The 115,343-nt window shown below is 47.5% G+C and carries 94 protein-coding genes and 3 pseudogenes (1 of these 97 running past the window's edge); 56 read left to right on the top strand and 41 right to left on the bottom strand.

The features are described from left to right. From Tanf_RS15825 to Tanf_RS09645, 3 genes are all read right to left on the bottom strand, one after another. Positions 1-98: winged helix-turn-helix transcriptional regulator (locus Tanf_RS15825; RefSeq protein WP_046825735.1), on the bottom strand; the 98-nt coding region annotated here is incomplete at its 3' end. Positions 99-134: 36 nt separating this feature from the next. Beyond that, a protein-coding gene (locus tag Tanf_RS14390; protein ID WP_369057636.1) for an IS1 family transposase occupies positions 135-817 on the bottom strand; the annotation gives its coding sequence in 2 pieces (ribosomal slippage) (positions 135-457 and positions 457-817; 684 coding nt in all). 27 nt (positions 818-844) lie between these two features. Continuing rightward, positions 845-2,236: a C10 family peptidase gene (locus Tanf_RS09645; RefSeq protein WP_080948612.1), complete on the bottom strand. Its 1,392-nt coding sequence runs from the start codon at positions 2,234-2,236 to the stop codon at positions 845-847. Between the two features lie 556 nt (positions 2,237-2,792). On the opposite strand from Tanf_RS09645, the gene Tanf_RS15130 reads away from it, so the two are divergent. From Tanf_RS15130 to Tanf_RS09655, 3 genes are all read left to right on the top strand, one after another. Continuing rightward, positions 2,793-2,954, top strand: a complete 162-nt coding sequence (locus tag Tanf_RS15130; protein ID WP_155642545.1) for a hypothetical protein — start codon at positions 2,793-2,795, stop codon at positions 2,952-2,954. 500 nt (positions 2,955-3,454) lie between these two features. After that, positions 3,455-4,105: an HAD family hydrolase gene (locus Tanf_RS09650; RefSeq protein WP_046825738.1), complete on the top strand. Its 651-nt coding sequence runs from the start codon at positions 3,455-3,457 to the stop codon at positions 4,103-4,105. Between the two features lie 84 nt (positions 4,106-4,189). Next, complete coding sequence (locus tag Tanf_RS09655) at positions 4,190-6,409, top strand: RelA/SpoT family protein (protein ID WP_014224828.1); 2,220 nt, start codon at positions 4,190-4,192, stop codon at positions 6,407-6,409. On the opposite strand, the gene Tanf_RS09660 is transcribed toward Tanf_RS09655, so the two are convergent. The 3 genes from Tanf_RS09660 to Tanf_RS09670 form a co-directional block, all read right to left on the bottom strand. Beyond that, positions 6,398-7,825, bottom strand: coding sequence for a CCA tRNA nucleotidyltransferase (locus tag Tanf_RS09660; RefSeq protein WP_014224827.1), 1,428 nt, complete (start codon positions 7,823-7,825; stop codon positions 6,398-6,400). The genes Tanf_RS09655 and Tanf_RS09660 overlap by 12 nt on opposite strands. A gap of 114 nt (positions 7,826-7,939) precedes the next feature. After that, complete coding sequence (locus Tanf_RS09665; RefSeq protein ID WP_046825739.1) at positions 7,940-8,413, bottom strand: free L-methionine (R)-S-oxide reductase MsrC; 474 nt, start codon at positions 8,411-8,413, stop codon at positions 7,940-7,942. A gap of 62 nt (positions 8,414-8,475) precedes the next feature. Then, positions 8,476-9,039, bottom strand: coding sequence for a methyltransferase domain-containing protein (locus tag Tanf_RS09670; protein ID WP_201774590.1), 564 nt, complete (start codon positions 9,037-9,039; stop codon positions 8,476-8,478). Positions 9,040-9,692: 653 nt separating this feature from the next. On the opposite strand from Tanf_RS09670, the gene Tanf_RS09675 reads away from it, so the two are divergent. The 16 genes and pseudogenes from Tanf_RS09675 to Tanf_RS09740 all read left to right on the top strand — a co-directional run bounded on the left by Tanf_RS09675 (position 9,693) and on the right by Tanf_RS09740 (position 26,376). Continuing rightward, complete coding sequence (locus Tanf_RS09675; RefSeq protein ID WP_041590733.1) at positions 9,693-10,769, top strand: radical SAM/SPASM domain-containing protein; 1,077 nt, start codon at positions 9,693-9,695, stop codon at positions 10,767-10,769. After that, positions 10,766-11,830 (top strand): Gfo/Idh/MocA family protein, encoded by a 1,065-nt coding sequence (locus Tanf_RS09680; RefSeq protein ID WP_041590732.1) that lies wholly within the window; start codon positions 10,766-10,768, stop codon positions 11,828-11,830. The genes Tanf_RS09675 and Tanf_RS09680 overlap by 4 nt, the downstream gene beginning before the upstream one ends. Positions 11,831-12,089: 259 nt before the next feature. Beyond that, positions 12,090-12,509, top strand: a complete 420-nt coding sequence (gene aroQ / locus Tanf_RS09685; RefSeq protein ID WP_014224820.1) for a type II 3-dehydroquinate dehydratase — start codon at positions 12,090-12,092, stop codon at positions 12,507-12,509. Next, the gene (gene pyk / locus Tanf_RS09690; RefSeq protein WP_046825740.1) at positions 12,506-13,951 is read left to right on the top strand and encodes a pyruvate kinase; all 1,446 of its coding nucleotides are present in this window, start codon (positions 12,506-12,508) and stop codon (positions 13,949-13,951) included. The genes aroQ and pyk overlap by 4 nt, the downstream gene beginning before the upstream one ends. Before the next feature lie 18 nt (positions 13,952-13,969). Next, positions 13,970-14,599, top strand: a complete 630-nt coding sequence (locus Tanf_RS09695; protein WP_014224818.1) for an O-methyltransferase — start codon at positions 13,970-13,972, stop codon at positions 14,597-14,599. 97 nt (positions 14,600-14,696) lie between these two features. Continuing rightward, positions 14,697-15,266: an RNA polymerase sigma-70 factor gene (locus Tanf_RS09700; RefSeq protein WP_014224817.1), complete on the top strand. Its 570-nt coding sequence runs from the start codon at positions 14,697-14,699 to the stop codon at positions 15,264-15,266. A gap of 82 nt (positions 15,267-15,348) precedes the next feature. Beyond that, entirely contained in the window at positions 15,349-16,359 is a 1,011-nt protein-coding gene (locus Tanf_RS09705) for a FecR family protein (protein ID WP_140230683.1), read from the top strand. Positions 16,360-16,704: 345 nt separating this feature from the next. Continuing rightward, positions 16,705-20,025, top strand: coding sequence for a TonB-dependent receptor (locus tag Tanf_RS09710; protein ID WP_236684428.1), 3,321 nt, complete (start codon positions 16,705-16,707; stop codon positions 20,023-20,025). Between the two features lie 12 nt (positions 20,026-20,037). Continuing rightward, entirely contained in the window at positions 20,038-21,579 is a 1,542-nt protein-coding gene (locus Tanf_RS09715) for a RagB/SusD family nutrient uptake outer membrane protein (RefSeq protein WP_046825741.1), read from the top strand. A 55-nt stretch (positions 21,580-21,634) separates the two neighbouring features. After that, positions 21,635-21,709, top strand: a pseudogene (locus Tanf_RS16170) (hypothetical protein); the annotation flags it as partial. A gap of 45 nt (positions 21,710-21,754) precedes the next feature. Then, the gene (locus tag Tanf_RS09720) at positions 21,755-22,549 is read left to right on the top strand and encodes an endonuclease/exonuclease/phosphatase family protein (protein WP_052449078.1); all 795 of its coding nucleotides are present in this window, start codon (positions 21,755-21,757) and stop codon (positions 22,547-22,549) included. Positions 22,550-22,766: 217 nt separating this feature from the next. Beyond that, positions 22,767-23,102: a 30S ribosome-binding factor RbfA gene (gene rbfA, locus Tanf_RS09725; RefSeq protein ID WP_046825742.1), complete on the top strand. Its 336-nt coding sequence runs from the start codon at positions 22,767-22,769 to the stop codon at positions 23,100-23,102. 7 nt (positions 23,103-23,109) lie between these two features. Continuing rightward, positions 23,110-24,327: pseudogene (locus Tanf_RS15605) on the top strand (FtsX-like permease family protein); the annotation flags it as partial. Between the two features lie 102 nt (positions 24,328-24,429). Further along, a pseudogene (locus Tanf_RS15610) lies at positions 24,430-25,188 on the top strand (metal ABC transporter solute-binding protein, Zn/Mn family); the annotation flags it as partial. A 15-nt stretch (positions 25,189-25,203) separates the two neighbouring features. Continuing rightward, entirely contained in the window at positions 25,204-25,959 is a 756-nt protein-coding gene (locus tag Tanf_RS09735; protein ID WP_046825743.1) for a metal ABC transporter ATP-binding protein, read from the top strand. 48 nt (positions 25,960-26,007) lie between these two features. Next, positions 26,008-26,376: a YccF domain-containing protein gene (locus Tanf_RS09740; RefSeq protein WP_014224809.1), complete on the top strand. Its 369-nt coding sequence runs from the start codon at positions 26,008-26,010 to the stop codon at positions 26,374-26,376. A gap of 7 nt (positions 26,377-26,383) precedes the next feature. Here Tanf_RS09740 and Tanf_RS09745 read toward each other — a convergent pair whose 3' ends face one another. From Tanf_RS09745 to ribD, 9 genes are all read right to left on the bottom strand, one after another. Continuing rightward, a complete protein-coding gene (locus Tanf_RS09745) occupies positions 26,384-27,067 on the bottom strand; it encodes a M15 family metallopeptidase (RefSeq protein ID WP_231964428.1) in 684 nt (227 codons plus the stop codon). Between the two features lie 15 nt (positions 27,068-27,082). After that, positions 27,083-27,910 carry a glutamate racemase gene (gene murI / locus Tanf_RS09750; protein WP_014224807.1) on the bottom strand — a complete coding sequence of 276 codons (828 nt, stop codon included), beginning with the start codon at positions 27,908-27,910 and terminating at the stop codon, positions 27,083-27,085. Between the two features lie 83 nt (positions 27,911-27,993). After that, positions 27,994-28,488, bottom strand: a complete 495-nt coding sequence (locus Tanf_RS09755; protein ID WP_014224806.1) for an OmpH/Skp family outer membrane protein — start codon at positions 28,486-28,488, stop codon at positions 27,994-27,996. 64 nt (positions 28,489-28,552) lie between these two features. Continuing rightward, positions 28,553-29,071 (bottom strand): OmpH/Skp family outer membrane protein, encoded by a 519-nt coding sequence (locus tag Tanf_RS09760; protein WP_046825745.1) that lies wholly within the window; start codon positions 29,069-29,071, stop codon positions 28,553-28,555. Between the two features lie 81 nt (positions 29,072-29,152). Then, on the bottom strand, positions 29,153-31,855 hold the full coding sequence (locus Tanf_RS09765) for a BamA/OMP85 family outer membrane protein (protein ID WP_014224804.1): 2,703 nt from the start codon (positions 31,853-31,855) through the stop codon (positions 29,153-29,155). A gap of 12 nt (positions 31,856-31,867) precedes the next feature. Beyond that, complete coding sequence (gene uppS, locus Tanf_RS09770) at positions 31,868-32,614, bottom strand: undecaprenyl pyrophosphate synthase (protein ID WP_046825746.1); 747 nt, start codon at positions 32,612-32,614, stop codon at positions 31,868-31,870. Between the two features lie 15 nt (positions 32,615-32,629). Continuing rightward, complete coding sequence (gene porG / locus Tanf_RS09775; RefSeq protein WP_014224802.1) at positions 32,630-33,349, bottom strand: type IX secretion system protein PorG; 720 nt, start codon at positions 33,347-33,349, stop codon at positions 32,630-32,632. A gap of 69 nt (positions 33,350-33,418) precedes the next feature. After that, positions 33,419-34,777, bottom strand: coding sequence for a DUF6242 domain-containing protein (locus Tanf_RS09780; protein WP_046472582.1), 1,359 nt, complete (start codon positions 34,775-34,777; stop codon positions 33,419-33,421). Between the two features lie 111 nt (positions 34,778-34,888). Next, positions 34,889-35,962, bottom strand: a complete 1,074-nt coding sequence (gene ribD / locus Tanf_RS09785; RefSeq protein ID WP_014224800.1) for a bifunctional diaminohydroxyphosphoribosylaminopyrimidine deaminase/5-amino-6-(5-phosphoribosylamino)uracil reductase RibD — start codon at positions 35,960-35,962, stop codon at positions 34,889-34,891. Positions 35,963-36,023: 61 nt separating this feature from the next. Here ribD and prmC point away from each other — a divergent pair, with 61 nt between their 5' ends. Genes prmC through Tanf_RS09800 form a run of 3 tightly spaced genes read left to right on the top strand, consistent with a single transcriptional unit; the run spans position 36,024 to position 38,048 of the window. Beyond that, the gene (gene prmC / locus Tanf_RS09790) at positions 36,024-36,878 is read left to right on the top strand and encodes a peptide chain release factor N(5)-glutamine methyltransferase (protein ID WP_041590729.1); all 855 of its coding nucleotides are present in this window, start codon (positions 36,024-36,026) and stop codon (positions 36,876-36,878) included. Further along, positions 36,863-37,378 (top strand): regulatory protein RecX, encoded by a 516-nt coding sequence (locus Tanf_RS09795; protein WP_014224798.1) that lies wholly within the window; start codon positions 36,863-36,865, stop codon positions 37,376-37,378. Before prmC ends, Tanf_RS09795 begins: the two co-directional genes overlap by 16 nt. Continuing rightward, the gene (locus tag Tanf_RS09800; RefSeq protein ID WP_046825747.1) at positions 37,359-38,048 is read left to right on the top strand and encodes a ComF family protein; all 690 of its coding nucleotides are present in this window, start codon (positions 37,359-37,361) and stop codon (positions 38,046-38,048) included. The genes Tanf_RS09795 and Tanf_RS09800 overlap by 20 nt, the downstream gene beginning before the upstream one ends. Before the next feature lie 89 nt (positions 38,049-38,137). Here Tanf_RS09800 and groL read toward each other — a convergent pair whose 3' ends face one another. Further along, a complete protein-coding gene (gene groL, locus Tanf_RS09805) occupies positions 38,138-39,772 on the bottom strand; it encodes a chaperonin GroEL (RefSeq protein ID WP_046825748.1) in 1,635 nt (544 codons plus the stop codon). A 48-nt stretch (positions 39,773-39,820) separates the two neighbouring features. After that, positions 39,821-40,090 carry a co-chaperone GroES gene (locus Tanf_RS09810; protein ID WP_014224795.1) on the bottom strand — a complete coding sequence of 90 codons (270 nt, stop codon included), beginning with the start codon at positions 40,088-40,090 and terminating at the stop codon, positions 39,821-39,823. A 319-nt stretch (positions 40,091-40,409) separates the two neighbouring features. Here Tanf_RS09810 and Tanf_RS09815 point away from each other — a divergent pair, with 319 nt between their 5' ends. The 7 genes from Tanf_RS09815 to Tanf_RS09845 all read left to right on the top strand — a co-directional run bounded on the left by Tanf_RS09815 (position 40,410) and on the right by Tanf_RS09845 (position 45,439). Continuing rightward, positions 40,410-41,474 (top strand): DUF2027 domain-containing protein, encoded by a 1,065-nt coding sequence (locus Tanf_RS09815; RefSeq protein WP_046825749.1) that lies wholly within the window; start codon positions 40,410-40,412, stop codon positions 41,472-41,474. A 4-nt stretch (positions 41,475-41,478) separates the two neighbouring features. After that, positions 41,479-41,952, top strand: a complete 474-nt coding sequence (locus Tanf_RS09820; protein WP_046825750.1) for a CYTH domain-containing protein — start codon at positions 41,479-41,481, stop codon at positions 41,950-41,952. A 611-nt stretch (positions 41,953-42,563) separates the two neighbouring features. Beyond that, a complete protein-coding gene (locus tag Tanf_RS15135; RefSeq protein ID WP_046825751.1) occupies positions 42,564-42,863 on the top strand; it encodes a hypothetical protein in 300 nt (99 codons plus the stop codon). 113 nt (positions 42,864-42,976) lie between these two features. After that, a complete protein-coding gene (gene efp / locus Tanf_RS09830) occupies positions 42,977-43,540 on the top strand; it encodes an elongation factor P (RefSeq protein WP_014224790.1) in 564 nt (187 codons plus the stop codon). A 44-nt stretch (positions 43,541-43,584) separates the two neighbouring features. After that, positions 43,585-44,292, top strand: coding sequence for a RadC family protein (radC, locus tag Tanf_RS09835; protein ID WP_046825752.1), 708 nt, complete (start codon positions 43,585-43,587; stop codon positions 44,290-44,292). 65 nt (positions 44,293-44,357) lie between these two features. After that, positions 44,358-44,675: a metal-sulfur cluster assembly factor gene (locus Tanf_RS09840; protein WP_014224788.1), complete on the top strand. Its 318-nt coding sequence runs from the start codon at positions 44,358-44,360 to the stop codon at positions 44,673-44,675. Between the two features lie 77 nt (positions 44,676-44,752). Then, the gene (locus Tanf_RS09845; protein ID WP_236684430.1) at positions 44,753-45,439 is read left to right on the top strand and encodes a UDP-2,3-diacylglucosamine diphosphatase; all 687 of its coding nucleotides are present in this window, start codon (positions 44,753-44,755) and stop codon (positions 45,437-45,439) included. 74 nt (positions 45,440-45,513) lie between these two features. On the opposite strand, the gene Tanf_RS09850 is transcribed toward Tanf_RS09845, so the two are convergent. The 10 genes from Tanf_RS09850 to ychF form a co-directional block, all read right to left on the bottom strand. Beyond that, positions 45,514-45,981 carry a hypothetical protein gene (locus Tanf_RS09850; RefSeq protein WP_046825754.1) on the bottom strand — a complete coding sequence of 156 codons (468 nt, stop codon included), beginning with the start codon at positions 45,979-45,981 and terminating at the stop codon, positions 45,514-45,516. Positions 45,982-45,983: 2 nt separating this feature from the next. Next, positions 45,984-48,188 carry a peptidase domain-containing ABC transporter gene (locus Tanf_RS09855; RefSeq protein ID WP_046825784.1) on the bottom strand — a complete coding sequence of 735 codons (2,205 nt, stop codon included), beginning with the start codon at positions 48,186-48,188 and terminating at the stop codon, positions 45,984-45,986. Positions 48,189-48,192: 4 nt separating this feature from the next. Then, positions 48,193-50,511: an outer membrane beta-barrel family protein gene (locus Tanf_RS09860; RefSeq protein WP_046825755.1), complete on the bottom strand. Its 2,319-nt coding sequence runs from the start codon at positions 50,509-50,511 to the stop codon at positions 48,193-48,195. A gap of 39 nt (positions 50,512-50,550) precedes the next feature. After that, on the bottom strand, positions 50,551-51,861 hold the full coding sequence (locus tag Tanf_RS09865) for a radical SAM/SPASM domain-containing protein (protein ID WP_046825756.1): 1,311 nt from the start codon (positions 51,859-51,861) through the stop codon (positions 50,551-50,553). A gap of 85 nt (positions 51,862-51,946) precedes the next feature. Beyond that, positions 51,947-52,093 carry a hypothetical protein gene (locus tag Tanf_RS15140; RefSeq protein WP_014224782.1) on the bottom strand — a complete coding sequence of 49 codons (147 nt, stop codon included), beginning with the start codon at positions 52,091-52,093 and terminating at the stop codon, positions 51,947-51,949. 745 nt (positions 52,094-52,838) lie between these two features. Continuing rightward, positions 52,839-53,636 carry a C1 family peptidase gene (locus Tanf_RS09870; protein ID WP_041591166.1) on the bottom strand — a complete coding sequence of 266 codons (798 nt, stop codon included), beginning with the start codon at positions 53,634-53,636 and terminating at the stop codon, positions 52,839-52,841. A 22-nt stretch (positions 53,637-53,658) separates the two neighbouring features. Further along, positions 53,659-53,961: a protease inhibitor I42 family protein gene (locus Tanf_RS09875; RefSeq protein WP_041590724.1), complete on the bottom strand. Its 303-nt coding sequence runs from the start codon at positions 53,959-53,961 to the stop codon at positions 53,659-53,661. A gap of 137 nt (positions 53,962-54,098) precedes the next feature. Continuing rightward, positions 54,099-55,709 carry a DUF6345 domain-containing protein gene (locus Tanf_RS09880; RefSeq protein WP_046825757.1) on the bottom strand — a complete coding sequence of 537 codons (1,611 nt, stop codon included), beginning with the start codon at positions 55,707-55,709 and terminating at the stop codon, positions 54,099-54,101. Positions 55,710-56,160: 451 nt separating this feature from the next. Then, positions 56,161-56,901 (bottom strand): helix-hairpin-helix domain-containing protein, encoded by a 741-nt coding sequence (locus tag Tanf_RS09890; RefSeq protein WP_014224774.1) that lies wholly within the window; start codon positions 56,899-56,901, stop codon positions 56,161-56,163. Between the two features lie 50 nt (positions 56,902-56,951). Then, complete coding sequence (gene ychF / locus Tanf_RS09895; RefSeq protein WP_046825758.1) at positions 56,952-58,055, bottom strand: redox-regulated ATPase YchF; 1,104 nt, start codon at positions 58,053-58,055, stop codon at positions 56,952-56,954. 323 nt (positions 58,056-58,378) lie between these two features. On the opposite strand from ychF, the gene Tanf_RS09900 reads away from it, so the two are divergent. The 10 genes from Tanf_RS09900 to Tanf_RS09950 all read left to right on the top strand — a co-directional run bounded on the left by Tanf_RS09900 (position 58,379) and on the right by Tanf_RS09950 (position 73,688). Next, positions 58,379-61,546, top strand: coding sequence for a SusC/RagA family TonB-linked outer membrane protein (locus tag Tanf_RS09900; RefSeq protein ID WP_046825759.1), 3,168 nt, complete (start codon positions 58,379-58,381; stop codon positions 61,544-61,546). Positions 61,547-61,570: 24 nt separating this feature from the next. Continuing rightward, positions 61,571-63,124 carry a SusD/RagB family nutrient-binding outer membrane lipoprotein gene (locus Tanf_RS09905; RefSeq protein WP_046825760.1) on the top strand — a complete coding sequence of 518 codons (1,554 nt, stop codon included), beginning with the start codon at positions 61,571-61,573 and terminating at the stop codon, positions 63,122-63,124. Between the two features lie 24 nt (positions 63,125-63,148). Beyond that, positions 63,149-63,838, top strand: coding sequence for a BT_2262 family domain-containing protein (locus Tanf_RS09910; protein WP_046825761.1), 690 nt, complete (start codon positions 63,149-63,151; stop codon positions 63,836-63,838). A 6-nt stretch (positions 63,839-63,844) separates the two neighbouring features. Further along, positions 63,845-64,537 carry a lipid-binding protein gene (locus Tanf_RS09915; RefSeq protein ID WP_046825762.1) on the top strand — a complete coding sequence of 231 codons (693 nt, stop codon included), beginning with the start codon at positions 63,845-63,847 and terminating at the stop codon, positions 64,535-64,537. Positions 64,538-65,056: 519 nt separating this feature from the next. Further along, complete coding sequence (locus Tanf_RS09925) at positions 65,057-68,245, top strand: SusC/RagA family TonB-linked outer membrane protein (protein ID WP_052449079.1); 3,189 nt, start codon at positions 65,057-65,059, stop codon at positions 68,243-68,245. 39 nt (positions 68,246-68,284) lie between these two features. Then, positions 68,285-69,811 (top strand): RagB/SusD family nutrient uptake outer membrane protein, encoded by a 1,527-nt coding sequence (locus Tanf_RS09930; RefSeq protein WP_041590723.1) that lies wholly within the window; start codon positions 68,285-68,287, stop codon positions 69,809-69,811. Between the two features lie 95 nt (positions 69,812-69,906). After that, positions 69,907-71,262 carry an endo-1,4-beta-xylanase gene (locus Tanf_RS09935; RefSeq protein ID WP_236684426.1) on the top strand — a complete coding sequence of 452 codons (1,356 nt, stop codon included), beginning with the start codon at positions 69,907-69,909 and terminating at the stop codon, positions 71,260-71,262. Next, complete coding sequence (locus Tanf_RS09940; protein WP_014224763.1) at positions 71,259-72,290, top strand: glycoside hydrolase family 20 protein; 1,032 nt, start codon at positions 71,259-71,261, stop codon at positions 72,288-72,290. Before Tanf_RS09935 ends, Tanf_RS09940 begins: the two co-directional genes overlap by 4 nt. Before the next feature lie 76 nt (positions 72,291-72,366). Then, complete coding sequence (locus Tanf_RS09945) at positions 72,367-72,747, top strand: GtrA family protein (RefSeq protein WP_014224762.1); 381 nt, start codon at positions 72,367-72,369, stop codon at positions 72,745-72,747. Continuing rightward, positions 72,744-73,688, top strand: a complete 945-nt coding sequence (locus Tanf_RS09950; RefSeq protein WP_046825763.1) for a glycosyltransferase family 2 protein — start codon at positions 72,744-72,746, stop codon at positions 73,686-73,688. Before Tanf_RS09945 ends, Tanf_RS09950 begins: the two co-directional genes overlap by 4 nt. On the opposite strand, the gene Tanf_RS09955 is transcribed toward Tanf_RS09950, so the two are convergent. Continuing rightward, a complete protein-coding gene (locus Tanf_RS09955; RefSeq protein ID WP_046825764.1) occupies positions 73,677-74,756 on the bottom strand; it encodes a FecR family protein in 1,080 nt (359 codons plus the stop codon). The genes Tanf_RS09950 and Tanf_RS09955 overlap by 12 nt on opposite strands. A gap of 13 nt (positions 74,757-74,769) precedes the next feature. After that, positions 74,770-75,366, bottom strand: a complete 597-nt coding sequence (locus Tanf_RS09960) for an RNA polymerase sigma-70 factor (RefSeq protein WP_014224759.1) — start codon at positions 75,364-75,366, stop codon at positions 74,770-74,772. Positions 75,367-75,632: 266 nt separating this feature from the next. Between Tanf_RS09960 and Tanf_RS09965 the strand changes: the two genes are divergently transcribed. Genes Tanf_RS09965 through Tanf_RS09980 form a run of 4 tightly spaced genes read left to right on the top strand, consistent with a single transcriptional unit; the run spans position 75,633 to position 83,217 of the window. Further along, a complete protein-coding gene (locus tag Tanf_RS09965) occupies positions 75,633-79,103 on the top strand; it encodes a TonB-dependent receptor (RefSeq protein ID WP_046825765.1) in 3,471 nt (1,156 codons plus the stop codon). A gap of 11 nt (positions 79,104-79,114) precedes the next feature. Next, positions 79,115-80,680 (top strand): RagB/SusD family nutrient uptake outer membrane protein, encoded by a 1,566-nt coding sequence (locus tag Tanf_RS09970; RefSeq protein WP_014224757.1) that lies wholly within the window; start codon positions 79,115-79,117, stop codon positions 80,678-80,680. 7 nt (positions 80,681-80,687) lie between these two features. After that, positions 80,688-82,088 carry a DUF4832 domain-containing protein gene (locus Tanf_RS09975; RefSeq protein WP_046825787.1) on the top strand — a complete coding sequence of 467 codons (1,401 nt, stop codon included), beginning with the start codon at positions 80,688-80,690 and terminating at the stop codon, positions 82,086-82,088. A gap of 1 nt (position 82,089) precedes the next feature. Next, on the top strand, positions 82,090-83,217 hold the full coding sequence (locus tag Tanf_RS09980; protein WP_046825766.1) for an acyltransferase family protein: 1,128 nt from the start codon (positions 82,090-82,092) through the stop codon (positions 83,215-83,217). Between the two features lie 45 nt (positions 83,218-83,262). Here Tanf_RS09980 and Tanf_RS09985 read toward each other — a convergent pair whose 3' ends face one another. Beyond that, positions 83,263-84,009: a precorrin-2 C(20)-methyltransferase gene (locus Tanf_RS09985; protein ID WP_052299247.1), complete on the bottom strand. Its 747-nt coding sequence runs from the start codon at positions 84,007-84,009 to the stop codon at positions 83,263-83,265. Positions 84,010-84,174: 165 nt separating this feature from the next. Here Tanf_RS09985 and Tanf_RS09990 point away from each other — a divergent pair, with 165 nt between their 5' ends. Beyond that, a complete protein-coding gene (locus Tanf_RS09990) occupies positions 84,175-85,713 on the top strand; it encodes a YifB family Mg chelatase-like AAA ATPase (protein ID WP_041591161.1) in 1,539 nt (512 codons plus the stop codon). Positions 85,714-85,766: 53 nt separating this feature from the next. Here the strand turns inward: Tanf_RS09990 and corA are convergent, their stop codons facing one another. Both corA and rsmA read right to left on the bottom strand, forming a co-directional pair. Further along, entirely contained in the window at positions 85,767-86,714 is a 948-nt protein-coding gene (gene corA, locus Tanf_RS09995) for a magnesium/cobalt transporter CorA (protein WP_014224751.1), read from the bottom strand. Between the two features lie 4 nt (positions 86,715-86,718). Next, positions 86,719-87,534, bottom strand: a complete 816-nt coding sequence (gene rsmA, locus Tanf_RS10000; protein WP_014224750.1) for a 16S rRNA (adenine(1518)-N(6)/adenine(1519)-N(6))-dimethyltransferase RsmA — start codon at positions 87,532-87,534, stop codon at positions 86,719-86,721. Positions 87,535-87,709: 175 nt separating this feature from the next. Here rsmA and Tanf_RS10005 point away from each other — a divergent pair, with 175 nt between their 5' ends. Next, a complete protein-coding gene (locus Tanf_RS10005; protein ID WP_014224749.1) occupies positions 87,710-88,729 on the top strand; it encodes a lysylphosphatidylglycerol synthase transmembrane domain-containing protein in 1,020 nt (339 codons plus the stop codon). A gap of 15 nt (positions 88,730-88,744) precedes the next feature. Here the strand turns inward: Tanf_RS10005 and xerD are convergent, their stop codons facing one another. The 9 genes from xerD to Tanf_RS10050 all read right to left on the bottom strand — a co-directional run bounded on the left by xerD (position 88,745) and on the right by Tanf_RS10050 (position 105,256). Beyond that, positions 88,745-89,650 carry a site-specific tyrosine recombinase XerD gene (gene xerD, locus Tanf_RS10010; RefSeq protein ID WP_014224748.1) on the bottom strand — a complete coding sequence of 302 codons (906 nt, stop codon included), beginning with the start codon at positions 89,648-89,650 and terminating at the stop codon, positions 88,745-88,747. A gap of 178 nt (positions 89,651-89,828) precedes the next feature. Then, positions 89,829-91,868, bottom strand: a complete 2,040-nt coding sequence (locus Tanf_RS10015) for an alpha-galactosidase (RefSeq protein WP_236684427.1) — start codon at positions 91,866-91,868, stop codon at positions 89,829-89,831. Between the two features lie 2 nt (positions 91,869-91,870). Then, entirely contained in the window at positions 91,871-93,130 is a 1,260-nt protein-coding gene (locus Tanf_RS10020) for a purple acid phosphatase family protein (RefSeq protein ID WP_046825767.1), read from the bottom strand. A gap of 71 nt (positions 93,131-93,201) precedes the next feature. After that, complete coding sequence (locus Tanf_RS10025; RefSeq protein ID WP_046825768.1) at positions 93,202-94,749, bottom strand: beta-helix domain-containing protein; 1,548 nt, start codon at positions 94,747-94,749, stop codon at positions 93,202-93,204. A 37-nt stretch (positions 94,750-94,786) separates the two neighbouring features. After that, positions 94,787-96,388 (bottom strand): beta-helix domain-containing protein, encoded by a 1,602-nt coding sequence (locus Tanf_RS10030; protein ID WP_074451746.1) that lies wholly within the window; start codon positions 96,386-96,388, stop codon positions 94,787-94,789. Positions 96,389-96,429: 41 nt separating this feature from the next. Continuing rightward, complete coding sequence (locus Tanf_RS10035; RefSeq protein WP_046825770.1) at positions 96,430-99,258, bottom strand: TonB-dependent receptor; 2,829 nt, start codon at positions 99,256-99,258, stop codon at positions 96,430-96,432. A gap of 225 nt (positions 99,259-99,483) precedes the next feature. Further along, the gene (locus tag Tanf_RS10040; protein ID WP_046825789.1) at positions 99,484-102,141 is read right to left on the bottom strand and encodes a glycoside hydrolase family 2; all 2,658 of its coding nucleotides are present in this window, start codon (positions 102,139-102,141) and stop codon (positions 99,484-99,486) included. A 248-nt stretch (positions 102,142-102,389) separates the two neighbouring features. Beyond that, complete coding sequence (mazG, locus tag Tanf_RS10045; protein WP_014224740.1) at positions 102,390-103,175, bottom strand: nucleoside triphosphate pyrophosphohydrolase; 786 nt, start codon at positions 103,173-103,175, stop codon at positions 102,390-102,392. A gap of 2 nt (positions 103,176-103,177) precedes the next feature. After that, a complete protein-coding gene (locus Tanf_RS10050) occupies positions 103,178-105,256 on the bottom strand; it encodes a protein-disulfide reductase DsbD family protein (protein WP_046825771.1) in 2,079 nt (692 codons plus the stop codon). Between the two features lie 265 nt (positions 105,257-105,521). Between Tanf_RS10050 and Tanf_RS10055 the strand changes: the two genes are divergently transcribed. The 11 genes from Tanf_RS10055 to miaA all read left to right on the top strand — a co-directional run. Beyond that, a complete protein-coding gene (locus tag Tanf_RS10055) occupies positions 105,522-106,493 on the top strand; it encodes a glucosaminidase domain-containing protein (RefSeq protein ID WP_014224736.1) in 972 nt (323 codons plus the stop codon). Positions 106,494-106,500: 7 nt separating this feature from the next. Further along, positions 106,501-107,238 (top strand): glycoside hydrolase family 73 protein, encoded by a 738-nt coding sequence (locus tag Tanf_RS16475; protein ID WP_080948615.1) that lies wholly within the window; start codon positions 106,501-106,503, stop codon positions 107,236-107,238. Then, on the top strand, positions 107,235-108,401 hold the full coding sequence (locus Tanf_RS10065) for an AIR synthase related protein (RefSeq protein ID WP_046825772.1): 1,167 nt from the start codon (positions 107,235-107,237) through the stop codon (positions 108,399-108,401). The genes Tanf_RS16475 and Tanf_RS10065 overlap by 4 nt, the downstream gene beginning before the upstream one ends. 54 nt (positions 108,402-108,455) lie before the next feature. After that, complete coding sequence (gene prfA / locus Tanf_RS10070; protein ID WP_014224733.1) at positions 108,456-109,568, top strand: peptide chain release factor 1; 1,113 nt, start codon at positions 108,456-108,458, stop codon at positions 109,566-109,568. Between the two features lie 56 nt (positions 109,569-109,624). After that, entirely contained in the window at positions 109,625-110,449 is an 825-nt protein-coding gene (gene pyrF / locus Tanf_RS10075; RefSeq protein ID WP_041590721.1) for an orotidine-5'-phosphate decarboxylase, read from the top strand. 57 nt (positions 110,450-110,506) lie between these two features. Further along, positions 110,507-111,295 (top strand): hypothetical protein, encoded by a 789-nt coding sequence (locus tag Tanf_RS10080; RefSeq protein ID WP_140230682.1) that lies wholly within the window; start codon positions 110,507-110,509, stop codon positions 111,293-111,295. Between the two features lie 173 nt (positions 111,296-111,468). Continuing rightward, positions 111,469-112,506, top strand: a complete 1,038-nt coding sequence (gene lpxD, locus Tanf_RS10085; RefSeq protein WP_046825774.1) for a UDP-3-O-(3-hydroxymyristoyl)glucosamine N-acyltransferase — start codon at positions 111,469-111,471, stop codon at positions 112,504-112,506. A 12-nt stretch (positions 112,507-112,518) separates the two neighbouring features. Beyond that, on the top strand, positions 112,519-113,904 hold the full coding sequence (locus Tanf_RS10090) for a bifunctional UDP-3-O-[3-hydroxymyristoyl] N-acetylglucosamine deacetylase/3-hydroxyacyl-ACP dehydratase (RefSeq protein ID WP_014224729.1): 1,386 nt from the start codon (positions 112,519-112,521) through the stop codon (positions 113,902-113,904). Between the two features lie 3 nt (positions 113,905-113,907). Further along, entirely contained in the window at positions 113,908-114,690 is a 783-nt protein-coding gene (gene lpxA / locus Tanf_RS10095; RefSeq protein WP_014224728.1) for an acyl-ACP--UDP-N-acetylglucosamine O-acyltransferase, read from the top strand. Between the two features lie 20 nt (positions 114,691-114,710). Then, positions 114,711-115,274 carry an IS1096 element passenger TnpR family protein gene (locus tag Tanf_RS10100; protein WP_014224727.1) on the top strand — a complete coding sequence of 188 codons (564 nt, stop codon included), beginning with the start codon at positions 114,711-114,713 and terminating at the stop codon, positions 115,272-115,274. 6 nt (positions 115,275-115,280) lie between these two features. After that, a protein-coding gene (gene miaA / locus Tanf_RS10105; protein WP_014224726.1) for a tRNA (adenosine(37)-N6)-dimethylallyltransferase MiaA crosses the window boundary here: on the top strand, positions 115,281-115,343 show its 5' portion. It continues 837 nt past the right edge of the window; only the first 63 of its 900 coding nucleotides appear in the window; the start codon lies at positions 115,281-115,283; its stop codon lies off the right edge, out of view.

Genomic DNA, 115,343 nt, shown 5'->3' on the forward strand with positions numbered 1-115,343 from the left:
ATGCCGGGAATGGCACGTTTGAGTTCTCCGTAACGGATTATTCTGCGGTTGATTTGGAAGATGATGAGCAGTGTCCACTTTCCGGTGAAAATCTGCATAGACTTTCGTACGGGACATTTATCGTCTGGGTATTGTTAAACACATATAGCTAGCTCGTTGTTTAGTTTTAGAAAAAGTAATTTTAGGGATTTTTCTATCATATGTTTTGCCTTACTATAACACTTCCCTTTTCGTTTGAACCTTGCTAAATAATGCCTTATTCTGCTATTATAACCTTCGACTGTATAAGTTTCTGCCTTCGTTTGAATGTGTTTTACATTAGGAAGAAATTCCTTATAGCTCTTCCAATAGTCAGAATAATACACAGATGCAGGAATGTTTTTTATCTTCTTCCAAAGCTTCATCCCCGTATCTGTGCTTCTGTCCCCACAGACAAAAGAGATAAATCGTTTTCCAAATCGATCAACAGCAATCCATACCCAACAGTAGTTTTTTTTGAACCTATATATGTGTGCATCTCATCTAATTCAACAACTGAAACAGGTTCCTCTTTTTGTGGTAAAGCCACCCTTTCACCCCATTCTTTTACCCAATAGTAAACAATTGTATGACTTATTTTCAATATGCGTCCGATTGCTCTAAAACCTAAGCCCTCCAAGTACATCTCCAAAGCTAATCTACGAGTAGCAGCTGATTTTGTATTAGATTTCTGTTGAACAGTATAACGATAATGACAATCTTTACAATAATGGCGCTGACGACCACCGACAATGCCATCTTTACGATGATTTATGCTTCCACATCTTGGACAATCCATAGTTTTTTTTCAGCAAAGATAATGGTACTATATAAATTTAACAATACCCAATTTATCTCTTGTTTTTTTATCCTTATCCGGACGCGTATAAGGGTTGCGTGGATCGTTTTCATCCTCGAGTTCCCAAGTAAAAGTGCCTTCTCCGGTGTCAAATATTCCGTCGATATAATAACCGTCGCACTGACCGCCCCACCCGAAATTGCAATGTACCAAACGTCGGTCCAAATTGCCGTTTGTCATATTTTCTATATACCCGTCTATTACCCAGGCATGACCATCTGAATATTTATTAAAAAAAATCCAAGTGTGTGATTTAGTAGCATTGGCTCTCACATATACTAATTTTTTGGCGTCAAGCGCTTTAACAGTCTCCTCTCCATTATAATCGCTTAATCCGGATGCGGAAAGTCCTCCCCAATCATTCAACCAGTCGATTGCTTTTTCACTCTTTGCTCCCGTTCCTTTATTAGAATAGTCCGCTTTAAGTGCAACTCCCAGATAGCGCATTAATCGGGCAACCTCATACGATGATTCATGGTGTAAATCTTTATCCAATGTGCCATATCTTTTACCATTTGCAATAGATTTACTATCGGCAATGATCCGGTCCCAATTCAAAGTTGCCGTGCCATGATTCGAGTTTAAATCATTTCCTTGATTTGTATTGTATGTAATCTGCCCCACACATCTGAAATAAGAGATGATTTGAGCGGTTGCCGTTATTACACATCCCGTATAGCCACGACCATTCGAAGTCTGGATACCGTCCACATAAGGACTGCAATTATTGTACGGTGAACTTTGGTCCCATTTTACAGAAAGCAGAGGATAGACTTTTCGTCCGGGATTTCCCCCTCCCCAACCGGGAGTAGATGTGCTTATCATCTTGCCGTTATTTGTAACGGAATAGTTTTTGATATCATAAGCAGCTTTTTTTAGAGAGCGTTCTACACATAGCATAAATCCAGGGTTATCAACTTTATCTATGCTGTCCATCGAAAAGTTTCCTTCATCGATAATCGCATAGATAGGATCCGTACGTTTATCTGCAGCAACAAGTGCGAAGCCTTTATTATCTTCAAAATTTACAATATACATCAGCGTGTCGATGCCTTTGGATGTATTACCTGCACGAGTATAAACCTGGTGATTATTCGAACTTATCACTTCAACATTTCTTATGCTATAATCGTGCGATATAGAAGAATTACCTCCGGACACCCGTAAATCTACCCCATTCATCATTTCCATAAATTGAGAAAGAGTTTCTTTTGCCTCATCAATGGAAACTCTATAATTAGTGTTCGCGCGTTTATCCTCTATCCTGTTGGACTCTGACAATTCTGCAATTTCATCATTGCAACTCATTACAAAAATAGCCGCGAATATTGAGGCTACAAATAATTTAACTGATTTCATTTTACCTATTATTTTATATTCCTAATTTGTTCATTTTATACCGGTTAAATTTTATTTGAAAAAATACTGTTTTATTTTATTGGCAAAGTCCATTGGTCATGCCAATTATACATGTATTATTTTTAAATGAATATCCGTGTTTGTACCTAAAAGCTCCATTAAACTATTTAATAACAATAATTTGGATGTATGGATTGGGGAGGGAATAAATTTCTGTATATCAGCAATATATAATTAATTTTAGGCATATATACGGACATTTATATATTTTTATTTCTTTAAAAAAGCTTATTTACTCCCTTTTAGAGATGGCGAAAGTATAATGCTTTAAGCAAAGCGGCAAGTATTTTTGTTGTTTTTTTACATGTTATATAACATGTTTTACAATCCGTTGTATGTCGTACCATTTTTTCTTCGTTCTATAAAGACGAAGACGCCTATCATCTTCAAATTATAAGTTTCTTGTGCCAGGATATTTTATCCCAGATTCCACATTAAGCACAAAAGAAAGTATTGTAAACAATTTAAACTGTCAGCTGGTCAACTGGAGAATACTGTGTCCATTGGTTGGCATCCGACCGACGTGCTGCTGTCTTCTACCGGGTTTGCGTCGGATCGTACGAATTTTCGGGGCGATGCAACACAACGGTTGTATCTGGCCGTCAGTTGTCAGCCGTCAGCGTTCGGATTTTACCGCACGTTTGATGGCTATTCCTGACTATCCTGAAAATAATCATTAGCCATTCATAATTATGTCGGGCTTTCAGCCCTCCGCCGAGGAGATTGCCTTTTTCCCAACGCTTCGCTTCGCTACGCATTGGGCTGAATTAATACGCCCTTTCAGGGCTGTTGAAGCATTCAGCTATCAACTGTCAGCATTCAGCCAAAAATCAGCGACTTAACAGCTCAACGCCCGCAAGGGGCACAAAGGCTGAAAGTCCGATCTATTTCAGCCCCATCCCATAAGGTTGGGGTATCGATGCCCATACCTTGTTTTAATAAGCATTCAGCCATCAGCCAACAAACACCTCAACAATTCAACACCTCAATGCCCGCAGGGCTTCACGTTTCACTCTTCGTTTTTCGTTTTTCACTTTTCACTAATATAGATTCGTAACCGTCGGTCTTTTCAGAGTAGAAAAGAGATAGGGGAAAAGCCCGGAAAGCCATAAAAAATAATATCTTTGTACTCGGATTTTACGCGAAAACGTGATCAAGATGGACAAAACGAAACCGATAGCCGCTCTGTTCGATCTGGATGGGGTGATATTCGACACCGAAACGCATTATACACGTTTCTGGAGAGAGCTGGCGCCGATACTTCAACCCGATATACCCGATTTTGGGAGCATCATCAAGGGGCAAACGCTGATACAGATATTCGAGAAGTATTTTAAGGATCAGCGCGAAGCGCAGCAATTGATTCTCGACCGTTTGGCGGAGTTCGAGAGCGCCATGCGCTACGATTATATTCCGGGGATCGAAATGCTTATAGAAGTATTGCAACGAAACGGGGTGCGTATGGCAGTGGTGACAAGTTCGGACCAAGCCAAGATGACGCATGTTCACCGGGCTCATCCGGAGTTGGGGCAGATTTTCGAGCATATCCTCACGGCCGAGATGTTTGTCCGGTCGAAACCCGCTCCCGACGCTTATCTGCTGGCTGCCGAGACGTGCGGTACGGTGCCGGAGAACTGCATCGTTTTTGAAGATTCGTTTCACGGGATCGAGTCGGGGCGCCGGGCGAGTATGAAGGTGGTCGGGCTGGCTACGACGAACCCGGCCGAAGCCATCGAAGGGCTGTGCGACCTCGTGATTCCCGATTTCCGCGGCTTCACCTACGAACAGATGCTTGCGCTGCTCGACTGAGAGGAGCGCGTTGCCGGTCGCACCGGCCACATCAGATCCTGATCCGAATCATTATTATTTTTACGAATTTACAGACTCATCGCTATGGATAAGACAATGCCTTTTTTTACACCGGAGGAAAAGAAAGAGTTTTTCACGACCTATCGTCTGTTGTTTTCACATTTGTCGTATTGCTTGCAGAAAGAGGATGCGCCGAAGATGAAAAGCCTGATGAGACGGGTCGTCGCACTCGACTGTTACGGACGTGACCGCAACGGGATCAACGGCTTGTTGCGTAATATCAACACGGCGCTGATTGCGACGAGAGATATCGGACTGAAACGAACGTCCGTCATCGCGCTGTTACTTTATCGGCCGGTGATGAAAGAGGCTGTCACACTCGATGAAGTGGAATGTACTTTCGACGACGAGGTGGCGCTGATGATTCGCCGTCTGCTGAAAACCTCCGATCTCTATGCCCGTAATACGGCCGTCAACTCCGAGAATTTTCATCACTTGCTCTTTTCGTTTGCCGAAGACGTGCGCGTCATCCTGATCATGATTGCCGACCGCCTCTGCATGATGCGCATGGGCAAGCAGATCAGGGACGAAAAGGATCGTATCCGGTTGGCTACGGAGGTATCGTATCTCTACGCGCCGCTGGCGCATCGACTCGGTCTTTATACCATCAAGAGCGAGTTGGAAGATTTGTCGCTGAAATACATCGATCCGAAAAAGTATCAGTACATCAAAACGAAGCTGAACGAGACAAAACGTTCGCGCGACGAATATATTGCCGAATTTATCAGACCCGTACAGGAGAAACTCGAAGCGTCGGGGCTGAAATTCGATATCAAAGGACGCACGAAGTCCATCCACTCGATCAACAACAAACTGAGGAAACAAAACATCGATTTCGAAGGGATCTACGACTTGTTTGCCATCCGTGTCATTCTCGATTCGCCGCTCGACAAAGAACGTTCGGAATGCTGGCAGGTATTCTCGATCATCACCGATATGTATCAGCCGAATCCGAAGCGGATGAAAGACTGGATTTCCGTGCCTAAGAGTAACGGCTACGAGAGCTTGCATATCACGGTACTCGGGCCGAAGAACCGATGGGTCGAAGTGCAGATACGGACACGCCGGATGGACGAAGTGGCCGAACGAGGCCTGGCCGCACACTGGAAATACAAGGGGATCAGGGAAGAGCATGGATTAGATGAGTTTCTGAGTGATGTCCGCGCCATGCTCGAGACGCAGACCTCGAACCCGATGGACATGATGAAGGAGTTCCGGATGGACCTTTATCAGGATGAGATTTATGTATTTACGCCGACCGGCGAACTGATTAAACTGGGGAAAGGTGCGACGGTGCTCGATTTTGCGTTTGCCATTCATTCGAAGGTAGGCAGTCGGTGCGTGTCGGGGAAAGTGAACGGCAAGAACGTGTCGATTCGTCATCTGTTGCGTAACGGCGACTCGGTCGAAGTAGTTACCTCCCAGACCCAGACACCGAAACGCGACTGGCTCTCGTTCGTGACCACCTCGAAAGCGCGTTCGAAAATCAAACAGGCCTTGCGCGAAGAGTCGGCCAAAGCCGTCGAATATGCGAAGGAATCGTTGCAGCGGCGTTTTAAGAACCGGAAGATTGAAGTAGAAGAGGCTCTGCTGATGCGTTATATCAAAAAGAGCGGTTTCAAGACGGTGACGGATTTTTATATCCATTTGGCCGAAGGGAAATCGGATGTGAATAAAATCATCGACGATTACCTTGATTTCGGACGGAAAGAGCGGGAAGCGGCCGAACACATGGAGAATCGGAGCGCGGAAGAGTATATTACGACAACGGAGGCCGAAACGATTTCCTCGCATCAGGATGTACTTGTCATCGACAAAGACCTGACGGGTATTGAATACAAACTGTCGAAATGCTGTAATCCGATCTTCGGCGACGCGATCTTCGGATTCGTTTCCACACGTGGCATCAAGATTCACCGCACGAACTGTCCGAATGCGCAGGAGATGTTCAGCAAGTTCGGTTATCGCGTCATTCAGGCGCGCTGGAGCGGCAAAGGGACGGACGGATACGCGGTTACGTTGCGGATTATCGGGAACGACGATATCGGAATTGTGACGAACATCACGTCGGTCATCGGCAAGGAAGACGGTGTTTCGCTGCGTTCACTCCAGATCGATTCGGTCGACGGACTGTTTCAGGGCAACTTCACCGTGATGGTCAAAGATACTTCCGCGCTGAACATGCTGACGAAGAAAATCCGAACAGTCAAAGGTGTGAAAAGTGTCGACCGGTTAAACACGTGAAAGCCCCATCTTGGCGGCTTTCTCGTGCATGAAACGTACCGCCGCCTCGTACTCGTTGGGGATGACCCCGTCGAGGATCGCGTTTTTAATCGCTTCCTTGAGCACTCCGACAGGTTGCGAGGGCGGCAGACCGAACGTCGCCATAATCTCCTCGCCCGAAACGGGCGGCTGAAAGTTCCGCACCCGGTCTTTCTCCTCGATCTGCGCCATTTTTTTACGTACTAAACGGAAATTATTCAGGAAACGGCGCACTTTCTCGGGGTTCTTGCTCGTGATATCGGCTTCGCAGAGCTTCATCAGGTCGTCCACATCATCGCCGGCTTCGAAGAGCAGCCGACGGATGGCCGAGTCGGTCACCTCGTCGTCTGCCAGACTGATCGGGCGCATGTGCAGCGAAACGAGTTTCTGCACGTATTTCATCTTCTCGTTCATCGGCAGTTTCATCCTTCGGAAGATGCCGGGGATCATTTTTTCGCCGATGAAATTATGGTTGTGGAACGTCCAGCCGAGACGGTTGTCAAAACGTTTGACAGCCGGCTTGGCAATGTCGTGCAGCAGCGCTGCCCAGCGCAGCCACAGGTCGTTCGTTGTACGACTCAGCCGGTCGAGTACCATCAGCGTATGGGCGAAGTTATCCTTATGCCCGATGCCTTCTTTCGTCTCGACGCCCTTAAGGGCGCACAGTTCGGGGAAGATCAGTTCCAGTAATCCGCATTTGTCGAGCAGCTCGAACCCGATCGAGGGCTTGGGCGACAGCACGATCTTATTCAACTCGTCGGCGATACGCTCTTTCGAGATGATCCCGATACGCTCTCTGTTGCGTGTCATGGCGTCGAACGTATTGGGATCGATAAAGAAGCCGAGCTGCGATGCAAAACGCACGGCGCGCATCATGCGCAGCGGATCGTCGTTGAACGTCGTGTCCGGATCGAGCGGCGTGACGATACGCAAGTCTTCCATATCTTCCACCCCTCCGAACGGATCAACCAGTTCACCGTAGCGATCGCCATTCAGACACAGGGCCAAGGCGTTGATCGTAAAATCACGGCGGTTCTGATCATCTTCGAGCGTTCCGTCTTCGACGATTGGCTTGCGGCTGTCTCGCCGGTACGACTCTTTGCGCGCCCCGACGAACTCCAGCTCCAGCTCTCCGTGCTTCACCTGTGCCGTGCCGAAATTTTTGAAGACCGACAGATGTGCCTTTCTGCCCAACCGTTTCGCCACGGCCTTGGCCAACTCGATGCCGCTCCCGACCGTTACTACGTCGATATCTTTCGACGGACGGCGCAGGAAAATATCGCGCACATAGCCGCCAATGACGTATGTTTCCAGCCCCAGCTCGTCGGCCGTTTCCGAGATCAACGGGAAAGGCTGCTCAGAAAGGACTCTCTCTATATCTGCTTCGTAATAAAACATGCTCCGGTTGTTTTTGAGCGTGCAAAGATAGTGCAAGTCGGCTGTAGAACAAAACGACCTGCTTCTTTTATGCCTCTGTTCCGAGCAGTTCTTCCCCGGTTCGGCCGAACGATATTACCATGGGAAAGTCTGCACGAGCTTCTCCAGCCAGACCGCGTCAACATGGTCGAACGTCGCATACTCTTTACTGTCGATATCGAGTACCGCTACGACTTCACCGTCGCGTATCATCGGAACAACGATCTCCGACTTCGAGGCGGAGCTGCATGCGATGTGTCCGGGAAAAGTATTCACATCGTCGACCACAAGCGTACACCGCTCTTTCCAGGCGGTGCCACACACTCCTTTTCCGTGACGGATACGCGTGCAAGCTACCGGTCCCTGAAAAGGAGCCAGTACTAACTCCTCTTCACGCACGACATAAAAACCAACCCACAAGAAGCCGAACGTCGTTTGGAGAGCAGCTACAAAATTGGCCATATTGGCCACTCTGTCAGACTCGCCCGAGAGCAAACCTTTCATCTGCGGCAGCAACGTTGCATACTTCTCCGACTTCCCTCCCTGATGAATGATTATTTCTTCAGCCATAGTGAAATAGTCTTATAAACGGTTACATAATCGAGCTGCAAAAATAATTTTTCTCTTTCAGATTATGTTATAATGACACTGTAATCCATTACAAATCCGAAAAGACGGTTGCCTTTGATGGTGACGTTTTGAGCACCGGCTTCCCGGCACAAATCAATGATTCGTTTCTTCGACAATAAGTACATATAGTCTCCTGCCGCCCATGATTTCCCGATACGCCTTAAATATCGGTCAAAAAAAGTTTTGGGCAACCAGTGTAAAAACAGTGTCCGGGTATGCAGTTCGACGGGAAAATAAACGTTCGGTGTTGTGAAATAAACCGTGCGACATGTACGCAGTAACTCTTTTAGGAATAAAAGCTGCCTGTCTTTTCCCCCGACATGTTCGATAACAGCGTTACTCCACCCGATGTCGAAGGTTTTGTCGGCAAAAGGGAAAACTTTTCCGTCATAAAGTACAGTCTCGACATCCGGATAGTTCTTTGTAAATTCGTCTTTGCCTCCCACTCCGAGCGCCGTTATCTTCGCTCGAAACGGATAGTGTTTTTCCAGATAATTATCGATCGGTGAAAATTCATGGTTGGCAAACCCTACATCCAACACTTTTGTATCGGCTGTAAACCCCACCCTCTCTTTTTAAAATACTTGTATTTGCGATCTCTGTTCTTTTTGCTGATAGCGTTTGCTATTGATCGTTTCATGGGTGTCTTTTATTGTCTATTTCCAAGAGATAAAGAGCAGCAAGGTGCAGCCCCTTATCTCTGAATATATGTTATTTGCTGATCCATTCCTCCTTTAAAGATAAGTGATACACCTATCGGTATAGACAGATGATTCGCCACTGTGCAGTTCTCAGATACTACATACGTTGTATTTGGAGACAGCGCATTCATGTGATTCTTAAATTCTCTTTCCATAAGTGTTCTATTTAAATTTAATACAAATTTATATGCTTAAAACAAGACAGACAATATAAAAATAGTTAAAATTCATCCTGTAATGGGAGGAAAATCGATGATTTTTGCACCGTAGGTTCGACTTTATCATTCATTACTTTTAAGCATAAAAATCAAAACATTGCAGAAAATTCTCTTATTAAACTTAACAGAGAAAGCTATAGAAGAAAATTGAATCTAAAGCAGTGCACAGAAACATGCATATAAAAAATGCGTCAGTCATTTCTTGGCCGTTTCATTTTGATCCTGTAATTTTGGGGGCGATAATTTCCGGTATAAATCAAACTAATTTATTGTTGAATAGAAAATTACGATCCAAACACAATGTATAACTTTTTAGATTATCTAACAACAGGAGGGTCTTTTATAAAAAATGTAATGTTCCCCACAAACAAGACCTTATCCTCTTTAATGATTTATTCGACTTCACTTTGTCAGTCACGTTGCAGGCATTGCTCCATTTGGGAAAAGACCCCTGTGGAGCATTTGCCGCTAAAAGACATTGTTCATATAATGTCAAGCAAATGCGTAACGAAAAGAACAACAGTTGGCTTGGAGGGCGGAGAATTTGTTTTACATCCGGAAGCTGATGCAATACTGAGCTGGTTTCATGAGAATCATAAGAATTATACCTTACTTTCAAACGGATTAGCTCCGAACAAGGTTGTCTCTGCCGTACAGAAATACACTCCCAAACATTTATATCTTTCTTTAGACGGAGGTAACGAAACCTATAAGATCGTCAGAGGCGTCGATGGCTACGACAAAGTTATACAGGTCATCGAACGCTGCAAAGACATTGTACCTGTTTCTCTCATGTTTTGCCTTACGCCCTGGAACTCTTTTGAAGATATGGATTATGTAATTCGGATTGCCCAAAAATATGATATAGATGTAAGAATAGGGATTTATAATACAATGGATTTCTTTGACACGAAGGAAAAATTAATGGATGTCGGTGATGATTATATCAGACAAATCCCAAAATCAATCCATGAGACACAAGAGAATTATGATTTCGTGACTTTATATAATGAATGGAAAAAAGGAAGTCTCAGACTAAGATGTCATAGTATTTATAACGAATTGGTTATACACTCAAACGGAAACGTTCCAATTTGCCAGAATTTAGAGGTTATTCTCGGTAATGTGTATGAGAAATCGCTCGATGAAATTTTCAATTCACGTCAAACGGCAAAGACTATTTGTGAATATTCTCATCATTGTAACCGGTGTTGGATAAACTATCACAGAAAGTTTGATATTATACTCTTACGTTCCGCAGAGAAATTTTTCCCTAAAAGACTCATTGAATTCTTTTACGGGAAATATCAGTGGAATGATGACTTGAACTGTACTTACAAGGCATATTTCAAAAAAATCAAAAATTTAGTCAAATGATAGGGTTCCAAGACATAATAAAAGGTTATAAGCGCAGAAGAGACAATCAATATCTTTCTCAAGTTTATAAAAAGAATTATGCATTTATTGGGTTTGGGAATCATTGCATTCACAATCTTTATCCAATTATTCAACATTTACAGGTCAACGTAAAGTATATTTGCTGCTCTTCACCTCAAAAGGCAAAATTGATTCCGCAAAAATTTAAGAATGTCATCGGGACAACTTCGATTGATGATATCTTGAATGATGAAACCATTGCCGGCGTTTTTGTTTCCGCTTCACCTTCTTCCCATTTTGAGATTGCATCGAAAACAATAAAGGCAGGTAAAGCTCTATTCATAGAAAAGCCTCCCTGCATGTGCGTAGAAGAACTGAACGACCTTATTGATAAGCAGCGATTATACGGACCCAATACCATCGTTGTCGGAATGCAGAAAAGGTTTTCTCCCGTTACTGCGATTCTGAGAAAAAAACTCAGAGACAAGCAACTTGTAAGTTACAACTTACATTATCGAGTGGGTCTGTACCCTGAAGGTAATGAACTCTATGATTTATTTATACATCCGATTGATTTAGTCACGTTTCTTTTTGGCGATGCTAAAATCTTAGGTGTTCATAAAACGAACAGCAAAAACGGAGGAAGAACTTACTTGCTTATGCTGGCGCATAATCATATTGCGGGGACACTGGAATTATCCACATCCTATTCCTGGCGAGAAGCGCATGAGGCTATTTGTATCAATACGGAATCGGGTATGTATGACATGCAACAGATGGAAACACTAACCTTTACGCCCTCCTCACTTTCTTTCGGAAAGATTCCCCTTGAGAAAGTTTATACGAGGAACTCTTGCATGACTTCTTTGTATTCAAGGAATAACTTCAATCCCATATTGGCAAATAACCAAATAATCTCACAAGGGTACTTTAACGAAATTAAGGTGTTTGTCGACAGGGTAGAATGTATTAACAAACCTGCTATCCCAACGGATTTTACGTCACTGCGTACCACCTATGAAATCTTAGACAAACTTGACAAAATAGAAGGAACTCTCTGATGCGAGAACCATTCTTCACCGGATGGAGCTTTCGGTCCCTTGCCGACAGCGGTTCTCGAGTGTTTTTCATCGTATTTAAATTAAGAAAAACGATTTGCACTTCTTGGTTGGTGGAATTTATGACGGATCGTTTCATGAAAATAAATGAGAGAAAATTCGTCTTTCTGATGACGGTTCATGGTGAGATTCTCAAAAAAAAGCACTATATTTGTGCGTTGAAGAATGACAAAGATAGCATATTTCCTATAAAAAACAAAGTGTGAAAAAAATTCAAATCATCAACGGGCCTAATCTGAATCTGTTGGGAAAACGGGAGCCGGGAATCTACGGCGACGTCTCGTTCGAAGATTATCTGAGGCAATTGAGGGCAGCCTGTCCGCAATGTGAGATTACCTATTTCCAGAGCAATAGCGAGGGCGAACTGCTCGATAAGATTCATGAAACGGGCTTCGTATGTGACGGTATTGTGCTTAACGCGGGTGCATATGCGCATACGTCAATCGCGTTGCACGACGCAATTAAGGCCGTAACGGCGCCGGTGGTTGAAGTGCATCTCTCGAATATTTACGCACGTGAGACGTTCCGGCATCACTCGTTGCTCTCTCCCGTATGCCAAGGGGTCATTCTCGGATTCGGAATGGACTCGTACCGATTAGCGGTGGAGGCGCTTAATAAATGATTAAACATACGAAAATAGTAGCGACAATCTCAGACCGGCGCTGCGACGTCGAATTTATCCGTTCGCTCTACAAGGCGGGGATGAATGTGGTGCGACTGAACACGGCGCACATGGATGAAGAAGGGTTGAATCGCGTGGTGATGAACACACGCATGGTCTCCGGCCGGATCGGGATTCTGATCGACACGAAAGGTCCGGAAATACGTACCACAAAAACATTGGCCCCGATTGAGTTCAAAGCGGGCGAACAGGTGATGATGAAGGGATGCCCCGACATTGAGACAACCCACGATTGCATTTGTGTTTCGTATCCCGATTTCGTTAAAGACTTGTCGATCGGAAGCGGTATCCTGATCGACGATGGCGACCTGGAGTTGAAGGTGATCAGGAAGGAAACCGACCGGCTGGTGTGTGAGGTGCAGAATAATGCGATATTGGGTAGCCGAAAGAGTGTGAATGTGCCGGGGGTACGTATCAATTTACCCTCACTCACGGAAAGAGACAAGAAGAATATCGAGTGGGCGATTGCGAATAAGCTTGATTTTATTGCTCACTCGTTTGTTCGCAACAAGAAAGATGTGCAGGCCGTGCAGCGCATCCTCGATGCCCGTAAAAGTGCAATCAAGATCATTGCCAAGATCGAGAATCAGGAAGGTGTCGATAATATCGGCGAGATTCTTCAGGCGGCTTATGGAGTGATGATTGCGCGAGGCGATCTGGGTATCGAAGTGCCGGCTGAGCGGATACCGGGTATCCAGCGCATGCTGATCCGCAAATGTGTGGAAGCAAGACGCCCCGTAATCGTTGCTACACAGATGTTGCATTCGATGATTAACAATCCGCGGCCGACACGCGCCGAGGTGACCGATATTGCCAATGCCATCTACTATCGGACGGATGCGTTAATGCTTAGCGGAGAAACAGCCTATGGAAAGTATCCTGTTGAAGCGGTGAAGATGATGGCCAAAGTGGCGCGTGAGGCCGAAAAAACGAAGCTTGCGGAAAACGATATCCGCATCCCGATCGAAGGTACCGAAACGGATGTGACGTCATTCCTGGCCGAACAAGCCGTGAAGTCGTCGGCCAAACTTGGTGTTCGTGCGATTATCTCAGACAGTTATACGGGGCGTACAGCACGTTATCTGGCGGCCTTCCGGGGGCGTGCGGCCGTCTTTGCCATTTGCTATCGACAAGAGGTGATGCGGATGCTCTCGCTCTCGTACGGTGTTTGGGCCGTATTTCAGCCGTGGCAGCCAAGTCGTCGCCAGTATTATTACGATGCCTTGAACCAGTTGATCACAAGCAGTATGCTTACCGAGCAGGACAAGGTGGCTTACCTGAGTGGCAGCTTCGGAGGGGGAGGTGGTACGACCTTTCTCGAAATCAATGATGTACACAGAGTGCTTCAGGGAGGAGAGGAGTACCAGCTACCAACCTTTTAATATTTCGATACTACCGACATGGGCATTGAAGATTATATTCTCCAACATAGCGATGCCGAGCCTCCCATGCTGGCGAAGCTGAACCGTGACGCTCATGTGAAACTGCTCCGTCCGCGTATGATTGCGGGGCCGTTGCAGGGCCGCGCGCTGAAAATGTTCTGCCGCATACTTCGTCCCAAACGAATCTTGGAGATCGGAACGTACACGGGATATGCTACGTTTTGCATGGCCGAAGGGATTGATGAGGATGCGGTCATCCATACGGTCGAGATCAACGACGAGATGGAACCGTTCTTCCGGTTTTATTTCGAACAGTCTCCCGACAAGAAGAAGATTCACCCTCATTGGGGGGACATACGCGATGTGCTTCCGAAGCTTGACGAGACGTTCGATATGGTGTATATCGATGCGGATAAGCGTGATTACTCCACTTACTACGAGATGGTTTTTCCGCGGGTGCGTCCCGGGGGGCTGATTCTTGCCGATAATACGCTCTGGTCGGGAAAGGTGGCGGAGGAAAAGACTCTTTCGTCCGACACTCAGACTCAGGGCATTTTAGCCTTTAATAAAAAAATAAAGGACGATGAGCGAGTCGAGAAGGTAATCCTCCCTCTGCGCGATGGCCTGACACTGATCTGGAAAAAATAACGACAGGGAGATTCGTTGCACTCGCCCGTCTCAAGTCGGACACAAAAATCATCCGTATACGTAGACTGTGCGTGAGGTACTTAATTGGCGATACAAAATGTCAGATGAGCAACAGATATTCGATTATTTAAAGGAAGGGGATGAAGAAGCGTTTTCGTCTCTGTTCCGTAAATACTACAGGGATCTGGTGTTATTTGCCGGAACAATTCTCCCCGATCGGAAGGAACTTTGTGAAGATATCGTACAGAATGTGTTCACGGATTTGTGGAACCGGCGTAACGAGAGAGTTATTAAAACTTCCATCAAAGGTTTTTTATTACAATCGGTTCGGAACGGCTGTTTAGATGAGTTGCGACATGACGGAGTGGTCAGAGTACATGCCGAATACATGGCTTTTTCAAGAATAGACCGTCATTGGGAAACAGAAGAATATATCTTATATTCCGATCTTGAAAACCGGCTGAGAGAAGGTTTGGACAGACTGCCTGAAGAGTACCGTAACGTATTTGTATTGAGACACAATAAGGGGTTGAAAAATAAAGGAATAGCAACAGAATTGCATCTATCGGAGAGAACTGTCGAGGAGCGAATGGCCAAAGCATTGAAATTTCTGCGTCATTTTTTGAGTGATTTTCTTTTCTGGATTACTTTTATAGTTTATTGGTAATTTTGAGGTGTGGGAAAGTCATCATGGAAACGTCTTTTCATAAAAGAACAACATAGACTGATCAAAGAAAATATATCTGAAATTGGAACGAGACATAGAAATACTGGTAGTGAAACTCTTTGACGGAACGATTTCTGCCAAAGAGGAGGAACAACTGAAAAAATGGTATCACGATGACAGAGTGAACAAGTCTGCGTTCGTGAAAATGAAGAGTGTCTGGGATGCGGCACGACCGGCTTTCTCTTCCCGGGCGGTGAACACGGATCAGGCGGAGGCTAACGTATGGAAGAAAATAAGAAGAAGACAGCGATATCGTATGGCCTTTCCGATATGGTGGCAACGAATCTCCGCAGTCATTGTCGTTCCGTTGTTACTGTTATCCGTGTATCTGTTTTTCAGTCGTCCTGCTGCAAAAGATGCTGCATGCTCCCATCAGGAAATCCAGACGCCCCCCGGTACGTACAGCCGGATTTCGTTGCCCGACGGATCAACCGTCTGGTTAAATTCCGGCAGTAAGTTATTGTATACGCTTCCTTTTGTGAAAGATACACGGGAAACCTCCTTGACCGGCGAAGCTTTTTTTGAGATTGAAGCGGACCGCATACACCCTTTTGTCGTCAAAGCAGGGGATATGAGTATCAACGCAACCGGAACCGGATTCAATGTAGAGGCCTATCCTTCCGATACGCTTTGTACTGTCACCTTGGAACAAGGGAAGGTTTCGGTCGATTTACTTCATCGGGAAGGAATACGGGAAATGAAAGCGGGCAATCAATTTGTGTGGAATAAAAATACGGAAAAAGGCCGTATGCGACAGATCGATGCCTTATCGTATGGCAGATGGAGAGAAGGAATACTTATATTCCATGATGAAACTCTTGAGAATATCTTCAAACGAGTCGCAAGAACATATAACGTCGATATATGTGTAAAAGACCCTGTACTCGCCCAACAACACTATCACGCAACTTTCGAACAAGAGTCACTGGACGAAATTCTGGAGCTGCTGCGAATCTCGGCTCCGATCCGTTATGATTTCAAGGGAGAAAGACGAAAGCCGAAAAAAATCATTGACGTATATCGTACCGATTAAATCTCTTTTTCCTATCAACGGCCTTTCGAACCTCCGACATATAAACTTCTTTTCTATAATGAAAGACAGTTTTCTTATTCTACTTATTATGGATGGAAGAGGCATATTTGGTCTTTTTTATTTGATTTTCAGCAGATATACTCCCGGATAAACACTTTGATACGCCAAAAATGAAAGAAAAAATGTGGGATTTTTCTTTTGAAACGTCTTAAATATGTAAAGCGTTAAAAAATCTATGTTAATTATCTAAATATAGAACACATGACAGCACTAACCGTTTCATTCGAAAGAAAGAGAAGAGGAGCATCGTTTTCGGCTTATCGTCGGACAACCTTTCTTCTGTGTATGTTTTTCCTGTTTTACCTGGAAGTTTACTGTGCCGAAGCGCAGACCTCCCTGTCGTTGAGGTTGCAGGATGTACCCTTAGAACAGGTCTTATCCGCTATCGAGACGCAAACAAGCTATCGTTTTTTGTATAACAAAGATCGATTAGATGTTACCCGTAGAGTCAGCATCGATGTACAGAACAAAGAATTGCCCGACGCCTTATCGCAATTGTTTGTCGGTACGGATATCACGTATACGTTAAAAAACAAACAGATTGTGCTGACGCGATTGCCGGTAAAAGGAGTAGGTCCCGATACCCCGGTAAAGACGATATCCGGGATTGTGAGGGACGAGAGAGGAGAGCCGGTGATCGGAGCCAATATAATCGAAAAGGGAGTACCGGGCAACGGAACGATAACGGATGTCGATGGAATGTTTTCGCTGTCGGTTCCGGATAAAGCGATACTTGTAGTTTCTTACATCGGCTATCTGACGCAGGAAGTGCCTGCAGGCGGCGCAAATATGCACATCGTCTTGAAAGATGACACGAAGGCACTGGAGGAAGTTGTCGTGGTGGGGTATGGTGTGCAAAAGAAAGTAAATCTGACAGGAGCTGTATCTTCCGTATCAGGCGACGAGATGATTAAGCGTCCGGTAACTAATCCAACCACCATGCTGCAAGGACAAATGCCGGGTGTTCGTATTGTTCAAGGATTGGGACAGCCCGGGAATGAGTCGACTCAAATTCGCGTACGCGGTCAAGGAACATACAGTAATGCAGGTTCTGACCCGCTGGTACTGATCGATGGAATTCCAGGTTCATTGTCGAAACTGAACGCCAATGATATCGAAAATATTTCTGTATTGAAAGATGCAGCTTCAGCATCTATCTACGGTGCGCGGGCTGCAAATGGCGTAGTGCTTGTTACCACAAAAACAGGTCGTGACAGAGGTTTTAAAATTAACTATAATGCCAACTGGGGTATCCACACGCCTACTAAAATGCTGAAAGTTGTTGTGAACTCGGCTGAATATATGGAGTTGTTTAATGAAGCAAAGAAAAATTCGGGGATATCAACAGGTTTATATACCCAAGAAATGATCGACACGTATCGTAATGCAACCGATAGGGTAAAATATCCCAATTTCGATTGGCTGGACTATATGTTCAATCCGGCACTCGTACAAAATCACAGCCTCTCTTTAAACGGCGGAAACAAAGGTGTAACATATAATATCACAATGGGATACATCCGTCAACCGGGTACAATGAAAGGGTTTCACTTCGATAAATATAATTTCAGAGTAAATGTAAAATCTAATCTGAAAGAATGGATTACGGTTGGCGTAAATATAGCATTGGAAAAAGGAGATCAAAAGAATCCACGCCAGAATCATGATGATGCTTTTCTGTCCACGTTATCGCAAGCCCCTACCTATATGCCGTTTTTACCTGATGGAAAATATGTAAATTCTGCATATGATTTTGAGAGCCATAATAAGAATATGGTAGCAATTGTGGAAAATGATGTCCTGAGAAAAACAACCGATTATGATGTCTCATCACAAATCTGGACGGATATTCAATTGGCTAAAGGACTGAGTTGGTATTCTAAAATGGCGATAAACTTGAGTGATATATCCTTTAAAGATTGGAGGCCTGTTGTAAATACTTATAACTATCATACAGGGAAATTTGCTCGTACACTTGATGTTGGGGGTGAAGGACTGATTGCTCAAAACAGCAGAGAGTATTATACGAACTTTTTTACTTATCTGAAATATGATTTTTGTTTGAACAATACGCATCATTTTGGATTACAGGGTGGATATAGCTATGAATATGACAATTACCAATTTTTGAGAGGATATCGTCAAAAATATGTAACAAATAACTTGCTTGAGTTAAATGCCGGTGCCACAGCTGTGCAAAATGCTTGGGGAAATACAACAGAATGGGCATTACGTTCCTATTTCGGTCGTTTAAACTATAATTATCGAGATCGATATTTACTCGAAGCGAATATACGCTATGATGGGACATCAAGGATTGCCAGAGATTTTCGGTGGGGTGCCTTCCCTTCTTTTTCAGGCGCGTGGAGGATAACAGAAGAAGATTTTATCAAAAAAAATCAGATATATAATTGGTTGACAAGCACTAAACTAAGATTTTCTTACGGATTACTCGGTAATCAAAATATTTATCTGAATAACGATACGCCGTTCCGTTATGCATATCCTTATCCCTATCAGGATCTGCTGAATTTCACAGGCGATTACACATTCGACAATAACACCTTGAGCCCTGGAGTCGCACAATCAGCCCTTGCTAATCCGGCGTTGAAGTGGGAATCGACGGCAGTGACGGATGTTGGTATTGATTTGCAGTTGTTCGGAAAGCTAAATATTACGTACGATTGGTATCGTAAACATACCTACGATATCTTACGCCAAGCCCAAGTCACAGGTTCACTTGGATTAGGAGCACCTTTTGTCAATGGCGGCGATATGTTGAATCTGGGACATGAATTGTCCATACAATACAGTGACCGAATGACTAAAGGTATTTTTTCCGGATTGGAATACAGTGGCGGGTTTTATATCGACCTGTTTAAAAACAAGCTCCTGAAGTTCGGTTCAAGAGAGATCAGCGGATACGTGATACGAGAAAATGATCTTCCATATAATTCATTTTATATGCTCGAAGCAATCGGTATATTCCAAACACAGGAAGAGATCGACAATTCTCCGAAACAATTCTCCGGTGAATTCAAACCCGGTGATCTGAAATATCGGGATGTAAACCAAGATGGGGTAATCAATAATGAAGACCGTACAATTATTCCCGGCAGATTTCCCAAATTTGAATATTCGTTTAACGGAAATGTTTCATGGAAAGGCATCGATTTATCTTTTCTTTTTCAAGGAGTACAGGGACGGCGCATCTATACGGAAGGATGGGGCTTAGAACCGTTTATTCAAGGTGCTGCTCCGACATTGGATTATGTAAAGAATCGGTGGACAGGCCCCGGTACTTCAAATGAATATCCGCGTATATATTTCGGATGGGAGGGAACAAACCCGAATCGTCGACCCAGTACATGGTTTCTACAAGATGCATCATTTTTAAGGCTGAAGAATCTCACTATTGGGTATACTCTTCCTCAATCATTGCTGTCAAAAATGAATATCGAAAAAATAAGACTTTATTTTTCCGGAGACAATCTCCTTACATTTACCCAATATAAGGGGCTCGATCCGGAACGTGCCGGTGACGGGAGATTTGTTCAGTACCCCCAGAATAAAATTGTATCTTTTGGAATTAATGTTGAATTTTGATCATATAAAAAAATGAAACGGATAGGAATATATCTATTAATCATGATTTCAGGCCTGACATCTTGCGGAGATTTAGATATAAATCCGAATGACAGGCCATCGTCGGAAACATTTTGGAAAACAAGTGAGGACATCAATTTAGCACTCACAGCTTGCTATGGAGCTATGCATCGAGACTTGTTTTCGTTCTCGACGCCGTGTTGGGACAATCTCACCGATAACGGATACGGACAACACGCTGAAAGGCAATATGGCATGACAACTAATATGGTCATGGGAAATATCGAACCTTCCTCCGATGGCTTCATATCTGCAGTCTATACGGATGCGTTTGCTGACATTGCTACGGTCAATATTTTTTTAGACAAACTGAAAAAAATTGACAAATTGAACGATATAATTAAAAAACAGTATGAAGCGGAAGCAAGAATGCTACGTGCATATTTTTACAGCTATTTGTACCGTGGATATGGAGAAGTGCCAATTATTAGTGAACCGCTGAATCTTGAAACACAATATCAAGAGAAAAAGCCGATGAGTGATGTATATAAATTTATAATGGATGATATCAGTTTTGCCATAGATAACCTGCCTGATCAAACTTATAGTGAATCGAAAGGACGATGGACCAAGAATGCGGCAAAAGCCTACAAAGCACGGATGATTCTTTTTACGGCATACGATGAGGAAGGCAATATGATCACGAATAAGATGACTGAAGCGAAAACGCTCTTGGGTGAAATAAAAGGCTATGCATTAGCAAATGATTTTTCTGATAATTTTAATGATCTAAAGCAAGAGTCTTCACCGGAAATTATGATGTCGATAAAGTTTTTGGCACCGAATACATCCAGTTCGGCAGACATGTGGTATGCCGATTGGTTAGTTGTAAGCCCTCTCATTAATTTTTTGGAAACTTTTGAGATGAGAGACGGTACCCCGGGACAACCGATTCCCAAAAAGGCAGGGAGCAAATTTCTAATTGACCTTGAGGCTTTCTCTAATACCTCGTTAGCAGATCGTGATCCACGGTTGGCTAAAACTGTCTTTATTGAAAAATACATCATCAATGGAAGCGAATATACAGGAGGAAATGCCAAACCTACAGGAGCTGGTCTGTATAAGTTTTTATCTCCTAATCTGCCCCCTCCTTTCGGTTATAATACGAAAAGTCAGCAAGATTGGGTCATTATGCGTTATGCAGATGTATTATTGATGTTAGCAGAGGCTGAGAATGAACTGAATGGTCCGACAGAATTAGTGTATAAAAGTATTAATGCTATCCGTAAACGTGCATTAATGCCTGAACTTCCTCCAAAGCTAAGCAAGGAACAAATGAGAAATAAAATACGGAATGAACGAAGAATAGAGCTTGCCTTTGAAGGGCATCGCTACTTTGACTTAAAGCGATGGAAAACAGCTATTTCCGTACTTAATGCAGTTGCTGATGCACCAGTCACATATAAATTCGAGAAAAAACACTATCTATGGCCGATACCTCAGTCTGAAATTGATAAAAATAAAGGAAAGTTAGTTCAAAACCCCGATTGGTAAATGATTTGGCCGGTCAGCTGGTGAACCAATCGGGATAAAGAGAGTGTAGTATCTTTATCCCATCCCGATAAGCGAACGTTTGTTAAACCCGAGTTTAACACAAAACCCCGGTTGGAAGGATGGGCTGTGATGAATGATAACAGTGTATTGATTTGATTTTCAAAATATATTAAAAATGAAACAGATGCATATTTTACAAAGTGTCTTTTGCCTTTTCTTGTTGGCATCTTTTATTTATTCTGATTCGGCCGATAAACGGATACAGTATAATGCAGGTGTTGAGAAGGTAAAAATTTTAAGTTATAACATACGAAATGCAAGAGGAACAGATGATGTTACAGACTATGATCGAGTCGCAGGGGTGATCCGGCGAGTTTCGGCTGACTGTGTCGCCATACAGGAATTAGACAGTGCAACCATGCGCAGCAACGGAGACTTTGTCTTGGATGAAATAGCCCGAAGAACGAAAATGTATGCCGTGTTTAATGCTTCGATTGAATACGATGGCGGGAAATACGGTATCGGCATTCTCACAAAAGAGAAACCGATAAAGAAAGAAGCGATTCCTTTACCGGGAAGAGAAGAGGAACGCAGCATGTTACTTGTAGAAACGGATGATTATGTGATTTGCTGTACCCATTGGTCGCTAACCCGTGAAGACAGAATGGCCTCCGTAGAATTAATCAATGAATTAGCTGCTAAATACACGGATAAACCTGTTTTTCTGGCAGGTGACCTGAATGCAGCACCGAATGACCGGGAGATACAAGAATTAAAATTAACCTGGGAGGTTCTTAACAATGAGAAGGAGTATACCTGTCCCTCTGTACATCCCACGAAATGTATCGATTATATTTTAATTAAGAAGGATTTTTCATATCCATATCAAGTTTTAAAGTCAAAAGTAGAGGTTGAGCCCCTTGCTTCTGATCATTCACCGGTATGGGTTGAGATAGGTTTTCATAAATAGGATGGATCGAAAGTTGGGATAAGGTGATAGGGCTGAAAAAGGAGTGATCCGTCATTGTCGGATGAATTGGAATTTCTTTATTTTATCGTACCTTTGTCAGGTACTTCATAGATAGGGGAGGAAGTTGCACATGTTTTTTGTTTTTACATGAGTAATTATTCCTCTCCTTCTCTGTAAGAATAAAACATGACGATGATCTCATAAAAAAGGACAGGACATGGAAGGAACAAGGTTAAATAAAATCGGGAGGTTGCTTCAAAAAGAGTTAGGCGACCTGTTTCAGAAGCAGACGAAAGGTATGCCGGGCACCCTCGTTTCGGTGAGTACGGTACGGGTAAGTGCGGACTTGAGCGTGGCTAAGGTCTTTTTGAGCATTTTCCCTTCGGAGAAGAGCTCGATGCTGATGGAAGCCATCGAGGCGAATAAGAAGACGATCCGTTACGATCTCGGTCAGCGGGTGCGTCTGCAACTGCGGAGGATTCCGGAGTTGATTTTCTTCCTTGACGATTCGCTCGATTATGTGGAGAACATCGACCATCTCTTAAAAAAATAATTATCCGTTGAATCTTCCGTTTTTTATCGCCCGCCGTTATTTGTTTGCGAAGAAATCGCATAATGCCATCAATATCATCTCGATGATTTCGGTGTGCAGTGTGGCGGTCGCTACTGTTGCGCTCGTATGTGTGCTGTCGGTCTACAACGGTTTTAACGATTTAGTTGCGTCGATGTTCGGCAATTTCGATCCGGAGTTGAAGATTACGCCGGCCGTCGGTAAGGTGTTCGATCCCGACAGCCCGGCCGTGCGTCAAGTCAGGGAGTTGAAAGAGGTGGTGATGTGCACCGGGGTATTGCAGGACCATGTACTGGTACGTTACCACGACCGTCAGCAGGTTGCCGTGGCGAAAGGAGTAGACGACGCGTTTCATCACATGGTATCGATTGATACGGTGTTAGTCGACGGACGTTTCGTCTTGCAGGAAGGTGAGACATCGTATGGGGTGATGGGGATTGGTCTGGCTTCTTCGTTAGGTGTTAATGCGGCGTTTACGTCGCCGATGGAGATTTACGCTCCCAAGCGTGACGAGCGGGTGAACATGGCCAATCCGGCTACCTCGTTTCAGATCGAATATGCGTTTATCGGGGGGGTCTTTTGCCTTAATCAGCCTTCGTATGACGAGAATTACCTGATTCTCCCTATCGGACTGATGCGTTCGATGCTTCGCTACGAGAAGGAAGTATCGGCGTTAGAACTCAAACTTTCGTCGCAGGCCGATACGAAAGCCGTGCAGCAGGAGATTCGCACGATACTCGGCGACGGGTTCAGGGTGCAGAATCGCTATGAACAACAGGAAGCATCGTTTAAGATGATGCAGGTGGAGAAATGGATGACGTTCCTGATTCTGGCGTTTATCTTGACGATTGCATTATTCAACGTCGTCAGCTCGTTGTCGATGCTGATGATCGAGAAAGAAGGCGATGTACGGATGCTGCGCAGCATGGGGGCCGACGACAGTCTGATACGCCGTATTTTTTTGACCGAGGGCTGTATGATCCCGGTGCTGGGGGCGTTGGTCGGTATCGTGATCGGCGTAGCTCTCTGTCTGATTCAACAATATTACGGTGTCATCAAGTTAGGTAGCGCGGGGGCTTTTGTCAGTGATAATTACCCGGTGCGTATTGCTCCGTGGGATATTCTGGCCATCTTCGTTACGGTTTTTGCGATAGGTGGCTTGTCGTCGTGGTATCCGGTGCGTTATCTCGGTCGCAAATGGCTGAAGAAAGGCGTGATGACCGCACTTGTTGCGCCGTTTTTCCTGCTTACGGCTTGCGGGGGAGGGCACAAGGCGTTGCACGGACAGCGCCTGACGGTGACGATGGAGCCGCAGCGTTATTTCGTCGAACGCATTGCCGGCAAGCACTGGAATGTGCATACGGTTGTGCCGGCCGGTCAAAGTCCGGAGACGTATGAACCGACGCCGCGCGAGATGATGGCTGTGGCCGAGAGCCAAGCGTATCTGCGCATCGGGCGTATCGGTTTCGAGAGGGCATGGATGTCGACGATTCGGGAGAACAATCCGCATCTACGCGTTTTCGATTTGTCCGAGGGTGTTACGTGGATAGAAGGACAATGCACACATCATCATCATCACGATCACAGCGCGACGGATCCGCATATCTGGAATGCCACGCGCACGGCACAGATCATTGCCCGTAATACGTTGGACGCTTTATGTGCGATCGATCCGGCGCATGCTTCGGACTACGAAACGAATTTCCGTGCGCTGACGGCCGAGATCGATTCGACCGGACGTGTCCTGCACGCCATGCTCGACACGTTGTCGCACCGCACATTCGTTATCTACCATCCGACGCTGACTTATTTTGCCGACGAGTACGGGTTGACGCAGCTCTCGATCGAGGCAGACGGCAAAGAGCCGTCGGCCGCTTCGATGAGGGCGCTTGTCGACGAGGCGCGTGAAGCCGGTGTACGGGTTGTCTTCGTGCAGCAGGAGTTTGACCGTAAACATGCCGAATCACTGGCTGCCGAGATCGGAGCACGTATCGTAACGATCCATCCGCTGTCGGCCGATTGGAAGACGGAGATGCTTCGTATTGCGGAATCGCTCGCAACCCCTTAACGGATACCTATACCTATGAACAAGCTACTTACCCTCGAACATATTACGGCTGCTTACGATACGAAAGTTGTCTTGCGCGATGTCGGGCTGACGGTATGGGAAAACGATTTCTTGGGAATCATCGGTCCGAACGGAGGAGGGAAAACGACGCTGCTCAAAGTCATCCTGCGACTGCTGAAACCGGTAGCAGGAACCGTTGCGTTCTATCGCGACGGGCAGCCCGTTGCGTCGTTGAATATCGGTTACCTCCCGCAGATCAATAAAATCGATAAGCGCTTTCCGATCTCGGTACGCGAAGTGATTGCTTCGGGATTGATGGCGCAGACGAGAGGTGCTCGTCACCTCTCGAAGCAACAGCAACAGCGTGTTGCCGAGGTGATCGTATGGATGGGGTTAGATGCTTTGAGCAGACGAGCGATCGGCGAGCTGTCCGGTGGTGAGTTGCAACGCGTGATGCTGGGACGCGCCATCGTTTCGCGGCCGCAGATGCTTATTCTCGACGAACCGAATACATACGTCGATCAGAAATTCGAGTCGAAGCTGTACGACTTGTTGCGCGAGATCAATCAAGACACGGCCGTCGTCCTCGTCTCGCACGATGTAGGCACGGTGCTCTCGTTGGTAAAGAACGTCGCTTGCGTAAACGAATCGCTGCATTATCATCCCGGAGCCGATGTCTCGGAAGAGTGGATGGATGAAGTGTACCGTTGTCCGATCGAGTTAGTAGGGCATGGCGAACTGCCACACCGTATCCTGAAAAGGCACGATTGAATCATTTTCGTATCTTTGTCCGGCAATAACATTAACGTACACGAAAAAATGAAGATATTGGGCAATCTGATCTGGCTGATTTGCGGAGGCCTTCTCGCAGCCATCGAATATTTGCTTGCGAGCTTCCTGATGATCATCACGATTATCGGCATTCCTTTTGGTTTGCAGACACTTAAGCTTTCCGCGCTGATGTTGTGGCCGTTTGGGCGACGGGTAGTCGATCAGGGTGGATCGAGCGGTTGTCTTTCGGTCATCATGAATATCCTCTGGATTTGTTTCGGCGGGTTAGGGATTTGCCTGACCCATCTGTTTTTCGGTATGTTGCTTTGTCTTACTCTGATCGGCATTCCTTTCGGGAAGCAGCATTTTAAGCTGGCCGGACTGGCATTGACTCCGTTTGGCAAGCACGTAGTGTGATTTCGTTTTATTCGATCAGCCGGTAGCGGGCGCGTGCCGTCTCACGCGAGCAGGCGTTGAAATGCCACCACTCGCTTTTGACGGTGCGGAAGCCTGCCTCTTTCATCACCCGGCGTAACAATCGGCGATTGGTCAACTCTTTTTGTGTCATTTTACCTGTCTGCACAAGCGCTTCCTCCTTGTCGGTATGGGCTTCCGTCCCGAAGAAATCGTAAGGCGTACCCATGGGCAGCAGCTTCCCTGAAGCATCGACGATGGTCAGGTCGACGGCCATGCCGTAGTTGTGCAAGCCGCCTCCCTTAGCTGGATTAGACACGTAATACGTCTTGTTCGTGCCGCGCACTAAATTCCACATGATGCGTTGTACCGACATCGGACGGGCGGCATCATATACGAGTAGCGTATAACCCGGTTTTTCGCGTTGCAGGATGCGTTGTGCACGGTGGAGCTTCTGTGCTGCATCGGGATGCAGCCATGCTTTGGTCATTCCCTGATAGACGCTGCGACCCATAAAATTATCGGATGTCGCATATTTGAGCTGTATACGGATGGACGGAGCCTCCTCGCATACATCGACGTATCCTGCCGCTTTCAGTTGGGCATCCAACGATTGGGCATGCAGGCTTGCCGGAGGCAACAGGACTGATATTATCCATACGATGCACAGGGGCAGAAGACGTATATACCTCATGATCATAAACTCGGATTATCCCGGCAGGGCAATCTGTTCTACCGTATCAATGGTTTGCTTCAGGAAGAGAGAGGCTGCACCCATAAACCGTTCGGCCGACTCGGTGGTCTGAAACCGGCAATGTGTCCCTCTGCTCAGTCGTGCATCCATTTCGGGATGGCGTCTCAGGTAATCCTTCAGGCTTGCAGCCACCTGTTCGCCTTGGGAGAAGAGGGTGATGCCGGCCGGCAGGTATCGGCGTATCTTATCGATCAGCAACGGGTAGTGCGTGCAACCGAGAATGATCGTGTCGATCCTCTCATCCTTTGCCAGCAGACGGTCGATATGCTGCTTGACGAAGTAATCCGCGCCGGGCGAATCGAACTCGTTGTTTTCGACTAACGGCACCCACATGGGGCATGCTTCGCCGACGACCGTAACGGACGGGAACAGCTTGTTCAGCTCTAACATGTACGACCGTGAAGCAATCGTGCCGGTTGTCCCCAGCACCCCGATATGTTTTGTCCGGCTGAGGCTGTCTACGACCTCCACCGTCGGGCGGATGACGCCGAGCACACGCCGTGCAGGGTCGTCCCAACAGGGCAAGTCACGCTGCTGAATCGTTCGCAGCGCCTTGGCCGATGCCGTGTTGCATGCCAGAATGACGAGCGGACAACCTTCGTCAAACAAGTGCCTTACGGCTTCGCGCGTAAACTGATAAACCACCTCGAACGAGCGCGTACCGTATGGAGTCCGTGCATTATCGCCCAAATAGATATAGTCGTAGTCGGGAAGCTCCTGCCGGATTTTCTCGAAGATGGTCAGTCCGCCGTAACCCGAATCAAATAGACCGATTGCCTTCATCCTTCCTATAAAAAAAGAATGCCGTTCGCACCCGTGGCGAAGGCATCCTCCTTTTCCATTATGATTATACGAACCTTAAAACGTTATTTAATACCGAGTTTAGCTTTCACAAAATCGGTCGCATCAACCGCATCATTCCCCTTGTAAAGCAATACTTGCGGGTTCAGTATGTAGGTGTATCCTTTTTCATCGCCCACCGCTTTGATGGCATCCTGCATCTTTTGCTGGATCGGAGCATACAGTTCCTGCTGTTTCTTCTGCATCTCCTGCTGAGCCACCGGTACGAAGTTCTGAATACGGGTCTCCAGATCCTGAATCTCCTGCTGACGACGCAACTTAATGTTTTCCGTCAACGAATCCTGCTGCGACATATATTCCGAATACTTCTTCGTGTATTCGTCCTGCATCGTCTTAAATTCCTTTTCATACTGTTCGTTGAGCGTTGCCAATTGTTTTTCGACTGCAGAAACTTCCGGCATGATATTGAAAATATCGGCCGTGTTCACAATCGCGATTTTGTCCTGTGCAAAGACTCCTAACGGAAGGAGCATAAAAATCAGCACGATTAACTTCTTCATTTCTCTATGATCTTTATAAAATTAAATAGTTCGTTTTATCCAACAAGCGTCCAAAGGTACGAATTTATTTCGAATATCCCAACTTCATCAACACTTCGTTACTGATGTCTATTTGAGGCGAAGCGAAGATCACGCTGCCGGCCGAAGCGCGATCGACGACCATTTGATAACCTTTGTTCGAAGCGATCTCTTTGACGGCATTGTAGATCTCGTCCTGAATCGGTTTCATCAGGCTCTCGCGTTTCTTATACAGTTCGCCGTCGGCTCCGAAATATTTCCGTTTCAGCTCCTGCGCCTGCTGTTCTTTTTTCACAATCTCTTCCTCGCGCTTCGTCTTCATCTCGGCTGAGAGAAAAACAAGATCGCTCTGGTAGGTCTTGTACATGTTTTGAGCTTCCTGCTGAATGGCTTCGATTTCGTTCTGCCATTTCTTTGAAAGCTGTGACAACTGTTCGTTCGTCATTTCATACGCCGGAATATTTTTCAGAATATATTCCATATCGACGAGTGCGAATTTCTGTGCCATTGATGCTACCGAGCATAACAGCGCCATGCTTATGAGCAAAATACTTTTTCTTTTCATAATCCTTATCCTTAAAAAAATGATCTGTTCCTGTTGACTCTAAAACTTGCGGATGGTTTGATTTGTACATTCTAAATTACGTTAAAACTCTTGTCCTAAGATAAAATGGAAATGACTTCCGCCGGTTTTATGATACCCGTAAGGTTTGTCGAATCCGTAAGCCCAATCGATGCCCATCATCCCAATCATCGGGAGGAAGATACGTACGCCGACACCGGCCGAACGTTTTAGATCGAACGGATGAAAATCTTTCACCGTTTTCCATGCATTTCCGGCTTCCACAAAAGCCAGTCCGTAAATTGTGGACGACGGTTCCAAAATAAATGGATAACGCAATTCCATCGACAGACGTGAATACGCATAGCCCTCGGGGACTTGCTCGTTCTGACCGGCCAACGACATGTTATCGTATCCGCGCAGAGCGATCATCTCCGTTGCATAATAGCTGGAGTAGCCGGTCATCCCGTCGCCACCGACCTGAAACGTTTCAAACGGCGAGATTTTGTTCTTGTTGAAATACCCCAAAAAGCCGTATTCCACACGCGACATCAAGACGGGCGTACGCTTCGGACCGTTGTTTTGCGGCAGCGGGGCGAGTGGGAAGAAAACCTTACCTTGAAATTTCCATTTGTGGTATTCGATGAGTTTATGCTTCTCTGCAGGGTCGGTGATCTTGGCATAATCTTTTCCGTCGAAGAGCGAATAAGGCGGAGTCAGCGAAACGGAAGCAACGAACTGTGAACCGTAACGCGTGTACAACGGGTTATCGACCGAGCTGCGTTGCAGACTCAGGTCAACACTGATTTTGTGACAAACGCCATCCTTGATCAGGAAGTAGCGATCCCAATTTTTCAGGCTGTACAACTGGTAATTCAATGTCAGCATGGTGTAGAAATAATCGTCCGGCCAACTCAAACGCTTTCCGAAGCCCAAATTGATTCCAATCATTTGCATGTATTTATCGGGGTCGTAAGCCGATTCGTAGAAACCGGATCCTCCATCGCCATAATATCCCGAACGGCCTCCGTAATAGCCACCCATATAAGGATTAAACCTCGACAAGCGATCATTGAGGAAGCGATTGTTGAAGTCCGTAATCTTCGAATAATAGGCGCTTGCCGAGAACGTATTGGGGCGTTTGCCTCCGAACCACGGATCAAGGAAAGAGATGCTGTACGACTGGAAGTATTTCCCGCTTGTCTGCCCGCTGATGGTGAACGTCTGCCCTTCGCCCTGTGGGATGATCCCGCGATATGTACCCGGGTGAAAAAGATTCTTCACCGAGAAGTTATTGAATTTCAAACTCACCTTTCCCAAAAGTCCGGTCGGACCCCATCCGGCCGAAAGCTCGACCTGATCATTGGCTTTTGAGGTCAGGTTATATCGGATATCTACCGTTCCGTTGTCCGGGTTGGGAATCGGCTCGGGATTCATATTTTCCGGATCGAAGTGTCCTGTCTGTGCAATCTCGCGTGCAGAACGAATCAAGTCTTCACGACTGAAGAGTTGTCCCGGCTTCGTACGTAATTCCCTGCGAATGTTGTTTTCGTACAAGCGGTCGTTTCCGTTGATGATGATCTTGTTGATCGTTGCCTGCGGCCCTTCCTGAATACGAATCTCGAGCGAGATGGAATCGTTATCGACTTCTACTTCCACCGGGTCGGCATAGAAAAAGAGATACCCGTTATTATAATACACGTTTGAAACGGCATCATCGTCGGACTGCAGGCGCTCCTGCAACTTTTTCTGGTTGTAGACATCGCCGGCTTTCATGTTCAGCAGGGTCGCTAATTGTTCGGTCGGGTATTTCGTATTTCCTACAAACTGGATATCTTTCAAGTAGTACTTGTGCCCTTCGTCGATAGTCAGGTAGATGCTTATGTGTTTATCGCTGATGGTTACGATGCTGTCTGATACGATCGTCGCATCGCGGTAACCGAATTCGTTATACTTGTCGATGAGGTTCTTCTTATCGTTCTCATACTCTTCGCTCGTGAATTTCTTCGTGCTGAAAAGTTCCATCCAGCTGAGCCGAAAGCGTTTGGAAAGATCGAATTTCTCGTTTGTCTTTTTCATTGCCTTCTTCAGCGTGAAATCCGACAGCGCTTCGTTGCCGATAAGATGAATCTCCTCTATTTTCGTCTTTTGGTTCTTGTCGATATTTACTTCGAGTATGACTTCGCCTTCTTTTGATACATCGTTGCGCTGCACCATGTCGACCTCAATGTTTTTAAAGCCTTTGGCATCAAAGTATTTTTTGATAAGCGTCTCCGCACGGTCTAAGACATTCGGCGTAATCTGATGTCCTTTACGCAAGCCGAGTTTTACTTCCAAATCTTCCCGTTCGCTTTTTTTCACGCCGTTATAATGAATTTCGGAAATACGCGGGCGTTGTTTCAGGCGAATCTCCAACCATACTTTGCCGTCCTCGATACGGGAGGCCAGGATTTTGACATCCGAGAACAGTCCGTGTTTCCAAAAACGCTTGACCGCTCCCGTTATCTCATCGCCCGGAATCGATACCTCATCTCCGACAGACAATCCGGAGAAACCGATCAGCACGAAGTCGTCGTAGTTTCTTGCGCCCGTCACCTGAATACCGGCAATCGTATAACGTTTCGGGGTGAGTGAATAAGAGACGTCAGGCACTTCGCCTTTCGATACGGTGTCTTTTACCTCCGACGGGATCAGGTCCGACAGTACGGTGCCGTTTATTTGCGCCGTACCTCCCCACACCGTCACGCCCAACAGGGCTGTCATTAGCAAGCGTATTTTTTTATACATACACATGGTTCGTTATGATTGATTTAATTGATCGCTTGTCTTGCCGAAGCGCCGCTCGCGCTGCTGGTAAGACCGGATGGCCTGATAGAATTCTTCTTCTCTGAAATCAGGCCAGTATATCTCGGTAAAATAAAGTTCGGCATACGATAACTGCCACAGTAGAAAATTGCTGATGCGCTGTTCTCCTCCGGTGCGAATCAACAAATCCGGATCGGGGATGTCGCGTGTAGTCAGACGGCTTGCAAAAAGCTCTTCCGTTACCTCTTCGGCGCGGAGTTGTCCGCAGGCGGCTTCTTCGGTCAGTGCTTTTACAGCGTGCAGAATCTCCCAGCGCGACGAATAGCTTAAGGCCAGCACTAAGGTGGTACCCGTGTTGACCGACGTTTGGCGCAGACACTCGCAGAGTGTTGTCCGTACCTCGTGGGGCAGACGATCTAGGTCGCCGATAGCCATCAGGCGCACGTTATTTTTCATCAAGTCCGGCGTCTCCCGGTGAATGGCTGCGACCATCAGTCCCATCAGTGCATGCACCTCTGCTTCGGGACGGTCCCAGTTTTCCATAGAGAACGTGTAGACCGTCAGGTACCGTAGCCCGAGGGTTGTCGCTGCTTCCACCACCTTACGTACGGAGACGACCCCTTCGCGGTGGCCTTCGCTTCGGTCTTTCCCGCGCTCTTTCGCCCACCGGCCGTTCCCGTCCATAATAATTGCCACGTGCTGTGGCAAGCGGTCTCTGTCGATCTGTTCTATCACTGACATCTTTTTTCTTTCCGTCTAATGTTTCGATAATCCCATCAATACATCAATGCCTTTGGCGCTGTTGCATTTCCGGTTGCGTGGACCGAAATCCCACGTTAAGAACAGTGTCATGAGCGTATACCAATCCTGATTCTTCATCACACTGCTCTTTATCTTGTAAGGAGCATTTAGCTCCTTGTTATCTAATCCGTCACCAAACAACTTGCGGACAGAAATTTCCATGCCGAGGTTGACCCGGTTCTTTAGTTTATATTTCACTCCTGCACCGATCGGGATATTCAGGCCGGCAAATGTCCCGCCGTCCCCCGGAGCAACCGTGCCACCGACTCCGAACAGCAGATAAGGGGCGATCCGTCTCGTATTTAAGTACGGAAACTTATCGCTGTAGGGAAAAAAATTGAACTCGAACTGTCCTCCCAGATCGAAGACGTTTCGTGTAAACGACGTCTGCAATCCGTTGGGGAATACATTCTCGAGTCCGTTCGTGCTGCCCGATAACTGCGCCCAAGTCAGATTCCCTTTGAAGGCGATCCGAAAGTTCGCATTATACCGAAACATCATTCCGATCGACGGATTGAGTCCTTTCAGCACCGCATTCTTATTGGCGTCGCCCATATAAAACGCACCACCGCCCATCCCTCCGATTTCGTATCGGTATTCCTGTGCATACAGTGCCCCTATCGGAACGGTAAGCAGAAGAACGGTCAGCCAGCGTCGAAAAAAAGTGATTGACATTTCTTTTGTTATTACAGTCATTACCTTTCTTTCTAACGTGAGAAACCGTACAAAATTATTTCCCGTACCTCATTCCTTGAACCCTAAACGGTTTATACGTCCACGCCACAACTCATCGAGTACAGCGCGATCATGCTTTTCTTTTCCGCCGAAAAGCAGCATGTAGTTATCTTTGTCTACCAATAACGAAGCATAGCCTCGCGGTTGGAAGGTTTCAGGCAGTACAATCAGCTTATTGACCAGTGTCCATGACAGTCCTCTGTTTGCCGAGCGATAGATTTTTCGGGAGGCTGTCTTCGAAGCATTGAAACCGCCGATCAGATAAATTTGATTGTCGTAGAAGGAAACGGCAGCGCCTTCACACGGCTCTATACCTGCTGTGGTGGAGTGATTCAAGCTTACCCATCTCAGTCCGTCGGTTGTTTCCCACGAGAGATTACTTAATTCGCCGTTTCGTTTTTTTCCGGCGATAACGAGCAAGTGACGGTAGAAAACCGCCTCGTAACCCACTGTCCCGAATCCTTCGAACGGGAACGCTTCCGGCACCGTTTCTCCGGTCGTCCACTTCCCTTTGGCATTCATCGACGCAAAGTGCCATGAGTCACTATTCTTTACGATGGCGGCCAGCGCCGAAGGACGTGATGACTGTGTCACCGAATCGACGACGCCCAGCAAAACCTTTATTTCAGGGGCTCCGCCGACTATCGACCAGTCCGTGCCATTATCCGAGCGGTACAGCAACCCGTCTGCAGCAGGTGCGTAAAGGGCTTCTCCGTAAACAGTTATTTGACTTAGGACAAGCGTCTTTCCGGAAAGACCGTTGAGTGAGGAGGCGATCCATGTTTTGGCGTCATCCGACTGATAGAGTAGATCATTTCCGGCCTTGCGTACAAACATCCGGTATTTGCCTCTCCACTCCAATACGCGCTGCTCTTCTCTTTCCGTGTCCAGCAGTTTTTCCGTTCGCAACCATGTCATCGAGTCCGGTTTTTGCTGATGGACATTCAATTTGGCCGTATACGTTTTTACGGATTTGCCGTTGTAGGAATAGACATCGAAACGGATGGGTTTCGAAAGGTCGAGCGAATCGGAACCGTTCCAGTTCTTTCTTTCTTTCGTCGTTTCCTGATATACTTCGACAGCCGAAGGAGGCGGTCCGTCATACTTCACATTGCAAATGATTTTGCGGTTGATGACGGTCCCGTAAGGCATGGAATCCCGGTTGTATATTTCGCCTTTGATCTGGTCAATGGTAAAGACCACCTGTGCCAAGCCGCGAATGGAGTCGTTCTTCAACGAAAAAGAAGCGATCTGGCAGTTATCCTGCACCCAGTTGGGTACTTCGAGTTCTTTATTATTCAAGCAAGAAGACAACAAAAGAGCCGCCATACATGCGGCTGTTCCTGATTGTAACCTGTTCTTTTTCATTGACACAATTATTATGCTGTAAAATTAGAGCACAAAAGTAGAAATTTTTTTTCTTTGCCGCCTACATCGGATCGGTTTTATAGAATTTTAGTGTCCCCTTCAGAGATTTGTTTAGAAATGCTTATGCGTGAATATGGCAAGGGTATGTCCTGCATCTTTGCCGGAACGTATCGGTCGTTCCCCTTCCCACACGGCACCGTTTGCCGATCGGATATCGGCGGCCTTTACACCTCTTCCGAGTACAACGGGCGTCGTTTCGATTCGCGCCTCGTCCCACAGTCCCAGCTCCATAAAACGACGATGCAGCAAGGCACCGCCCTCGACGAGCAACGACTGAATCTGCTTCTCATGGAGCGACAGCAATATTTGTGGGATGAGCGGTGCTGTAACGTCGAGCGGCAGATACTCGGTTTGCCCTTCTACGCCGCTTTTCTGCGCATTGTAAACGAGGGTGCGTACAACCCCGTCGAACAGGGTAGCCGAGGTCGGAACACGCAAGGTGCGGTCTGGCAAGACACGGACAGGATGTTTTCCCGCCCAATGACGTACGGTCAGCGAAGGATTGTCAAGATAAGCCGTACGGGTACCGACCATAATGGCATCGACCTCGGAGCGGAGTTTGTGTACCATGCGTACCGTAGTCGCGCATGACAACCACGCAGCCGGCACTGAGGCATCCGTCCGGAGACGGTCGAGAAATCCGTCGGCACTTTGCGCCCATTTTAAAATGACATAAGGGCGACGATGGGTCTGAGCAGTCATAAAAAAGCGGTTCAGATGAAGAGCTTCCTTTTCCAGTACCCCTGTTTTTACGTCAATCCCTGCTTCTTTCAGCCTCCGGACTCCTTGTCCCGAAACGGCAGGAAACGGATCGGTGCAGGCAATGACGACACGGGGTATCCGTTTGCGGATAATCAGTTCGGTGCAAGGCTGCGTCTTGCCGTGATGTGAACAAGGCTCCAGATTGACGTAGAGCGTAGAATCTCTCAACAACGCCTCATCGCGCACCGAAGCGATCGCATGTACTTCAGCATGGGCTCCGCCAAACTGCCGATGATACCCTTCGCCGATGATGCGTTCGCGGTGCACCACCACCGCGCCGACCATCGGATTCGGCGCTACCATGCCTGCTCCGGCGGCTGCCAGCATCAAACAGCGCTCTATATATTTTTCGTCCGTATCCATTTGATCTGTGTCAAAAATTCCGTACCTTTGTCATTATTTATTTTATTTCGATGATCGCGTCATGCAAGAAACAATAGACTACATCAAGATAAGCCTCAGAAGAATGTTTTATTCGGTGGAAGAGGCTCAGTACCTTGCCCGCTTGATTCTCGAACGTATTTGCGGTCTGACGCCAGCCCAGCAAATTATGTGCAAAGATAAGCAAATTAGTGAGACGGAGAAAGAAGCTATCCGGGAGGTGGTGGAGCGTCTGTGCTGTGCGGAGCCGATACAGTATATTTTCGGAGACTGTGAGTTTCACGGACTTCGGTTCGAGGTGAACCCCTCGGTACTGATTCCCCGTCCCGAGACGAGCGAGCTGGTGGAACTTATCGTCCGTCATCATACCGAAACGGGACTGAAGGTACTTGATATCGGTACCGGAAGCGGATGTATCGCCGTCTCTCTGGCAAAGATGCTGCATAAGGCTACGGTTACGGCCATCGATATTAGTGATGATGCATTGGTTGTTGCCCGACGCAATGCCGAAGCCCATCAAGCCGATATCCGGTTTCTGCAAGCCGATATCCTGTCCGAATCGCCTTTGGACGAAATATCCCAGCCAGCCTTCGACGTGATCGTCAGCAATCCGCCCTATGTAACGATGGAGGAGAGATTCCAGACGGAAGCCCGTGTCCTCTTTCATGAGCCTTGGGAGGCGTTATTTGTCCCTGATGACGATCCGTTGCGTTTCTATCGGCATATCGCAGCGCATGGGCGAAGATGGCTGTCGGAAGGCGGACGATTGTACTTTGAGATCAATACGGCTTACGGAAAGCAGCTCGTATCGTTGTTGCAGGAAACGGGCTACCGAGATATCGAGATTGTCCGTGACATATCCGGCAAAGAACGGTTCATACAATGTTCGAAAAACTGAAGGAGACAGAAACAAGGGATGAAGCCGAAATGTTGCACCGCGCGGCGGCGTATTGCTCCATAGCTGAGCGTTGCATCTACGATGTGCGTAAGAAGATCGCGAGTGCCGGTCTTTCGCCCGAAAGCGAAGAGCGTATTATTGCCCGCCTGATCGAAGAGAAATTCATTGACGAAGCCCGTTTCTGCCGCTGCTTCGTCAGCGATAAATCCCGCTTTAACGAGTGGGGACGGATCAAAATGAGCGGTGCATTGAGGCGGAAAGGCATTGCACAGAGTTTGATAGATGAGGCATTGAGCCGGATCGATGAAGATGATTATCGACGTATCTTGACGGAATTGCTCATACGCAAGAAACGTACGGTGCGGAGCGTGTCGGACACGGATTTGTTTGTAAAACTCTGCCGTTTTGCGGTGAACAAGGGATATGAACAGTCATTGGTTGTTCAATGTGTCAAGAAGTTATGTCAAGGGGGCCGTTTTGATGACGACGATCTGGAATGACTTGCTGGACTTGTTTTATCCGCGCCTCTGTCTGCTTTGTAAAAAAATGCTCTTGGCGGAAGAGCGACAGCTCTGCCTGCACTGCTTGTGCGACCTCCCACGAACATACTATCATCGGCGTGATGCCCATCCTCTTCTTCCACTCTTTGCCGGTATCTCCTCGTTGCAACATCTGACGGCCTTTCTTTTCTACGAAGAAGGAGGTCGGGTACAGTCATTGATTCACTCATTCAAATACCGAGGCAATAAACGATTAGCCGAGAGGTTAGGACGGATGGCCGCTCGGGAGTTACAGGCCGACGGCTTTTTCTGCAACATCGATGTGTGTGTTCCCGTTCCTCTTCATCGGCGGAGACAACGGAGGAGAGGTTACAATCAGGCGGAATGGATTGCACGCGGCCTGGCGACAGTATATCATTGTCCCGTCGATACCCAAACACTTGTTCGTGCAGTCGATACCGAGACACAAACGCACAAGTCGGCTTACGAACGGCGTATGAATGTGGCCGAAGCCTTTTGTCTTTCCCGGCCGGAACGGTTGGCAAACAAGCACGTGTTGCTTGTCGACGATGTTCTCACTACGGGCGCTACACTGCTTTCGTGTATAGACTGCCTGATGCGAATACCCCATATCAGCATCAGCGTATTTACGCTGGCTTTTGCGTTATAATAGAAAACTGCCCCTTCCGAAACCAATGGCTCCGCGGGGGGCAGTCTTTTCGAATGCTCTGTTTTATTGATCTGTGAATTGAACGGGAATTACATCATTCCGCCCATGCCACCCATGCCCGGGTTCATCGGGGGGGCCGGTGCCTCTTCCTTCTTATCGGCTACGACGCATTCGGTGGTCAGGAACATGCCGGCAATCGATGCGGCATTCTCAAGGGCGATACGTGTCACTTTGGCAGGGTCAACGACTCCGGCCTCAGAGAGGTCTTCGTACACATCGGTACGAGCGTTGTATCCGAAAGCACCTGTGCCTTCTTTCACTTTCTGCACCACTACCGCACCTTCCTTACCGGCGTTGTTCACGATCTGACGCAACGGCTCTTCGATGGCGCGTTTCACAATCTCGATACCCGTCGTTTCGTCTTCGTTCTCTCCCTTGAGGCCTTCGAGTGCCGGGATCGCGCGAAGATAAGCGACTCCACCGCCGGGCACCGTACCTTCTTCGATCGCGGCGCGGGTAGCATGTAAGGCGTCGTCTACACGGTCTTTCTTCTCTTTCATTTCCACTTCCGAAGGAGCGCCGACGTAGAGCACGGCGACTCCGCCGGCCAACTTCGCCAAACGTTCCTGCAACTTCTCCTTGTCGTAGTCCGATGTCGTTGTTTCGATCTGTGCCTTGATCTGGCCGATACGAGACTCAATAGCAGCCTTGTCGCCGTTCCCTTTCACGATCGTCGTATTGTCTTTGTTCACCGTGACCTTGTCGGCCGACCCGAGCATATCCATCTTGGCATCTTCCAGTTTCATGCCTTTTTCTTCGGTAATCACCGTTCCACCTGTCAAGATGGCAATATCTTCGAGCATAGCCTTACGACGGTCGCCGAAGCCCGGAGCCTTCACGGCGCACACTTTCAAACCACCGCGCAGACGGTTCACCACAAGCGTAGCCAACGCTTCGCTGTCGATGTCTTCGGCAATGATCAGCAAAGCACGACCCGACTGAACCACTTGCTCCAGGATGGGAAGCAGGTCTTTCAGCACTGAAATCTTTTTATCGTAGATCAGAATGTACGGATTTTCGAACTGTGTTTCCATCTTTTCCGTATCGGTCACGAAATAAGCGGAGATATAACCGCGATCGAACTGCATACCTTCCACAACCTCCACGGTCGTTTCCGTTCCCTTGGCTTCTTCTACCGTGATGACGCCTTCTTTCTTCACCTTCTGCATCGCTTCGGCAATCAGCTTACCGATACCCTCATCGCCGTTTGCCGAGATTTTAGCCACATGCTCGATACGGTCCATGTTCGTACCTACCGCTTCGGACTGCGATGCGATGCTTTCTACCACTTTCGATACGGCCTTGTCGATACCGCGTTTCAAGTCCATTGGATTAGCCCCGGCCGTTACGTTCTTCAATCCTACGCCAATGATGGCTTGCGCCAAAACGGTAGCAGTTGTCGTACCGTCGCCGGCTTTGTCGTTCGTCTTCGAAGCGACTTCCTTCACAAGCTGCGCCCCCATGTTCTCGTACGGACAAGCGAGCTCTATTTCTTTCGCCACCGTTACACCGTCTTTGGTGATTTGCGGAGCACCGAATTTCTTTTCGAGGATCACATTGCGACCTTTCGGACCTAATGTTACCTTAACGGCATTTGCCAATTCATCCACACCTTTCTTCAAAAGGTCGCGGGCATTCATGTCGAATTTAATTTCTTTTGCCATGATATCTTGTTGTTATTTTTTTAAATCGTTTATGTTTCGTTGAGTGAATCAAATGATAGCCAAAACGTCGGACTGACGCATAATCAGGTATTTCTCTCCGTTAAGTTCGATTTCCGTACCGGCATATTTGCCATACAGTACATGATCTCCCTGGGCCAATACCATTTCTTCGTCTTTCGTACCCTTACCGACTGCGATAATTTCGCCTTTCAACGGTTTCTCCTTGGCCGAGTCAGGAATAATGATTCCGCTCGCCGTCTTTTCTTCAGCTTCTGCCGGCTTAACCAGCACTCTGTCTGCTAATGGTTTAACATTCATGTTTCTAAGTTTTAATTCGTTTGTTCAATCTATCTATAATATAATTTGTTTTTGCCTTCGCATTTGATTCGTTACGAATATCATGCCAAAGATTTTCGGCACCCCCGAATCTGACATTTCTGCAGATGACATGTCAGCACATGTAAGTATTTAGTGACAAAATGTCGGGTATCATCCGGTTTTGTCACCCTTTCTTCAAGACGTCAACTTTAGGTTCCATAATCCATACGTACGGAAGAATGTTAAAAAACCACTTCTCTTTTTTTCTTTACTTCGTGTTTTCTCTCTATCTTTGACAACTCGAATAGATACAAAAACAATGATAAAAAAAGGAGATAAGGTACGTTTCTTGAACAGCGTGGGCGGGGGCATCGTCAGAGGGTTTCGCGATAAGCATACGGCGCTGGTGGAAGATGAGAGCGGGTTTGAGTTTCCCGTTCCGGTGAGCGAATGTGTGGTGGTGGATGAAGGCGGAGGCACAGCCCGTAATTCTCGCTCCGCAGGCGAAGAACGCTCGTCGGCAGTACAACCGGTAGAACTATCCGTACGTAAGGAGTCGGAAGAATATCGGGTCGAAGAGACACCCGAAGGCGAACGCCTCAACCTGTCAATCGCTTACTTGCCGGTAGACCCGAAGAACCTCACATCAAGCGGATACGAAGCGTATTTGGTGAACGACAGCAACTACTACTTGTTTTATAATTATATGAATGCCTCGAACCGGAGTTGGACAAGTCGTTCGTCGGGAATCATCGAGCCTAATACACGCATTTTTATGGAGGAGTTCGGTAAGGAGGATTTGAACGACCTGGAACGAGTCTGTGTGCAACTGATTGCCTTCAAGAAGAAGAAACCGTATGCGCTGAAAAATGCGATGTCGGTAGAGCTTCGGCTCGATACGGTCAAGTTCTACAAAATGCACTGCTTCACTCCGAATGATTTCTTCGACGAGGATGCGCTGCTTGTCTCTGTCGTACGGAACGACGTGCCGGAGCGTCCGCTGCTGATTTCCGCCACAGACCTGCAAGAGGCGATGATGCAGAAGAAACGCGACGACCGTCGCAAACCTCAACCGGTTTCCAAACCGAAAGTGCCCGAAGCTCCGATACTCGAGATCGACCTGCATATCTCCCAGCTCCTCGACGACACGACGGGCATGAGTGCTTCGGATATGCTCAACTATCAGCTCGACAAGTTTCATGCCGTCATGCAGGAGTATGCTGGGCAGAAGGGGCGGAAGATCGTGTTTATACACGGTAAGGGCGAAGGTGTGTTGCGTGCCGCTATCGAGAAAGAACTGAAAACGCGTTACAAATCGTGCGACTATCAGGATGCTTCGTTTCGTGAATACGGATTCGGGGCTACGATGGTCAAAATACGTTGAGACGATGGGATTGGAAGTTGAACGCAAGTTTTTGGTGCGGGGCGATTTCGAGCCGATGGTGTCTCGTCGCAGCCGGATCGTGCAGGGGTATCTGTGCTCGGACGAGGTGCGCACGGTGCGGGTACGCATCTGTGGCGACGAGGCTTTCCTGACAATTAAGAGCGCTACGAACGAACGCGGATGGAGCCGCTACGAATTTGAACAGACGATACCGCTCGCCGATGCCGAAGAACTGCTGACGCTTTGCTGCTCGGATGTAATCGAGAAGGTGCGGCACTGGATCCCCTTTGCCGGCCATACGTGGGAGGTCGATGTTTTCTATGGCGCCAATGCCGGCCTCGTCATGGCCGAGATTGAGCTGCCTTCGGAAGACGAACCATTCGAGAAACCCTGCTGGGTGGGCGAAGAAGTCAGCGGCGACCCGCGTTATTATAACGCCATGCTCTCCCGCCACCCTTTTTCGCAGTGGGAAAAGTAGTTGAGATGTTGAATTGTTGAGTTGTTTAGATGTTTAGTTGTTGAGGGGTTGATTTGTTTGCTGACCGCTGAACACTGACTGCTGTAAAAGCCCTGAAAGGGCGCATTAATTCAGCCCAATGTGTAGCGAAGCGAAGCGTTGGGAAAACAGGCGACCCCCTCAGCGGAGGGCTGAAAGCCTGACATAATTTAATTGTTAATTGTTATGCGTGGTACACGCCGAATCATGTATTTAGAAAATAACCATTAACAATTAACCATTGACCATTCATTTCGGCGTTCGTCCATGGGCCTCGGGCGGTGAGCCGACGGAGCAGCGAGCAGGGCGATAGAAAATCAGGCTGTCAGCGAAGCGAGTTACCTGATTTTCCGACCTGCAAGCGTCGCGAAGGCGTGTGAAGAGCACGAAGCCTTGACCTTTTGGTTACTTTTGGGTCAAGCCAAAAGTGACGGAAAAGAGATTCATCGCTTCGCTCTGAATGACAAATTAATTGTTAATTGTCAATGGTTAATTGTTATGCGTGGTACACGCCGAATCATGTATTTAGAAAATAACCATTAACAATTAACCATTGACCATTCATTTCGGCGTTCGTCCATGGGCCTCGGGCGGTGAGCCGACGGAGCAGCGAGCAGGGCGATAGAAAATCAGGCTGTCCGAGCGAAGCGAGTTACCTGATTTTCCGACCTGCAAGCGTCGCGAAGGCGTGTGAAGAGCACGAAGCCTTGACCTTTTGGTTACTTTTGGGTCAAGCCAAAAGTGACGGAAAAGAGATTCATCGCTTCGCTCTGAATGACAAAAGACCGAACGCAAATGACGCAAATGTTGTTCCGGCGGGCGAACACAAGGTTCGCCCCTACATTCATAAACAACTCAACGAATCAACATCCGAAGGACTGGCCACCGAATAACCATTGACAATTAAATTACGCTGACCGCTGAAACGTTTGCATCTTTGGTCGGAAAAGCGTATTTTTGCAGCCGGTTTATTCTGAACGATTTATATTAACAAAGAAACATAAAGATGATTAACTCACAAGACATTAAAAAAGGAACGTGTATCCGCCTCGACGGAAAACTCTATTTTTGTATCGACTTCTTGCACGTAAAGCCCGGAAAAGGCAATACGATCATGCGTACAACGCTGAAAGACGTCGTGAAAGGCAACGTCATCGAACGGCGTTTCAACATCGGCGAGAAGCTGGAAGACGTACGTGTGGAACGGCGCCAGTATCAATACCTTTATCAGGAAGGAGGCGAATATATTTTTATGAATCAGGAGACCTTTGAACAGATACCCATTGCGCATGACCTGATTAATGGGGTCGATTTCATGAAAGAGGGACAGATCGTCGATGTTGTTTCCGATGCTTCGACCGAAACCATTCTTTTTGCCGATATGCCGATCAAGGTGCAATTGGCCGTGACATATACCGAGCCGGGCCTGAGAGGAGATACCGCAACGAACACGCTGAAGCCTGCGAAGGTAGAAACCGGAGCGGAGGTACGCGTGCCGCTGTTTATCAACGAAGGCGATATCATCGAAATCAATACGCAGGAAGGTTCGTATACCGGTCGGGTGAAATAATCGACACTCCTGCAATCGTTTCGATATAGTATATGTAGTCGGCGATGGACGAGCGACTTCGCATCAAGGAGTTGGCAGCGGAAGACCGCCCGCGCGAGAAGATGCTCCTCAAGGGAGCTTCTTCACTGAGCGATGCGGAGTTGATCGCCATACTGATCGGTTCGGGGAACAGTCAGGAAACGGCCATACAGCTTGCTCAGCGCATCCTCAACGGTGTCCGGAATAACCTGAACGCACTCGGTAAACTGACGCTCCGTGAGCTGATGACCTATAAGGGTATTGGCGAAGCAAAGGGGATTACCTTGCTTGCAGCCATGGAGCTCGGGCGAAGAAGGGGATTATCCGAGCCGCCCGAACGTCCCGCGATCCGTTCCAGTCAGGATGCTTTCCGGCTGTTTTATCCCGTGCTGTGCGATCTGCCTCACGAAGAATTGCGGGCAGCATTTATCAGCCGCAGTGGGAAAGTGATTGAGCAGACAGTCATCAGCCGGGGTGGAACGAGCGAAACCGCTGCCGACCTGCGCATCGTGATGAAAGGGGCGATCAGTACGCTGTGCTCCGGTATTGTCCTGTGCCACAATCATCCGTCGGGGAACATACAGCCCAGTCCGCAGGACGACCGGCTTACGGCTCGTTTGCAGAAAGCGGCACAACTGATGGATATCCGTTTACTCGACCATATCATCATCAGCGACAAATCTTATTATAGCTATGCCGACGAAGGTAAACTTTCCGGCAACCTCCCGGTGTAGAAACCCTTCTCCTTCGGGAAAGAGCGCGAAGGAGAAGTACCGTTAAAATTTAAATACAGGAACAGATGGAAAATGAATTTCTGAAGACGGAAGAAGAAATCGTGAAGATGTTGCGAACGGTCTATGATCCGGAAATTCCGGTCAACATCTACGATCTCGGACTGATATACAAAGTAGAGGTGGATGACGGTCGGAACGTTGAGATCGACATGACGTTCACCGCTCCCAACTGCCCGGCGGCCGACTTTATCATCGAAGATGTGCGGCAGAAGGTCAGCTCGATCGACGGTGTACGGAACGCGCAGATCAACATCGTCTTCGAGCCGGAGTGGAATAAGGACATGATGAGCGAAGAGGCCAAGCTCGAACTCGGCCTGTTGTAATCTTGCACCGGAAAACCGTGAAGAAGATTTATTTCGCATCCGACATCCATCTCGGCAACCGCTATTCGAGCGACCCGATGGCCGCCGAGAAACGTCTCGTCCGATGGCTCGACGAGATAAAACACGATGCAGCAGCCGTGTATTTTCTGGGCGATGTTTTCGATTATTGGTACGAATACAAATACGTTGCACCTCGCGGACACGTGCGTTTTCTCGGTAAGATCGCCGAGCTGAGCGATCTCGGTGTCGAAATACATCTCTTTATCGGCAATCACGACATCTGGATGTTCGACTACCTGCCGCAGGAAGTCGGAGCCATCATACACCGCAAGCCGATCGATACCGAGCTGTTGGGCAAACGTTTCTTCCTCGCACACGGCGATGAGGTCGGTTATCAACCTTTTACATATCGCGTTATTCAGCGTATCTTCCGCAATCGGCTGTGTCAGATCCTGTACGCCGCCATCCATCCGCGGTGGACTTTCGGCTTTGCCCGTCGCTGGTCGCTCAGCAGCCGTAAGAGCGGGCTGGCCGCCGAACGACTCGCTGCCGCACAGGCGCGCAATATCCAATCGCTCGAAACCTTCGCGAAAGAATATCTTCCGACGCACCCGGACACGCGTTTCTTCCTCTTCGGTCACCTGCATCTGATGGTCGACAAACCCATTACCGATCATGCTCGCCTGATGATTCTCGGTGACTGGATGCAATTCTATTCCTATGCCGTCTGGGACGGTCAGCTGCTCGAATTGAAACAGTATTGAGGTGTCCCTCCCTCTTTTCAATCGGGGAAAGTCTATTTGAGCCTCACGTTATCCGCCCGCAATTCATATCGACATCATCTTCCTCTTAGTGATTGTAAGAATCGGTTAAATACAGACATGTCCGAAAGGATAATGCGTCCTTCCAATACATCGCCCGGCTGCATGGTGACCGTGGGAGGGAAAGCGATCCGCACTTCGCGCCGGCGACCATCGCTACGTGCAGGGACAGTCGAGATATGCGAGACGGTTGCTTCCGGCGAACCGGACAGCGGGTCATGAATCATTACCCGGTTTCCTGTTTGCATCAATGGAACCCGGTCTTTAGGTACAAGAGCAAGGCCATAGACCGTATCATTCGATTGCTCGATGACGATATGTACCGGAACCGTTTCACGATAGGGGATATACATCGACAGCATGCACAGCGCAGCCAGTGTCACGCCGATGATCACCGTGCCATAGCAGAGTAATACAGGGGGGATCTGTCCGATAATGCTACGGACTTTCTCGCTTCGCAATTCGATAGGTTGCCGTTCTTCCATGTTTACTTTCCCAACTCTAACTGGTTACGTACTAATTCATAATACCGTCCTTTCCGGGTGGTCAGTTCGGCATGCGTACCTGTTTCCGCTATTCGTCCACCTTCGAGCACGACAATCCGATCGGCATGCTTGACGGTGCTCAGGCGATGTGCTACCACAACAACCGTCTTGCCTTTGTAAAATTCCGACAGATTCTCTACGATCGCTCGTTCGTTATTCGCATCCAACGCATTCGTGGCCTCATCCAGAAAGACAAACGGCGGGTTCTTGTACACCACTCGCGCGATCAGGATACGTTGTCGCTGTCCCTGACTGACCCCTTGCCCATCCTGCCCGATTTTCGTATTATATCCCAACGGCAAACCTTCGATATACTCGGCAATATGGGCCGTTTGGGCGGCATGACGCAGACGGTCGGTATCGATCTCATCGTCCGAGACCGCGATATTGCGGGCAATCGTATCCGAAAACAGGTATCCTTCCTGCATCACCGCACCGCATTGCGTGCGCCACCATGCGGGATTGAATTGCGACAGATTCTCACCGCCGACGAGCAGTTCGCCTTCGTTCGGCATGTAGTATCCGAGCAGCAATTTGATCAGGGTCGTTTTGCCGCTTCCGCTGGCCCCCACGATGGCCGTGACCTTCCCCTGCGGGATGTGCAGGTCGATGCCTTCCAGTACATAATCCGGCCGGGCGCCATCGTACCGGAAGCAGACATTACGAATGTGTATATCCGTCTCCACATCACGCGGTAAAGCAGCTATGGAACGGCCCGTGCCTTCGTCGTTCTGCTGCGTATGGATCTCATTCATGCGATCAAGACTGATGCTGACATCCTGCCATTGGTAGATAAAACTCATCAGCTGCTCTACCGGACTGTTGAGCTGTCCGATGATATATTGGATCGAGAGCATCATACCCAAGGTCAGGCTGCCATTGATGACAGCCGTAGCCGCTAATACCGTTACAAGAATGTTCTTCAACTCATTGATGAAGATACCGCCTGCCTCCTGATTCTGCCGCAGATTGAGCGATTGCATGTTCACGTCGAACAGGTCGGCCTGTACGTCTTCCCATTCCCATCGCTTACGCTGCTCACAGCCTTGCAACTTGATCTCCTGCATACCGGTAATCAATTGGTAAACGACATTACGGTTCATCCCCTGCTGTTCGAACATCTTATAATCGAGCAGACGTCTTTTCTTCAGAAATATCCGTATCCATAACCCATAGAAGATGCTTCCGGTGATGAAAACGGTAAAAATCGGAAGATGGTAGACAAACAGTACGATCGAAAAGATTATAAAGGTAAAGACGGAGAAAACAATCGAGATTGTTTGATTGGTCAGGAAGTTTTCGATGCGCCGATGATCTTCGATGCGTTGCAGCAAGTCGCCTGTAAGCTTGGTATCGAAAAACTTCATCGGCAGCTTCATCAATTTGATAAAGAAATCGGAGATCAGTGAAACGTTGATGCGCGTACTGATGTGCAGCAGAATTTTCCGACGGATAAAGTCGATGGCTGTACGACTGAAAAGCAGTACCATCTGTGCGATCAGCACCAACCAGATAAAGCCGATATCCTTGCCTTGAATCCCCGTATCGACAATGGCCTGCGTGAGGAACGGAAAAATAAGTTGCAGCAGGCTGCCGATAAACAACCCCAACATAAGCTGTCCGAAGAAACGCTTATATTTGATCAGGTATTTCCAGAGGAAGCGGATACGGTTTTCCGAGGGAAGCCTGTCGCCTTCCTGTTCGTAAAATAACTGTGTCGGTTCCAACAGCAAAGTGATGCCTTTCTCTTCGCCTCCGGTGCAGGTACTGATCCAGTGCCGGCAGAACGCTTCACGCGAATAGGTAACGAGTCCCTTACCCGGATCAGCGACCGAAACGGTGTATTCTTTCTTCTTTTTCCGGATGGCATATACCACGACAAAATGTTCCTGATTCCAATGCACGACGCATGGAAGCAATGCTTTCTCCGCCAACTTGTCGAACGTCAGTCGTCCTCCCACGGTGCGAAAACCGATCTGTTCGGCTGCTTTGCTGATACCTAAGAGCGATACTCCCTCACGCCCGATAAAACATTGCTCGCGCAGATGATCCAGCGTATAATGTCGCCCGTAATGTGCAGCAATCATGGTCAGGCACGCCGGCCCGCAATCCATCGCATCGGGTTGTTTGACAAAGGGGAAAAGCATATGGTTATAACCTGTCTTTTTCTTCTTTTGCTGCCGACTTTCCACGATATTTGAGGCTCTGCTGATTGAAACGATAGATCAGACTAAGAGAAAAATTCCACTGAGAATAGTTCTCGTTTTGGTAGAATGTGAATTTATTGATCTTTGCATGTTCGTAGTAGTTTAATTTCCGTAAAAGATCGTTTGCAGACAGCTTTACATCAAGTCTGTCGTGCAGGAATGATTTTTGCACACTTACGTCTAATGACTGAAACGGATCGAACCGGAAGATTCGCTGACTGCCTCCGCTATTGTAATAATAATTGACCGATGCCGTATAACCTGCAGGTAGTTTGAAATAGTTCCCACATTGGATATAAAAGTTGAGATGGTTATAATGGATTGTCTCTCCAAGGTACACACTGCTGAGATATGGTTGGATCATACCTGCTGATAACGACGGATGCCAGAAGCCGAATGAATGTCGCATGGTTAAGTTGGCTTTCAGGTATTCGGCTTTTTTGAAATTTTGCCATGTGCTGACTATGACGGATGGATCAATGGAAGGGCTATCAACAAAGGTATCGGAAATAAAATCATTTGTTTGTGTATAACTTGTCCGAAAGGTTATCCATCGATAACCGAATATCCACTCTAATATATAAGACGTTTGAGGCTTTAGGTTCGGATTTCCTTTCTGATACAGAAAACGGTTCTGGTAATAGGTCCGGCCATTCAGATACGAGAGTGCCGGTCGAGCTGTTTTAGCCGAGAAAGACAGAGAATTACTTATTCCGTTCTTCGTATAAGACAGGGTCGCAGAAGGATAAAATTTACTGTCGGAATCGCTCAGATTGTTCGCGGCTTCATTTAAATCCGTGTGTTTTCTTTGTACATTTTCATAGCGCAGGCCTGCATGAACCGAAAGGGCGTCGTTCTTGAACGTATATTCCATAAACCCTGCATACTTACGTTCATGACTTGTGTAACGGGAATCATTCAGGGCACCTGACAGGATGTCGAGTGTTCCGCTACCGTCGATCGCACTGTATTCCACTCCGCCCGAAAGAGAGTGGTGCTCATTCAGGTTGTCGTTCAGAATAAATTCTGCTGCATAGATATCGTAATCGGAACGAATTCTGGAATCGGTGATATAGGTCTTCTGAGGCATTATTTCTCGAATAGATTGTTCCCGGTTATCACGATAACATACATAGTCCATGTTCAGTGATGACGACAGCCGGTCATTCCATTGAGCATTGTGGAACATGTTGAACTGTACATTGTCTGTTATATCTTTTGTGTCATTCGGGCTTTGGAAAGTGCCGCTTAAGATACGGTTCATTTCGACACTATTTTGTTCGTGCGTATTAAACCGATTGTCTGTTCTTGAACCAGTGATCTGGAAGCCGGCAATTTGGTTAGGTCTTATTTCATAATCTGTATTGATGCTGTAATTATGTATCTTAGAAACTGGGAGCTGCGTCCTGTCTGTCGTGTATTTTCGGACGGTATCTGCGTGAATCTCTTTGATCAGGTATTGATATGCCTTATTCCGGTAATCATAGAAACTATAATAGGCTGATGCGTTCAGTTTCTCATTTTTGTATCCGATTCTGATATTTTCCCAATGGCTGAACTTTTCGCTTTGTGCCGCATACGCTCCTGCCAAAACTGACCAGCCCGACTCTTCTCGGAGTGTATATATTTTAATGACAGCGTTTACATCGGCATCATATGTTGCACCGGGATTTGTAATCAATTCGATTTTCTGTATGTTTTGCACATTAAGCAATCCGATCTCATCCTTGTTTTTCACCTTTCGATTGTTGATGTAATAGACAGGCCGTCCGCAACCAAAGACTTCTATCGTTCCTTTGTTATTGATAAGGCCGGGCACTTTACTTAGGACATCATAGACCGAATGCTCCTTTGCCAGAAGTGTATTCGCAACGGTGGTCGTCAAAATTCCATTCCGGCTACTGATAGCAGGGTGTTCGGCTGTAATCGTTATCTCTTTGATTCCGAGGAATGTTTCGTGAAGAACGATCGGCTGCAACTCCGTACCGTAATCTTCCGATGCGATTTCCCGTCCGAAGTCCTGATATCCCACGAACGAAACTTGTAGCCATGCTTTTGATTCAGAATGTCTTGTTGCAAGTGTAAACCGCCCTTCCGTATCAGTAATCGTTCCCATTATCAAGGTCGTATCAGGCAACGCATACAGTGCGACATTCGCGAACTCGAGAGGTTTGTTCTGTGTATCGACCACCCGACCCGTGATCTGCTGCTCTTGTGTTTGTTGAATAAAGCACAAAAAGAATGATAGGAAGTATATTACCATAATCAATATATAAATGCAATAATATTTTTTAAAATAGGGTTACTTAGAATGCTTTATTTCATATAGCATGTCTAGTAGGATGTCTAATTTTTTTGTATCAACAGGACAATTATCAAAGTTCTTACCTGATATTTTATGTTCTAATCTTTGTAGATTGCAACCGCCATCACAAATGGGCAGTAAGATGCATTTTAAACATTTTTTATCGTTAAACATGTCGGTACCTAATATATACTCTGAGATTAGTGTCATATTATATTCATTTGAAAAAATATTTCCAACTACTCGATCTTTTTTTCCTACATCAACCCAACATTTATAAATTTCTCCTTTGGTTCCTATAACGAATGAATTAATTTGAGTTGCAACACATCCTCCTATTTGAGGGGAAGGGAATAAATCAGTATTATTGAGGTTGTATTTTCTGTAAAGTTTTTGAAGATGAAAGGCTTGGTTTTTATTTTTGATACATTCAACTTTACATCCGCTATTGTGTTTATTAACGTATTTCATTTGAACTGAATAATTCTGATTTCCCCACCTTTTGGTCAACATCTCATATAGTAATGGAAAATCTTCCTCATTTTCAATATGAGTGTTCATTCTAATGATAACATGACATTTAGGTATTATTCTGAAAATATTTTCTACATTGTTCAAAATGATATCAAAAGTAGGTGTGCCATTCTTATGTATTCTACTTTTATTATGTTGTTCTCTTAATCCATCAATAGATATCTGGATTGTATTAAGGTTGTACCTCTTTAGCAGTAAGCATTTTGTCTTGTCTAAAAGATAACCATTGCTTACCATAGAATGGTTTTTAATCTTTATAGTATCTTCTGATTCTATTTTCTCTAAGATACGTTCTATATTTTTAAATGCAAGTAAAGGTTCACCGCCATGCCAACACAAATGAAGCCTATCTGATCCCTTGTTCTTTTTTATAAATTGAATGATCTGATCCTCTGTCTCTTCGTCCATAAATACAGAGGGGAGATTTGATTCATAACAATAAGGACATTGAAAGTTACACGCAAAAGTCGGTAATAAAACGATGCCTAATTCTTTTTCTTGAAAACTCTGATTATATTTTATGAGTTTTTTTTGTGTAATAAAACTCTCATCTTCAAATTTGCTGCTAAAAACTTTAGCTTTAATAAGTTTTCTCTTTATATCATCTTCTAATGCATCTATAGCTACTTCTTGTTGATGTGATTTTTTAATTACACTTAATTGTTTAAATAGAGACGGAGAGAGGGATATGAATGAGTTCGTTCTTGAATTATATAAAAAGCACTTTCCATATTGCTTGGATTTATATAGATAATTGTATTTTGACCAGATCATATTGACAAAAACCGTTAAAATAGAGAACGGGCTTGAAGTAAGAAAGGCCACAAGCCCGTCACTAATCTAATTATAACATGCTCTACTAATTCTCTTTAGTAGGAGGAATATTAACGATTCCATTACTATTACAATGAATTACAGGAGGAGCATCCGCAGATCCTCCAAAGATTGAGGCCATTTCTTCTTTTAAAACATCTTGACTTTCAATGATAAATTTTATTTCTTCCATGTCATTTACATTTTAATTTTCTTTTCTACTCGTTTCGCTTTTCGAAATCCGCGTCCATTGTTTGATGCAGTTTTCCGATATGAAGATATCGGTTGGAGATTGCTACACTGCCATACTTCGTTACTGTACTTCGCTTTCGGCAGACATAAGAAACTAGGTGAAATATCGTTTTTTACAATTTTTCTTGCTTGTTGGGATCATACATTGTGAAAATCGTGTTTCCTATAGTGTTTGTCTCTCTTGCGAGAGCAAACTGTTCTCAGAGTTGTCAAAGTATATATGCCTTAGGCATTTGGTTCCTTCTAATCCGGCAGTTCCTTAAGCTGCCCTGTTTTCGTGTTCTTGTGTTCAAATAACGCACATCTGCTTGTGTCGAACAAGTCTCTGTATGCAAATGCAAGTGATCACTATCAACTTTTACCTTTTAGGGGGTAAAGAGTCCGCAGTGAGGGGGAGGTACCTATGTTCTTCCATGATTTCCTTTCGTTCGGTTTTTACACCAGTCGAAGAGATCATATATCTCGGTTGCAAAATAACCGCATGTATCGGATTTATCCAAATTATTTACGTTAAAAAAACATAATAAATAATTTTCTTGTGTAATCATGGTCAGGCACGCCGGCCCGCAGTCCATCGCATCGGGTTGTTTGACAAAGGGAAATGGCATGTTTCTATACGAGTGACTCTTATTTAAGCTTCCATGATACCATATTTTTTGTTGTTGAAAAACATACGTTCTTCTCTGTTATTCAACATCTCTGATGGTCCAGAAGTCGGCGCAATTTTTCGTTTTGCGGATGTAGTCGTAGGGCATCCAGAAATGACCTTTGTCACCCCATTCCTTTCCCCATGAGTTGCGCACGAGGAGCATCTCCTTTTCTTCATCGTAACCTACTGCCATCACCGCATGTCCGCCAAGCTGCTGCTCGTCCGGTTGCGGCATGGGCATGATACCGGTATTGCGCACTTCTTCCGTCATGAAGCTGGCATATACGGAGAAGCCGAACACAAACGGAAAGCCGTCGGCAAGGCAGGCGCGTATGTCGTGCATGACGGGAGAGATGCGCCAATAAGATAAGATCTGATGGTCGAGTGCCGAATCGTAGCATTTCTTGGGAGGCTTCTTTGTAAACTTTGCACCCGGTTTTGTATTTGCGCTGTATCGCCACTCTTTTTCGGGACATACGCCTTGTTTGTTCAACGACTTGACACCGTCTCGCAGGTAGGCGCCACTGTCGGAATAAACCGTATTCATCATCATGCGCTCGTTGTAGTACAGGAAGAGTCTTGAGAGCCTGCAGGTTTTTTGCCCTTTGATTTTTTTCCCGAACTCGACAGCCGCCAACAGGGCGTTGGCCGTGCAACTCCCCAAGGCCCCCTGGTTAAACACCGGCGGGCAATTTTTTCGGAGATCGACGTTCGACGGCAAGGCCCTTGCGCTTCTCAGTTTAAGCGGAGCCTCGTACACATAGTCCCTTGCATCCGGGATATCGGGAATCCATCCCCACTTGGGCATCTCGAACGCCGTTCCTTTTTTTTGCATTTTGTTTTCAGTCATGTCTTTGTTATTTTACGGTGATCTTGATTCTACAGCTATTCAATGGTTGGGTTTCTCTTTCCCAGGCTCTTTTTTCCTCGAGAAGAACAACGGACCTCCCTTTTGCAAGGGCTTTGATTTCCACTTCAACGGGAAAACCTTTGCCGACAGGGTTTAGCGTTATGTCTTGATCCGGCTTACGTGACTTGAGTCGTACTTCGGTAATTTCTTCGTTATTCGAAACCGGCGTCCAGGAGTACCCACCTCCTGCGTGGCTCTCCAACTCGAACACGTATGTATCGCTGACCTTTAATATGATTTCTTTTTTCATGATGATCGATGCATTTGGGTATGGAAAGAAGAAAAAGGAGGATGAGACAGGAATTCATCCCCCTTTTACGGTTAGAAGAATTTTTGCAACTGCAAAATCATCCTATAGCCTTTCAAATAAACGATCCGGAATGTGCATTACAAATCTACTCTCAATTGGTAGCGTTTTACAAAATCGCCCACTTTGATTTCGATATCACGCTGCTGGACCGGTTGGGCATAGTTGGAAGAGAAGTCATACCCGATTTTATCGGAGAGTGTTTCGACCATTACCTTTGGGGCATCTGTTATCTTCATCAACTTGCTGTTGTTTGTCGTTCCGTTTATCAAGCGATTGATCTTTCTTTCGAATCGTTCTTCGACAGAAAGCTCCTTCATTTTGACCTCCCTCTTTTTAGCAAGGCTCTGCATATCAATACTCTTTTGGGTATCTACAATTGGTTTGACGGAGCTGGTTAGACGTGTGATCTTTCCGTCGTTGTCAACAGCGACTGCAACGAAACCGGAATCTGCATTCACACTTTCCATTTTGTCATTGACTTGGCGGAACTGAATAATAGTCTCTACCACCGTTGGCTTACCCTGCTCGCCAGTTTTCGTATTGGCACCACACAGGAACGAGTTATACGTAGTTGCCGGTGTCAATTTGACATCCTTGGCAATTCCCAAATCTTCAATCAATTCTCTGGCAATCTTGGTTGCTTGGATTTCGCTGATCCGGTTGTCATTCCGATAATTAGCCTGAGCCATTTGTAATTGCAGCGTCCCTGAAGAATCCACACTTACCAAAATGTCTTTTGTTCCGATACAACGTAAACCATCTTGTCCGATAGCAATCGATTTTGCCGTTCTTTTGTTGATGCCGACTTTATTTGCAATTGCTGACATCAAATCATCGTCAATTATGTACGGTTTCAAGAGCAACACATCCATATTTTGAGGGGCCTTCGCTCTTGCTGTCTTAAGGCCTTTATGGTTTTGGGCCTCTCTCCACTTCCACCAATACCAGTTGCTGCTCACCGCCCCGGAATAGAACATTCTTTCCGAAAACAGCCTTTTTTGAACCTCCTCTTTAGTATTGCCACATGCACAAACGACGGGCGTTTGATTCCGGAATAGCGACCAACTGGCTTCAATAAAAGCATCAGAAAAACTCTTTCCTTTTTTCCATTGTTTCCAAAATTCACTGCCATAGCGGCCACTGTCATAAGATACCGTTTCATAACCAAAGATCATCCTCAACCCTCCTTTATTGGCAAGTCGCCAGGTACGATCAGGAGAATGTCCATCGTGGACTCTTAAACTGAGACAAGTTGACCAAAACAGATATCTCAACTTCTCATTGGCAAAAGCCATCTTAGATGATAGCGCCAAAGATCGGTCATCCCATACAGCTCCCATTGGAGCCATATAGGTTCCGTCCTCTAACATGTTTCCGTGCCCCGAATGATAAAAGACCTTCACCGCATCCATTCCGTATAAATCTTGCCAATTATCGAAAGCCTCTTCATACATCCAAACACTTACACCACCATCTTTTCTCCAAAAGTTCGCGGGAGTGAAAGAAGTGGGATAGCCCAAGAAGCCTTCAGCATCTTCATGTGTTAAACTTAAATCGCTAATGCCCGGAAGGAAGTCTTCAATACTGCAAGCGCCGTAGATACCGGATTTTCCTCCAAGATTAACTCTTAACAATTCCTTTTCGGACCCCACAAGAGGATTCTCGATTTTTAATTTTTTGTAACTCATGGCGTTTAAGTTTTTTAGTGAGTAAATAATTGAATTAAGCGTATTTTCTGTTCATGTACTATTACTAAAATAAAAGACTCTTTATTTGTTCTTCATCCTATGACATGTATCATTCATTTCTTTCCCTCATATCGAACTTCCACTCAACATGATGATTATGCATATACAAAATCTGTTACAAAGATAAGTGTAAAATCTTATTTTGCAAACTTTCACAAAGGTTTTTCTGATTATTTTTTTTACTATTTTTTGCATATTATTGATTTTCAAAATAATAAAAACACACTTAAAAATATTCGGAATCAGAAACTGTTTTGAATAATTTTGAAGGGAGGAAAAAAGATCGGGAAAATACGGTGAACATCAGGATATCCCTCCCGCTCCTTGTCGGTTGTAAGCGGTACATATCAATATAAGACAAGCGCCGATGCTTCAAATGAAGGTCTCGGATTTATTTTTCGAACGACAGATATGGTTCAAGGCGATGCCGGTCTGCGTCGGTAAACTCTTCTAAAAGCATCAGATCGTGCCATCCGGTAAGGCCGCCTTGCTGTCTGCGCAAACGTACCATCAACTTTGCCTGACGATAATCGATATAAGGATGACGACGCAGCGAATCTTCCGGCAGACGATTCACGTTCAGCCTTCGGATCCGTGTCGGATCGACCGTAAACCATGGTGCCAATGCCGTGTACTTCTCTTCATCGATCCCGTATACTTCCGCCAATTGAGATACATCGGCATACCCACCCAATAAGTTACGGTATTTGACGATGCGTTTGGAAAAGGTGGAGCCGATGCCCGGTATTTTCCGAAGATCGGTCGTATCGGCAGTATTCAGTTCGAGGGTAGAGCCTTGAGGGAGTTTTTGAGTTCGAGGGTATCGCGGACGCGGATCGGTCAATCGTTTGATACGCTCGCCGGTGGTCTCATGTGTTCGCGAAGCGGCAGGGCGCGGTCTGCCGGCCGGCTGCCTTGGCGGCTGTACGGTTGGATAGTCAGCCGGACCCTCCGACGTATTTGCCGGCGACATCTGACGAACGGAGGTCGTATCTCCATGTGTCGGCTGTTCCTGATCCGATGAAGGGCTTTTCAGCAGCATGAGGATACCCGCCAGAGCAATCAGACAGAGCAGGACGATTAACCCTCGCCGTTCACCTCGTGAGAAATAAAAGAAATCACGCCAGTCCAATGTGCTCCCCCTCCTTCAATCGTTTTTACAATGTTTCTCTTGCGGGGAAGCTACACGTTGAAACGGTAGTGCATAATGTCTCCGTCCTGCACGATGTATTCCTTTCCTTCCACGTGCATCTTGCCGGCTTCTTTCACGGCTGCTTCCGAGCCATAATGGATATAATCGTCGTACTTGATGACCTCGGCGCGTATAAAGCCTTTTTCAAAATCAGTGTGGATTACCCCCGCACATTGGGGCGCCTTACTTCCTTTGCGATACGTCCATGCACGTACCTCTTCGGGTCCGGCGGTCAGAAACGTTTCCAGATCAAGTAACTTGTATGCTGCTCTGATCAGACGATTTACGCCGGACTCTTCAAGGCCGGCCTCAGCCAGAAACATCTGTCGCTCTTCGTACGTATCGAGTTCCGCAATCTCACTCTCGACCTTGGCTGCTACGACAAGAATGCCTGCTCCTTCTTCTTTTACCGCCTCACGTATCCGTTCTACATAGGCATTGCCATTCACGGCACTTGCTTCATCAACATTGCAGACGTAGAGTACGGGCTTGTCGGTGAGCAGGAACAGCTCGCGAGACACTTTTTGTTCATCTTTCGTATCGAACGAAACCGTGCGGGCATTCCGGCCCTGCTCAAGCGCTTCCTTGTATCTGACCAGCACCTCGCAGGTGAGCTTGGCCTGCTTATCTCCCCCCGTTTGGGCTTGTTTCTGTACTTTCGACATACGGCTGTCGACCGTTTCCAGATCGCGGATCTGAAGCTCGGTGTCGATAATCTCCTTGTCGCGTACCGGGTCCACACTCCCGTCTACATGCACGACATTGGGATCGTCGAAGCAACGTAGTACATGAAGGATGGCGTCCGTCTCACGGATATTCGCCAAGAATTTGTTTCCCAGTCCTTCTCCTTTACTGGCGCCTTTCACCAGGCCGGCAATGTCGACAATCTCGACCGTCGTCGGAACAATCCGTGCCGGATGCACTAACTCAGCCAGTTTGTTGAGTCGCTCATCGGGGACGGTGATCACCCCCACATTGGGCTCGATGGTACAGAACGGAAAATTAGCCGCCTGCGCTTTCGCATTCGATAAACAGTTAAATAACGTCGACTTCCCCACATTCGGTAGTCCCACAATGCCGCATTGTAATGCCATATTGATACGATTTTATTTTATGATGAAAGTACAAAGATAATGCAAAGCCGTATGTAGTGCAAATTTTTTATAATTGACGCAATCGGAAAGCCTTATTTGGAATAAAAAGTTTTTTTTATCAGAAAATATTTGCGAATAACAAATTTTCGCTATTTTTGCAGTCGATGCTTATTAAGAGAAAGCATCCAATGGTGTATGAAAATTTATTTGAAAGTACGAATAGAGGCCATGAAAATAAAAAAATGATTTGTCCGGATGCAGTGGAATCGGATGTATGAATTGAGAGGAATGAATGTATGTTGTTTTTTTAAAATTAGAAGAGTATGAAAAGAAAACTAAAACTGTTTTTAGCCCTGTTCTTTATCGGAGCAGGTGCAGTAATGGCGCAGGCACAGGTGCGAGGCACGGTGACGGACGAGAACGGAGAACCGGTTATCGGAGCTTCGGTAGTGGTAAAAGGCACGACGGTCGGTACTGTGACGGATATGGACGGGAAGTTTGCTTTGCCCGAGGTGCCGAGTTCGGCAAAAACATTGATGATCTCGTATATCGGAATGGTTACCCAGGAAGTGGCGATTGCTCCCAACCTTCAAGTTGTTTTGAAAGGTGATACGAGAGCATTGGAGGAAGTAGTGGTTACAGCCATGGGGGTTACTCGTGAAAAGAAAGCATTGGGGTATGCGGCCACTTCTATCAAAGGGGATGAAATTGCGAATGCTAAAGCCGTGAATCCCATGAATGCCCTGCAAGGGAAAGTGGCAGGAGTTGACATCTCTACGGCGCCTGGTCCTGGAGCCACCCAAAATGTGATTATCCGCGGAGCTTCTTCTTTTGGGAATAATCAACCTCTCTATATTGTAGATGGAATACCGATTACGAATGCACAGAATCGTTCGGGAAACAATTTGAACTCCCAGGTAGACTTTGGATCGGGTATTAACGCCTTAAACCCGGATGATATTGCAGATATGACCGTACTTAAAGGTGCGGCAGCAACAGCCTTGTATGGTTCGCGAGCGGCTAATGGAGTGATCATGATTACAACCAAATCGGGAAAGAATACCGAGGGTAAAGTGCAAATCGTTTATGACGGCGGTTATACGATCTCTCGTGTAGGACGCCTACCGGAAGAACAATCTCAGTTTGGCCAGGGATGGAGCGGAAACAGAGCCCTTGACGAAAACGGAAACTGGGGGGCTCCATACGACGGAAAAGAAAGGGTCTGGGGACGAATCATTGAGAACGAACAACAAGTAAAACCATATGTGTTCCTTAAAAATAGGGTAAGAGACTTTTATGATCTGGGACAGAATTATAAGAATTCGCTCTCTCTATCCGGGGGCACGGCTAAAACAAACTATTTCTTATCACTTTCACAAAACAGTTCGGATGGTGTCGTTCCGACGGATCATGATTCATACAAACGTTACACCATTGCAGCCAGAGGCTCTCATCAAGCCAAAAATCTGACCGTGAGTTCATCGGTAAATTTCAGCACGGAAAAGACGAAAGCTGTGCCCTCTGGACAAGGTACTTCACTGCATCGTTCTTTATATGAAATCGCAAGCGACATTTCGATTGTTGATTTCAAAGATTACAAAAGTAAATTCAATAATCTGGACAACTATTTTACGCCCTATGGTTTGAATCCGTATTATGTGCTAAATGAAGATGGTGCTACACAAAATAAACATAAAGTGTTCGGTAAATTTCAGTTAGACTATGAAGTTATCAAAGGATTGAATTTTACGTATCGTTTCGGCGGAGATTTGGAAGTTTCTACATCGGAGTCTCATACGGCTCCTGTGAAATTTACACCGGGCGCGCCCAACGACGGCTCCAGTACGGCTAATGCAGGTAGATATGAAGAATGGAGGCGGGAGCGTGTTCAGATAAATCATGATGCAATGGCCACGTATAAAACAAAATGGGAATCGGGACTGTCTTTGAATGCGATTGCAGGGTTGAATGTCAATGAGCGTAAATACAATTGGCTTTCGGGAGCAATCAACTCTATCGATGTCCCTGGGTTTTATAATTTGAGGAATAGCCGTTCTCCATCTGTTTCCAATCAAAGAAAAGAACAACGCAGGTTGGTTGGTTTATATCTGAATGCCGATCTGGGATATAAAGATTTTGCCTATCTGACGTTGACTGCAAGAAATGACTGGTCTTCAACTCTTCCTCAGAATAATAATTCTTATTTTTATCCGGGAGCTACGTTCAGCTTCTTAATTACCGATTTCTTGCAGTCGAGAGATATCAAGACACGTTTTGTTAATTTTGCCAAATTTCGTGTGGCTTATGGTATGACTGGTAATGATGCAGATATCTATTATGTGTATGATCGCTATGTAGCAGCAACGATTCAGAATCCGGGCTATCCGAAAGTAGATGATCTTTCTTTTCCCCTAAATGGAGTGAATTCTTACTCCGTATCCAATCAGTTAGGGAATCCGGAGTTGAAACCGGAGTTAACGAAAGAATTTGAGATCGGACTGGAAGCCCGTTTTTTTGAAAATCGCTTGGGGTTTGATTTTTCGTATTACGACAGATATACGGAAGGATTGATCGATGTTATACCCAAAGATCCATCCAGTGGATACACCTCACAAATCAGTAATTTGGGGGATGTACGCAACCGGGGATTCGAATTGACCGTAAACGTAACACCTGTTAAGATAAAAGACTTTTCATGGGATATCTCATGGAATTACTCCGCGAATAAAAATAAAGTAGAGAATTTGGATGTAGATGAAGTTTTCTTGGGAGGCTTCGGAGGAGCAGGTATTTACGCAGTAAAAGGGGAGCCTTTAGGTCAATTCAAATTAACGGGAGTAAAGAAAGCCACGATTGATGGTAAAGAATACACGATTGTGGACGGTAAAGGAAATCCGCAACCTACTGCAACGACTGAATATTTTGGAAAGGATATCAATGAAAAATATCGTATGGGACTTACCAATACCTTTACATGGAAAGGCCTATCTTTATTTGCTACATTTGACTATCGTAACGGAGGATATATCTATTCCAATACGAAAAAATATATGCATTGGACAGGTAGCGCTCCTGAAACCGTATTGAATGACCGGAAGCCGTTTATGGTTCCTAATTCGGTGATTGATAATGGTGACGGTACCTATCGTGAGAATACGATTCCTGTAGATCCTACAGCATTGCATACTTTCTACTCTGATCGTGGAGGATTAATGGGACAGCAAAGTGCTGTAATCAGCCGTTCATATCTCAAGTTAAGAGATGCCGGTATTGCCTATCGAATTCCTGTGGGGTTCTGTTCTAAATTGCATCTGGCCTCCGCTCGAATATCGTTTAACGTAAGTAACATCTTGTTGTGGACTCCTCGTGAAAATCCATATATAGATCCGGAAACAACTACTTTTGGGAACGACGTAAGTGCAAAATTTGGAGAATTTAATGCTAATCCGAGTAACCAATTGTATACATTTGGTTTAACTTTGGCTTTCTAAGTGTAATATTTAAAAAAGAACATTATGAATAAAATAATTGTATTAATATCGGCTGTGTTTATGCTGCTTTTCACATCCGGATGCCAAGACTGGCTTGATGTGAATCATGACCCCAATGTATTGGAAGAAATTCCAGATGCAAAAGTATTATTGCCCGCAGCAGAAGTCGGATTGGGAAACAATCTGATGGGATGGGATATGGGATTTGCCGGTGCATTCTGGTCGGAATATTGGACCCAGGCATATTCGGCTTCCCAATTTAAATTTCTATGTGAATACAATGAAACTTCTTTTGGTACCGCATATCAAAGTTTAACGGCTGGTGTACAGGAAGACTTGAATAAGATTAAAAAGATTGCCTCCAACGCAAATGACCACGGGAGTTATTTTATTGCCGAAGTACTATCAATTTTTACGTGGCAGGTGATGACCGATGTTTGGGGAAATATTCCTTATTCGGAAGCTTTAAAAGGGGATGAAGGCAATAGTACGCCAAAGTTTGACAAAAGTGAAGATATCTACGCTGATTTGCTCAAAAGGGTAGATGAATTGTTAAAGGTGGATTTAAGTAAAGCCAATGTTGATACGGAATATGATTTTATCTATGCCGGGGATATGGCTAAATGGAAAAAATTCGCCAATTCCGTCAAATTGAAATTAATGTTGAGACTTTCCGAGACGTCAGGGTATGATAATGCAAAAGTATTGGCTTTTGTGAAAGCGAATGATTTCTTAACCGCAAGTGCTAAAATATCGGGTAAAGTATGGTCCGATGGGCAGGAAGGTAAACGACACCCAATGAGAGAGTTTCAAGAAGGAGGAGCGGGTTATTTGACAACGAATGTGATTGCATGCAAAAACTTCATCGATTACCTGCAAGTGAATAATGACCCTCGAATTGCTACTTTATTCACAATGGCAGATAAGAATGCCGGAACATACCGAGGAGCATTTTTCGGTGATTTCGATTCCAAAGAAGCTTCTGACGGGAGCAAGAAAGACAAAGATGTCACATACAGTAAAGCTCTGTTCAAAGAAGATATGGACTTGATGATTATGTCAAGTTGGGAAGTTCATTTCTACATTGCAGAAGTATATGCTCGTGCAGGAGATTACGGTAACGCAAAGCAGTATTATGAAAATGGAGTCAAAGCATCTTTGGAACAACATGGGGTCACGGATATGACTATCTTGAATAAATATGCTGCATGGAAAGCGACAGATAAAGAAAGTGCGATTAAGCAGATTGGTATGCAGAAATGGGTTGCCAACGCTAATTATCAACATATTGAATCGTTTTTGGAACGTAATCGCATTAAATATCCGGCTTTATACATGTTGGATATTGTCTTAAACAGGAAACAAGCCTTTAACGATCCATTACTCATCGGTAATATAACGATTGCTGTCAATGGGCGGGCAAAGTTGAATGCTTCACTCCCAGCATCTCCAATTTATCCGGATGCCGTGATTAATCGTAATCCTAACAGTCCGGCCCAAAAGGCAAATCTTGGAGAAAAGGTCTGGTGGAATGTGAAGCCGGAAATCGTTGTGAAAGAATTAGATGATCAGAACTAATGAACCATATTAAAAGAGTTAGAGATGAAAAAAATAAATTACATAAGTATGCTCTTCTGTTCGTTGTTTCTTTTGATGGCATGTGAAAAAGAAACCGAAAACACGTCGAGCATTTTGCACTTTGAACTTAAAGGGGATGTGAGGATGATGGTGTCCTTGGGAACTTCTTATGAAGAACCGGGATATATGGTGACATATAAAAATGAAGATGTGTCTAAAAATGTTCAGGTTCTTGGCAGTGTGGATGTGAAAACAGTAGGTATATATCATTTGGATTATATCTATACGAATGCTGATGGGGTGAAAACGACCCGTTCCAGAGAAATAATCGTTGCTGATCCAAGTGTAAAAACGGATATATCCGGGAAATACACTGGTATTGAAGGAACACAACGGTTAAGCAATGGAAAAGTTATTCCGTATCCGGGATTCACGGTAACGATTAAAAAGATTGCTCCGGGCTTCTTTCAGATATCCGATTTTCTTGGAGGGTATTATGCTCAAAGGGCCGGATATGGTAATTCGTATGCATGTAGTGGTTACATACAACTGAAAAATGACAATTCATTAACATTGCTTTCAAATAGTCTCCCTGGCTGGGGAGATTCCTTGTCTGCATTGAATGATGCGGTCTGTGAACCGGAAAAGGGAAATGTGTCATGGAAAGCAGAATATGCCGGAATGATATTTACTGTTATACTAAAAAAACAATAAAAAATTATGAGAAAGTTTTATCTATTATCGGTTGTGTTGTGTGTGAGCACGTCGTTCTTCATTTCTTGTCAACAGGATATAGAGATATGGGATAGTGCAACGATCGATTATTCGGGACGTTATGTGATTAAAATAATCAACGAGAAGCAAGAGGTTATTCATCATTATGATGGCAAGGAAGTACGCATTTACAATACTTCAAAGAATATTGAAAATGAATTATGGATTGATGATGTGGGAAAGCTCCTCCCTCTGAAAAGCAAATTTATGTTGTCTGGCACGCCGGCATCCTTTGCTTCGTCTAATCAGGATTTTAATCAATTGACGGATAATCTGCATACAATTGTCGCTCCTCCTTTTGACAAGAGTGAAAATAAAGTCCCTGCTCCCACGAAGGAAGGAGAAACGATCTCTTTAGACCGTCCGTACCTGAGGGCTACGGTAATCGAAGGCAAGATTATTCCTAAGGTCGTAAAGACAAAAGGAGGGAATACAGCAGACAGCCTCTATCTAAAGGTAAAACTCTTTAGCGGAAAAGCAACATTTAAAGGAGTACAAAAGGCAAAAACAGAGTGGAAAGATCCCAATGTTGCAGAGTATGAATGGGTATTCGAGAATGTATCATATGATGCAAGTAAAGATGAGACCTATGTGATTTGCGGACATAGTTATACCGGGTTTGCCGAAGATCAATATTAAGGTAGGTTCAGTATGATAAGATTGATTTGATGTGTGCATTGAAACCGCTTTTTTAAAAAGCTCAGGTGTTCAATGCCTCTCCCAATAAAATCTTATAGTTCTTTGAGGGTGTGCCAAAACATTGCATTTTGGCACACCCTCTTTATATTTATATGTAAGAAAAGAAGAGAATGGGGAACTTGCAAAATTTGTCCACCGCCCGATTGGATCGAAAATATGTTATATAACATATGCGGCTATTGCTTATTGTAAAAAGAAACAAATAGTTTTGCGGGCTTTAAAAAAACAGCTTGAGAAGAATAGTGAATCGTACGGAATAAGAGACGATGCCGATAATACATGGAAATAGAGGCTTTTGCATATCCTACGAGGGCTTAACCAAGCCTTCGCCCCAATCATTAACAGGCTGTGAGAAACCTTTTTATACACCCGATACCCAATCCACTTGTCATATTATTTGAATTGAATAACAACTTATTTTTGAACAACAACGTAGTATTTATTAAAAACAAGGTAAGAATGAAACGCAAACATTTAATCTGTAAATGGCAAGGAATATTGTTTGCCCTGCTGTGGGCAGTATCGTTGGGGACGTTTGCTCAGACCATTACCGTACGCGGTACGGTGGTGGACGATACGGGCTTGACCGTTATCGGAGCATCCGTTGTGGTAGAGAACAACCGCACGATCGGTACGATTACCGATATCGACGGGAAGTATGTGCTGGAAAATGTGCCATCCGAAGGCACACTGATATTCAGCTATATGGGGATGCAGACCCAAACGGTGGCGGTGGCCGGACGGGCAACGATCGACGTGACGATGAAGACGGATGACAAGGTACTGGAGGAGGTTGTCGTGGTAGGATACGGCACAATGAAAAAAAGCGACCTGACCGGAGCCATCTCCAATGTGAAGGCAGACGATCTAACACTGACGGGAAATGCCTCGGTCATGCATGCGATCTCAGGAAAAATCTCTGGTCTGTATACCAAGCAGAACAGTGCACAACCGGGAGGCGGCATCGACATCCTAATCAGAGGGGCCGGTTCGATAAACGCAAGCAATCGGCCGCTCTATATTGTGGACGGGTTCCCTATTTCCGAGGTGGAGGATATGACGGGGAAAGACCCGAAGATGAATCCCGGCACGCAAGGAGTGTTGAACTTCCTGAACCCAAACGATATCGAATCGATCGAAGTGCTGAAAGATGCCAGTGCGACGTCTATCTATGGAGCAAGGGCGGCTAACGGAGTGATACTGATTACCACGAAAAGAGGAAAAGCAGGACGGACAACCGTGTCTTATTCCACGAATTTCTCCGTACAGAAATACACGGATAAATACGATCTGCTGCCCCTGAACGAATGGATGACACTCTATAACGAAGCCGGTTATGAAGAATGGCTATGGAAGAACAAAGTCACTCCCTGGGGGCCCAACAGCCTCAGCGAAGCCCAGAAAAATCCGGTCGACGGGAAGTTATACGCCCCGGCCTATACGAACGAGCAGATCGCCGCTGCAGGCAGGGGAACCGACTGGTTGGGACTGATCACCCGCGACGGGCGGATACAGGAACATAATATCAATGTGAGCGGAGGAACCGAAAATACCGTCTACAACGTTTCTCTCAACTATTACGACCATATCGGAATTATCAAAAATACAGGATTGAAAAGGTATACCGTCAAGTCGAACATCGATCAGAAGATCAATTCGTATATCAAAATGGGATTGAACCTGACCATGAGCCGGCTCAACAACGATAATACCCAACTGGGGAACGGGAAATCCGAGAACTCCGGAATCATACGTTCGGCCATTATGATGGGACCGCATATCAAGGCCTATGACGAGGAAACGGGAACTTATCCTCTCAATCCGCAGGTCGGGAATCAGGCGAATCCCTATTCCCTGCTGAACAATATCGATAAAACCAATACCGACAGGCTGCTCGGAAATCTGTTCGTGGAAATAACCCCTGTCGAAGGCCTGATGATCAGGTTGAACACAGGCTTGGATCGAGTGGCTATGTCGAGAGATACTTACCAGCCTAAGACGACCCTGAACGGAAGCAAACTGCGCGGTGTGGCCGCCGGCTACTCGCAGGATAACAATCAATATCTGATCGAAGCTACGGCGAACTATACGAAAGTGTTCAACGACATACACAACCTGAATCTGCTTGCGGGAACATCTTACGAAGAGTTTGCAAGGAAAGGGCGTAATCTCGGGAATAACGACTTTATCACCGATGCTTTTATTTATAACAATATGGGAGCGGGAGCCGGTACGAAGACCGTCGGATCCAGCTATTCCAACACCAAGATGCAATCTTATTTCTTCCGGGCGAATTACGTGCTGAAGAACCGTTATCTGTTTAACGCGACTCTGCGTGCCGACGGAGCAAGCGTATTCCCCGAAAACAATAAGTGGGGATACTTCCCTTCGTTTGCAGCAGGATGGACCATCAGCAGGGAAGATTTTATGAAGAGTCTGACATGGTTGGAAAACCTTAAGCTGCGTGCCAGCTGGGGACAAACCGGTAATGCCGATATAGGAATCTATGCGTTTCCGAGCTATGGAGCTAAAATGGCATATATAACCGGCAAACACACACAGGAAACCGGAGTGTTCCTGAAACGATTGGGAAACCCCGATTTGAAGTGGGAGACGACGACCGAATTCAATGTCGGCCTCGACTTCGGACTTTTCAACGGCCGGATAAGAGGCTCTTTCGAATATTACGACAAAGTGATCTCCGACCTGCTCAACTACAAATACCTGAACCTCTATCACAGCTTGGATAAGATCATGGCGAATGTAGGGAAAACGCAAAGTACCGGCTTCGAGTTCAACATCAGTACCCGGAATATTGAGACCAAAGACTTTTCGTGGAGCACCGACTTCACTTTCACCCGATTCAAAGACCGATGGAAAGAACGTACTCCCGACTGGAAGCCAAATGTCTATGAAAGAGAAGACGACCCTATACGCCCGATTTTTTCGAGAGTGGCCGACCATATCATGCAGGCGGGCGAAACGACTCCTGCAGCTCAGCCCAAACTTCTGCCGGGACAGATCGTCATTAAAGATATAAACGGATATAAAAGGGATAAAGACAATAAGTTGATGGTCGATGAGAGAGGATACTTCATACGGACGGGAGAACCCGACGGAATGATTGATGACGCCGATACGCGGTTACTCGGCACCTCCGACCCGGGATGGCTCGCAGGTATGACCCATACATTCCGGTATAAAGATTTCGATTTGAGTTGCCAGCTAAACGGGATGTTCGACCGGAAAATGATGAATCCAAGCTATACCGAGTTCGGGATAGGAGCCAACTCGATCTATTATGGCGGATATAATGCCTTGAGAACAGTAAAAGAGCGATGGACGTTCAATAATCCGTCGACTACGCATCCTTCGTCTTATGTCACGAACGGACATAACTATACGTACGGGGACTTCTTCTACGAAGATGCCTGGTTTATCCGGGTACAGAACGTCACGTTGGGATACACGCTGTCTCCGCGCACACTTGCGAAAATAAAGTGTATCTCGAACTTGAGAATCCATACGGATATCAACAACTTGTGCGTATTTACCCCTTATTCCGGATTGGACCCCGAAACGGATTCTTTTCCGGCTGCTTATCCCAATGCCCGTACATTCAGTGTCGGGATTGATGTACAATTCTGATAAAAAATAACAAAGTGAATTATGAAAGCAATATATTCTATGAGAAATACGATTTTTATACTGGCAGTACTCCCGTTCTTTCTTTTGCTTAACGGATGTGCCGATCTGCAACCGGCCGATTATTCGGATATACCATTTACGGATTTTCCGAAGAACGAAGAAGATATAAAATCTCTTGTCCTGTCATGTTACTATCCGTTGCGCCCGAACTGGTTCAACGGCATCCATGCCAGAAACGAACGCGGGGTAATGGTGATCAATGACGCCACAACGGAGGTTCTCGGAAATGACCAGCTGTGGTTTACGAAGCGATTCATCGAGATGGACTATCATCCCGAGACGACAGACGTCACATGGTTCTACTACGGCAACGGCACGTACGACGACGGCGGCTTTGCCAATAAAATCAGTCGCTGTACATTGGTGATGGATCAGATCGAGAACAGCTCCTTGAGAGAAGAACTGAAAGAGAAATACATGGCTGAAGTGCGTTGTGCAAGGGCTTTTCTCTCGTATATTCTGTACGATATGTACGGTCCGCTCGTGGTGGCGCCGCTTGAGGTGTTGAAAAAACCGCTCCGGGAAGAACCGCTTCCGCGCCTGTCGAGAGAAGAGATGGTGAAATTTATCGAGGACGATCTGTTCTATGCGGCGGAAAAACTTCCCATGCCGGATAAAACCGAATACGGCAAATTCAGCCGCGGACTCGCACGGATGTTGCTCATTCGTCTATATCTGCACGAAGCGGCAGCGGATAACGCGTATTATGCAAAAGTGGAAACCTTATGCCGGGAGCTGATGAAACCGGAGTACGGCTATCAGTTGCAGAGCGATTATGTGAAAATGTTCGAATCGGGAGGACAGGGGCTCACCAATAAGGAAATTATCTGGGCGATACCGGTCACGGCCGACAGTCCTGCTGGCGAAGGGAATGACTGGCACATGTTCGTCTTGCCTACCGATTTCAACCAGGAAGGGATGAAAGGCGGCTACGGCGTAGCGTTAAGTACCTGGTGGTTCTATGACCGGTTCGAAGAAAAAGATGTTCGCAAAACGTACCTTCTGAAAGAATATACAAACAACAAAGGGACCTTAATCACCAGAACATCCGAGAAGCCTTTGTTGGGGCCTATCCCGATGAAGTTCGGGTATGATCCGGGAGTTGCGGGAGCCGGTAAGAGTACGATCGATATTATCATCTATCGCTATGCCGATGTATACCTGTCGCTTGCCGAAGCAATCGCCATGAAAGAAGGCCATGCGACGCAGGAAGCGGTAGATCTGATGAATACTATCAGAACCCGAGCAAAACTCCCGGCTAAGCAGCTTTCCGATTTTGCGACCCTGGAATCGTTCATCGACCAAATCCTGACGGAACGCAGTCATGAATTCTGGTGCGAGAACGGCCAGTACCGTGCCGATCTGATCCGACACAATAAATTGATGAAGAGAGCAAAAGAACTTACCAATACGGCCTATGCCGGGAAGGAAAAAGAGTTGTTTCCTCTGCCCAAAATAGTTATTGTCGACGGGAAAGGAAAGGTGCAGCAAAATTCCGGATATTAGAGGGAAACGGGAAGGTGCATCGGAAATATGCTGTTGTATAAACCGCCCCTTATCCTTCTTCTTTAGCGGAGAAAGGATAAGGGCGATATAAAAAAATGATGAGAATAATCAAAACGATGTTTGCGGTGATAATCGTAACGTTACTCAACGTATCGGCAGGTTTTGGTCGGGATCGAGGAACGGATACGGTGATGTCCCCAAGATATTGGGAACAGTGGAACGCGGAAGTCCAGACAAAAATCGATAAAGAGATTGATTTGAACAGGAAGATCGATGTAGAGATACGTTTTTCATCGAGCAAAAAGAACAGTGACGTACAGATCGAGCAAATCGCACATTCATTCCTGTTTGGTGGGAATCTTTTTCTGTTTGGCGATTTGGGAAGCGATGAACGAAACAAGAAGTACGAAGACGTGTTCGGTTCCTTATTTAATGCGGCTACGATTCCTTTTTATTGGAAAACGTTAGAGCCGGAAAGAGGAAAGCCGCGTTATACGGAAGGTTCTTCCTACATATACAGACGTCCAGCTCCCGATCCCGTCGTTGCATTCTGTAAGTCGAAAAGTATCAACATGAACGGACATGCTATTATCTACGGGTTGCGCCTGCACGGACACCCGGAGTGGATGCCCGAGAACAGAAGAGAGATGGAAGAAATCTTTCAGAATCACATAAAAGACATTGCCCAACGTTATGGAGACCGCGTTCAACGATGGGATGTGGTAAATGAGTGTATCGATCAGGCTAATCGAGGAATGATGCCCGATGATTACACCTATAAGGCCTATAAGTGGGCTATGCAGTACTTCCCTGCAGCGACTCAGCTGAACACCAATGAATGTGATCTACATTGGGGGCCGACCAGAAGATACGTTGAAATTGTGAGAGATTTGTCGGATAGAAATATACGTATCGACAATGTGGGAGTGCAGATGCATATTTTCGAATCGGAAGAGTCTCGGCAGATTGCGGCGGGAGACGATAAGTTCCTGACACCTGCACAAAATTATGCTGTTCTGAATTGCTTAAAAGAGACCGAGCGTCCCATCCATATCAGTGAAGTCACGATTTGTGCGCCGGACAGTACCGTGAGAGGCTCCCAAATTCAGGCTATAATAGCCCGGAATCTTTATCGGTTATGGTTTAGCTATCCCGATGTGATGGGAATCACTTGGTGGAATGTGGTGGACGGAGGCGCAGCCAAAGGAGAACCCTCGTTTTCCGGAATATTTCGTAAAGATATGACGTTAAAGCCCGTTTATAACGTGTTGGACAGTCTTATTAACCACGAATGGAAGACGAAATTGCAGATTGCACCGGATAAGGACGGGAATGTAACGTTCCGAGGATTCAAAGGGAAATATAAAATCACATGGAAAGACAGACGGAATCAAAAACAAGTTTGCTTTCTCGACCTGAACGAAAACAAGACCATCAAAATGACGAAATGAACAGAAGAGATTTTATTAAACAAAGCGTGATAGCCGGGGTCGGCTGCAGCATGCCCGGTTGGGCGTTTGGCAAATCGGCGGGAGAGGAATTGTCGTCCGGTACGGAACTTATCTGGGGCTGCCTGTTGCATCTCAGTTTCAATATGTGGGAAGAATATATTTCGCCTCACAGACCGTTCAGAGGTTACCGGCCTTATTTACGCATGGACGAAGCACTGTGGAATGACGCCATATCGGCGATGGCAAAGGCAAAAGTGAACACGGTCGTTATCGATTTGGGAGATGCCGTAGCCTACGAATCACATCCCGAGATTGCCGTAAAAGGTGCCTGGACTCCCCATCGTTTAAAAAGCGAATTGTCGAAAATCCGCACGATGGGTATACAGCCCATCCCTAAACTGAACTTCTCGGCAGGACACGATACCTGGATGAAAGAATATTCCCGCATGGTATCAACCGATACCTACTACCGGGTCTGCGCCGATCTGATTCGGGAAGTCTCCGCTCTTTTCGATACTCCGCCGCTGTTCCATCTAGGGATGGATGAAGAAACAGCCGAACATCAGTCGCATTATCAATTCGTAGTGATGCGTCAGAATGATGCATGGTGGCATGATTTCTATTTTCTTGTGGATGAGGTGGAAAAAAACGGTTCGCAGGCGTGGATCTGGTCGGATTATATGTTGTGGAGGCAACCGGAGACTTTTTTCAGGAAGATGCCCACGACCGTTGTGCAAAGCAATTGGTATTACGGCGAAGAGTTTAATCTGGAATTTCCTTATGTCAAAGCGTACTTGGATTTGGAGAAGCACGGATACACTCAAATACCCACGGGAAGCTATCATGCTGACAACCAGCTAAGTATAAAGAATACAGTCGCGTTTGCCGAAAAATTTATCAGTCGTAATTTGTTGAAAGGCTTTCTTCAAACATGCTGGAAGCCTACGATTGAAGAATATAGAACAAGAATTTTAAAGGGTATCGCATTGATGGGAGAGGCGATTCATACCCTCCCTGCAGATTCGTGATCGAATGTACTTGTGGGTGCGTGCCACGTATAAATTAATTCATATCTTTGCGCGTCGTACGTTTTTTCGATAAGACATGAAGATTTCAACCCAACAGAAAGAATTTATCAAGTTCTGTATTGTCGGAGGAGTAGCCACAGGCATTCACTACGGCATCTATTTATTGCTCAACAGGGCGATGAATACGACGCTTGCATTCACTATCGGATATATTGTCAGCTTCTTAGCAAATTTTGTTCTTTCGAATTACTTCACATTCAAAACCCGTCCATCGGCAAAAAAAGGTTTCGGCTTTGCAATGAGTCATTTCATCAATTACTTGCTGCAAGTCGGACTGCTAAACTTGTTTATTCATATCGGTATGCCGAAGAATCTGGCGCCCGTACCCGTATACGGTATTACGGTTCCGGTCAATTTTATATTAGTTCGAACCGTTTTGAAATCGAAAAAATTATGACCCGGAAAGTTTCGATATTAATACCGGCCTATAATGAGCAGGACTCTTTGCCGAAGCTTTACGAAAGGCTTCGGACATTGATGGATACGCACCGGAAATATCAGTGGGAAGTACTGTTTGTCAACGACGGTAGCCGTGATCATACATTGGCTGTTCTGATACGGCTTCATGAGAGGGATCTGCGTATCAATTACGTGGATATGTCGCGCAATTACGGCAAGGAAGCAGCCATGTTGGCCGGGTTCGATTATGTCACGGGCGATTGCATGGTGATCATGGATGCCGACCTGCAACACCCGCCTGAACTTATCCCCGAGATGCTCCGCTATTGGGAAGAAGGATACGATGACGTATATGCCAAACGCCGGACGAGAGGCAAGGAGTCTTTTCTGCGAAAAAAATTTTCCCGGGCTTTTTATTCCATTCTGCAAAAGGCAGCTCACGTTCCGATCCAACAGGATACGGGCGATTTTCGTTTGTTGGACAGGATTTGCATCGAAGCCTTAAAGAAGCTGAGGGAGTCGCAACGTTACACGAAAGGAATGTTCAGCTGGATCGGGTTCAAGAAGAAAGAGCTTCTGTTCGACCAGCAGAATCGTGTGGCGGGCGAGAGCAAATGGAGCTTCTTCAAACTGCTGAATCTTGCCGTCGAGGGGATCACCTCTTTTACGGTTGCCCCTCTGCGGATAGCTTCCGTCTTCGGGGCGGCAGTATCGTTGCTGGCATTTATTTACGGTATCTATATTCTTATCGAGAACTTGATCTACGACGATCCGGTGGCCGGCTTCCCGACGATCATGGTCACCGTACTTTTCTTAGGAGGAGTACAGTTGCTTTCCATCGGTATCATCGGCGAATATCTCGGGCGTATTTTCAATGAGACCAAGAACCGCCCCGTCTATTTCGCCCGGTCTTACAACGGGAAGAAATTAGATGCCTGAACCGTTCCGGGCAAAACGAGATACCGGCCTTCCCGTCTGATCCGAGCCGGTTCCGTTGTTTCTTTGCAGTATGACGGTCCGACACGAAGGATCGATCCGGTAGGTAAGTTGCGGCGTGATGTCAGACAGTACGGAAAGAAATTCGTGCAAACTTTCGTCACGCAGAGTCGCACGGTAGGTGACATTCTTCAATTCCTCGGCAATCGTGAACGTATAGCCGAAATGTCGTGAAAGTTCTTCTTTTTTCATCTCCAGCGTATGTCCGTCGAGGAGGATTTCCCTGCGTTCGAGTGCGTAAAGATGATTTAACGACCGTTGTTCGATGCCGTATGTATGTGACAGATTATTATATACGAAGCTCTCTTGCGGACGTAATGTTACCGTATCTCTTTCGTTCGTCGAATATACTTTTACTTTGCCTTCCTCAAGGGTCACCACGCTTTCCGTATCTTCACCGTATGCAATCACATTGAACTTCGTTCCGTAGACTTGTATCCGATATTGCCGGGTATGCACATGGAAAGGTCTGTGCCGATCATGCGTCACATGAAAGATTGCTTCGCCGTTCAGTTGTACGTTACGGACAGTTTCCCATTCGTTCATCCGACAAATAAGTTCGGAACAGGCGTTCAACAAGACTGTGGAACCGTCCGGCAACGTTGCCTGTGCTTGTTGCCCAATGCCTGTTTTTAACTTTATTGCGCCATGCAGCGAGTGTTCGGTTGTAGAAAACGAACGGATATGCCAACCGATAACTATGCATACAACGGCTAAAGCTGCCGCATACATGCAAAGATGGCGTTTGGCCGTCGGGATGATCTTCCTTCGGCACGTAATCGGGGCGTTTTGGGCTGCCTGAGCAATTTTTTCTTTCAACTTTTGCCACTCCTGTTCCGTATCGGCATTTTCCTTATCCCGTGGATAGTTTATACGATGGTAGGTGTCTTTTAGAGAAAACAGGAAATCACTGTTTTGTTTGTCTGCTTTTACCCATGCAGCCAGCTCTCGGCATTCTTCCGCTGTGAGTTCGTTTGTCAGGTATTTCTTAATGTAGCTTTCGTTTATCATTGCAGTAATGTAATTAAAGGTTGATGATTATAAACAGGAAAGTGAGGAGATAACGGTATGCTTCGAGTGATTTGCGAATGATTTTAATCCCTCTGTAAAGCTGGTTTTCGACCGTACGTACGGATAAGTTCAATTGGCGTGCGATATCTTCGTTCCGCATGCCGCTGTTTCGGCTCATTTTAAATATTGTCTGGCATTGTTTTGGTAACTTGTCGATCGTTTCTTCGTATTTCGTATTTAATTCTTTGAAATTCATATCGTCCAGAATATTCTGCTGCGATGCATCGTAATAAGAAATCTCCAGTTCCTGCAAGAATGCCATTTCTATGTTTGAAAAGTTCTTCTGGACGGTATCTCTGTGTATTTGCCTGAGACATAAATGTCTTATTGTCCGAAACATATATGTATAAGCTGCTTCGGGGTTCAGAATACGGTTACGATGTTCCCAAAAGATGATAAAGCATTCTTGTACCAAATCTTTGGCTTTTTCGTCATCATATATCAACCGTTTACAAAAAGCGTATATGGAGGGATGGTACTTCTTGTATAATTGTTCGAAAGAAGCGATGTCCCCTTGTCTTATCTTATGAAATAGCATCTGTTCTTCCATGAATGGCTATTGTGTCTTGAATCCGCAAATATACTCGTTTTTCTTTTTTTCGGGATTTTGATCGAAAAAGCGAAGGAAAAGAATCGTTTACTTTAGGCGTTGTCAGTGCATTTGTCTCAAGGTATTCATGGCAAGACAAGCGTTAAATATAGTTAATACAGAAGTGTATGAATGAGTATTTTTATTGGGTTGTGTATCATTATTGACATATGCATTAAATTTCAACGGAAATAGATATGTTAAATAATATTGTTAACAGGACTTGTATGGAACATACGCAACGTGATCGAAAAAGTATTCGGACAGGGCTTCTACGAAAAACCTGTCTGTTATTGTTATTTATCAACGGCTTGCTTACTGTGCCTGTATATGCGCAGGAGATTCGTGTCAATTTGGTCAATAAGCCTCTCAAACGGTTTATTGAAGTTATCGAGCAGCAAACCGATTATAAGTTTTTTTATGAAGAACGACAAATTGATGTGGAGCAACCGGTTTCGGTAAATCTGCAGCAGGCAGATATCGATACTGTATTGAGAGAAGTTTTTAAAAATGCGGATATCGCTTATTCCGTTTCAGACAAGCGCATATTGTTGGTACGGAAGAAGACGGACCCATCCGGAAAGAAATCGCAATCTACTCAAATTATTAGCGGCCAAGTAATGGATTCTGAGGGTTTTCCTGTCATAGGTGCGAATATACGTGTAAAAAATACGACGATCGGAGGGATAACCGACATAGACGGTGCATATACGCTGGAAGTTCCGGAAGAGGGGACGCTTGTCGTTTCATATATCGGGTATGCGACGCATGAAGTGGCATTATCCGGCGATGGATACCGTAAGATCATTTTAACCGAGGATGCCAAGATGCTTGATGATGTGATTGTTATCGGATATGGGACGATGAAGAAGCGTGATTTGACCGGAGCCGTTTCTACTGTGAAGACAAAAGATATCGGTTTGGCGGGTGCATCTTCGATCGGACATGTGTTGGTGGGGAAAGCTGCCGGCTTATATGTACGCCAAAACAGTGCACAGCCGGGTGGCGGATTGGATATCCTGGTGCGGGGTGCGGGTTCTGTGAATGCGAGCAATGATCCGTTGTATATTGTCGACGGTTTTCCCATTGCCAAGTTAGATCAGATCGAGACGTCGGACCGCAAGATGAATCCCGGTACACAAGGTATTTTAAATTTTCTGAACCCGAATGATGTGGAATCCGTCGAAGTGCTGAAAGATGCGAGCGCTACCTCTATCTACGGCGCACGTGCTGCTAACGGAGTCGTTATCATTACGACGAAACGGGGGAAGGAAGGCAAAGCCCGGGTGAATTATTTGTACAATTATTCTTATCAGCGATATTCGGACCGCTATGATTTGTTGTCGTTGCAGGAATGGATGGTTGAAAAAAACAAATCCACATGGGAGCTTTGGCTATGGAACAACAAGGTCAGTCCATGGGGAACCCGGACCATGGAAGAAGCATTGGCTTCTCCTGTAAACGGTCTGAAATACAGTCGTCCCTACACCGAAGAACAGATTAAGAATGCCGGACAAGGTACGGACTGGTTAGGATTGGTGACCCGGAACGGACAAATACGGGAGCATAATATCAATTTACAGGGTGGAAGCAAAGAGACGCAATATATGTTGTCTTTCAATTATTTCGATCATAAAGGGATCATACGTAATTCGGGGTTAACGCGCTATACGATGAAAACGAATATAGATCAGCGATTTCTCGACATTTTCAAAACAGGATTGAACCTTACTCTAACCCGTATTGCGAATGACAATACGCAGCTTGGCAAGGAACAATATGAAAATTCGGGGATCATTCGTTCTGCTATCCAGATGGGGCCGCATATCAAGGCGTATGATCCCGAGACGGGCAAATACCCTGTAAATCCTTTGCTCGGCACACAGCCTAATCCGTATTCGTTACTGAACAATATCGACCGGGGGAATATCGATCGCCTGCTGGGAAATATCTTTATCGAAGCTGTTCCGTTAAACGGGCTAACACTCCGTGTCAATGCAGGGCTCGATTATGCGGCGCAGAGCCGAAAGACCTATCAACCCAAAACGACCCTCAACGGTTATAATCTGCAAGGCGTGGCAACCATTTACAATGTAAAAAACAATCAGTACCTGCTCGAGGCGACAGCCACCTATCAAAAAACATTTGCGAATATTCACAAGATGAATCTTCTGGCCGGAACATCGTACGAACGATTCAATTACGAAAGTTCGAATCTCGGCAACAATAAATTCTTGACGGATGCTTTTATGTATCACAATCTGGGAGGCGGTACGGGAACGAAGATTGTCGGGTCGAGATATACCGACAACAAGATGCTGTCATATTTTTTTCGCGCCAACTATGTACTCAAAGACCGTTATTTGGTGACGGCCACATTGCGTGCCGACGGCGCAAGCGTTTTTGCCCAAAATCATAAATGGGGCTATTTTCCGTCTGTCGCATTGGGATGGACCGTCAGCGAGGAGGCGTTTATGCGGAAGATGTCGGACTGGTTGAGCATGCTCAAGCTACGGGTCAGCTGGGGACAGACCGGAAACTCGGATATCAGTACGAACGCTTTTCCAGGCTATTATACATCCGAAGCCTGGAATAAAGAAGATAAATCGAAAGAAATAGGCGTTTTCCAGCAACGGTTCGGTAATCCTAATTTGAAATGGGAAACGACAACGGAATGGAATCTTGGGATCGATTTCGGGTTGTTTAATAACCGTATTACAGGTTCTGCCGAGTATTATGATAAGGTCATTTCCGATCTGCTCAGCTATAAGCCGTTGAATACGTATCAAGAATTAACGCGCGTAATGGCCAATATCGGAAAAACCCAAAGCACCGGAATAGAAGTTACGCTGAATACGAGAAATATGGTATTGAAAAATTTTTCATGGACAACGGATTTTACTTTCACAAAATATAAAGACCGTTGGAAAGAACGGACGGACGACTGGAAACCTGCCATATATGAAAAATATGATGCACCGGTTCGGCCGATCTATGCCCGGCGTGCCAGTCATATCATGCAAAAAGGCGAGAAGACGCCGAAAGCTCAACCGCTGCTGGTGCCCGGACAGGTGGTGATAAAGGATAATAACGGCTATGTACGCGACAAGCAGGGAAATCCCGTCGTCGACGAAAACGGGCGTTTCAAACTTCTGGGACATGGCGATGATATCATCGACGATGCCGATACCGAACTGATCGGTTCGGCAGATCCCGGATGGTTGGCAGGTATGACAAATACTCTCAGATACGGAAACTGCGACCTGAGTTTCCATCTGAACGGCATGTTCGATCGTCTCATGCAAGATCCTACAGCCCTCGAATACGGTATTTCAGCCGACGGGATCGCACGATACGGTTACAATGCTCTGCGTATGGTAAAAAACCGGTGGACATGGGATAATCCCTCGACCACACATCCCAGCTCTTTCTACGGGTGGAACAACAATTATACGGCAGGAGACTTTTTCTATCAGAAAGCCTGGTTTATCCGCATGCAGAACATAACGTTCGGTTATACGTTCCCGAAACGTATTCTGTCAGGAGCCAAGGTCATCTCCCACTTGCGAGTGCATGCCGCAGCCAACAACCTGTTTTTAATTACTCCATACAAAGGACTCGATCCCGAAACCGATTATTACACCGCTTCCTATCCAAACGCAAAAACTTTCAGTTTCGGAGTCGATCTTTCATTTTAAAATCCAAGAATATGAAACAATATATAAGTACCTTTCTGATTGCCGTTACAGTCGCCGGCGCATCTCTGAACAGTTGTGTCGAACTGAATCCTGTCGATTACTCCGAAGTAACCCCGTCGAATTTCCCGAAAACCGAAGAAGACCTGAGAGCACTCGTATTGTCGTGCTATAATCCGCTTAGAGGAAACTGGTCTAACGGGATACACTCCACATCCGAACGAGGCGTAATGTTCATAAACGATGCGACTACCGAGATCCTTACCGGCACGTGGGGAGAGGCGCAGATATGTTCGGAGCTTAACTTTTTCCCCGAAACGCAGGAAGTCACCCGTTTTTATTATATCAAAGAAGATTCGGAAGACGGGGCGTCAAACTCCCCCGACGGATTTGCCAACAAAATCAGTCGCTGTACGATCGTATTGGATCAGATCGGGAAGAGCGCATTGTCCGATGAATTGAAGAAACGTTACGAAGCTGAGGTAAGATGCGCCCGCGCCATGCTTTCGTATATCCTATACGATATGTACGGTCCGCTGGTGGTAGCTCCGATTGATGTATTGCTGAATCCGCTGGTGGAGAAACCGCTGCCTCGTCTGTCAAGACAGGAGATGGTGAAATTCATCGAAGACGATCTGCTTTTTGCTGCCGAGCAGCTCCCTTTTCCGAATGCGACCGAATACGGTAAGTTCAGCAAAGGGTTGGCCAAGATGTTGTTGATCAGGCTTTATCTGCATGAAACGGTTATTGACAAGAACTATTATAAGAAAGTAGAGACTTTGGCGCGCGAATTGATGCAGCCCGATTACGGATACAAACTGGCAAGCGATTACCCGTCGATGTTCGAACTCGGAGGGCAGGGAAGCGCCAACAAGGAACTGATCTGGGCAATACCGAGTTCCAGTAGCGGCCCGAACGAAAATCAGTGGCACATGATGGTGTTGCCTACCGATTTTAAGCAGAACGGAATGGATGCCGGATGGGGTACGTGCACCAGTACGTGGTGGTTCTATGATACTTTTGAGAAAGAGGATACGCGTAAAACGTATCTGCTGGATCATTATACGAGTTCCAGCGGGGCTTTGATCGATCGCAATACGGATGCTTCGTTTCTGGCTACCGGGCCGATTGCATTGAAGTATGGCTACGATACGGGAGTGCTCGGTGCAGGCGGGTTATCGGATATAGATATCATCATTTACCGTTATGCCGATGTTTATCTGTCTTTGGCCGAAGCATTGGTGATGAAACCCGGCGCTACGACGAATGATTACGAAGAAGCAATGGGGTACGTCAATACGATTCGCAACAGGGCGAAACTGAGCAGTCTGAAGACGACAGATTATAATACGCAGGAAAAGTTTATCCGACAGCTGCTGACGGAAAGAAGCCATGAGTTCTGGTGCGAAAACGGGCAATACCGTGCAGATCTCATCCGTCACAACAAGTTTATACAACATGCAGTACAAGTAACACAAACACCGTACGCAACTCCTAATAAAGAATTATATCCATTACCTTTGACGGTGATTACCGATGGTAAAGGATTCGTTAAACAAAATCCCGGATATGATAAATAATCTATCTATGAGAGCAATATTGTCTTTATCGGCGTTGCTTTGGGCGGCAGCCTGTAGCAGCGACAGTCCTTCACCGGTACCCGACGTACCGATGCAGACGGTGAAATACGTCGCTTCCGACGATCTGTTCCCCAATCCGGAGCGGGGCTTCTACAGGTATTCGATAAGCGAGGACGCCCTGACGGAACGTAAGGTACGCGAGTGCCGGAACGAAAACATCACGCTGATTTATCGCTTTTACTATCTGAAGGAGTTCCGAAACGCCCCGTTGAGTGGCGAGCAGCTTTCGCAGATAGACAACGACATGGAAACCCTTCGCAAATCGGGAGGGAAAGCCATCGTGCGCTTCGCCTATTCCAACAGCGGCACGGAGCCGGATGCTCCGTTAGAAATCATCCTTCGGCATTTGGAACAGCTTCGGCCCGTCCTCGAGCGTAACAAAGACGTGATCGCCGTATTGCAGGCCGGCTTTATCGGAGCGTGGGGTGAATGGCACAGCTCGACAAACGGTCTGAATACCGATAAGGCGAGGAAAGAACTATTGGATAAACTGCTCGATGTCTTGCCCGTCGATCGGTTCGTACAAGTTCGTAAGCCCGATTATAAACGCAAATATGTAGGCACACAGGATGCGTTGCCGTCCGGCGATGCGTTCGGAAAGAGTGCCAAAGCGCGTATCGGGATGCATAACGACTGCTTCCTGGCCAGTAAGAACGATGTAGGCACGTACACCGACATCGCGAACGAAAAGCAATATCTGCATGACGAGGGTCTGTACGTCCCCATAGGGGGCGAAACGTGTAAGCCCAGAGATGTCGATCCGGCCGATTGCGCCAAAGCTCAAGCCGAGATGCGCAACCTGCGATGGTCGTACCTGAACCGAAGTTACTATAAGGGGGTGCTTGACCGCTGGATTGAACAGGGCTGTATGGACGATATAGTCCGTAATATGGGGTATCGTCTCGTCTTGCAAGAGGGACGCTTTTCCGACAAACACGCCCCCGGCACCGACGTAACGCTGTCCGTCAAGCTGCGGAACGTGGGCTATGCTCCGATGTTCAATCCCCGGAAGGTCGAACTGATTCTTCGCTCCGCAGACGGGAAGACGGTCTATACCGCCTCGCTGCCCGACGATCCGCGACGCTGGCAGCCGGAACAGGAGTTGCAATTGGACGCGAAAGTAACCTTACCGAAAGATATTACTGTGGGTAATTATAGGCTGTTCCTCTTCCTGCCCGACCCGGAGCCGGCGTTGCACGACCGTCCCGAATTTTCCGTACGACTCGCGAACCGCCACTGCTGGGAAGAGGCTACGGGATATAACGATCTGGGAGTGATTATCAGGGTAGAGGCCGTGACGGGATTACATCCGGGTAATTCGGCAACTCAATTTATGCGAAAGAATTGAAATGATGGATTCTTCTTCCGAAAAACGTTTGGTCTCGCTTGATTTGTTGCGGGGCTTCGACTTGTTCTGCCTGCTGATGCTGCAACCGATCTTGATGACGTGGTTGGAGATTGCAGATAATCCCGCATGGGCGCCGCTTGCTCGCCAGTTTACCCATGTCGAATGGCGCGGAGTGGCCTTCTGGGATTTAATTATGCCTCTGTTTATGTTTATGTCCGGCATTACGGTTCCGTTTGCGTTGTCGAAATATAAGCGGGGGGCTAAGCCGGGCCACTCGTTTTATTTGAAATTGCTCAAACGGTTTGTCATCCTGTTCTTCTTGGGGTGGATTGTACAGGGCAACCTGTTGGCGCTCGATCCCAATCGTTTCCATATTTTCGCCAACACACTCCAAGCCATCGCCGTGGGATATGTCGTGACGGCATTTTGTTATGTCCGGTTTTCTTTTCGTGTGCAACTCGGTGCGACTGTACTGTTTTTCATCGCCTACCTGCTGGTATTCGCTACGGTCGGCGGGATGAACTGGGAACCCGGCACGAATATAGCGGAAGAGATAGACCGTTGTGTGCTCGGACGTTTCCGCGACGGCATAATTACGGAAGCCGACGGTAGTTGGAAATTCGATCCGGCGTATCATTACACTTGGATATTGAGCAGCCTCAACTTTGTCGTTACGGTTATGACGGGCAGCTTTGCCGGGCATATCCTGCGATTACGCAAGACAGCCCGTCAGCGTCTGATGCGACTGCTGATTACGGGTGTCTCGCTTGTAGTCGCCGCCCTGTTGATGGATCCTGTTTTTCCCCTGATAAAAAGAATCTGGAGCAGTTCTATGACACTTTTTTATGGCGGAGTTTGTTTCCTTTTGATGGGATTGTTCTATTATGTGGTGGATATGAAAGGATACCGTTTCGGAACGGATTGGTTCAAATATTATGGGATGAATTCGATTGCGGCATATTGTCTCTTTGAAGTCGTCGATTTTCGTTCCGTTTCTCATTCTCTCTTTTTCGGTTTGGAGCAATGGATGGGAGCCTATTACCCGTTGGTGGGTGCATGCTTTCAGTCGTTCGTTGTGCTTTGGATCGTGAAATGGATGTATGACCGCCGGATTTTTCTGAAGGCATGATATTCGGATAACCGCAGATCATGAATGATTGTCCCAAATTTCACTTTATGCTTTCTGCGTCCGTTCGGTTCGGATGATCAGGAGTGAAAAATAGGGGAAACGGCGAGAAAGGATATCGTTTATCCGGTGTGTGTAGTACGCTTTTTCCGGAATTCCGGTGTTCTCGAAGTAATGGAACGACACATTGTCAGGCGCATCCTGCAGCGCTTCTTTGACAAGGGCTTCGAACCGTGAGACTTTCATCAGGACGACGGTGCGTCCCGCCTTGATGTACCCGATCAGTTCCTCCGCCGACGAGAGGCGAGTGATTATGCTTGCCTCTTCGTCACGCTCGGAGATGCGTATGTTTTCCGACGCCGCACATGCGATGAAAGCAGGTACGCCGGCGATCCTTTCTATCGGAATCCCCCGGACGGTTAACATGTCGCTTATGCAGGACGATGACGAATAGAAACCGGCATCGCCCTCGGCCGTTATCACCACATGGTGTCCGGCTTCGTATTCCTTCTCAATATTTCGCACGACATCGGCATAATCGTACATGGCTGCATAGCGATCAGTGTCCATGGCTACGGGGAACAGGCGGATGTTCGTCTCCGGAATACCTGCTTCGTTCAGAATTTTCTGTGTGCGGGAAACGATGGTTCCATCAGATGCGAGCGTAGCCGGACAAAAGATGCGGTCTGCCCTCCGCAGACGGTTCAACCCTTTCAGCGTGATCAGTTCAGGGTCTCCCGGCCCGAGAGACACGATGACGACAGCATTCGACATTTCTTCTTTTTCATCTTCCATACCAGTCTATGTTTCCAACTTTCGGCAAAGATACGGTTTAACATCCATATGCCATAGAAGATATTTCCGGACACTTCGTCTTTCGTTTTATTTGTAAATTCGAACAAAATCATTTAGCTTTGCATGTATGATTTGTATATTGCAGTTAACGAAACGAATACGCCTATGTTAGTAAAAACGTATGCCGCCGCCGTACATGGGATATCGGCCACGCTGATCACCATCGAAGTGAATTGTACGAAAGGGATTCAGTTCTTTCTCGTCGGTCTTCCCGATGTGGCCGTGCGTGAGAGCCATGAGCGCATCGTCTCTGCCTTGCAGGTAAACGGTTATGCGTTTCCGCGCAGCCGTATTGTCATCAATATGGCACCGGCCGACATCCGGAAGGAAGGTTCGGCCTACGACCTTCCATTAGCGATCGGGATTCTTGCGGCTGCAGGCACCTTGAGTGACGAGTGCCTGAGCCGATTCATGCTGATGGGCGAACTTTCGCTCGACGGCAGCCTGCAACCGATCAAAGGGGCATTGCCCATTGCTCTCAAGGCGCATGAAGAAGGCTTTAAAGGACTGATCCTTCCAAAACAAAATGCGTGTGAAGCCGCTGTAACCGATGGGTTGGAAGTATATGGCGCGGACAATATCCGTGAAGTCATCGAATTTTTCAGCGGTCAGCGTGAGTTGGAGCGAACGACGGTCGATATGTACGATGATTTTTTTCGCCGGCAGCACGATGACGGAACGGATTTTTCGGATGTACGCGGGCAGGAGAATGTCAAGCGTGCACTTGAGGTGGCCGCTGCAGGAGGGCATAACCTGATCATGATCGGTCCGCCGGGTAGTGGCAAGTCGATGCTTGCCAAGCGTCTACCCTCTATTCTTCCACCTCTCACGCTGCAAGAAGCGCTGGAGACGACGAAAATTCATTCCGTAGCCGGGAAAATGGGTGCGAACACAGGATTGCTGGCACGGCGTCCGTTTCGGGCACCACATCACACAATTTCCGACGTAGCTATGGTGGGCGGTGGCACTTTTCCGCAGCCCGGTGAGATTAGCTTGGCGCACAACGGCGTACTTTTTCTCGACGAGTTGCCGGAGTTTAACCGCTGTGTTCTTGAAGTACTTCGTCAGCCGCTTGAAGACCGGCATATCAGCATCTCGCGCGCCCGTTTTGCCGTCGATTATCCGGCCGGCTTTATGCTCGTGGCCTCGATGAACCCCTGTCCGTGCGGATACTATAACCACCCGTCACGGCCGTGTGTCTGCTCGCCGGGGGCTGTGCAGAAATACATGAACCGAATTTCGGGCCCGTTGCTCGACCGCATCGATATACAGGTAGAGATTGTACCTGTGCCGTTTGAAAAGATATCGGAGCAACACCCTTCGGAGTCGAGTGAAGCGGTGCGTAGCCGTGTCATCAGGGCGCGTGAAATACAGAAAAAACGTTTTGCTGGCCATCAGGGTATTTATTGCAATGCGCAGATGAGCACGAAAGATTTGCATCGGTACGCTGTGCCCGACACCGAAAGCCTGGCTCTCCTGAAAAATGCCATGCAACGGCTCAACCTCTCGGCACGCGCGTACGACCGCATCCTAAAAGTATCACGTACCGTCGCCGACCTCGAAGGAGCGGATCGTATAGGATCTCACCATATTGCCGAAGCAATTGGGTATAGAAATTTAGACCGTGAAACATGGGGAACGTAGCGGCCGTATCCATGCTTTCGTAATATATTCCATCGTGGTCTGTCAGTTGTCTCTTACAACCATTTCTTTCGCTTGAAAAACCAGAGAATACCCACGACGCAGAGCACCATCAGGCTCAGTGAAAACCCGTAGCCGTAGCGCCAGTCGAGTTCGGGCATCGTCTTGAAGTTCATCCCGTAGATACTCGCAATCAGTGTGGGAGGCATAAAGATGACGGACACGATCGTAAATATCTTGATGATCTTATTTTGTTGAATGTTCACCAATCCGAGAAAAGTGTCCTGCATATATTCAAGACGCTCGAAACTGAACCGGATATGCTCGAAGAGCGAGTTGATGTCCTTGATCAGGATGCTCATCTTTGCCTTCGCATCGGGCGGAAAGAGCACGCTCTTGATCATATTCGAGCAAATGCGCTGTTTATCCACGATGTTCTCACGGATAATCATCGTTCTTTCCTGCAGGTCTTTGATGGAGATCAGAATCTCGTTATCTACATCTTCTTCCGATTTCAGTTGGCCGCTGAGCTCGGCAATCTCACGGGTCAAATCCTCGATCAGGTCCGCGTCATAATCAACACGCGTTTCGAGCAGTGTCGTCATGACATGATAGCCGGTCGGGTAGTTACGTGAGTTAGCGAATATTTTACGCGTCGTTTCGTTAAACGATGCCAAATCCTGACTGCGTACCGAGACAAGGATATTGTCCTTGACGATGAACGAAACGATCTCCTCATCATAGTCTTTCAACAGGAAACGCGAATTGGCTACAAGCGAGTTTTCCGTTTCCATATATCGGGAACTGATCTCGATCTCTTCCATCTCTTCCTCTTCCTGAATGTAGATTTTGAGAAACTGTTCAAGGCGGCTCTCCGTCTCTTCAGGCATATCGTTCAGGTCGATCCACAGTAAATGATCCATTGGAACCTCTTTCAGAATTTCGATGTCTTTCGACATTTTCAACCGGTTCTCCTCGCGATAAAAAATACGAATTTCCGCCATGATGTTAATGGTTTAAAATTTGTTCTACAATGCCTTTCTTACTTTGCAGGTACGTGTCCGTCATTTTCGTGAGCCGGACGAAATCGTCAATGCCAAGCTGTTCCGGCCGCCTGTCAAAGATGGCATCGGCATAGCACGGATAATCTTTACCCAGCAGAGGCTTCATGGAATTGCGCAGCGTTTTGCGACGCTGATTGAATGACGTTTTCACGACCTTTTTATAGAGCGCTTCATCACATCCCAAATCCGTACGGTTGTTCCGTGTCATTCGTATGACAGCACTCTTAACCTTGGGCGGCGGATCGAAGACCTGCTCGCTCACCGTGAAGAGATATTCCACATCGTACCACGGCCCGATCAGCGCACTCAATATACCGTACGTCTTACGTCCGGGCGAAGCCGCTAACCTTTCGGCCACCTCTTTCTGAATCATTCCCGAACAGCACGCCACGCGGTCGCGATGTTCCAAGACCTTGAAAAATATCTGGCTCGAAATATAGTACGGATAATTGCCGATGACGCAGAAAGGAGAGTCGTAAAGACGCTCGAGGTGCATGGCGAGGAAATCCCCGCGGATAATGCGTCCGTTGAGTGCCGAAAAATGTGTGCGAAGGTAATCGATCGAGGCATGATCGATCTCGACGACCGTCAGATCATGACCCGCACCAAGCAGGAACTGAGTGAGTACACCCGTGCCCGGTCCTACCTCCAGAACGGGTAAGCCGCGATATGCCGCCAGCGTTTCTGCGATACGCTGCGCAATCCCGAGGTCTTTGAGGAAGTGTTGCCCCAAAGATTTTTTCGGCCGGATAATCGTCATCTGTTCCCAATTTTTTTGTTTTTTTATGAAGTCGCCGCAAAGATAGCAAAAAAAAGCTCGTTTTTTCTTCGGAGAGGTAAAAAATTCTACTTGATAAGGGCGGGAGGTTCGGATAACATGTTTTGACAAACTCCGGGGATTGCACTATCTTTGCCCTCCAAAAGAACGATTTTTTATGGACTTCAGGCCGATTATCAACAAAACAGTCAAAATCATATTGCCTCTTTTATTGGGTATTCTGTTGTTATGGTTTCTTTACAGGGAGCAGGATTTCGGGAAGATGATGAACGTGATCAGGCAAGGCGTACGTTACGATATTATTTTGTTTTCGCTCATCTTTGGATTGAGTGCCAATGTAGTACGTGGTTTTCGATGGGGGATGCTCATTGATTCGCTGGGCAAGCGTGTGCGACGCCGTAATGTCGTTTTTGCCGTACTGGGCAACTATGCCGTCAATATGGTTTTGCCGCGTGTGGGTGAGATCTGGCGCTGCGGAGTCACCTCGAAGTACGAAAACGTACCTTTTACGAAGCTGCTCGGCACTCTCTTTGTCGATCGTATGATGGATACGTTTATGGTGGGATTGTTGACGCTTTGCCTATGTGTCTTCAATATCGGCTTTTTTCGTCATTTCTTTGCCGAAAATCCACCGACAATGATTGCTACGCTTTATTGGCTGATCAACCTGCCGTGGACGTATGTCGGATTGGCGGTGTTTGGAGGCGGTATTTGGTTCGTTTTTGTAAAGATGAAGCATCTGACGATCGTTCGTAAAGCGACGGAAATGCTTAAAAACGTATGGGAAGGCATCCGGAGTCTTTGGAGAATGGAGCATAAAATACAGTTTACGGTTCAGACCTTTGCCATCTGGATAGGATATTTCCTGTATTTCTACATCACCTTTTTTGCGTTCGATTTCACGCGTGATCTGGGAGTCCGTATCGGATTGATCGCGTTTGCCATGAGCAGCCTCGGCGTAGCTGTGCCGGTGCAGGGAGGAATCGGGGTGTGGCATTTTATGGTGATCTCGACATTTGTGGCTTTCGGGGTTAATGAGACGGATGCGGCCGCGTTTGCGTTAGTGGTCTTCACCGTTCAGACAGCATGGGTCGCACTGACAGGGTTGTTTGGCATCTTTGCCTTGCCGTTTTCGAACCACGAAGATAATAAATTGTCGGAGACGGCGCCCGAATAACAAGGCATCCGCTTCTCACGTTTTATTTCGCGGATGATGCTTGACGATCTCACGACGTAGCGATTCGCGGTCGATGTGCGTGTACAGTTCCGTCGTCGTGATTTTTTCATGGCCCAGCATCAATTGAATGGCACGTAGATTTGCCCCTCCTTCAAGCAGATGGGTGGCAAACGAATGGCGGAAGGTGTGGGGGCTGATTGTCTTATGAATGCCGGCCGCTTCGGCCTGTGTCCGGATGATATGGAAGACCATCATGCGGGTCAGCCTGGCACCGTGTCGATTCAGAAACAGGGTATCTTCATAACCCTTCTTGACAATCATCTCATTGCGATCGTAGAGGTATTTTCGGATCTCGTTCAAAGCTGTCTCCGAGATGGGGACGAGGCGCTGCTTGCTACCTTTTCCTTCTACTCGGATAAATTGCTCATCGAAATAAACATCCGAATAATTCAGGCCGATCAGCTCCGAGACACGCAGCCCGCAGCTGTAGAGCACCTCTAACATGGCACGATTGCGTTGTCCGGTAGGAGTCGACAGATCGACGGAATCAATCAGTCGGTTGATTTCGCCGAGGGTGAGTGTTTCCGGCAGCTTCATCCCGATTTTGGGCGCTTCGAGCAACTCGGTCGGGTCGCGGCTCAAGTAATCTTCGAGCACGAGGAAGCGGTAGAACGACTTGATGCCGGAGATGATGCGCGCTTGTGAACGTGTGGAGATGCCAAGGTCATATAGCTGTGCGACGAACTGCTGCAAGTCAGCATACTCGATCTGTAAAATCGGCCGTTGCTCTTCGTCTGCGAACCGAAACAATTTCTTCAGGTCGTCTAAATACGCTTCTACCGTATTCTCCGACAGCCCTCTTTCAAGGCGTAAATACGTCTTGTATTTCTCTACCGGGTCGTTTTTCTGATGACGGTTCATGTTGAGAATCTCGAAAAAAAAGCACTACTTTTGTGCGTTGAAGAACGACAAAGATAGCATATTTGGGTAAAAAACGAGGTGTGAAAAATATTCAAATCATCAATGGGCCTAAAGGGTCCGGAAACACGGACCACAAAAACGACCTTGGACTCGATCGAGTTTAAGGCCGGCGAGCGCATCACTCGAAATAGCCCCAAATGAAGCCGAACGGCTTGGGATAGTTCACCTTTACCGTATGGGTATTGACGTGAATTACTTCGCCTTCACCGGCCAGCTTCACAAAACGCTTTCCTCCGATCGCGGCGGGCGATACATCGTATCTTCCTTCCGGCAGCAGCGTGTGCTCTCGGAATAAAAGCACGTAGATCCGATGGCCGGAGGTGCTCACAAAGCCGGGAAAACTATATCCGTCAGGCTCCTCTCCTACCGAACGGATAATACCCTTCTGCATCCGGCCTCTTTCCGACTGCCAGAGGCGAATCAGTCGGGAGACCTCAAAAGCTTCGGCCGGCAGGCCTGTCGCTTCCATCCAGGCGAGCGGTTGTCCCATCATGGTGATGGCAAAGAGATAGTCGAAAGGTACCTCCATCGGCTTCAGAGGATCATCTGGCGGATATCGGTTCTCATTGCGCCATTTATTGAGCCATTCCACCTGAATCCGTTGCACGGGAACATATTTGGCCAGAGACCAGATGTTTCGGAGGGTCAAGTGAGGGTAATAGTTTCCCCAGTCAGTATACCGGTTTTCAAGGAAGATGTTTCCGAAGCGATGAAAGTAGAAAAAGCCTCCCCGCTTTCCTGCCGTCACATCCATATTGAACTGCAAACGGTTACCGCTCTCCTCCTGAGCTTCGCTCAGCATTCGATGCACGCGGCTCTCCGAGAGGCGGTCTCCGATTTCCACTCCGTCGATTTTTATCCAGGATATTCCGTGCTTGCGATGCAAATCGAGCAGGATATTCCGGTCACGCTCCCATGCGGCATACCGGTCGTTCTTGGAAGGGTTGAACCAAAGCCCCAGCGATATGCCCAACGAATCGGCTTTCTCTTTCACTTTCTTCAGTCCATGCGGAAAGCGCGTGCTATTTACCTCCCAATCCGACGCCTGCCAGTCGTCCCATAGAAAGTTGATTTTTTCGGCCGAGTTTTTCGACAGGCCTTGTTGCCATCCGTCGTCAATCTGATAGTGGGTAATGCCCAGAGCGGCAGCCGCTCCCAATTCATTGAGGATAAACGATTCGTTGATGCGGCTGTCCTTGTTGCGATCGCCCCAGGTGTTCATGGTCAACGTATTGTCGCGATGAGGGAGGTATTTGTGAACCGCCAGCTCGTATTTTTTATACCTATCGAGCGCTTCCTCTTCGCTAGCGGCATACATCACCGAGAATAGGGGATACGCCTCTTGTCGGCAGGTATCGCACCCGTCGGAAAAGTCGAACCCAGGCGAATGCACCTTGAAGCCGGTGAAATCGGTGCTGAAATCGAAGCCTGCGTAAGCGGACTGCGCTTCCTGCAACGGCGCCATCTTTACGGCCAGATGCACCTCGTCGCTTCGCCCATTGCGGTTGGCCAGCAAAATCGACCCTCTGTAATATTGAGGTTTGCGGTAGGGAAGCTCGCTGCTTGACCGGACGATGTTGGTATGGTGGTCGGTCGCTTCGCGGAAAGAGACGACTCGGACACCAAAATGCGGCACGGAGAAAGGCATGAAAAAGTAGTGCGGCCGGTCGCCTTGCAATCGTTCGGAATGTTCGACCGGATCGGAATCAGCCGAAGAAGTAACAGGGAACAAGCTGTTCTTCCCTTTCATGGAAAGCCGCCATTCAATCCCCGGGCAATCATCGTAGATACACAGGCTGCGCGTCAGTTCATACTCTTTGAAAGCGGCGTGCAGGTCTATCCGCGTATATGCCGAACGCCTTTCGGTGGCCTCCGACCGGCTGATTTGCCACGATGTGGCGACGGGGCTGTCGCTGTCGCTGCTCCTGTCGGAGGGGGCTGCGGGAAACAGGTCACTCGCTGTCCGTGACAACGACCTTGCCCGTAAAAGCCGCAGCATTCCTTTATCCCAGAGATAGACCTGTTCACTTACGCCGTCGGTTACACAAAGGGTTTTTTCATCGAGCCACTTAAAGGAACAATCGGCTTGTGCCGTGAGGGTTAGAGGTAGAACGATACAACAGACGACGAAGGCGAGAAGGTTCTTTCCGGCGCACATACTCATTTACGGATTTCAAATTCGTCCAACAGATGATCGGTCTCGCTGTACGCTTTGTAAACGATCTTATCTTTTGTGATTTCGATGTATTGATACGAACTGACGTTGGGAACGGCCACGTCCATCCACGGCTGCGTTTCCAAATCGTAGAATTTATTTCCGGTTACCGTAACGGTAAATACGGGATGCGACGGATGGGTCCGGCTTTTGTTGCGTTCGGGCAACCCACCTCGCGCATAGGTATGGTCGTGCCCTTGCAAGACCAGTCCGATCTTGTCGCGGTACTTCTCAATCACCGGCAGCCAGTTCTCTTGCAATCCCTTGTTGATGCGGTTCCGGGCCCCCGAAAATACGGGATGATGCCACACGAGTACCGTCCAGTCCTGTGTGGTCTCGTTCAACACCGAATCGAGCCATCGCCCCTGTTCGTCGAGCTTCTCGTTCGAATTTAACACGATAAAGCGGACAAAGCCGAAATCGAGGTAGAACGGGCCTGCATCCCACGTGTAGGAGAATGGGAAAGTGGAAGTCCAATAGGCGGAGAGCTGTACTTTCCGACCGTTTAAGTCTTTCAGATATTCGTGGTTGCCCGGTGTGGCGATCACCGGCATGGAGGTGTTCACATCGTCGGTCGCCGTATGCCATTCGGTCCATTCGTAATCGTTGTTGGCATGATTGATGAGGTCGCCGATGTATACTGCGAGCTTTGCCCGGTCGAATTTTCGAATCGCCTGTTTGTAAATTTTTGCCGCATGATTGTAGATGCCGTTTTGCGTATCGCCGAAATAAAGCAGGCTTATCGTATCGGTGAAATGTTCATGTTTGTAAGTATGCCAGGCACTCCACTGCGGAGAGTTTCCCACTCTGTATTTATAGATGTTGCCGGGGAACAGGTTGCGGAGAACCGCCTTGTGGTAGTGCATCGGATAGTCTTTGTATCGAACGACGCTGAAAGTGCTCTCTATCCGTTCGCGGCGATCTTTGGGGAAGGTGATCGAGTCGCCGGGGATGATTTCTATCGTTCCGCTTTTTACGGTGGTATCGGTTCTCCACGTAACGGCGATCTCCTTCGCCCCGGCCGATAAAGGAACGAGCGTGATCCGGTCGGGCAGTGACGACGGAACATAGCGTAACAGGGGCGTTTGAGGTTCGGAACTTTCCTTATCCCATTTAGCCTGCAATTCGGGCGATACCTCTTGTGCCGTCAACCGGCAGCTTCCTGTCAGAAGTAGGAAGATAAAAAAGAGATGACCTGTTTTCATTTTTCTTGTCTTTCATCGGGCAGATACCTGCTCCTTTGTGAAGAAACAGGCATCTGTCGGAGATTGTTCTTTTATCTGATGGTTCCATCGGGATTTTTCACCCAACCTTTTGTCCAGTCCTCCGCAGCATTCTTCACCGCTCCCGCAAATTCGGCCGCCGAAAAGAACGCGTCTAACGAAGCGGGATTGAATGTGCTCTTCGGTTCGGTATCGGGGACAAAGTCTTTGACACCGATCCCTCCGATGGGTTTGAGCGTATAGTTCCCTTCTTCCAGCTTGGTCGCATTATTATGGAACGGATTGGAGGCAATGGTCCCATCGGCATTGAAAGTGCCGGCAAACGCTTTGGCCAGATCGCGGAACGGGTCTTTGGGTACGTTGAACACATAGGAATAGGCAAATACTGCCGAACCGTTGAGGTCGGTTATTTTTACTTCTTCGGCAACTCTGATGCCTCTTCTCGGGAATTCGGCAATAACCGAATTGTATACTTTCGGGGTGGAACTGCCTCTCATCCGCATGCCGTGTGTATTCTTTTTTGTTTCGGCGCCGGGGCCCAACAGGGTAACGTTCGATACGACGGGGGAAGCCTTTTCACGGATGGTGAAATCGTCGTTTTCCTTGAAGTATTGTGAGTTGACGGAGAGGAGGAACTGCATCTTTCCGGCGTATTTGTCTCCCAACCGGTAAGAACCGCCTTCGCAGTCGGTAGCTACGATGTATTTCAACCGGGCTTTTCCGTCGGTAATCATGACGCCTTCGCCGGACGACCGGTACACCTGCACATGATCGATTTGGGTCGCTTCGCTTACGTTTGCAAGCCGAAAAGAACGTTCGCCGGCATACTCTATCCGCACATAGCTCACTTTTCCGTTCGAGAAGGCGGACTCCGGACCGCTCAGGCGGAACTCCGACCAGTCTCCGCTCTTGACTGGCTCTGCGGGTGTCAGCGTTTTGGAGCTGGTAAATACGACGGGAGCCGAAGCCGTACCGACGATATCCGCCTCGCCCTGAATCTCGATCTTGACGGGTGACGCCGCATTCGCATTCATGTACACATGTACGCCTTCTTCGATTTTCAGCTTCGAGCCGGCTTCGAAGGTAAGCGCATAAGGAACAAAGTAGTTTCGTTTTTTGATCAGGGTAATTTCGCTGCCCGAAGGTACGATGCCGTCGGTTCCGACATTCAAGCTGTACAGTTCGGTTTCACCAACCTTAATCTTCTGATAAAGAGTCGTTTTGATTACAAACGGAATCTCTTTGCTGTCGACGTCGTTGGTGTTGCTGAGGATAAAGCCGTATCGGAGCATTTCTCCTTCTTTCAGGCTATTAGGCAACGCCTCCGTGGTATATACAAACTGGGTTGCCGTAGGATGTACCGGAAACTCCTTGAGGAATCCTCCGTTCTTCGTAACAACTACCGATTTGGCTCCTCCGTCTCCTTCCAGAGCGAGAGAGATCTTTACCGTTTCTCCCGGTGCCAGATCGATGGAATCGGCGCCTGTTATCGCAATCTTGGGGGTAGCGAGCTGAGGCTTGTCGTCTTTGCAGGATGTGCCGCCGATAATCGCTGCCAGAAACAGTGCAGCCATTATCCATTCATGTCTTTTTGGTTTCATTGTACATACTGTTTTATCGTTAATAAATTCATATCGGTTATCTGAAGGAACCGTCCTTATTTTTAAACCACGAACCGCCGGCCGTCCAGTCGTTCTTCGGATCTACCGCGCCGATATAGGAGGCGCTCGTAAACCAGCTGCTCATGGCCGCAGGATTGTAGGGACTAGGTTCGATTCCCGTAAAATCGTCGATGGAGATGCCTCCGACGGGCGTCTCTTTCAGATTGTAGCGATTGCTTTTAAAAAAATAGTCTTTTGCCTCCTGCTCCCAGTTGGCCAAGTTGTCGTAAGAGCGCATATTGTCGATAAGCATGCTGCTTCCCAGCGACTCGATGGGGAGATCTTCCACACGTACGGCATCGCTCGGAAATTGCGTAACGATGGCATTATGCAGAAGCCCCTGCGCTCCCGTTCTGATTCTTATGCCGCGCCGCGTGCCGTGATCGCCACCTTCGGCGTATCCGTTGCCGATAAGCGTAAGATTGCTGAGCTTAAACGTGGTGCGCGGCTCTTTTTCGTAGAACGAGTCGTCGTTCCGGAATTCGATACTGCGCGCCTGATTCCAGTAATTGACGGGGATAAGCGTGGCCTTGATGCCGGTTTGGAACAGCCAGAACTGACCGTTGCCCTGCCATCCTTCGTCGGCCCAGATGCCATAACCGCCGTGTTGGATGCCGGAGATGTATTTTAAAGAGACTCTTCCGCCCCGCATCCGGAACGCGTTGTTGTGACATTCGAACACCTGCACGTATTCGAGCTTCGTGCCGCTCCCCACTCCAAATAGTTGCAAGGCGTGATATTGTTTCTTCCCGGCGTATTCGATCCGAACGAAGCGCAAGCGTCCCGAGTTATCGGAAACGTGGGTACCTCCGTACCTGAATCCGTCGCGCAGCACCGTCTTCCCTGCATTCGTAGGAGCGTTCCCGTGAATCGATACGCCTCCCCAGTCTCCGCGGACGGGATTTCCCGACAGCGTTTTATCGCTTGTGAAAACAATCGGTTCGGTGCGTGTGCCTTCGGCCACGATTTTACCTCCCCGCATCACGGAAAGCAGGCTGAGTTTATCGCTGTTCGAGAACGTGCGGAAATAGACCGTCGTGCCCGGATCGATTGTGAGCGTCGCCCCCTGGTCTACACTTACAATGCTGTCGACCAGCCATTTCTCCTTTTTCGTGAGCGTAAGGTCTTTGTTGATTCTTCCGTAAATCTTCCGAAACGTGTGGCCACCCCGGACAAAATCGACGATCCTGAACGGCTCGTCCACTCGTATGATTACCGCGGGAGAAGAAACGGTCCGTCCTCTCCGGTCTTCCATCCTGAAAATGAGCCTGACTTCATCGCCCGTTCGGGCGTTCTTCGCCACACGGTAGGTGTAGGCGTATCGGTGCGTGAACCGTTCTTCGGTCTCCAGCGTTTCTATAACCGACTCGTTGGCGAGCACTTCGAGCTTCTTTATTCCGGCCAACGACTGGGAGACGATGCTCAGTTCCACCTCGCCCGCAGGCTCCTGAACAATGGCGTTTCCGTTGTAATTTTCAATGACTACCGTTGCTTCGGGGAGCTCGATCTCCTGCTCCCTCTCGCATCCTGCAAGTATCAGCCCAATCATCAAAAAAAAGAATACCCATTTGAATTTCATGTTCTCTGTTTTTTTATGTTTTTCTTTTGTAACCATGCGAATTAAAGTCTGTAAGTAATGCCAAACCGATTCCACCAGCCGAAGTAAGCAAGGCGTGATATCTGATTGCTGTTTCCCTGATACTGACGGGCAGGCGAGTTCGTGATGTTCACAAACTCGGCATAGAGGCTGATTCTCTTCGTGATCTGCTGCGAGAGATTCAGATCCAGTTGAAACCGGTCGTCCTGAATAATATCGTCGTTCTCGTTACTGGCCACCGAATGGATGTACGAGCCGTTGTAGTTGAGGCTGGCCTTGCTGCTGAACCCTTTGTAGTCCCACGAAAGCGAGGCGTTTCCGGTATGCATGGCCTGTCCGGGCAGCCGCATGTTGCTCCGGTCCTGCGTGCTGGCATCGCTTCCGGTGAAGGTATAATTGAGATAGGCGCTCAAACCCTTCATGGCTCCGGGGAGGAAATTGAGCTTACGCATAAAATTAAACTCGAAACCGTAGACCGTCGCTCTTTCGCCGTTCTGCTCCTGGCGGAACTCGAATCCTGCCGTTTGAGGGAAGCCGGGATAGTCTTCGATGAGCGAAGGAATGATTCTCGTGAACTGAAAACGGTTCATATTCTTGTAGAACAGCCCGGCGGAAACGACTCCTCCGCTGCGGTTGTACTTCTCGAACATCAGGTCGATGTTGTTCGACAGCGAAGGTTTCAGGTTGGTGTTGCCGATAAACAGCCGCGCCGCATCGGCATCGTAATTGATAAACGGCACGATATCCACGAAGTTGGGTTTGGCGTAAGAATGGGTATAGGCAAACCGGAAATTGGTGAGCTCATCGAGGCTGTACTTGACGTGCACGCTCGGCAGCAGAAAACCGTAGTTCGTTCCGCCGCTGATGGGAGTCGCTACGATCTTCGTGCCCGACCGCTTCACATCGAACGCACTGTAATTTACATCGTTGTACTCGTACCGCACTCCGGTAATCAACAATATCTTTTTTATCTGAATGCGGTTGATCAGATAGGCGGCGTATACGTTCTCCTTCGCGTTGTAGGTATCGTTCTTCGACAGCCGCTCGGCATCCCACGAGTCGTCCGACTCGGTAAGCAATCGCCGGTGCGAAGCCATATAACGGGTAAACTTTTCTTTATCCACTCTGGGGCCGAACGCATACCTTCCGTTCAGAAACTCCTTGGGTTCGGTGTTTCCGGCAACATGCGCAAAAGCCTCGGCCAGATTTACTTCCTGATTCGGATCGAAGAAAGAGAGCACCCGGTTGTTTCGGTACTTATCGTTCGTTACACTCCTCACCTTTCCTCCGAATTTAAAGACACCCGCATAATCTTTCAGCATGTAGTTTTTCTGAAGATTGAATTTCCCCACGAGATTCGAGGCGTCGGTCGTTCCCATATCTTCTTCGTACCTCCTGAAATTATCGAACAACAGCGGATTTTTGATATTCAACGGGACGATCGGTCTGAACTGAGGCACCTCGGCCAATACCCCCCGCGGATTGTCGGCTACGATGGTTACATCGTTGCGCGCGAAATCGCCCCGGGTACTGGTATGGTCTCGCTTCGAAACGGTATAGAACGTACCCCAATCGAGCGTCCAGCGACCAAACCGGTGGGTCCCTTCGAGGTTGAAGTTGTGGTTCGACTTGATCTCTTTCCAAAGATTTATATCGCGGCGTATTCTTCCGCGTCTCAGGCTGTCGTGCGTAATCCATTCCGACCCGTTTCTGTTGAAATCGAATCGCAGGCGATTGCGCACGTCGTCGTCTTTCCGGTAATTGTACATGTAGTTAAAGACGATTTCGTGATTTTTCACCTTGTAGTCGAGGGTAACGGTCGTGCCTACGCGTGTACGTTTGTTCTCCGTCTTCCGGAACTGAAAATCTTCCGGCATGATGAGGCGTTCGTTCACCATCTCGACCGGTTTCTTGATGCCCGACCAGGAAGCATCCATCCGGTCTTCGGAGTTGTTGTTCCCGTAATAACTTCCGCTGACCAGCACGCCGAAACGTCCCTGCGAGGTGTTCGCGTCGGGGAAGAAGCGCCGGCTGATTTGCAGTTTGCCGATGTAGTTCAGTTTCCCGGAGAGGTCGTTGAATCCCATCCCGAGGTCTCCCTTGACGCGGAGCTTGTCCGATCGCGCGGTCGGGGTTCTCAGGTTGATGTTTCCGCCCACCGCATCGCCGTCCATATCGGCCGTCAATGCTTTGGTGATCTCGATGGAACCGAGCTGGTCTGCCGGAATCAGATCGAGCGATTCGGTTCTCGTTCCGCTCTGCTGTACCGACGCGAGCTGCTCGCCGTTGATGCTGATGTTGGTGAAATGCTGCGGCGTACCGCGTATGGAGACGGTGGAACCCTCGCCTTTGTCGCGGGCGATGTTGATCCCGGGCAGTCGCTGCAATGCCTCCGCCACGTTCTTATCGGGAAACTTTCCGATGAGGTCGGCCGAAACGACGTTCTTGATGTTGTCCGCAGCCCGTTGCTGGTTGAGCGCCCGCTGCTGGCCTTCGAAGCTGCCCACGACCACCACTTCGGCCAACACCTTGTCTGCCGGCGACAAACGAATCGTCATCACCTGATGATGGTCGGCAGGCATGTTCACGGTTTTTTCTTCGGTCTTGTACCCCAGATAGGAAAAGGTAAGCACGGTTTTTCCGCTTTTCAGACCGGTCAAACGGAAATGCCCTTCCAGATCGGTGGCCGTACCGTTGTAATTGGCCTGATCGTACACCGCTGCTCCGGGAAGAGGCTCCTGCGTATCGGCATCGACAACGATCCCCCGTATCTCATAGGTTTGAGCTTGTATCGACATTCCTGCGATCAGAAAGCAAAGGGTCGTAACTGTAAGAAATAAGCGTCTTTCCATTCGTTCTGTTTTTCAATGATTGTCTTTTTAGAAAATAAAGTGTCTGATTATTTGTTATTTAACCATGCCGTATATTCATCTAAAGCCGAATCTCCAATAATAATGTGTACCTTTTCATGATTTATTTTGCGAAATTAATCATCATTGATTCATATCCATCATTATGATGTTACCAAAAAGAGGAATTATGTTACACCATTGCTAGTACACAGGATTCATTTACTATTAAAATTCGACCTTCCGAATGCGAACGGCACTTAATACCGGTTCTCCGCTGACAGGATGAAATTTGATCGATAACCCGGCGTTATCTGTGACCGTGTATCTGAAGGTAAGCCTGCACGGTACATTCAGACCGTAGCTGCCGCCCAGATCGATTTCGGGAAGAATCGACGTTCCGTTGACCGATACGCCGAAGACTCTCTGCCCCGGTTCGTAGGTAATCCCTTTGTCCTCGTCGGCAAAGCGCCGCGATTTTTTTACGTAATCGACCATCAACAGCTCGATCTCGTACGTTCCATCGGGCAGATCGGCTCCGAATCCCTCCGGGTTTACACGCATCGTCTGGTAGAGAGGGTCTTCTTCGTCCACGGCGAGGATGTCCTCCTTGGTTCCCACTTTACCTCCCACGTAAAGCGGTTCTCCGCCCACGACGCCCCAGCTGCCCTTTTCGTATGTCCGTTCGGGCAGCCAGTAGAGATCTGTGCGGGTGTCGATAAAAGCGTAATTGGCTCCGACATTCATTGCCAGCTCCGCCTCCTCCTTCCCATCCGGACGGAACGGAATCAGCCGGACGTCGATCTGCTTCTCCGGCGTATCGGGACTGTTCGGTGCGAGAGACAACAGATGCCTTCCTGGGATAAGTTTCATCTCCCACTCCGCCATCCCGTCTTTTACCTCCGCTTCTCCGAAGAGACGATTGTCTACATACAGCGATACGCTCTTTTGATTCGAGAATGCGTGCATCCGCACAGGCACCAGCGTATCGGAAGGCGAGGTTGCGGCGTGTACCCACCGGTTGCGGAAAGGATATCCCAATCGCGCAACCGGCTTTTCCGACAGCAACGCCTGCATCAGATAATAAGCGTCTTTGGGTTTTCTGTCGGCTGTTACCAGTCCTTTGTTGTTGATATGGGAAGTGGCATCTACCCTTCTTTCGGAACTGAAATCGGCCAGATTCCACAGCGCGCCTCCGGCAATATAAGGCCGGTCGAGGATTTGCGTGGTGATGGAACGGGTGAAACGGGTCTGCTCTTCGACAGTGAAATCGAACTTCTCCGGTTTTTCGGAATACAACCGTACATCGGACCCTGCCCCGTATTCGCTGATCAAATGAATGCGCTTCGGGTATTTGCGTCGCTGCTCGTCCATAAATGTCCCGAAATCTTCGTATATACCGTAATACCAACCGTGATACAGGTTCCAGCCGGCAATCATCGGGATATCTCCCAACCCGGTCTCCTCGTAAGCGGGATCATTGTGCATCGCCATAGCCGTATATCGATACGGATCAAGTTCCCGTACAATGTGTTCAAGACGCCGAGCCAATTCGAGCGTCGCCCGGTTCCTCCCGGCAATCTCCTCTTGCGGCTTATACCGGTGCGCCCAGTAGATCTCGTTCATATAGGCCCAGATCACCACCGAAGGATGGTTGTAATGCTGCTTGATCATCTCTTTGAGCATCACGGTCGTGTTCTCGGTATGTCGCGGGCCGACGGTCACTTCGTTTACGAGAGGAATCTCCTCCCATACGGCAAAGCCCAGCCGGTCGGCCTGATCCAGCACCTCCGTAGCCTGAGGATAATGCGCGTTGCGCAGAAAGTTGCCTCCCATCTCTTTGAGCAGGCGCAGATCCTGCCGATGCATATCATTGCTCAACGCATTGCCGTAGGGTATCCTGTCCTGATGGCGATTCGCACCCATCAGCTTGATGTTTTTTCCATTGATGAAAAAGCCTTTTTCCGGATCGAAACGGAACCATCTGAATCCGAGGGGCTGAGACAGGTTGTCGACTCGTTTGCCCGATTGTTTCAGCAGGCTCTCCACATAATACATTGCCGGATGATCGGGGCTCCACAGATCAAAATTCCGCACGTCCGAGCAGGTTACCGTTACAACCGTATCGCCGAAGGCGGAGATGGTTACCGCGGTGTTTTTTGTTGCCAAAGCGGAGGCGACATCTTTCCGGATGACGGTCTCGAGTGTCAGAGCTTGAGGAGCGTCGCTGCAATTTTGCAGGTGGTACGTGATGGTTACGTCGGCGCCGTGAGGCGTTACCCGGGGAGTGGTGATATAGATTCCGGGGCCTCCGTAGTCCGACATGCTGAAATGCTGTTCGCCCGTGGTGATCAGATGTACCGGCCGGTATATGCCGCCGAAGAAAGTGAAATCGGCGGACAGGGGCGGCACGTCGTCTCGATGGCTGTTGTCGGCTTTTACGGCGATGTACTGCTCTCCCGATGCCTCAAGAAAAGGCGTTAAATCGACGTTGAAAGCGGTGTAACCGCCCGTATGTTCTCCGGCCGGTTTCCCGTTTACAAACACTTCGGCCGTTTGATTCACCCCTTCGAACCGAAGGAAATACCTTTTTCCCTTTTCGGGAACAAGACGAAATCTTTTCTTGTACCAGCCGACGCCGCGGTAGTATCCTCTCCGGCCGTCGGCCAGTACATCCTTATCGTTCCAGGTATGAGGAAGCTGTACGGCTTGCCATCCGGCCGTCGTTCTATCCGGCAAGACGGCGTTGGCTTCATTCTTCGAAAAGAGCCATCCGGAGTTGAAAGCGATTTGGCAGCGACCACCGTCGGCCGATTGACCTGCAAGCGACGCCACATCCGGCAAACAATAAATGAGAGCAAAAAGAAGCAATGCACGACGTATCATATCCAATCTGTTTTTCGGATGCGAAATTAGATGATCCATTCAACAGCCACACGTTGCGATGTTACCAAAAAGAGCATTTATGTTACACCGTCCCACTGAATGCAACAAAAAGAAATTCCCTGGGGATTTTTCCTTTGTTCATCGCTATAATAATTTACGATAAAAACAAAGGTAACGAGAAGGGCTGAATTCCATACAAGGAGTTCAGCCCTCATTTTTGTGGTTCAAAATACTTTTACCGCAATAAATCAGAGTCCGAGCTGTTTGGCTTCGTCCCAAAGGACATCCATTTCGGCCAAGGTCATCTCTTTGAGCGATCGCCCCTGTCGAATCGTATGTTCTTCGAGATAGTTGAAACGGCGGATAAATTTTTGATTCGTCCGTTCGAGTGCATTGTCGGGATTGATTTTGTAGAGCCGTGCGGCATTAATCATCCCGAAGAGAAAATCACCGAACTCGGCTTCCATCTTGTCCGCCTCCATGCGATCCACCTCGGCACGGAATTCGTTGAGCTCCTCCTGGATCTTATCCCATACCTGTTCACGCTTCTCCCAGTCGAAACCCACATTGCGCGCCTTGTCCTGCATGCGGTACGCCTTAATCAGCGAAGGAAGCGAGGAGGGCACTCCGTCGAGCACCGTTTTGTTTCCGTTTTTCTCTTTCAGTTTCAACTGTTCCCACGACTGCTCCACAGCCCCACTGTTCTCAGCCATGGCATCGCCGAAAACGTGGGGATGACGAAATATCAACTTGTCGCATAACGTATTACATACATCTTTAATATCAAATTCATTCTTCTCTTCGCCTATTTTGGCATAGAAGACAATGTGCAAAAGCAGATCACCGAGTTCTTTCTCGATCTCGGCCGGAAGATTTTTCTGGATCGCTTCGCTCAGCTCATAAGTCTCTTCAATCGTATTGGCACGGAGGCTTTCGTTCGTCTGCTCTCGATCCCATGGACACTTCTCACGTAATTCGTCCATGACATCAAGCAGACGCCCGAAAGCCTCCAAACGTTCTTCTCTTGTGCTCATCCTCACTTCCCTTTCTGCTGGTAGTGACGCAGGCCGTTTTCGAGGAACCCTACATACTTGGCTACCTCTTCGTCAAAGGCATACGAGGGGGAGAGAGGCTTCCCTTCGTTATCGAGAATTACATAGAACGGCTGTGCATTCGCCCCGAATTTATGACGCTGCAAATAACTCCACTTGTCACCGATTGTTTTCAACTTACGTTCCTTACCGCTTTCTTCAATGACGATCGGAGCCGGGAGCTTTGTCTTGTCGTCGACAATCAGGGTAATCAACACAAATTTCTCGTCAATGAGTTTCTTGACGGCCGGATCTGTCCATACCGCAGCTTCCATCTTCCGGCAGTTCACGCATCCGTAACCGGAGAAATCGATCAATACCGGTTTATTTGCCAATGCGGCATAAGCCATCCCTGCTTCATAGTCGTCATAAACGGCATGTACCTCATCTTCGTACAAATTAAAATCCTGGGTATAGAGTGGCGGAGCAAAAGCGCTGATGGCTTTCAGCGGCGCTCCCCATAGCCCGGGAACCATATAAACGGCAAACGCGAGCGAGACAATCGCCATAAAAAGTCGCGGTACGGAAAGATAAGGCAGATCGCTGTCGTGTTTAAGTTTGAGCTTTCCGAGCAGATAGATCCCCAGCAACACGAAAATCACAATCCACAACACGAGAAATACTTCGCGGTCCAAGATTCGCCATCCGTAGGCAAGATCGGCCACGGAGAGAAATTTAAGGGCGAGGGCCAGTTCGAGGAAGCCCAGAACGACCTTCACCGAGTTTAACCATCCACCGGACTTTGGCATGTTCTGAAGCAGGTTCGGAAACACTGCGAACAGGGCAAAAGGAATGGCGAGCGCCAATGCAAAGCCAAACATCCCGATAGCTGGAGCGATGCTCGTACCCTGCGAAGCCGCTTCGACAAGCAACGTCCCAATAATCGGGCCTGTGCAGGAGAACGAAACGAGCGCCAGCGTGAAGGCCATGAAAAATATGCTCAAAATGCCGGAGGTCGAATCGGCCTTACTGTCCATTTTGTTCGTCCATGAAGCCGGGAGTACCAACTCAAACGCCCCGAAGAATGACACGGCAAACAATACGAGTAACAGGAAGAAAATGATATTGAAGACAGCATTCGTCGAAAGATCATTCAGAGCACTGGCTCCGAAGACCCCGGTAATAAGGAGTCCCATCGTGAGATAGATGACAATGATGGAAACGCCATAAATCAGCGCATCGTGGATCGCTTTCCGGCGACTTTTATTACGTTTGAGGAAAAAGCTTACCGTCATCGGTATCATAGGCCAAACGCAAGGTGTCAGCAAAGCAATCAATCCACCGACAAATCCGGCCAGAAGAATATAAAGCCATGACGTATCGGTGGCCGAGACCGTCGCATCTCCGAACGATTTGAGGTCATTGATCACCGGTGTCCACAATTCTTGTCTAAGGGTAAGTACGCCATCCGGGGTGGCTGTCCTTGTGGCATTGCGCATCGCCGGAGTGAGTTCGAGTGCCTGCATGGCTCCCTCGCCGTCTACTTGTGTCCCATCGGCAAGCTCTTCGGAGACCACCGTATCGGAAGGAGTCGCTTCGGCTGCTTGTGCCGTTTTTTTTACGTGTCTGTAATCAAACGTAAACGACTCCGTCTCGGGAGGCAAGCAAGACTCATCGTTGCAAGCCATGTATTCCACTTCCCCGACCATCTTGAATGCTTTCGGATCGGTCACTTTGATCTTCTGCGTAAATGTCACGGTTCCCGAATACCACCGCAGTTCGAGACCGGGATATGCCTGCTCGTCATGCACAACGCTGGGAGCCATCGATGGCACAGGCTTCCCAAGTAACTCGGCGCCTCTGAGTGTCTCATAGGTGATCGAAGTCGAAATCGGCCCACCTTTGGGTAAGTTCATATCGTAGATATGCCAGCCCCGATCGGCCGTTGCCGTGAATGTCACAGTCTTTTCTGCAAATTCAGAGTCTTCCAGTTGGATTTTCCATTTAACAGGGGTCAAAATCTGTGCCTGTACAGCCACAACCATCACCCAAAGTTCTAACAAATAAACGAATTTCTTTTTCATGTGTTTTCTCTATACAATATTTTTTAGGTTGCAAAACTACGTTGTTTTCAATAATTATGCAACTCCGCCAGACTGCCTTCAGGCATTTTAGCATGAAAACTGTTATTTTTGCATTGTGGTAAAAACACAGAACAGACTCGTATATGCTCCGAACGAAGCAGCGTTCTCCGGGTCGTACAACGAAAGCCGGCCCCTTCCCGACAAAACATATTTCGATTTATTTCTTTACCTTTGCATTCTTAATTCCGAAGAAAGTATATTGACTATGAACAAATATACCCGACAGACGCTCGTTGTGTTGACCGGCCTTACGGTTATTTGGCAGGCCTCAGGGCAACGTAAGATCGCATCGTATGAACAGTATATCGATCGGTACAATCATTTGGCTGTCGAACAAGAGAAAAAATATCATATTCCGGCCAGCATCAAGCTGGCTCAGGCAATTCTTGAGTCGGACGCCGGTCGGGCAAAGCTGGCCAGAGAGGCGAATAATCACTTCGGCATCAAATGTCATAACAACTGGAAAGGTAAAAAGACGTATCATGACGACGATTTGAGAAACGAATGCTTCCGCACATACGGTTCGGTTACGGACTCATACGAAGATCATTCCCGCTTTTTAGCCGAACGTTCACGCTATACCAAACTGTTTCTACTGAATAAAAAAGACTACCGGGGATGGGCTAAAGGACTTCAACAATGCGGATATGCAACCGATCGGGCCTATGCCAACAAACTCATCAAACTGATCGAAGATTACGAGTTGTATCTTTACGACATGGGTGGGAAAAGCGGAAAGAAAGCCTCCTCGTCCAAGAAAGAAGCATCGAAAAAGAGACTCAAGAAAGAATCGGTACAACCCAAAATATCTTCTGCCAACGATGGCGAAAGATTGCTCCCGCGAAATGTTTACAAGACCTACGGACTGATTTATACCATTGCACGCTATGACGACTCGTTTGCACAAATCGCCGATGATCTCGGATTCAAGACGAAGGAGCTGGCACGATACAACGAAGTACGCGAAGATTTTCCACTCCGTCAAGGCGACATCATCTATTTGGAAAAGAAAAAGAAGAAGGCCGAAATGCCGAATCTGTTCCATCAAGTACAGATGGGCGAATCCATGCACAGCATTTCGCAATATTATGGTATACGCGTGAAGAGCCTTTACAAACTCAATCGCAAAGACCCGGATTATGTTCCGGCAGAAGGAGAAACGCTTAAACTCAGATAACGGACCAATGCTGCATCGCTTTCGCTCATATTATTACACGTGGTTAATAGGAATTCTTGTCACAGGGCCGGTACGCTGTATGACCGGTACGCTGCTTCCACCATCGCCGGAGAAACTCAGCCCGTCGGTCTGCGAAGAGTATATCCGGACCTATTACAAGACGGCTATCCGACAGCAACGCAAGCACAACATCCCGGCTAGCATTATTTTGGCGCAGGGAGTGTTGGAATCGGGCGCGGGGCAGAGCTATTTGGCACTGGCAGGCAACAACCATTTCGGAATTAAATGTAAGAACTGGGAAGGGCCTTGCATCCACAAAGACGACGATCTGAAGCAGGAACCGTTTCGAAAGTATGTGAGAGTAGAAGAATCGTTCGAAGACCATTCTCTTTTTCTCACCGGACGAGACCATTACAAACCTCTCTTCCGGTTAAGGACAACGGACTATAAGGCCTGGGCACACGGTTTGAAAAAATGTGGTTACGCGACCGATCCGCACTACGCCGTCAAATTGATCGGGCTAATTGAAAAATACGGGCTGTATTACTTCGATACGGCGAAAGAAACCGATCCGCCGGTGATTCTGAGGCAGTCGGCAACCCGTCCTGCAGCCGAGGCAACCGGTTCGAAAGTTCGGGACACGACAACTAAAGGAAGGCCCGCCAAGCCCGGGGCAGTCACGAAAAAAACGGCCCCAAGGGCAACCCAACAAACATCGACCTCTAAAAAACAACATAAACGATGAATGATCAACGATACATGCAACGCGGCGTAAGCGCATCGAAAGAAGATGTACACAACGCCATCCGGCACATTGATAAGGGCATCTTCCCGAAAGCCTTTTGCAAGATTATCCCCGATATTCTCGGCGGAGACCCGGAGTATTGCAACATTATGCATGCCGACGGCGCCGGAACCAAGTCATCGCTGGCTTATCTCTATTGGAAAGAGACGGGCGACCTGTCCGTGTGGAAAGGTATTGCGCAAGACGCGCTGATTATGAATATCGACGACCTGCTCTGCGTAGGCGCGATCGACAATATCCTTGTATCAAGCACGATCGGCAGAAATAAAATGCTTATCCCCGGCGAAGTGGTCTCAGCCATTATCAACGGCACGGACCAGCTGCTGGACGAGCTGCGCGATATGGGCGTAGGCGTCTATGCCACCGGTGGTGAAACGGCCGACGTCGGCGATTTGGTACGCACGATCATCGTCGACAGTACGGTTACCTGCCGCATGCGTCGCAGCGATGTGATTGATAATGCACGTATACGCCCCGGCGATGTGATCGTCGGGCTGGCATCGTTCGGACAAGCCACTTACGAGAAGGAGTATAACGGAGGGATGGGGAGCAACGGTCTGACGAGCGCGCGGCACGATGTCTTTGCCCGCTATCTGGCCGAAAAATACCCCGAAAGTTACGACGAGGCGGTACCTCGCGAACTGGTCTACTCGGGCGGCATGACGCTGACCGATACCATAGACGGCGTACCCCTCGATGCCGGGAAGTTGGTGCTCTCTCCCACCCGCACGTACGCGCCGGTAGTAAAAAAGCTGCTCGATACGATGCGTGGTGAGATACACGGCATGGTACATTGCTCGGGCGGTGCGCAGACAAAAATCCTGCACTTCGTGGATCAGGTACGCGTCGTAAAAAACAACCTTTTCCCCGTTCCGCCATTGTTCCGCATCATACAGGAACAAAGCGGAACAGACTGGGCGGAGATGTATAAAGTGTTCAACATGGGCCATCGACTGGAGATTTACCTCGCACCCGAAAGAGCAGACGAGGTGATTGCCGTATCCAAATCGTTCGGCGTCGACGCGCAGGTGATAGGATGCGTCGAGCCGGGAGAAAAGAAAGAGTTAATCATCCGAAGCGAGTTCGGCGAGTTTACATATTAAAGTAAGAGCCTCCGTCATGTTTCATTTTTCATCATCATTATACCTTTTATTTAGATGACAGATCATCATTCCCTGCTTCAGAAACTCGAAGGCCTTACCGGACGCTTCGACGAGGTTTCTACGCTGATTACCGACCCGGAAGTCATCGCCGACCAAAAGCGTTTCGTTCGTTTGACGAAAGAGTACAAAAGTCTCGAAGACCTTATCGCGGCTAAAAAGGAGTACGAAAACCTGTTGGGCAACCTTGACGAAAGCAAACGCATCCTGATGAGCGAGAGCGATCCCGACCTGAAGGAGATGGCACGTGAAGAAGTGACCGAATGTGAAGAGAAAATCCCCCGGTGTGAAGAGAAAATCAAATTGATGCTCGTTCCCGCCGATCCGGAAGACGCGAAAAATGCGATTGTGGAGATTCGCGGCGGCACAGGAGGCGATGAAGCAGCGTTGTTTGCCGGCGATCTGTTCCGGATGTACTCGAAATACTGCGAGACGAAAGGCTGGACAATTGCCGTATCGAGCTGCAACGAAGGGACGTCGGGCGGCTTTAAGGAAATCATCTTCACCGTCACCGGCGACGGGGTATACGGCGTCCTCAAGTACGAATCGGGCGTGCATCGCGTACAGCGCGTACCTCAGACCGAGACGCAGGGACGAGTGCATACATCGGCCGCTACGGTAGCCGTGCTTCCCGAGGCCGATGAGTTCGATGTCGAGATTAACGAGGGAGAAATCCGCTGGGACACGTTCCGCAGCAGTGGCGCGGGCGGACAGAACGTCAACAAGGTAGAGTCCGGTGTGCGTCTGAATTACAACTGGAAGAACCCGCTGACCGGTATCGTGGAAGAAATCCACATCGAATGTACCGAGACGCGCGACCAGCCGAAGAATAAGGAACGTGCTCTCGCCCGTCTGCGTTCTTTCATTTACGACAAGGAGCATCAGAAGTATATCGACGATATTGCCTCGCGTCGCAAGACGATGGTCTCCACAGGTGACCGGTCTGCCAAAATCCGCACCTACAATTTCCCACAAGGGCGCATCACCGACCATCGCATCAATTATACGATTTACAACCTCGCCGCTTTTATGAACGGGGATATACAGGACTGCATCGACCGCCTCATCGTTGCCGAAAATGCCGAACGGATAAAAGACAGCGAGTTGTAGAGCCGCTTCTCCATCCATCAAACCGAATATAAATTGAATAAACTGACAAAATGACTATGACCAAACAAACATTATTTGAGAATATTCGGCACAAGGCGTCTTTTCTTTGTGTCGGACTGGATACGGATCTACAAAAAATCCCTCCGCATCTGTTGAAAGAAGACGATCCGATCTTTGCCTTCAACAAAGCCATTATCGATGCCACGGCTTCGTACTGCATCGCTTATAAACCCAATCTGGCTTTTTACGAATGCTACGGAGTGAAAGGCTGGATGGCGTTTGAAAAAACGGTGCGCTACGTGCGCGAGCATTACCCCGATCAATTCATCATTGCCGACGCCAAGCGGGGAGATATCGGAAATACATCGGCCATGTATGCCCGTACATTCTTTGAAGAAACGGAGGTGGACGCGCTGACCATCGCCCCGTATATGGGCGAAGACAGTGTTACGCCTTTTCTCGGTTACGCAGGCAAATGGGTCATTCTGCTTGCCCTCACGTCGAACAAAGGATCACACGATTTTCAATTGACGGACGACGCTTGCGGGGAAAAGCTCTTCGAACGCGTCTTGCACAAGTCGCAGCAATGGGGCAACGACGAACAAATGATGTACGTTGTCGGAGCCACACAGGGACGGATGTTCGAAAACATTCGCCGCATCGCCCCGAATCACTTCCTGCTCGTTCCCGGCGTAGGCGCGCAGGGCGGTTCGCTCGAAGAAGTATGCCGTTACGGAATGAACAAGACATGCGGACTGATCGTGAACTCCTCGCGCGCTATTTTGTACGCTGACCGGACGGAAGCGTTTGCCGAAGCCGCCCGTTGTGAAGCACAAGTCGTGCAGGAGCAAATGGCCAGCTATCTGGACGAATACCTGTAAGGCAACACGCGAAAAGTTCACATAACCGAATTGATTCATCCAACATACGCAACATCTGTGAAACATCGAATATTCCTTTTGCTCATCGCGTTCATGCTGCCTGCTCTTTCGATGCGGGGGCAGCATGATACGGAAGAACAGCTCCGCACCCTGACACACGCATGGAACGACGCGCATACAGCCGCCCGACTGGCCGAACTGGAGCCGCTCTACGCGTATCATCTCCATCTTTACGGGACGATGGTCTCACCCTCGAGAGCCGTCAGGCTGAAAAAAAGGTATCTGAAGAATCATCCCGGATTCGCACAACGCATCGACGGCGACATCAAGGTGGAACGCCTGACCGACGCGATTTACCGTTCGTCGTTCTCCAAAATAACGTTTCAGGACGGTAAAGAGAGCGTCGTACAAGGCCTGCTTTACTTCCGCAAAGACGAATCGGACGAATGGAACATCTACTGTGAGAGTGACGACGTCACGAACAAACGCCTCAAGGCCCGTGTAGTGAAAGAATTTTCGTTCATGGCCAAGCCCGAGAGTGAAGAAGATATCGTTTCGTGCCTTCTCTTCTCGACCCAAATGTATCGCGATGCGAAAAAAGATTATCCTGGAATGTATGTACGCATCATGTTCGACAGTACACCGGACGATGGTGAAAGTTCAACGTACAGCGCACGTCTCTTTCTCGACAGCGACGATGCCCCCAGAATCGAGACCCTCGGCTTTTTCTCTTACGATATCAAAGAAAGAAAGTGTTACCTCTACCGTCCCGGATATAATGATGACGAAGGCGCGGAAGAATACCTCGATTACGACCATGCCGTCGAGCTTTTCTTAGACCCGTAATGCTCCATACATCGTATGCATCCGCAAAGCATGCACACATACCGTATGCCCCACGCCCGTAACGGCGGAAAATATCCGCCGCGAAAAAGCAATTATTCAGCGTAAAATATAGGCAGTTTCAATTTTTTAGTATCTTTGTGGACTTTAATTTACATAAAAAACAAATAAAGCGAATGGAGTTTACGGCTCAACAAATAGCTGATTTTCTAAACGGGACGATAGAGGGAGATTCGGCCGTGAAGGTACATAATTTCTCAAAGATCGAAGAAGGACAGCCGGGTACACTCACCTTTCTGGCCAATCCCAAATACGAACATTATATCTACGGTACCCAAGCCAGCCTCGTTCTGGTTAACAATGATTTCAGTCCTTCGGCACCTGTAGCGGCGACGCTCATCAGAGTGCCCAATGCGTATGCCGCGCTGGCTTCCTTGCTCAACGTGGTAGAACAGCGGAACGAGCCGAAGAAGGGTACTGCCGCCTCGGCTTTTATCGCTGCCTCGGCCAATGTCGGGAAAGATGGCTATGTGGGAGAGTTTGCCTACATCGGCGAAAATACCACCATCGGTGAGGGATGCCGTATCTTCCCGCACGCTTATATCGGTGACCACGTGACGCTCGGCGATCATACGATTGTATATCCTCACGTCACGATTTACAACGGCTGCGTCATCGGCAAAAACTGTATTCTCCACGCCGGGGCCGTCATCGGTTCCGACGGATTCGGGTTTGCCCCTGAAAACGGCGAGTATAAAAAGATTCCGCAGCTCGGTAATGTCGTGCTTGAAGACGATGTAGAAGTGGGAGCCAATACGACCATCGATCGCGCGGTGATGAATTCGACCGTTATCCGTAAAGGTGTTAAGCTCGACAACCTCGTCCAGATCGCGCACAACGTCCAAGTTGGCGAAAACACCGTCATGGCGGCTCAAGTAGGCATCTCCGGTTCTACGAAGGTAGGTGCCCGATGTATGATCGGCGGACAAGTAGGCCTCGGCGGACATATCAATATCGGCGACGACACGCAAATCGGAGCGCAGTCCGGGATCATCAGTCATATCGAAGCCCGCTCCCGCGTCATGGGCTCACCTGCCATACCGATCAAAAACTTCTTCCGTTCGGGTATTATCTACCGTAAATTACCGGAGATATACCTTGAATTGAACCGGCTGAAGAAAGAAATAGACGAACTGAAACAGAAAAAACAATAAACAGACAATACGATGCATAAGCAAAAGACACTCGCGTCCGAATTTTCCTTGCAGGGCAAAGGGCTTCACACAGGACTGGACATCCATATCACGTTCAAGCCTGCCCCCGAAAATCACGGATACAAGATCAAACGTACCGACCTCGAAGGACAACCTGTCCTTGATGCGTTAGCCGAGAACGTGATCCATACACAACGGGGCACGGTCATTGGTAAAAACAATGTACAGATCAGCACCATCGAACATGCGATGGCTGCCCTCTACGCGTGGGAAGTCGATAACTGCCTGATCGAAGTCGACGCGCCTGAATTTCCTATCCTCGACGGCAGCGCACTCCCTTTCTCCGAAGGCATCAAGAGTGTCGGACTGACCGAACAGAATGCTCCACGCGACTATTACATCGTGCGTCGCAAAATCGAAGTGAGAGATGAAGCGACAGGCGCTTCTCTCGTCATCCTTCCCGATGACAAGTTTAGCGTCAATGTGCTGATCAACTTCGATTCGCCCGTACTCTCCAACCAGTATGCCTCACTGACAGATCTCAACCGCTTCGCCGACGAACTGGCTGCTTCGCGTACATTTGTCTTTGTGCGCGAAATCAACACGCTCTTCCAAAACGGCCTGATCAAAGGCGGCGACCTCGATAACGCCATCGTAATTTACGATCAGAGAATGCCTCAGGAAGAGTTAGACCGTATGGCCGACGCTTTGGGACTGCCCCGTAAAGATGTGCAGGAACTCGGATACATCAATAACAAACCGCTGACCAGCAAGAATGAACCGGCACGACACAAACTGATCGATGTGATCGGCGATATGGCTCTCATCGGAAAGCCGATCAAAGGACATATCATCGCAACTCGTCCCGGACATAAGATCAATAACCAGCTGGCCCAACTGATTCGCAAAGACATCAAACTCAACAATGTGCAAGCTCCGATCTACGATCCCGACCGAGAACCGCTGATGGACATCAACCGGATCCGCGAACTGCTCCCTCATCGTTACCCGTTCCTGCTGGTCGATAAGATTATTGAAATAGGAGGTGATCATATTGTAGGTATCAAGAACGTAAGCGTCAATGAACCGTTCTTTCAAGGACACTTCCCGCAGGAACCAGTCATGCCCGGAGTCCTGTTAGTCGAAGCCATGGCGCAAACCGGCGGACTGCTCGTACTGAACTCCGTCGACGAGCCGGATCGTTATTCTACCTACTTTATGAAAATTGACGGTGTGAAATTCCGCCAGAAAGTCGTGCCGGGAGATACGCTCATCTTTCGCCTCCAACTGCTGGCGCCGATACGCCGAGGCGTTTCAACGATGAAAGGTTACGTCTTCGTAGGCGAAAAAGTGGTGTGCGAAGCTGAGTTTATGGCTCAAATCATTAAAAACAAATAAGTCATGCACTCTCCCTTAGCCGTTGTACATCCCGAAGCCCAAATAGGGAAGAATGTAACCGTCGAACCGTTTGCATTCATCGAAAAAGATGTGGTGATCGGCGACAACTGCCGTATCTACCCGCACGCCGTCGTTCTGGAAGGTTCACGCATCGGAAAAGGATGTCATATTTTCCCGGGCGCCGTGATCTCCGGAATACCGCAAGACCTGAAGTTCGCCGGAGAAAAGACGACTGCCGAAATCGGTGATCATACGACCGTGCGTGAATGTGTGACCGTCAACAGAGGTACGGCCTCGAGAGGTAAGACTATTGTTGGAAACAACTGTTTATTAATGGCCTACTCGCATATCGCACACGATTGTATTCTGAAAAATAACATTATCATCGGAAATGCGTCACAAATCGCCGGCGAAGTGGAGATTGACGACTTCGCCATACTCAGCGGCAGTGTACTCGTGCACCAGTTCACCCGTATCTCACAACATGTGATGATACAGGGAGGATCGCGCGTAGGCAAAGATATTCCGCCCTATACGCTTATCGGACGCGACCCGATCGCTTACTGTGGCATCAACATTGTCGGACTTCGCCGGCGCGGCTTTACCAACCAGCAGGTTTTCCTGATTCAAGACATCTACCGAACATTATATACACGCGGACTGAACAATACCGATGCCCTGCTGGCCATCGAAACAGAATACGAAGCAAGCAAAGAACGCGACCTGATTCTGAACTTTATCAAGTCGTCCAAACGCGGGATAGTGCGAGGCTCTATTGACGAATAAAAGATTATTAATCAAATATTATGGTATACCGTTTTTTGTTACTGTCAGACGAAACCAACGACTTTAGGCGCGAGATAAAGATCGGCTCGGAAGCGACATTCCTCGACTTGCACCATGCAATCGCAGACGCCGTCAAATACAGAAAAGACGAGATGTGCTCGTTCTTTATCTGCGATGACGACTGGAGCAAGAAAAATGAAATCACCCTGATTGACATGGGGGCTCCGGCCGAAGTAGACACCTACCTGATGGAGGATACGCCGCTCGAAGAACTGCTTGAAGACGAACATCAGAAGTTGCTGTACGTGTTCGACTACATGACGGAGCGTGCTTTCTTTATGGAACTCAGTGAGATCATCACCGGACAGAATCTCAAAGAAGCCGTCTGCTCGCTGGCTGTCGGAAAACCACCCGTGCAGTTCCTCTCACCCGGTGAATTAGAGGCTGGCATTGAGAAAAACCTCGATCTGGGTGAAGACTTCTATGGCGATGCGGAGTTTAATGACGATGAATTGGATAACGCCGGCGATACCGAAGGAGTTGATGAAGAGTCGATGGAAGCTCCCTACGACGAACGCTATTGAACAACAATGAATACGCTCGTCGTCTTACTCGGCCCTACCGGTGTCGGTAAGACGGCACTCAGTCTTCGC

Source organism: Tannerella forsythia, assembly GCF_001006485.1.
Taxonomy (GTDB): Bacteria; Bacteroidota; Bacteroidia; order Bacteroidales; family Tannerellaceae; genus Tannerella; species Tannerella forsythia.

Excerpts from the sequence above, each read along its gene's own strand:
- Tanf_RS09645 (WP_080948612.1), bottom strand. The coding sequence starts at position 2,236 with ATGAAATCAGTTAAATTATTTGTAGCCTCAATATTCGCGGCTATTTTT.
- Tanf_RS09650 (WP_046825738.1), top strand. The coding sequence starts at position 3,455 with ATGGACAAAACGAAACCGATAGCCGCTCTGTTCGATCTGGATGGGGTG.
- Tanf_RS09655 (WP_014224828.1), top strand. The coding sequence starts at position 4,190 with ATGGATAAGACAATGCCTTTTTTTACACCGGAGGAAAAGAAAGAGTTT.
- Tanf_RS09660 (WP_014224827.1), bottom strand. The coding sequence starts at position 7,825 with ATGTTTTATTACGAAGCAGATATAGAGAGAGTCCTTTCTGAGCAGCCT.
- Tanf_RS09665 (WP_046825739.1), bottom strand. The coding sequence starts at position 8,413 with ATGGCTGAAGAAATAATCATTCATCAGGGAGGGAAGTCGGAGAAGTAT.
- Tanf_RS09675 (WP_041590733.1), top strand. The coding sequence starts at position 9,693 with ATGTATAACTTTTTAGATTATCTAACAACAGGAGGGTCTTTTATAAAA.
- Tanf_RS09680 (WP_041590732.1), top strand. The coding sequence starts at position 10,766 with ATGATAGGGTTCCAAGACATAATAAAAGGTTATAAGCGCAGAAGAGAC.
- pyk (WP_046825740.1), top strand. The coding sequence starts at position 12,506 with ATGATTAAACATACGAAAATAGTAGCGACAATCTCAGACCGGCGCTGC.
- Tanf_RS09695 (WP_014224818.1), top strand. The coding sequence starts at position 13,970 with ATGGGCATTGAAGATTATATTCTCCAACATAGCGATGCCGAGCCTCCC.
- Tanf_RS09700 (WP_014224817.1), top strand. The coding sequence starts at position 14,697 with ATGTCAGATGAGCAACAGATATTCGATTATTTAAAGGAAGGGGATGAA.
- Tanf_RS09710 (WP_236684428.1), top strand. The coding sequence starts at position 16,705 with ATGTTTTTCCTGTTTTACCTGGAAGTTTACTGTGCCGAAGCGCAGACC.
- Tanf_RS09715 (WP_046825741.1), top strand. The coding sequence starts at position 20,038 with ATGAAACGGATAGGAATATATCTATTAATCATGATTTCAGGCCTGACA.
- Tanf_RS09720 (WP_052449078.1), top strand. The coding sequence starts at position 21,755 with ATGAAACAGATGCATATTTTACAAAGTGTCTTTTGCCTTTTCTTGTTG.
- rbfA (WP_046825742.1), top strand. The coding sequence starts at position 22,767 with ATGGAAGGAACAAGGTTAAATAAAATCGGGAGGTTGCTTCAAAAAGAG.
- Tanf_RS09735 (WP_046825743.1), top strand. The coding sequence starts at position 25,204 with ATGAACAAGCTACTTACCCTCGAACATATTACGGCTGCTTACGATACG.
- Tanf_RS09740 (WP_014224809.1), top strand. The coding sequence starts at position 26,008 with ATGAAGATATTGGGCAATCTGATCTGGCTGATTTGCGGAGGCCTTCTC.
- Tanf_RS09745 (WP_231964428.1), bottom strand. The coding sequence starts at position 27,067 with ATGAGGTATATACGTCTTCTGCCCCTGTGCATCGTATGGATAATATCA.
- murI (WP_014224807.1), bottom strand. The coding sequence starts at position 27,910 with ATGAAGGCAATCGGTCTATTTGATTCGGGTTACGGCGGACTGACCATC.
- Tanf_RS09755 (WP_014224806.1), bottom strand. The coding sequence starts at position 28,488 with ATGAAGAAGTTAATCGTGCTGATTTTTATGCTCCTTCCGTTAGGAGTC.
- Tanf_RS09760 (WP_046825745.1), bottom strand. The coding sequence starts at position 29,071 with ATGAAAAGAAAAAGTATTTTGCTCATAAGCATGGCGCTGTTATGCTCG.
- Tanf_RS09765 (WP_014224804.1), bottom strand. The coding sequence starts at position 31,855 with ATGTATAAAAAAATACGCTTGCTAATGACAGCCCTGTTGGGCGTGACG.
- uppS (WP_046825746.1), bottom strand. The coding sequence starts at position 32,614 with ATGTCAGTGATAGAACAGATCGACAGAGACCGCTTGCCACAGCACGTG.
- porG (WP_014224802.1), bottom strand. The coding sequence starts at position 33,349 with ATGTCAATCACTTTTTTTCGACGCTGGCTGACCGTTCTTCTGCTTACC.
- Tanf_RS09780 (WP_046472582.1), bottom strand. The coding sequence starts at position 34,777 with ATGAAAAAGAACAGGTTACAATCAGGAACAGCCGCATGTATGGCGGCT.
- ribD (WP_014224800.1), bottom strand. The coding sequence starts at position 35,962 with ATGGATACGGACGAAAAATATATAGAGCGCTGTTTGATGCTGGCAGCC.
- prmC (WP_041590729.1), top strand. The coding sequence starts at position 36,024 with ATGCAAGAAACAATAGACTACATCAAGATAAGCCTCAGAAGAATGTTT.
- Tanf_RS09795 (WP_014224798.1), top strand. The coding sequence starts at position 36,863 with ATGTTCGAAAAACTGAAGGAGACAGAAACAAGGGATGAAGCCGAAATG.
- Tanf_RS09800 (WP_046825747.1), top strand. The coding sequence starts at position 37,359 with ATGACGACGATCTGGAATGACTTGCTGGACTTGTTTTATCCGCGCCTC.
- groL (WP_046825748.1), bottom strand. The coding sequence starts at position 39,772 with ATGGCAAAAGAAATTAAATTCGACATGAATGCCCGCGACCTTTTGAAG.
- Tanf_RS09810 (WP_014224795.1), bottom strand. The coding sequence starts at position 40,090 with ATGAATGTTAAACCATTAGCAGACAGAGTGCTGGTTAAGCCGGCAGAA.
- Tanf_RS09815 (WP_046825749.1), top strand. The coding sequence starts at position 40,410 with ATGATAAAAAAAGGAGATAAGGTACGTTTCTTGAACAGCGTGGGCGGG.
- Tanf_RS09820 (WP_046825750.1), top strand. The coding sequence starts at position 41,479 with ATGGGATTGGAAGTTGAACGCAAGTTTTTGGTGCGGGGCGATTTCGAG.
- efp (WP_014224790.1), top strand. The coding sequence starts at position 42,977 with ATGATTAACTCACAAGACATTAAAAAAGGAACGTGTATCCGCCTCGAC.
- radC (WP_046825752.1), top strand. The coding sequence starts at position 43,585 with ATGGACGAGCGACTTCGCATCAAGGAGTTGGCAGCGGAAGACCGCCCG.
- Tanf_RS09840 (WP_014224788.1), top strand. The coding sequence starts at position 44,358 with ATGGAAAATGAATTTCTGAAGACGGAAGAAGAAATCGTGAAGATGTTG.
- Tanf_RS09845 (WP_236684430.1), top strand. The coding sequence starts at position 44,753 with ATGGCCGCCGAGAAACGTCTCGTCCGATGGCTCGACGAGATAAAACAC.
- Tanf_RS09850 (WP_046825754.1), bottom strand. The coding sequence starts at position 45,981 with ATGGAAGAACGGCAACCTATCGAATTGCGAAGCGAGAAAGTCCGTAGC.
- Tanf_RS09855 (WP_046825784.1), bottom strand. The coding sequence starts at position 48,188 with ATGCTTTTCCCCTTTGTCAAACAACCCGATGCGATGGATTGCGGGCCG.
- Tanf_RS09860 (WP_046825755.1), bottom strand. The coding sequence starts at position 50,511 with ATGGTAATATACTTCCTATCATTCTTTTTGTGCTTTATTCAACAAACA.
- Tanf_RS09865 (WP_046825756.1), bottom strand. The coding sequence starts at position 51,861 with ATGATCTGGTCAAAATACAATTATCTATATAAATCCAAGCAATATGGA.
- Tanf_RS15140 (WP_014224782.1), bottom strand. The coding sequence starts at position 52,093 with ATGGAAGAAATAAAATTTATCATTGAAAGTCAAGATGTTTTAAAAGAA.
- Tanf_RS09870 (WP_041591166.1), bottom strand. The coding sequence starts at position 53,636 with ATGCAAAAAAAAGGAACGGCGTTCGAGATGCCCAAGTGGGGATGGATT.
- Tanf_RS09875 (WP_041590724.1), bottom strand. The coding sequence starts at position 53,961 with ATGAAAAAAGAAATCATATTAAAGGTCAGCGATACATACGTGTTCGAG.
- Tanf_RS09880 (WP_046825757.1), bottom strand. The coding sequence starts at position 55,709 with ATGAGTTACAAAAAATTAAAAATCGAGAATCCTCTTGTGGGGTCCGAA.
- ychF (WP_046825758.1), bottom strand. The coding sequence starts at position 58,055 with ATGGCATTACAATGCGGCATTGTGGGACTACCGAATGTGGGGAAGTCG.
- Tanf_RS09900 (WP_046825759.1), top strand. The coding sequence starts at position 58,379 with ATGAAAAGAAAACTAAAACTGTTTTTAGCCCTGTTCTTTATCGGAGCA.
- Tanf_RS09905 (WP_046825760.1), top strand. The coding sequence starts at position 61,571 with ATGAATAAAATAATTGTATTAATATCGGCTGTGTTTATGCTGCTTTTC.
- Tanf_RS09910 (WP_046825761.1), top strand. The coding sequence starts at position 63,149 with ATGAAAAAAATAAATTACATAAGTATGCTCTTCTGTTCGTTGTTTCTT.
- Tanf_RS09915 (WP_046825762.1), top strand. The coding sequence starts at position 63,845 with ATGAGAAAGTTTTATCTATTATCGGTTGTGTTGTGTGTGAGCACGTCG.
- Tanf_RS09925 (WP_052449079.1), top strand. The coding sequence starts at position 65,057 with ATGAAACGCAAACATTTAATCTGTAAATGGCAAGGAATATTGTTTGCC.
- Tanf_RS09930 (WP_041590723.1), top strand. The coding sequence starts at position 68,285 with ATGAGAAATACGATTTTTATACTGGCAGTACTCCCGTTCTTTCTTTTG.
- Tanf_RS09935 (WP_236684426.1), top strand. The coding sequence starts at position 69,907 with ATGATGAGAATAATCAAAACGATGTTTGCGGTGATAATCGTAACGTTA.
- Tanf_RS09940 (WP_014224763.1), top strand. The coding sequence starts at position 71,259 with ATGAACAGAAGAGATTTTATTAAACAAAGCGTGATAGCCGGGGTCGGC.
- Tanf_RS09945 (WP_014224762.1), top strand. The coding sequence starts at position 72,367 with ATGAAGATTTCAACCCAACAGAAAGAATTTATCAAGTTCTGTATTGTC.
- Tanf_RS09950 (WP_046825763.1), top strand. The coding sequence starts at position 72,744 with ATGACCCGGAAAGTTTCGATATTAATACCGGCCTATAATGAGCAGGAC.
- Tanf_RS09955 (WP_046825764.1), bottom strand. The coding sequence starts at position 74,756 with ATGATAAACGAAAGCTACATTAAGAAATACCTGACAAACGAACTCACA.
- Tanf_RS09960 (WP_014224759.1), bottom strand. The coding sequence starts at position 75,366 with ATGGAAGAACAGATGCTATTTCATAAGATAAGACAAGGGGACATCGCT.
- Tanf_RS09965 (WP_046825765.1), top strand. The coding sequence starts at position 75,633 with ATGGAACATACGCAACGTGATCGAAAAAGTATTCGGACAGGGCTTCTA.
- Tanf_RS09970 (WP_014224757.1), top strand. The coding sequence starts at position 79,115 with ATGAAACAATATATAAGTACCTTTCTGATTGCCGTTACAGTCGCCGGC.
- Tanf_RS09975 (WP_046825787.1), top strand. The coding sequence starts at position 80,688 with ATGAGAGCAATATTGTCTTTATCGGCGTTGCTTTGGGCGGCAGCCTGT.
- Tanf_RS09980 (WP_046825766.1), top strand. The coding sequence starts at position 82,090 with ATGATGGATTCTTCTTCCGAAAAACGTTTGGTCTCGCTTGATTTGTTG.
- Tanf_RS09985 (WP_052299247.1), bottom strand. The coding sequence starts at position 84,009 with ATGGAAGATGAAAAAGAAGAAATGTCGAATGCTGTCGTCATCGTGTCT.
- Tanf_RS09990 (WP_041591161.1), top strand. The coding sequence starts at position 84,175 with ATGTTAGTAAAAACGTATGCCGCCGCCGTACATGGGATATCGGCCACG.
- corA (WP_014224751.1), bottom strand. The coding sequence starts at position 86,714 with ATGGCGGAAATTCGTATTTTTTATCGCGAGGAGAACCGGTTGAAAATG.
- rsmA (WP_014224750.1), bottom strand. The coding sequence starts at position 87,534 with ATGACGATTATCCGGCCGAAAAAATCTTTGGGGCAACACTTCCTCAAA.
- Tanf_RS10005 (WP_014224749.1), top strand. The coding sequence starts at position 87,710 with ATGGACTTCAGGCCGATTATCAACAAAACAGTCAAAATCATATTGCCT.
- xerD (WP_014224748.1), bottom strand. The coding sequence starts at position 89,650 with ATGAACCGTCATCAGAAAAACGACCCGGTAGAGAAATACAAGACGTAT.
- Tanf_RS10015 (WP_236684427.1), bottom strand. The coding sequence starts at position 91,868 with ATGTGCGCCGGAAAGAACCTTCTCGCCTTCGTCGTCTGTTGTATCGTT.
- Tanf_RS10020 (WP_046825767.1), bottom strand. The coding sequence starts at position 93,130 with ATGAAAACAGGTCATCTCTTTTTTATCTTCCTACTTCTGACAGGAAGC.
- Tanf_RS10025 (WP_046825768.1), bottom strand. The coding sequence starts at position 94,749 with ATGAAACCAAAAAGACATGAATGGATAATGGCTGCACTGTTTCTGGCA.
- Tanf_RS10030 (WP_074451746.1), bottom strand. The coding sequence starts at position 96,388 with ATGAAATTCAAATGGGTATTCTTTTTTTTGATGATTGGGCTGATACTT.
- Tanf_RS10035 (WP_046825770.1), bottom strand. The coding sequence starts at position 99,258 with ATGGAAAGACGCTTATTTCTTACAGTTACGACCCTTTGCTTTCTGATC.
- Tanf_RS10040 (WP_046825789.1), bottom strand. The coding sequence starts at position 102,141 with ATGATACGTCGTGCATTGCTTCTTTTTGCTCTCATTTATTGTTTGCCG.
- mazG (WP_014224740.1), bottom strand. The coding sequence starts at position 103,175 with ATGAGCACAAGAGAAGAACGTTTGGAGGCTTTCGGGCGTCTGCTTGAT.
- Tanf_RS10050 (WP_046825771.1), bottom strand. The coding sequence starts at position 105,256 with ATGAAAAAGAAATTCGTTTATTTGTTAGAACTTTGGGTGATGGTTGTG.
- Tanf_RS10055 (WP_014224736.1), top strand. The coding sequence starts at position 105,522 with ATGAACAAATATACCCGACAGACGCTCGTTGTGTTGACCGGCCTTACG.
- Tanf_RS16475 (WP_080948615.1), top strand. The coding sequence starts at position 106,501 with ATGCTGCATCGCTTTCGCTCATATTATTACACGTGGTTAATAGGAATT.
- Tanf_RS10065 (WP_046825772.1), top strand. The coding sequence starts at position 107,235 with ATGAATGATCAACGATACATGCAACGCGGCGTAAGCGCATCGAAAGAA.
- prfA (WP_014224733.1), top strand. The coding sequence starts at position 108,456 with ATGACAGATCATCATTCCCTGCTTCAGAAACTCGAAGGCCTTACCGGA.
- pyrF (WP_041590721.1), top strand. The coding sequence starts at position 109,625 with ATGACCAAACAAACATTATTTGAGAATATTCGGCACAAGGCGTCTTTT.
- lpxD (WP_046825774.1), top strand. The coding sequence starts at position 111,469 with ATGGAGTTTACGGCTCAACAAATAGCTGATTTTCTAAACGGGACGATA.
- Tanf_RS10090 (WP_014224729.1), top strand. The coding sequence starts at position 112,519 with ATGCATAAGCAAAAGACACTCGCGTCCGAATTTTCCTTGCAGGGCAAA.
- lpxA (WP_014224728.1), top strand. The coding sequence starts at position 113,908 with ATGCACTCTCCCTTAGCCGTTGTACATCCCGAAGCCCAAATAGGGAAG.
- Tanf_RS10100 (WP_014224727.1), top strand. The coding sequence starts at position 114,711 with ATGGTATACCGTTTTTTGTTACTGTCAGACGAAACCAACGACTTTAGG.